This is a genomic window from Thiohalocapsa sp. ML1 (assembly GCF_001469165.1).
Taxonomy (GTDB): domain Bacteria; phylum Pseudomonadota; class Gammaproteobacteria; order Chromatiales; family Chromatiaceae; genus Thiohalocapsa.
The window spans coordinates 1-115,343 of record NZ_JABX01000003.1 but is presented as its reverse complement, the minus strand read 5'-3'; the positions used below and the strand labels follow the sequence as shown (position 1 = coordinate 115,343).

The 115,343-nt window shown below is 69.0% G+C and carries 99 protein-coding genes and 1 other RNA gene; 65 read left to right on the top strand and 35 right to left on the bottom strand.

The annotated features are described in order from the left end of the window. Positions 1–131 precede the first annotated feature (131 nt). From ML01_RS02850 to ML01_RS02835, 4 genes are read right to left on the bottom strand one after another with little or no spacing between them, the layout of a single operon-like run. The gene (locus ML01_RS02850; protein ID WP_058553888.1) at positions 132–2,237 is read right to left on the bottom strand and encodes a DEAD/DEAH box helicase; all 2,106 of its coding nucleotides are present in this window, start codon (positions 2,235–2,237) and stop codon (positions 132–134) included. Between the two features lie 58 nt (positions 2,238–2,295). Further along, positions 2,296–3,612 (bottom strand): BREX system ATP-binding protein BrxD, encoded by a 1,317-nt coding sequence (gene brxD, locus ML01_RS02845; protein ID WP_058553887.1) that lies wholly within the window; start codon positions 3,610–3,612, stop codon positions 2,296–2,298. 14 nt (positions 3,613–3,626) lie between these two features. Continuing rightward, complete coding sequence (gene pglZ / locus ML01_RS02840; protein WP_058553886.1) at positions 3,627–6,362, bottom strand: BREX-2 system phosphatase PglZ; 2,736 nt, start codon at positions 6,360–6,362, stop codon at positions 3,627–3,629. After that, positions 6,359–10,006 (bottom strand): hypothetical protein, encoded by a 3,648-nt coding sequence (locus ML01_RS02835; protein WP_058553885.1) that lies wholly within the window; start codon positions 10,004–10,006, stop codon positions 6,359–6,361. Before ML01_RS02835 ends, pglZ begins: the two co-directional genes overlap by 4 nt. 197 nt (positions 10,007–10,203) lie before the next feature. On the opposite strand from ML01_RS02835, the gene ML01_RS02830 reads away from it, so the two are divergent. Continuing rightward, positions 10,204–10,590 (top strand): type II toxin-antitoxin system RelE/ParE family toxin, encoded by a 387-nt coding sequence (locus ML01_RS02830; RefSeq protein WP_058553884.1) that lies wholly within the window; start codon positions 10,204–10,206, stop codon positions 10,588–10,590. Then, positions 10,583–12,229: an ImmA/IrrE family metallo-endopeptidase gene (locus ML01_RS02825; RefSeq protein ID WP_058553883.1), complete on the top strand. Its 1,647-nt coding sequence runs from the start codon at positions 10,583–10,585 to the stop codon at positions 12,227–12,229. The genes ML01_RS02830 and ML01_RS02825 overlap by 8 nt, the downstream gene beginning before the upstream one ends. A 55-nt stretch (positions 12,230–12,284) precedes the next feature. Here ML01_RS02825 and ML01_RS02820 read toward each other — a convergent pair whose 3' ends face one another. The 10 genes from ML01_RS02820 to pglW form a co-directional block, all read right to left on the bottom strand. After that, positions 12,285–13,817, bottom strand: a complete 1,533-nt coding sequence (locus ML01_RS02820) for a hypothetical protein (RefSeq protein WP_058553882.1) — start codon at positions 13,815–13,817, stop codon at positions 12,285–12,287. Then, the gene (locus tag ML01_RS02815) at positions 13,810–15,159 is read right to left on the bottom strand and encodes a KGGVGR-motif variant AAA ATPase (protein WP_058553881.1); all 1,350 of its coding nucleotides are present in this window, start codon (positions 15,157–15,159) and stop codon (positions 13,810–13,812) included. The genes ML01_RS02820 and ML01_RS02815 overlap by 8 nt, the downstream gene beginning before the upstream one ends. 2 nt (positions 15,160–15,161) lie before the next feature. Next, positions 15,162–15,545, bottom strand: a complete 384-nt coding sequence (locus ML01_RS02810; RefSeq protein WP_058553880.1) for a hypothetical protein — start codon at positions 15,543–15,545, stop codon at positions 15,162–15,164. 350 nt (positions 15,546–15,895) lie between these two features. Continuing rightward, the gene (locus ML01_RS02805) at positions 15,896–16,282 is read right to left on the bottom strand and encodes a type II toxin-antitoxin system VapC family toxin (RefSeq protein WP_058553879.1); all 387 of its coding nucleotides are present in this window, start codon (positions 16,280–16,282) and stop codon (positions 15,896–15,898) included. Continuing rightward, entirely contained in the window at positions 16,282–16,494 is a 213-nt protein-coding gene (locus tag ML01_RS28315) for a hypothetical protein (RefSeq protein ID WP_156427524.1), read from the bottom strand. The genes ML01_RS02805 and ML01_RS28315 overlap by 1 nt, the downstream gene beginning before the upstream one ends. Positions 16,495–16,633: 139 nt before the next feature. Then, positions 16,634–16,849, bottom strand: a complete 216-nt coding sequence (locus tag ML01_RS02795) for a DUF2283 domain-containing protein (RefSeq protein ID WP_058553877.1) — start codon at positions 16,847–16,849, stop codon at positions 16,634–16,636. Positions 16,850–16,987: 138 nt separating this feature from the next. Then, positions 16,988–20,746, bottom strand: a complete 3,759-nt coding sequence (pglX, locus tag ML01_RS02790) for a BREX-2 system adenine-specific DNA-methyltransferase PglX (protein ID WP_058553876.1) — start codon at positions 20,744–20,746, stop codon at positions 16,988–16,990. 93 nt (positions 20,747–20,839) lie between these two features. Further along, on the bottom strand, positions 20,840–21,148 hold the full coding sequence (locus ML01_RS02785) for a hypothetical protein (RefSeq protein ID WP_058553875.1): 309 nt from the start codon (positions 21,146–21,148) through the stop codon (positions 20,840–20,842). Positions 21,149–21,158: 10 nt separating this feature from the next. After that, positions 21,159–22,121: an Rpn family recombination-promoting nuclease/putative transposase gene (locus ML01_RS02780; RefSeq protein ID WP_058553874.1), complete on the bottom strand. Its 963-nt coding sequence runs from the start codon at positions 22,119–22,121 to the stop codon at positions 21,159–21,161. A 94-nt stretch (positions 22,122–22,215) separates the two neighbouring features. Continuing rightward, positions 22,216–26,550, bottom strand: a complete 4,335-nt coding sequence (gene pglW / locus ML01_RS02775) for a BREX system serine/threonine kinase PglW (RefSeq protein ID WP_058553873.1) — start codon at positions 26,548–26,550, stop codon at positions 22,216–22,218. Between the two features lie 106 nt (positions 26,551–26,656). Here pglW and ML01_RS02770 point away from each other — a divergent pair, with 106 nt between their 5' ends. From ML01_RS02770 to ML01_RS02750, 6 genes are all read left to right on the top strand, one after another. Beyond that, positions 26,657–27,088 carry a PD-(D/E)XK nuclease domain-containing protein gene (locus tag ML01_RS02770; protein ID WP_058553872.1) on the top strand — a complete coding sequence of 144 codons (432 nt, stop codon included), beginning with the start codon at positions 26,657–26,659 and terminating at the stop codon, positions 27,086–27,088. 14 nt (positions 27,089–27,102) lie between these two features. Continuing rightward, a complete protein-coding gene (locus tag ML01_RS02765) occupies positions 27,103–27,303 on the top strand; it encodes a hypothetical protein (RefSeq protein WP_058553871.1) in 201 nt (66 codons plus the stop codon). 116 nt (positions 27,304–27,419) lie between these two features. Further along, a complete protein-coding gene (locus tag ML01_RS02760) occupies positions 27,420–27,647 on the top strand; it encodes a hypothetical protein (protein WP_156427523.1) in 228 nt (75 codons plus the stop codon). Between the two features lie 51 nt (positions 27,648–27,698). Next, positions 27,699–28,364: a hypothetical protein gene (locus tag ML01_RS02755; protein WP_058553869.1), complete on the top strand. Its 666-nt coding sequence runs from the start codon at positions 27,699–27,701 to the stop codon at positions 28,362–28,364. Between the two features lie 406 nt (positions 28,365–28,770). Continuing rightward, a complete protein-coding gene (locus ML01_RS30970; RefSeq protein ID WP_256363610.1) occupies positions 28,771–28,896 on the top strand; it encodes a hypothetical protein in 126 nt (41 codons plus the stop codon). A gap of 29 nt (positions 28,897–28,925) precedes the next feature. Then, positions 28,926–29,534 carry a Uma2 family endonuclease gene (locus ML01_RS02750; RefSeq protein ID WP_254045117.1) on the top strand — a complete coding sequence of 203 codons (609 nt, stop codon included), beginning with the start codon at positions 28,926–28,928 and terminating at the stop codon, positions 29,532–29,534. 161 nt (positions 29,535–29,695) lie between these two features. On the opposite strand, the gene ML01_RS02745 is transcribed toward ML01_RS02750, so the two are convergent. Genes ML01_RS02745 through ML01_RS02735 form a run of 3 tightly spaced genes read right to left on the bottom strand, consistent with a single transcriptional unit; the run spans position 29,696 to position 32,266 of the window. Further along, complete coding sequence (locus ML01_RS02745) at positions 29,696–30,391, bottom strand: response regulator transcription factor (RefSeq protein WP_162267950.1); 696 nt, start codon at positions 30,389–30,391, stop codon at positions 29,696–29,698. Positions 30,392–30,395: 4 nt separating this feature from the next. After that, positions 30,396–31,808: a sensor histidine kinase gene (locus tag ML01_RS02740; protein ID WP_058553867.1), complete on the bottom strand. Its 1,413-nt coding sequence runs from the start codon at positions 31,806–31,808 to the stop codon at positions 30,396–30,398. Next, complete coding sequence (locus ML01_RS02735; RefSeq protein ID WP_058553866.1) at positions 31,805–32,266, bottom strand: response regulator; 462 nt, start codon at positions 32,264–32,266, stop codon at positions 31,805–31,807. Before ML01_RS02735 ends, ML01_RS02740 begins: the two co-directional genes overlap by 4 nt. 309 nt (positions 32,267–32,575) lie before the next feature. Between ML01_RS02735 and ML01_RS02730 the strand changes: the two genes are divergently transcribed. From ML01_RS02730 to ML01_RS26800, 3 genes are all read left to right on the top strand, one after another. Beyond that, the gene (locus ML01_RS02730) at positions 32,576–34,339 is read left to right on the top strand and encodes a hypothetical protein (RefSeq protein WP_058553865.1); all 1,764 of its coding nucleotides are present in this window, start codon (positions 32,576–32,578) and stop codon (positions 34,337–34,339) included. A 117-nt stretch (positions 34,340–34,456) separates the two neighbouring features. Further along, positions 34,457–36,214, top strand: coding sequence for a hypothetical protein (locus ML01_RS02725; RefSeq protein WP_058553864.1), 1,758 nt, complete (start codon positions 34,457–34,459; stop codon positions 36,212–36,214). Next, positions 36,178–36,660 (top strand): Uma2 family endonuclease, encoded by a 483-nt coding sequence (locus ML01_RS26800; protein ID WP_371258178.1) that lies wholly within the window; start codon positions 36,178–36,180, stop codon positions 36,658–36,660. Before ML01_RS02725 ends, ML01_RS26800 begins: the two co-directional genes overlap by 37 nt. Positions 36,661–36,934: 274 nt before the next feature. Here ML01_RS26800 and ML01_RS02715 read toward each other — a convergent pair whose 3' ends face one another. Both ML01_RS02715 and ML01_RS02710 read right to left on the bottom strand, forming a co-directional pair. After that, entirely contained in the window at positions 36,935–37,267 is a 333-nt protein-coding gene (locus ML01_RS02715) for a DNA-binding protein (RefSeq protein WP_058553862.1), read from the bottom strand. 2 nt (positions 37,268–37,269) lie between these two features. Beyond that, positions 37,270–37,572: a type II toxin-antitoxin system RelE/ParE family toxin gene (locus ML01_RS02710; RefSeq protein WP_058553861.1), complete on the bottom strand. Its 303-nt coding sequence runs from the start codon at positions 37,570–37,572 to the stop codon at positions 37,270–37,272. Positions 37,573–37,667: 95 nt separating this feature from the next. Between ML01_RS02710 and ML01_RS31240 the strand changes: the two genes are divergently transcribed. From ML01_RS31240 to ML01_RS02630, 17 genes are all read left to right on the top strand, one after another. After that, positions 37,668–37,877 carry a Uma2 family endonuclease gene (locus ML01_RS31240; RefSeq protein WP_371258177.1) on the top strand — a complete coding sequence of 70 codons (210 nt, stop codon included), beginning with the start codon at positions 37,668–37,670 and terminating at the stop codon, positions 37,875–37,877. Further along, the gene (locus ML01_RS31235) at positions 37,874–38,254 is read left to right on the top strand and encodes a Uma2 family endonuclease (RefSeq protein ID WP_371258176.1); all 381 of its coding nucleotides are present in this window, start codon (positions 37,874–37,876) and stop codon (positions 38,252–38,254) included. The genes ML01_RS31240 and ML01_RS31235 overlap by 4 nt, the downstream gene beginning before the upstream one ends. A gap of 318 nt (positions 38,255–38,572) precedes the next feature. Further along, the gene (locus tag ML01_RS02700; RefSeq protein WP_058553860.1) at positions 38,573–38,872 is read left to right on the top strand and encodes a hypothetical protein; all 300 of its coding nucleotides are present in this window, start codon (positions 38,573–38,575) and stop codon (positions 38,870–38,872) included. Continuing rightward, a complete protein-coding gene (locus ML01_RS02695; RefSeq protein WP_058553859.1) occupies positions 38,865–39,296 on the top strand; it encodes a type II toxin-antitoxin system VapC family toxin in 432 nt (143 codons plus the stop codon). The genes ML01_RS02700 and ML01_RS02695 overlap by 8 nt, the downstream gene beginning before the upstream one ends. A 70-nt stretch (positions 39,297–39,366) precedes the next feature. Further along, positions 39,367–44,151 (top strand): DEAD/DEAH box helicase, encoded by a 4,785-nt coding sequence (locus ML01_RS02690; protein ID WP_082673894.1) that lies wholly within the window; start codon positions 39,367–39,369, stop codon positions 44,149–44,151. 8 nt (positions 44,152–44,159) lie between these two features. Beyond that, on the top strand, positions 44,160–45,368 hold the full coding sequence (locus ML01_RS02685; protein ID WP_058553857.1) for a type II secretion system F family protein: 1,209 nt from the start codon (positions 44,160–44,162) through the stop codon (positions 45,366–45,368). A gap of 96 nt (positions 45,369–45,464) precedes the next feature. Next, entirely contained in the window at positions 45,465–45,893 is a 429-nt protein-coding gene (gspG, locus tag ML01_RS02680) for a type II secretion system major pseudopilin GspG (RefSeq protein WP_254045116.1), read from the top strand. A gap of 11 nt (positions 45,894–45,904) precedes the next feature. Beyond that, positions 45,905–46,366: a GspH/FimT family pseudopilin gene (locus ML01_RS02675; RefSeq protein ID WP_058553969.1), complete on the top strand. Its 462-nt coding sequence runs from the start codon at positions 45,905–45,907 to the stop codon at positions 46,364–46,366. After that, a complete protein-coding gene (locus ML01_RS02670; RefSeq protein WP_082673892.1) occupies positions 46,363–46,833 on the top strand; it encodes a prepilin-type N-terminal cleavage/methylation domain-containing protein in 471 nt (156 codons plus the stop codon). Before ML01_RS02675 ends, ML01_RS02670 begins: the two co-directional genes overlap by 4 nt. Positions 46,834–46,837: 4 nt before the next feature. Continuing rightward, a complete protein-coding gene (locus ML01_RS02665; RefSeq protein ID WP_082673891.1) occupies positions 46,838–47,668 on the top strand; it encodes a prepilin-type N-terminal cleavage/methylation domain-containing protein in 831 nt (276 codons plus the stop codon). Continuing rightward, positions 47,658–48,632, top strand: a complete 975-nt coding sequence (locus ML01_RS02660; RefSeq protein ID WP_058553855.1) for a general secretion pathway protein GspK — start codon at positions 47,658–47,660, stop codon at positions 48,630–48,632. The genes ML01_RS02665 and ML01_RS02660 overlap by 11 nt, the downstream gene beginning before the upstream one ends. Positions 48,633–48,767: 135 nt before the next feature. Continuing rightward, the gene (locus ML01_RS02655) at positions 48,768–49,874 is read left to right on the top strand and encodes a PilN domain-containing protein (protein ID WP_058553854.1); all 1,107 of its coding nucleotides are present in this window, start codon (positions 48,768–48,770) and stop codon (positions 49,872–49,874) included. Continuing rightward, complete coding sequence (gene gspM, locus ML01_RS02650) at positions 49,871–50,602, top strand: type II secretion system protein GspM (protein ID WP_082673890.1); 732 nt, start codon at positions 49,871–49,873, stop codon at positions 50,600–50,602. The genes ML01_RS02655 and gspM overlap by 4 nt, the downstream gene beginning before the upstream one ends. Then, positions 50,599–51,321 (top strand): hypothetical protein, encoded by a 723-nt coding sequence (locus ML01_RS02645; protein WP_058553853.1) that lies wholly within the window; start codon positions 50,599–50,601, stop codon positions 51,319–51,321. Before gspM ends, ML01_RS02645 begins: the two co-directional genes overlap by 4 nt. Before the next feature lie 31 nt (positions 51,322–51,352). After that, positions 51,353–53,587, top strand: coding sequence for a type II secretion system secretin GspD (gene gspD, locus ML01_RS02640; protein WP_082673889.1), 2,235 nt, complete (start codon positions 51,353–51,355; stop codon positions 53,585–53,587). A 5-nt stretch (positions 53,588–53,592) separates the two neighbouring features. After that, positions 53,593–54,567 carry an SIS domain-containing protein gene (locus ML01_RS02635; RefSeq protein WP_058553852.1) on the top strand — a complete coding sequence of 325 codons (975 nt, stop codon included), beginning with the start codon at positions 53,593–53,595 and terminating at the stop codon, positions 54,565–54,567. A gap of 526 nt (positions 54,568–55,093) precedes the next feature. Then, the gene (locus ML01_RS02630) at positions 55,094–56,212 is read left to right on the top strand and encodes a DegT/DnrJ/EryC1/StrS aminotransferase family protein (RefSeq protein WP_058553851.1); all 1,119 of its coding nucleotides are present in this window, start codon (positions 55,094–55,096) and stop codon (positions 56,210–56,212) included. Positions 56,213–56,231: 19 nt separating this feature from the next. Here the strand turns inward: ML01_RS02630 and ML01_RS02625 are convergent, their stop codons facing one another. Both ML01_RS02625 and ML01_RS02620 read right to left on the bottom strand, forming a co-directional pair. Beyond that, entirely contained in the window at positions 56,232–57,695 is a 1,464-nt protein-coding gene (locus ML01_RS02625; protein WP_058553850.1) for a type VI secretion system contractile sheath domain-containing protein, read from the bottom strand. Positions 57,696–57,798: 103 nt separating this feature from the next. Then, entirely contained in the window at positions 57,799–59,775 is a 1,977-nt protein-coding gene (locus ML01_RS02620; protein WP_058553849.1) for an SLC13 family permease, read from the bottom strand. A 508-nt stretch (positions 59,776–60,283) separates the two neighbouring features. On the opposite strand from ML01_RS02620, the gene ML01_RS02615 reads away from it, so the two are divergent. From ML01_RS02615 to ML01_RS02595, 6 genes are all read left to right on the top strand, one after another. Further along, positions 60,284–60,700, top strand: coding sequence for a globin domain-containing protein (locus ML01_RS02615; protein WP_058553848.1), 417 nt, complete (start codon positions 60,284–60,286; stop codon positions 60,698–60,700). Positions 60,701–60,777: 77 nt separating this feature from the next. After that, positions 60,778–61,701 (top strand): hypothetical protein, encoded by a 924-nt coding sequence (locus ML01_RS02610; protein ID WP_156427522.1) that lies wholly within the window; start codon positions 60,778–60,780, stop codon positions 61,699–61,701. Positions 61,702–61,869: 168 nt separating this feature from the next. Continuing rightward, entirely contained in the window at positions 61,870–62,181 is a 312-nt protein-coding gene (locus ML01_RS02605) for a FeoA family protein (RefSeq protein WP_058553846.1), read from the top strand. 47 nt (positions 62,182–62,228) lie between these two features. Continuing rightward, positions 62,229–64,616 carry a Fe(2+) transporter permease subunit FeoB gene (gene feoB, locus ML01_RS02600; protein WP_058553845.1) on the top strand — a complete coding sequence of 796 codons (2,388 nt, stop codon included), beginning with the start codon at positions 62,229–62,231 and terminating at the stop codon, positions 64,614–64,616. A 466-nt stretch (positions 64,617–65,082) separates the two neighbouring features. Then, positions 65,083–65,703 carry a DNA cytosine methyltransferase gene (locus tag ML01_RS30435; RefSeq protein ID WP_254045115.1) on the top strand — a complete coding sequence of 207 codons (621 nt, stop codon included), beginning with the start codon at positions 65,083–65,085 and terminating at the stop codon, positions 65,701–65,703. Then, positions 65,700–66,584 carry a Uma2 family endonuclease gene (locus ML01_RS02595; protein ID WP_058553844.1) on the top strand — a complete coding sequence of 295 codons (885 nt, stop codon included), beginning with the start codon at positions 65,700–65,702 and terminating at the stop codon, positions 66,582–66,584. Before ML01_RS30435 ends, ML01_RS02595 begins: the two co-directional genes overlap by 4 nt. Positions 66,585–66,715: 131 nt before the next feature. On the opposite strand, the gene ML01_RS02590 is transcribed toward ML01_RS02595, so the two are convergent. From ML01_RS02590 to ML01_RS02550, 9 genes are all read right to left on the bottom strand, one after another. Further along, the gene (locus ML01_RS02590) at positions 66,716–69,181 is read right to left on the bottom strand and encodes a S8 family peptidase (RefSeq protein ID WP_058553843.1); all 2,466 of its coding nucleotides are present in this window, start codon (positions 69,179–69,181) and stop codon (positions 66,716–66,718) included. 3 nt (positions 69,182–69,184) lie between these two features. Continuing rightward, complete coding sequence (locus tag ML01_RS02585; RefSeq protein WP_058553842.1) at positions 69,185–70,171, bottom strand: AAA family ATPase; 987 nt, start codon at positions 70,169–70,171, stop codon at positions 69,185–69,187. 150 nt (positions 70,172–70,321) lie between these two features. Next, positions 70,322–70,522, bottom strand: a complete 201-nt coding sequence (locus ML01_RS02580) for a hypothetical protein (RefSeq protein WP_058553841.1) — start codon at positions 70,520–70,522, stop codon at positions 70,322–70,324. Between the two features lie 88 nt (positions 70,523–70,610). Then, positions 70,611–71,444 carry a Fic family protein gene (locus ML01_RS02575; protein WP_058553840.1) on the bottom strand — a complete coding sequence of 278 codons (834 nt, stop codon included), beginning with the start codon at positions 71,442–71,444 and terminating at the stop codon, positions 70,611–70,613. 107 nt (positions 71,445–71,551) lie between these two features. After that, positions 71,552–71,989 (bottom strand): DUF29 domain-containing protein, encoded by a 438-nt coding sequence (locus ML01_RS02570; RefSeq protein ID WP_058553839.1) that lies wholly within the window; start codon positions 71,987–71,989, stop codon positions 71,552–71,554. A gap of 46 nt (positions 71,990–72,035) precedes the next feature. After that, entirely contained in the window at positions 72,036–73,448 is a 1,413-nt protein-coding gene (locus ML01_RS02565) for an FAD-binding oxidoreductase (protein WP_371258175.1), read from the bottom strand. Further along, on the bottom strand, positions 73,408–74,010 hold the full coding sequence (locus tag ML01_RS02560; RefSeq protein ID WP_058553964.1) for a BON domain-containing protein: 603 nt from the start codon (positions 74,008–74,010) through the stop codon (positions 73,408–73,410). Before ML01_RS02560 ends, ML01_RS02565 begins: the two co-directional genes overlap by 41 nt. A 32-nt stretch (positions 74,011–74,042) precedes the next feature. Next, a complete protein-coding gene (locus tag ML01_RS02555; protein WP_058553838.1) occupies positions 74,043–74,417 on the bottom strand; it encodes a YraN family protein in 375 nt (124 codons plus the stop codon). 103 nt (positions 74,418–74,520) lie between these two features. After that, positions 74,521–76,437 (bottom strand): penicillin-binding protein activator, encoded by a 1,917-nt coding sequence (locus tag ML01_RS02550; protein WP_058553837.1) that lies wholly within the window; start codon positions 76,435–76,437, stop codon positions 74,521–74,523. A 38-nt stretch (positions 76,438–76,475) separates the two neighbouring features. Here ML01_RS02550 and rsmI point away from each other — a divergent pair, with 38 nt between their 5' ends. From rsmI to lpxC, 18 genes are all read left to right on the top strand, one after another. Continuing rightward, complete coding sequence (rsmI, locus tag ML01_RS02545; RefSeq protein WP_058553836.1) at positions 76,476–77,321, top strand: 16S rRNA (cytidine(1402)-2'-O)-methyltransferase; 846 nt, start codon at positions 76,476–76,478, stop codon at positions 77,319–77,321. A gap of 248 nt (positions 77,322–77,569) precedes the next feature. Next, an RNA gene (gene rnpB, locus ML01_RS03280) (RNase P RNA component class A) lies at positions 77,570–77,965 on the top strand. Between the two features lie 606 nt (positions 77,966–78,571). Further along, positions 78,572–79,024 carry a division/cell wall cluster transcriptional repressor MraZ gene (gene mraZ / locus ML01_RS02540; protein WP_082673887.1) on the top strand — a complete coding sequence of 151 codons (453 nt, stop codon included), beginning with the start codon at positions 78,572–78,574 and terminating at the stop codon, positions 79,022–79,024. Positions 79,025–79,148: 124 nt separating this feature from the next. Continuing rightward, positions 79,149–80,081, top strand: a complete 933-nt coding sequence (gene rsmH, locus ML01_RS02535; protein ID WP_058553834.1) for a 16S rRNA (cytosine(1402)-N(4))-methyltransferase RsmH — start codon at positions 79,149–79,151, stop codon at positions 80,079–80,081. After that, positions 80,078–80,404, top strand: a complete 327-nt coding sequence (gene ftsL, locus ML01_RS02530) for a cell division protein FtsL (protein WP_058553833.1) — start codon at positions 80,078–80,080, stop codon at positions 80,402–80,404. Before rsmH ends, ftsL begins: the two co-directional genes overlap by 4 nt. After that, positions 80,394–82,184, top strand: coding sequence for a penicillin-binding protein 2 (locus ML01_RS02525; protein WP_082673886.1), 1,791 nt, complete (start codon positions 80,394–80,396; stop codon positions 82,182–82,184). Before ftsL ends, ML01_RS02525 begins: the two co-directional genes overlap by 11 nt. Beyond that, on the top strand, positions 82,181–83,761 hold the full coding sequence (locus ML01_RS02520; RefSeq protein ID WP_058553831.1) for a UDP-N-acetylmuramoyl-L-alanyl-D-glutamate--2,6-diaminopimelate ligase: 1,581 nt from the start codon (positions 82,181–82,183) through the stop codon (positions 83,759–83,761). Before ML01_RS02525 ends, ML01_RS02520 begins: the two co-directional genes overlap by 4 nt. 235 nt (positions 83,762–83,996) lie before the next feature. Next, positions 83,997–85,079, top strand: coding sequence for a phospho-N-acetylmuramoyl-pentapeptide-transferase (gene mraY, locus ML01_RS02515; protein ID WP_058553830.1), 1,083 nt, complete (start codon positions 83,997–83,999; stop codon positions 85,077–85,079). Further along, positions 85,076–86,446 (top strand): UDP-N-acetylmuramoyl-L-alanine--D-glutamate ligase, encoded by a 1,371-nt coding sequence (gene murD / locus ML01_RS02510; RefSeq protein WP_058553829.1) that lies wholly within the window; start codon positions 85,076–85,078, stop codon positions 86,444–86,446. Before mraY ends, murD begins: the two co-directional genes overlap by 4 nt. Positions 86,447–86,507: 61 nt before the next feature. Continuing rightward, positions 86,508–87,779, top strand: coding sequence for a putative lipid II flippase FtsW (gene ftsW / locus ML01_RS02505; protein WP_082673885.1), 1,272 nt, complete (start codon positions 86,508–86,510; stop codon positions 87,777–87,779). A gap of 92 nt (positions 87,780–87,871) precedes the next feature. Continuing rightward, a complete protein-coding gene (gene murG / locus ML01_RS02500; RefSeq protein ID WP_058553828.1) occupies positions 87,872–88,945 on the top strand; it encodes an undecaprenyldiphospho-muramoylpentapeptide beta-N-acetylglucosaminyltransferase in 1,074 nt (357 codons plus the stop codon). A 115-nt stretch (positions 88,946–89,060) separates the two neighbouring features. Then, a complete protein-coding gene (gene murC, locus ML01_RS02495; RefSeq protein WP_058553827.1) occupies positions 89,061–90,497 on the top strand; it encodes a UDP-N-acetylmuramate--L-alanine ligase in 1,437 nt (478 codons plus the stop codon). A gap of 63 nt (positions 90,498–90,560) precedes the next feature. Next, positions 90,561–91,457, top strand: coding sequence for a UDP-N-acetylmuramate dehydrogenase (gene murB / locus ML01_RS02490; RefSeq protein ID WP_058553826.1), 897 nt, complete (start codon positions 90,561–90,563; stop codon positions 91,455–91,457). Then, on the top strand, positions 91,454–92,389 hold the full coding sequence (locus ML01_RS02485) for a D-alanine--D-alanine ligase (protein WP_058553825.1): 936 nt from the start codon (positions 91,454–91,456) through the stop codon (positions 92,387–92,389). The genes murB and ML01_RS02485 overlap by 4 nt, the downstream gene beginning before the upstream one ends. Beyond that, positions 92,386–93,207, top strand: coding sequence for a cell division protein FtsQ/DivIB (locus ML01_RS02480; RefSeq protein ID WP_058553824.1), 822 nt, complete (start codon positions 92,386–92,388; stop codon positions 93,205–93,207). The genes ML01_RS02485 and ML01_RS02480 overlap by 4 nt, the downstream gene beginning before the upstream one ends. Positions 93,208–93,212: 5 nt before the next feature. Then, positions 93,213–94,433, top strand: coding sequence for a cell division protein FtsA (gene ftsA / locus ML01_RS02475; RefSeq protein ID WP_058553823.1), 1,221 nt, complete (start codon positions 93,213–93,215; stop codon positions 94,431–94,433). 127 nt (positions 94,434–94,560) lie between these two features. Then, on the top strand, positions 94,561–95,718 hold the full coding sequence (gene ftsZ / locus ML01_RS02470) for a cell division protein FtsZ (protein ID WP_058553822.1): 1,158 nt from the start codon (positions 94,561–94,563) through the stop codon (positions 95,716–95,718). A 242-nt stretch (positions 95,719–95,960) separates the two neighbouring features. Continuing rightward, positions 95,961–96,872, top strand: coding sequence for a UDP-3-O-acyl-N-acetylglucosamine deacetylase (gene lpxC / locus ML01_RS02465; protein WP_058553821.1), 912 nt, complete (start codon positions 95,961–95,963; stop codon positions 96,870–96,872). Between the two features lie 37 nt (positions 96,873–96,909). Here lpxC and ML01_RS29490 read toward each other — a convergent pair whose 3' ends face one another. After that, positions 96,910–97,359: a DciA family protein gene (locus tag ML01_RS29490; RefSeq protein ID WP_162267949.1), complete on the bottom strand. Its 450-nt coding sequence runs from the start codon at positions 97,357–97,359 to the stop codon at positions 96,910–96,912. A gap of 196 nt (positions 97,360–97,555) precedes the next feature. Here ML01_RS29490 and ML01_RS02455 point away from each other — a divergent pair, with 196 nt between their 5' ends. The 5 genes from ML01_RS02455 to ML01_RS02435 all read left to right on the top strand — a co-directional run bounded on the left by ML01_RS02455 (position 97,556) and on the right by ML01_RS02435 (position 104,470). Further along, entirely contained in the window at positions 97,556–98,398 is an 843-nt protein-coding gene (locus ML01_RS02455) for a M23 family metallopeptidase (RefSeq protein ID WP_254045113.1), read from the top strand. Between the two features lie 454 nt (positions 98,399–98,852). Then, positions 98,853–101,702 carry a preprotein translocase subunit SecA gene (secA, locus tag ML01_RS02450; RefSeq protein WP_058553818.1) on the top strand — a complete coding sequence of 950 codons (2,850 nt, stop codon included), beginning with the start codon at positions 98,853–98,855 and terminating at the stop codon, positions 101,700–101,702. A gap of 17 nt (positions 101,703–101,719) precedes the next feature. Beyond that, positions 101,720–102,916 carry a bifunctional glutamate N-acetyltransferase/amino-acid acetyltransferase ArgJ gene (gene argJ, locus ML01_RS02445; RefSeq protein WP_156427521.1) on the top strand — a complete coding sequence of 399 codons (1,197 nt, stop codon included), beginning with the start codon at positions 101,720–101,722 and terminating at the stop codon, positions 102,914–102,916. Beyond that, positions 102,885–103,898, top strand: a complete 1,014-nt coding sequence (locus ML01_RS02440) for a Nudix family hydrolase (protein WP_058553817.1) — start codon at positions 102,885–102,887, stop codon at positions 103,896–103,898. The genes argJ and ML01_RS02440 overlap by 32 nt, the downstream gene beginning before the upstream one ends. A gap of 317 nt (positions 103,899–104,215) precedes the next feature. Then, the gene (locus ML01_RS02435; protein WP_058553816.1) at positions 104,216–104,470 is read left to right on the top strand and encodes a type I restriction-modification system subunit M; all 255 of its coding nucleotides are present in this window, start codon (positions 104,216–104,218) and stop codon (positions 104,468–104,470) included. Positions 104,471–104,512: 42 nt separating this feature from the next. Here the strand turns inward: ML01_RS02435 and ML01_RS02430 are convergent, their stop codons facing one another. Together ML01_RS02430 and ML01_RS02425 are read right to left on the bottom strand one after the other, a co-directional pair. Beyond that, positions 104,513–104,755, bottom strand: coding sequence for a hypothetical protein (locus ML01_RS02430; protein ID WP_058553815.1), 243 nt, complete (start codon positions 104,753–104,755; stop codon positions 104,513–104,515). Beyond that, positions 104,755–105,192 (bottom strand): putative toxin-antitoxin system toxin component, PIN family, encoded by a 438-nt coding sequence (locus ML01_RS02425; RefSeq protein WP_058553814.1) that lies wholly within the window; start codon positions 105,190–105,192, stop codon positions 104,755–104,757. Before ML01_RS02425 ends, ML01_RS02430 begins: the two co-directional genes overlap by 1 nt. A gap of 90 nt (positions 105,193–105,282) precedes the next feature. Here ML01_RS02425 and ML01_RS02420 point away from each other — a divergent pair, with 90 nt between their 5' ends. Then, positions 105,283–105,471, top strand: coding sequence for a hypothetical protein (locus ML01_RS02420; protein WP_058553813.1), 189 nt, complete (start codon positions 105,283–105,285; stop codon positions 105,469–105,471). A 473-nt stretch (positions 105,472–105,944) separates the two neighbouring features. After that, a complete protein-coding gene (locus ML01_RS02415) occupies positions 105,945–106,187 on the top strand; it encodes a hypothetical protein (protein ID WP_156427520.1) in 243 nt (80 codons plus the stop codon). Positions 106,188–106,251: 64 nt separating this feature from the next. Here the strand turns inward: ML01_RS02415 and ML01_RS02410 are convergent, their stop codons facing one another. Then, on the bottom strand, positions 106,252–107,037 hold the full coding sequence (locus tag ML01_RS02410; RefSeq protein ID WP_058553811.1) for an alpha/beta fold hydrolase: 786 nt from the start codon (positions 107,035–107,037) through the stop codon (positions 106,252–106,254). A gap of 185 nt (positions 107,038–107,222) precedes the next feature. On the opposite strand from ML01_RS02410, the gene ML01_RS02405 reads away from it, so the two are divergent. Further along, on the top strand, positions 107,223–108,074 hold the full coding sequence (locus ML01_RS02405; protein ID WP_058553810.1) for a UDP-2,3-diacylglucosamine diphosphatase: 852 nt from the start codon (positions 107,223–107,225) through the stop codon (positions 108,072–108,074). Between the two features lie 205 nt (positions 108,075–108,279). Here ML01_RS02405 and ampD read toward each other — a convergent pair whose 3' ends face one another. Next, positions 108,280–108,882, bottom strand: a complete 603-nt coding sequence (ampD, locus tag ML01_RS02400) for a 1,6-anhydro-N-acetylmuramyl-L-alanine amidase AmpD (RefSeq protein ID WP_058553809.1) — start codon at positions 108,880–108,882, stop codon at positions 108,280–108,282. Positions 108,883–109,128: 246 nt separating this feature from the next. On the opposite strand from ampD, the gene ML01_RS02395 reads away from it, so the two are divergent. From ML01_RS02395 to ML01_RS02375, 5 genes are all read left to right on the top strand, one after another. Further along, positions 109,129–111,384 carry a DUF1631 family protein gene (locus ML01_RS02395; protein WP_162267948.1) on the top strand — a complete coding sequence of 752 codons (2,256 nt, stop codon included), beginning with the start codon at positions 109,129–109,131 and terminating at the stop codon, positions 111,382–111,384. Positions 111,385–111,476: 92 nt separating this feature from the next. Then, positions 111,477–112,364, top strand: a complete 888-nt coding sequence (gene nadC / locus ML01_RS02390; protein WP_082673882.1) for a carboxylating nicotinate-nucleotide diphosphorylase — start codon at positions 111,477–111,479, stop codon at positions 112,362–112,364. Positions 112,365–112,504: 140 nt separating this feature from the next. After that, positions 112,505–112,885 (top strand): sulfur globule family protein, encoded by a 381-nt coding sequence (locus ML01_RS02385; RefSeq protein WP_058553807.1) that lies wholly within the window; start codon positions 112,505–112,507, stop codon positions 112,883–112,885. Positions 112,886–113,122: 237 nt separating this feature from the next. Next, on the top strand, positions 113,123–113,380 hold the full coding sequence (locus tag ML01_RS02380; RefSeq protein WP_058553806.1) for a DUF2442 domain-containing protein: 258 nt from the start codon (positions 113,123–113,125) through the stop codon (positions 113,378–113,380). A gap of 413 nt (positions 113,381–113,793) precedes the next feature. Next, positions 113,794–115,341 (top strand): class I SAM-dependent DNA methyltransferase, encoded by a 1,548-nt coding sequence (locus tag ML01_RS02375; RefSeq protein ID WP_254045112.1) that lies wholly within the window; start codon positions 113,794–113,796, stop codon positions 115,339–115,341. The last annotated feature ends 2 nt before the right edge of the window (positions 115,342–115,343 follow it).

Here is a 115,343-nt window from a genome sequence, read left to right as displayed (position 1 = left end):
ACTGAGCCCGGCCGGCATCGACCCGGGTCCGGCGAAGTTTCGCCGGGGCTGCGAGCCGCCGCCGCCGGGCAACGCACCGTCGGCCGGATCTACCTCGCGGGATAGCTGTTCTCGGGCGCTCCGGCGAGCGGTCAAGCCGTCTCTTGGATCCGCGCGACGGGGTGGCGGGACAGCACGGCGAATGCCTCGTTCACGTCGTAGCGTGCCGCCATGGTCTGCTCGCGCAGACCTGGCGGCAGGCAGGTGCCGAACTTCAGCTCGGCCACGAAGTCGGCATCCAGCGGCACCAGCGCGGCAAGCGGCTCCGCGAGGGCGCGGCGGATGCGCTCCCCGAGGCTGTCGACATCGACACCGCCCGCGAAGGCGATGGCCAGATTGTCGGGCCGCACCGTCGCGGCCTCGCTGCGCAATGCCTGCGCGAGGGCGGCGTTGACGAGCTTGCCCGCAAAGGTCCAGAGCCGCACCGCGCCATCGCCGTGCTGCACCAGCGTGGATTGTTCCGGGGTCGCCCAGGCGTAGCGCTCGCGCAGCGTCTGCAGCAGCGCCAGCGCCCGGCGCGAGCACCGCACCGGCGCGTCCTCCCGGGCCAGCACGCGGGTCATGGCCTGGCAGAGCGCGAACCCGAGCGGCTGCCCGGTGCCGAGCCAGCGCGAGCGGCCGCGCTCATCGGTCGGCTCCACATAGGCCACGCGCCGCGGCCAGTCGATATGCTTCGCTCGCCAGGCGCGCCCGGCCAGGGTCAGCACGGCCGGCCCATCGTCCTTGATCATGAACGTGGACTGGTGCACCTCGCCCAGCTCCCGGCGGCCGTGCAGCACCCGCACCAGCGGCGCACTCGCGAACACCGACAACAGCTCCAGGAAGTGCTTGCGGCCAAACTGCCGCTCGCCCGCCGCGCCCAGGCCGATGACACCCTGATCGCCGTGCAGGATGCCGGTGCCGATCATGTGGGCGATGACGGCGTCGAGCGTGTCCCTGCCGACGCCGGACAGTCCGGGCAGCCGCCCGAGCCAGCCCGGCCAGTCGGCGCCCGTGATGCCGCCCTGCTGCAACGCCAGCGCCATGATCTGCTGCGCAAAGATGTGCAGCGGCAGCGGCGGCGGCGTCACGGGCTCCACGTAGCCCTCCCGCCAGAGCTGAAGCAGCGCGGCGGCGTGCAGAAAGGCGTCCTCGCGGGTCGCGAGGAACAGGCAGTTGCGCCGCGACCCCGGCCGCCGTCCGGTGCGGCCGATGCGCTGCAAGAAGGCCGCGACGCTGCCCGGGGCGTCGATCTGGATGACCCGGTCCAGATCGCCCACGTCGATGCCGAGCTCAAGGGTGCTGGTGGCCACGATGACGCAGTCGCTGCCCTGTGCGAAGGCATGCTCGGCCGCGCGCCGCTCATCCAGGCTCAGGCTGCTGTGGGAGACGAAGGTCTGCACCTGCCGCGCCCGCAGCGCCAGCGCCAGTTGCTCCACGCGCGCCCGGCTGTCGCAGAACACCAGGCGCTTCTCGCCGCGGTGCAGGCGCGAGATCACCAGCGCGGCGTTCTCCAGGCTGCCGACCCAGTCCAGCTCCACGTCGCTGTCGGCCGCCGGCGCCGGCGGCGTCGGGTCGAGCACGGACGCCGGCCGCGCGCAGCCGCCGGCGAGCCAGTCGCACAGCGCCCGCGGGTTGCCGACGGTGGCCGACAGGCCGAGCCGTTGCAGCTCGCGGCCGGCGAGGCGGGTCAGCCGCTCCAGCAGATACAACAGGTGCCAGCCGCGGTCGTCGCCGGCGAAGGCGTGCAGCTCGTCGATGATGACGGTGTGCAGATCGGCAAAGAGCCGCCGCTGATCGACGCGCGGCGACACCAGCATGCCCTCCAGCGACTCCGGCGTCGTCAGCAGCAGGTCCGGCGGCGCCGCGCGCAGCCGGCCCTTGGCGGCGGCGCCGACATCGCCGTGCCACAGCGCCGCGCGGCGCCCGAGCAGCGCCGCATAGTGGGTCAGGCGCGGCTCCAGGTTGTTGAGCAGGGCCTTGATGGGGCAGAGGTAGAGCACGCCGAGGCCGCGCCAGTCCTCGGCGAGCGCGCGCGAGAGCACCGGCAGCACGGCCGCCTCGGTCTTGCCGCCGGCGGTCGGCGCGAGCAGGATCGCGTGCTCCCCGGCCAGGATCGGCGCGATGGCCGCCTCCTGCAGCGGTCGCAGCGAGCGCCAGCCGAGGCTGTTGACGATGTGGTGCGCTACCGCCGGGTGCAGTTGGTCGAATGCGCTCATCGTCCGCTGCTGCCGAAGTCGCCCACGGACTAAGCTCACTGAGTGCGGCAGCGCCGCCTCACAGCTCCAGCTCGATGTCATCGACGCTGCCCGCGGCGCGCGCCGCGCGCTCCACCGGCGTTAGCTCCTGCTCGCCGAGCGTCGGCGCATAGTGCTTGCGCGGGTCGAAGTCCGCGTGCAAGTCCACCCGATCCAGCACGTCGGCCACGAGCTTCTTGAGGAAGATGCGCGGTGCCACGCCCACCTTGCCGCCGAGATCGCCGGTCACCGCCGCCGCCAGCGCGTCCACGTAGGCATCGTCGACGGCGCGCCCGAGCCGCGCCGCGTGCGGGCTCCCGTCCGCATAAATGTCCCGGATGCGGCGGCCCACCAACCCGAGCCGTTCGAGGTCGAAGGCCGGCAGCCGGATCTGCACCGCCCGCGGGTTGTCGAAGCGCGCCTCGGTCGCGAAGTCCACGGCGAGGCGTTGCGCGAGCGGCGGTAGCCGCTGCACGCCCTGCGGCCCGTCGAAGAAGGCGGGCGTGCCGGTCATGAGCAGATAGAGCCCCGGGTAGCGACCGGCATCCACCTCATCGATCAGTTGGCGTAGTGCATTCAGGCTCTTCTCGCGCACATCCCCGCGCACGCGCTGCAAGGTCTCTACCTCGTCCAGCACCAGGAGCAGGCCGGCAAAGCCCGCATCGCGCAGGATTACCAACAACGCCTGCAAGAAGCTCAGCGCGCCGAAGTGGTCAACCTGGCCCTTGAGCCCGGCATAGCGCTTCGGCGCCGCGCCCACGTTCGGCTCCCCGCCGAGCCAGGCGAGGATGCCGTCCGCGACCGCGTTCTCGCCGTCGGCGAGTGCGCGGCGATAGGCCCGCAGCGCCGTCGAGAAGGCCGGCGCGTGCCGGTTGACCGCCGCGAGGCGCTGCTCCATCAGCGCATCGGTGCGCGCAAGCAGGCCTTGCGCATCCTGCTCGTCCAGCGTGCCGTCGGCCAGAACGTCTTCCTCAAGCGCGTAGAACCAGGCATCCAACACGCCGCGCAGCGCGCCCTGCGGGTTGTCGCTGGTGGACAGGCGCTCCACCAGCCGGCGGTACACGGTCTCCAGCCGGTGCAGTGGCGTTTCCGCCTCGGAAATCTGCACCTCGCTGACCGCGAAGCTCGCGCTCTTCGCGCGCTCCTGCAGCCAGCGCGCGAAGAAGGTCTTGCCGGTGCCGTACTCGCCGCGCACGGCCTTGAACGCGGCACCGCCCGCCCCGGCCCGGGCCAGCTCCTCATCCAGCGCCGACGCGAACCGCTCCAGGCCCACCGCGAACGCATCGAGCCCGCGCTGCGGCACGCTGCCGCGGCGCAGCGCGTCGATGATCTCCAGGCGGCGTTGCGGGCTGATCACCGAGTGACACCTGCTCAAGGCTCCAGACCAAACTGCTGCAGGAGCTGCCGACGGTTCAGCTCCACGGTGTCCGAGGCCTCGTCCACGGACAGGATGGGATAGCCATCGACGTTCAGCACCCGCCTGGCCGCCGAGATCACGCCGCTGATGCGCAGCTCCGGGACGCCGATGCGCGTCGCCAACGCCCGCCGCGAGAGCTTGCCGCCGCGCTCCTCCAGCGCCGCGAGCACAGCGCGCAGGCGCTGATCGGTCAAGGCGACACGTGCCGCGGACTTGCGCTGGGCCGCAAGGGTGTCGGAGGCCAGCAAGCGGTCGATCCAATCGGATGCCGCGGCGGCGGCGGCCTCGGTCTCGGGCTGGACGCTGTCGTCGAGCGTGAACAGCTCGCCCTGTCCGCCCGGCTTGGTTGCGGGCTTTGGCTTCAATCGCAGCGGCGGGGCCGCGGTCCGTGCGGTTGCCGCCCGGCCCCGGCGCTTGCCGGCTGGCGGTGCAGCGCTCGCCTCCGCCGTCCACCAGTGCGGCAGCTCGGAGGCCACTTCGTCCCATCCCGGCACGCTGATGCTGGCATGCACAAAGACGCCGAGCGGAATCACGACCTCCTGCGGCGTCGCGCCGCCGTGATAGCCGTTCTTCTTGCTGCCGTAGCGCACCCGCTCGCTCCAGGGCGCGACAACGCCGTGCTGATCGCCGAGCAGCACCCGCTGGCCCGCGAGTCTGACCTCGTCATCCGCGGGGGCGTCGCTCGCATCGCGCCAGCGTTCGCCAGGTCCGCCGGCGCGGCCCGCGGTGCCATGCTCCGGCACGTGGCCGTGGTCGCTGGTGAGAACCACGGCGCGGCCGGCATCGCGCGCCGCGGCCAGCAGCTCCTCCAGCGGCCTGATCCGCCGGGTGGTCCAATCGACGCGAATCTGATCGCCCTTCGCCAGATGATCATCCACGGCGTTGATCACCACGCCGACGACCTTGCGCTTGTCGTCGCCGATCGCGTCCGACACCATTGATGCGATGCCGCCGCTGCCGGATATCAGATCACCCTTGTGGAACAGCACCGGCGGCCTCGCCGGCAGCCCCGCGCCCACCAGGCCCGCGTGAGCTGCGAACCCGGCCCGCTCGGTATCGGCGTTGCCGACGCACAGCTTGCCGCACAAGAGGCTGGTGCGCGAGACCTCCGTCAGCGTCGGCAGCGCGGCGATCACCGGCAGGCGGCGGCTCGCGTCCGGCGCATCGAGCTCGATCCAGCCCTGCCGCAGCAAGTCGGCCTCTAGCTCGCGAAACACCGCCATGCCCATGCCGTCGAGCACCACCAGCAGCACCGGGTGCGCGGCGGCAAGCGGCGCCACCAGCCGATCGAGGACGTGCTCGACGCGGATCACCGCCGGCAGGTGCGAGCCGGTCTTGACCCAACCGGAGAGCAGCTCGCCGAATTGCCGATTCTCCATCTCCCGCAGCGTCGTCACCGCCTGCCGGAGCTCGCCGTAGGCCTTGCCGAGCGCGGGCAGCGGATCGGCATCCCACAGCACCGAGCGTGCCCAGTCGAGAAAACCGCCTTCGCGCCGATACGCGCCCGCCGCTTCCGCCAGGGAGCCCGGCGGTTTGGGCTTGCTGCCCTGCCGGCTGGCGAGCCATCGGGCAAGACGGGCACTCATGTCGATGCCCTGCCTGCGCGCCGGCGCGTAACGCACCAGCACATGCGCCAGGACGTGGCTGACGGCGCCTTCCAGATCCGCCGCGGCGCTCGCCTTGCCGGCGACGACACCGTGCAAGGTCGCCGCGAGCGCCGCCAAGCGCTGGCGCAACCCCAGCGACAAGTACCGGCTGTGCTGCGCGAAGGACTCCGCGCCCAGCGAGGTCAGCAGCGCGTCGCCCCGCTCCAGCAGGCCGGAGGCCTCGGCCCATGGCCTCTGGCGCAGCAGCCGCTCGGCAACGGATTCCGCGGCGTCCGCCCAGAGCAGCGCGGTCTTGGTGTCGAGCTCCGCGCTGCCGAGCAGCGCCTCCAGCTTGCCGGTCGCCTTGGCCGCGGCCGACTCTCCACGCACGGCATCCGTGAACAGAACGCGGCTGGCGAGCCCGACGGCGAAGGTGTCCGCGCCATGCGGGCCGGTGGCGCACGCGAACACCGTGCGCGCGACGGACCCGGCTCCGGCTTCAAGCGCCGCGGCAAAGCTCGTGCGCTGTTCCGGTGTCAGCGCCGCGGCGCGGCAGGTGTTCTCCGGCGCCAGCGACCACTCGATCCAGGCTTCCGCGTCGTGCTCATCGGTGCAGAGCCCGAGCAGCGCGTCGAACAGGATGCGCCACACCAGCTCCTCCTGGAGGAATCCGCTCGGCGCCGGCGGAAAGCCCTCGGGCGGCTCCACTTCCAGCAAGGCGCGCGCCACCCAGGCATGGCGTTCGACGAGCTCCGGCGCGACCCAGCGGGCGCGGAAGCGCTCCTTGACCAACTGCCACGGGTCCACGGAGAACAGGCGTCGGCGCGCCAGGCGAGCCAGCAGATCGGCGCCCAGCTCGCTCTCGTCCAGGGTCGTGAGCAGGACCAGTGGCGGCGCGCCCTCCGGCAGCGCGTCGAGTTGCTCGCGGAGCGCGAGCACGGAATCGGTCCGGCTCACGCGCAGCTCGCGGCCATCGAGGCGCAGCGTGTCGCCGAGCGCCATGCCAAGCGGCGCCCTGACCCCGATGACGCGCGCATCCGTCGCCTTTTCGAGCACCGCGGCCACTTGGGCGCGGACCTGCGCGGGCGTCGGCGCAATGCTCATGCGCCGGGCCCGTCCTTGTAGAGCGTCCAGGCGAGGTCGAGCTTGAGGTCCGGCTCGCTGGAGAGGCGCTTTAGCAGCGCGTTGAGCACCTCGGTGGCGCCAGCCTCGGAGAGGCCATGATCAGTCCCTTTGTCGACGATCTCGGCGCCATCCTCGGGTTGGACCTTGCCCGCGCCGGGGCCGGTCTTCGGAACCTGCTTGCCCGGCGCCAGCAGCGCAATCGCCTTGCCTTCCAACACTGCCAGCCGGGGCTTCAAGGCCAGCGCAAACTCGTCGTGGCACAACGCCTCGGCCAGCCGCGCAACGAGGTCGTCCGCGGCGGACTTGCGCTCATCGCCGATGCCGGCGACCGCGGCAAACAACTCCCACTTCGTCGCCTCGATGCCGCTGCGCACATCCGGTGCCTTACAGCGGCTCATGCCGAGCGCATCAAGCGGCTCGGGCAGGCTCGCGGTGGCCAGGTACTCCACGCGCCGCTTCGGATCGGACTCCGCCACCAGGCCGCCCAACAGCGTGAGCACCGCGACGGCGGAGCGCAGCCGGGCGCTGTCATCCTGACTGATGCCCCAATCCGAGCACAGCGCCGCCAGCCGGTCCGTCAGCACCTGGCACGTCTCCAGCTCCGCGCGGGCCAGCGCGCCGAGCTTGTCCGCCAGCGTGCTGACGTTGCCGGCATTGCGCAACGGCGACACCGCGAGCCCGAACACCTTGCTCGCGCGGTGAATCGCCTGCTCCCAGTCTGCCGCGCTCGGCAGTGCCTGCTCGCGCAGCTCAAGGTCGTCCGGCATGTCCTCCAGCTTGGGCGGGTACGGGCCGCCGTGCAGGTGGAAAGACCGATTGGCCTGATCCGCATACAACAGGATCACCAGATTCTGCGCCTGGACCGGCAGCCCCATGGGCTTGGGTTGATCCATGGCCGCGCGCAGCTTGGCAACGGTGATCGGACCCTGCACCTGCCGCGAGCAATGGTCGTACCACTCCCGGGTCAGCGCGAAGTGGTCCTCGCCCATGTTGCCGAGCCGCAGCGGCACGGCAATCTGCTGCATCAGGGGCCTAAGCGCCTTGTCGATGAGCACGCGGCCGTCTTCGGTCTGCGCCGCCCGCTCGACTTCCGCCTGCACCTTGCGCAGCACGCCGAGCTTCACCTCGGTGCCGAAGCGCGGGTGCGCCGGGTACTGGCTTTCGAGCATCTGCGAGAGCAGGTGCAGGAGCGCCTGCCCCAGGTTCGCGCCGACCGGCGGCTGCGGCGTCAGGGACGGGTCCAGCACGTGGAAATGGCTGTCCGGGCGGGTCGCGTCATCCACGGACCCCGGCGCCGGGGTATCCACCCCGTAGGCGCCCTCGAGCCAGTTGATGATGCGCTGGCGCAGCGAGCTCTGCTGGTTGCGCAGCAGCTCCCGCGCCTGCGCCTGCTCGACCGCGGTCAGATGCGAGGCATAGCGGCGCAGGTTGTCCTCGCTGCGCAGGATGTCGTCCAGCCGCACCAGGATGCCCAGATCCCGCTGCGCCTGGACGCTCAGGAACGCCGGCAGCCAGACCAGCGTCCGGGCCGTCCGCCCGGCCGCGCGGAACGCATCGACACGCGCCAGGTCGTCCGCCGGGCTGTGCGCCGGGTCGTCGAACGGGAAGTCGATGACGAGCTTGCGGCTGCCGCCCTTGGTCTCCAGGGATTCGTCCGGCAGCTCGCGCACGTTGCCGAAGATCACCTGGAAAGCACGGCGCGTGCCGCGCCAGAGCAGCTCGTGCTCCAGGAACAGCTCATCGCGGTTCTCGATGCCGAGCTGCTCGAACAAGAGCTCCCGCACCTTGCGCCGACGATTGCCCAGATTGTCGACGCCCTGCGCATTGGCCAGGATGCCCTCGGTGTCGACGCCGGACAGATGCAGCGTCACGCTCGGGTCGGCCCCCTCGCCGACCTTGATCTCCCCCACCTGCGACGCCCAGTTGCGCACGCGCCGCAGCACCTCCTGCTTCTCGCGCCCGGGGATCGGCGAGCGGATGCTGCCGTGGTTGAGCGCCGCCAGCCGTGCGGCATTGAGCCCCTTCAGGCTGTCCACCTGGGGCACCAGCGCCGCCAGCAGCAGCGTCTTCATGAGCCTGTCGTCGGCGCGAAATGCACGCGCCCGCGGGTCGTCGAAGTCGAGCGCCGTGAGCGCCTGCGCGCTGGTGCCGTGCTCCTGCTCCAAGAGCGGCAGCAGCTTCTGGTAGTAGAGCCGCTTGGCGTTGTCGAAGTGAATGCGCATGCCCTCGGTGAAGGGCTCATCACCGTCGGCAATCACGTCGAACAGGTCACCCACCGGCACGATCTGGCCCAGCTCCAACGTGTCGCGTTGGCTCACCAGCAGCAGCAGCATCACCTTCAGCGCCGTGCGCTCGCGCTGCAGCACGGACGACACGGCGATCAGCGTCTCCACCAGCGCCGGGCTGAAGGGATAGACCTTGCGGAAGGCATCGCGGTCCGCGGTGGGCGTGAGCAGGATGCTCAGCACCTCTGCACGGATGCGCGCCGTGTCCTCCCAGGCCGCCGCAAGCTGTTGGCGCGCGGCTTCGCTCTTCGGCAGCAGCACGCGCTGCGCCGCGATCTCCGGCAGGTTGCGGTCCTCCAGCGTGATGGTGTCGAAGCGCGCCTCCCACCAGCGCAGCACATTCGCAAAGCTGAGCTGCTCCGCGCCCACGCCGTCCTCCCCCACCAGCTCGCGCAGGTCGCGCTGGCGCGCGACGAAGCTGACGATCGGGATCGGCCGGTCCGCGGTCTGCGCCTCCACGAGCTTCGAGACCTTCGACCCCTCGGTGCTCAAAAACTGCCGGTCCCCCGCATGGGTGGCCAGCCACAGGATCAGCTCGTCGAGAAAGAGCACCACCGCGTCGTAGCCCAGGTCGCGCGCATGGCGACTCATCACCGCGAGCCCGTCGTCCAACGACACGAAGGTCTCCTGCCCCCCGCGCGCCACCTCCGTGTAGGACTGGAAGAAGGCCTTGACCAACGCGCCGATGAGCCCGTCGCGCGCGTCCGCCCCCGGTGGTGCCGTCAGCGCCGCCGCAAAGCTCGACGCATCCCAGCCGGCCTCCAGCTCGCCCCAGCCGCCGCGGCCGCCACCGGCCCGATTCAGTTGCTCGAAAAAGGCCGCATCGCCCATGTTCCCGCGCAGGGTCTCGGCATCGCGCAACAGCCCGGCGGCACGGTACACGGCAGGGATGGGTGCCTCGGGATGCAGCGCCAGCACTCGGTCCACATAGCCACCCAGCACCGCCGCCTCCATGCTCGGCTGGCCGATCATGTGGTAGGGCACCAACAGGAACCGCTTGCCCGTGAGCCAGTCGTTGTGGCGGACCACGACCTCGGTCAGGCCGCGCTTGGACTTGGCCGCCGGATTCTGGTCCAGCACCAGATGCAGCACGGCCATGAAGTGACTCTTGCCGGAGCCGAAGCTGCCGTGCAGATAGGCCGCCTTGCTGCTCGCGGCGTGCACCGCGCCCTTGATGAAGCCGAGCGCGTCGTCGAAGTTCCGCGCCAGCTCCGGCGTCACGACATAGGCGTCGAGGGTCGCCTCCGGCCGGGCGACGCCTTCGGTGAGCTTGAGCACGAAATCCCCGCCGTGCACGCGCTCCGGCAGGTCGATGAGATCCTTGATGTACGTCGTCATGCCGAGCGCTCGTCGTGCGTTTCCTTAGCTTGGCGTGCAGCACGCCCCTTCGCCCTCGGGGTGGGCGGTCAGGCCGCCGAGGGTCGGACCGAGTGTGCCATACTGCTGCGGTTCGGTCAGCGTCCAGCTCGGAGCACGGTTGCAACGGGTATCCGAAGTCAGGCTGATCGCAGGCACGAGGGCGGAGTACCGAGCGTGTGAGGATCTTCAAGAACGCCTGGTTCGCGCGGTATGCACGCAAACACCATATTCCCGATGCGGCCCTGCGCGCTGCGGTGCATCGGGCAGAACAGGGGCTGATCGATGCCGACCTCGGCGGCGGGGTCGTCAAGCAGCGCGTTCCGCGCAGCGGACAAGGGCGATCGGGAGGCTATCGGACCCTGATTCTTTATCGCCAAGCCCACCGCGCGTTCTTCGTCTATGGATACGCAAAGAGCCGCCGGGACAATATCACAGGCGAGGAAGAGGCTCGTTTCAAGGATCTGGCACAGCATGTCCTGGCGCTGACGGATGACAAAGTCGAGGCGCTGATCCGAGATGGAGATTTCTCAGAGATAGCCGACGAGGTTGACGACCATGGCTGACAGATACCGCAGCGACGCGCTGGCATCCATCCACGAAACCATACAGGCTCTTCTGAAGGTCGGCGCGGTTGACGAGCAGACCATGCGCGAATTCGACGCCGCGTGCCTCGCGCCGGTCGAGCCCGTCTCCCCCGAGACGATTCGCGCGCGGTACGAGCAACAGCCCATTTCGCTTGGCAATCCGCTGGTCATCGGCAGCACCGCAGGGCTGCGGTTCGTGCTGAATTGGGGCGACGATGATTGGAATGACGAAGGCCCAATAGGAAGAACCTGGGGCGAGCTCCAGCTCTGGGTTGCCGACACCCTGGTGTGGGGCGATACAACCGGTGACGGGGGCAAACCGGCGGGCATCCGCTGGAGCTGGATTGATCTGCTCGAGTTCCTGGCCATCGCCTGGCCCTACTTGCAAGAAGAAGAAACCTATCCCATCGACTTCGACTTCGCCACGCGCTTCACCGCTCCGGAGCATCTCGGGCAGCTTCGCGGCAAGGCCAAGCTGCGCTGGCGCGATCCGAATCTGCTGCCGGAACATGTTGAGACCGAGCAGGAAGCTCTTGATGATTTCTTGCTCGTCCATGACTTCGGAGAAGCCCTGAAAGGGGCCTTCCCACCGAACCTTCTGCTGCTGAGGCAGGGCCAACAAATGCGCGCGGCGACCCATGCGCGGCCTTGGACCCTGTCCTACGTCGAGTGCATGAGCACGTTGCAAGCCCTGGCCCAGGCAATCGTTGACAGGCTTGCCGATTTGGATGATGCACGCTCCAAGCTCGCGCTGGAACGATGGCAGACTCGCGATCAGATGGACGCGGGGTCGCGTCTCGAAGCCGCCACCGGACTGGACCAAGAAACCCTTGACCGTATCTGGCCCGACCCAAGCGCAGACGTGTCTTATACGCTCAAGGCCGCCGCAAGAATGGTCGGCACGCGGTTGGACGCCGGCGCCCTGCGCACCTTGCTGGACGAATTGGCGCAGATTCCCCGAGGCGAAGCGCCCGCGCTGGCGCAACCTCGCCGACTCGCCGCCAAGCTGCTGGACGACCAAGAGACCGACGAACCCTGCCTGCAGGGCTACGATCTGGCCGGCGTCCTGCGACAGGCCCTCGGTCTTGCGGACGGCGCGGTCGATCCGGCGACGCTGCTGGCGTCATGGGGGGTTCGGGTCTCCGACATCGCGCTGCCGAGCCAGTCCTTGGATGCCATCGCCATCTGGGGCGACGGCCACCAGCCAACGGTGCTCATCAACACGCGGGGTCTGCGCTCCCAATACCCCACCGGGCGTCGCATCAGCCTCGCCCATGAGATCTGCCATCTGCTGGTCGACACAGAACACGCCCTGCCCGCCGTAGAGGTTCTGGGCGGGCGCGTGCCGGCGGATGTCGAGGCTCGCGCCAATGCCTTCGCGGCGGAGCTCCTGCTCCCGCGAGCCCGGGCCGGCCAGGTCGCGGCCGAGCGGCTGCGCTTCGTCAATACGCCCGATGCCAAGCGGACAGAGATTGAGGAACTGCTGAAGGTGCTGGCGGCCGACTACGGCGTCAGCTTCGAAACCGCGGCCTGGCAGATCCGAAACTCGGGCGTGCTGTTGCGGGACCAAGACGATCTGCTGAACCCGTACCTGAAGTCCGTCTGGCAGCCCTTCTGATAAGCCCCGATGCGAAGGCCCATCCGGCGGTTTTGAGTGTGCCCTCGCCCGGGCGTCAGCGGATCGGCCGCACCCCGCCGCGTCGCCCGATGGCCGCGGCCACCCGGAACAGATCCGGAATATCGACTCGCATGTTGTCGACCCGGCGGATGACGCCGATGCGCCGCAGCTCCTCTATCAGCGCTTGCTCGGGCCGCTCGGCGGTTGCACCGGCCAGGGCATGCGGCGCGAGGTAGACGCGCTCGTTATCCGGCGCTGCGTGCGCGGAATGCTCCGCAGAGACCGTCGCAGTGCGATCGCGTTCAATGGTGGCGAGCGTGTCCGCATCCCGCCAGCGGTGCTCGATATCCGTGTCCAGACAGGGTACGGTCTGGCCGTTCAGTGGCTCCAGCACCGTCTGAATCCAGGGATAGTCCTCCCGTAGCTCCCGCACCCGAATCAACGAGGCGCTCTGCACGCCGGCCTTGATGCCCTCCCAATGCAGCACCTCGGCATAGCCTTTACCGTGAGTTGCGCGCTGCGCGTCACGCACGGCGATCAGAAAACTGCGCGGGCTCACCTGTCCCTTGGCGTCCGCGAGGTGATTCGGCAGCCAGGTATAGGTGCGCCCGCGACGCGGATTGCGGCCCATATAGCGCGTGGCCATGTCGTGCAGCACCGCCTGCTGCAGCTCTTCGTCCTGGCGCAGATTGGGCGGAATCGGATAGACCTGATGGTCACCGGCCTCCGTGGGCTGGAATGACAAGCGATACGCGACATGGAGCCAGTGGCGATACGCTTCGGCCCCGTCGCCGTGATTGCACAGCCAATGCCAGAGCAGCCCGTAGAGGTCGGTGCGCCGCCATTCCAAGATCACCCGACCGTGATGCAGCTTGGACGAGTCCGGAAACTGCCAAATCGTCGGGTCCTCCCACAGGTCCGGGCGGAGAAAGACCTTCGCGTCGATGGCCGGCTGGCCTTTCAGGTCCAGGCAGACCTGGAGCAGGCCACGGACCAGCTCGCGGATGGCCTGCCAGTCGGAACCGGTCCGGTCGAGGGCGTCGAAGATCACCAGATGGCGCTTGCCGGCCTTGGCCAGCCCACCGGATATCCGGTTCAGCAGTCGCTCCTCCTGCTCCGGATGATCTGCGACCCAGCCCACGACCTCGGCCCAATCCTCCCCCGGCAGCGGCTGACCATAGCGTCGCGCAAGCTGCCGCAGCACCACGGCGCGCCAGATGTCCTCGGCGGGGTATTTCCGCTGCAAGCGCTGGAGCACCCGGCGGGATGGGTGATCCTCATTGCGTGAGGACACCGAAAACCCCCAGCTCGTCTCCACCCGATCGAGATGCAGCCGCGGCAACTGGGCATGGATCAGGCCCCGCGTCACCGGGCTGTTGAGCGCCGCGCTCCAGAAGCTCTTGCCGCTGCCCCGGTCGCCCACCACCAGCGCGCTATTGGGGTCCAGCGCGCGCTCGTGGCCGAGCACGACGTACAGCTCGTTCGGGTCCGGCGGGTTCGTGCTGGCGTCCATCGTGTCCGGCAACGCATCGAGGGCGCACCGGACTTGTTCCGTCGGAAACTTGTCCTGCACCACGCGCTTAACCATCGTCCGCGACCTCCTCCGCCGCGCCGAAGATGCGCTCATTCAACGCCGCCATGAACGGCCCGAAGCTCGACGCAATGGCGCCGGCGCCGACGGTGCTCAGATGCTCCAGCGGGTTGAACTGCTCGAAGCGCGGATCATTTAGGATCTGCAACGGAAAGTGCGGCGCCGCGTCGTCCGTCTCCGAGAAACTGAAGGCCTCCTCCGCCGCCCCCGCCGGCTGCTCGTCGTAGAGGCAGTCCAGCCAGAGCTGGTAGGCGCGCGAGCGAAAGCCGTCCACCGCGTCCTGCTGCTCCGAGGCGCGTGCGTAGACCATCTTGAGCCGCAGGCGCCAGTCGTCCTCGTCCCCGGCCGGGCGGAAATGGGCCATCTGCGCCAGTTGCGCCAAGAGGTAGCGGTAGCCCTCCCACACCGTGGGCTGATCGGTCGCAAACAACAGAACGTCCGCGTTCAGGTGCAGGATGCCGGCGGCCGCCGTCTCGTGCAGACCGGCGCGGCTCTCGATGAGCACCACGTCAGGTTCCAGCGCTCGCTCCAGCCCCTCCAGAAGTCTCCGTACCCGTGCCGCGAAGCCCTCGCCGTCGCCGCGGTCCGTGTCCAGATACGCGCGGGCCAGCTTGGCGATATAGCCGCCCGGATGCTCCGCCGTGCGCCGACCCGTCGCCGGCGCCACGTACAGGTAGCCGGAATCGGCCAGCGGTGACCTGGCGATCAGCGCCTGTTCCTCGCGGAGCATCGCCTCGGCGACAGGATTGCCGACCAAGTCCTCCGCCAGCCAGTCCACAACGCCGAATTCCGGCCGGCTCTCGTCCGGCAGCAATTGCGCCCCGAGCCCCGGCGCCTCCAGGTCCAGGTCCAGCAGCAGGACGCGCTTGCCCGCGGCCGCCAGCTCGCGCCCCCAGAGAAACAAAGCAGTGCTGCGCCCCACCCCGCCCTTGAGACTGAAAAACGCCACGCGCGGCGGATGCCCGGCCATGGTCGCGGAAGGCATCTCCGGCGCCAGCGCCCAGTCCTGCCCGACCACGCGCCGCTCGATCAGACGGATCAGCGTGCCGTCGATGTCCAGCACCAGGCAGGGCTCCTCCATCAGCGTCGCACCGGACAGCGTCTCGGAGACACGCATCAGGCCGGTGTCCGCACCGGGGCTGTAGGCGCCCAGCGCGTCCGCGAGATGAGGACGCACCGCCATCACCTCGGCCTGGTCGGCGGCGTCCGGCAGCACCACGTGCACACGGCCGTTCATATCCCGTATGAAGCGGACCTTGGCGATGTCGATGCCGGCAAAGGCGTCGCGGACGTGCGCCAGCGCGCGGGGCAGCGCGTCGTCGAAGGTGCATGGGCTCATGATCAGATCCCGAGGCCGGCCGCGGCGAGTGTGCGCAAGCAATGTTTTCGGTGCCGGGTACAACGCTCCCGTGAGAACGCCGCGTCCGGCCAGTAGCGATTGTCGATGCACCAGCCGTCCATGTAGGTGTTGCTGTTCAGCAAATGCTGAACGGCCGCGTCCTGGCGCCGCTTCAGGCTCTTCAGCGCATGGTCGCGCAGCTTCGGCAGATGCCACCGCTCTAGCTCAGCCCCGGGGTGGTCCCTGAGCAGCACCTTCAGCGCACACTCGGCACCAAGCCCGAAGAGATGGCTGGCGTTGGCCAGACGCCCGTGGTCCAGCAGCAGCGTGCCGTCGTGGAAGCAGCGACGCGCCGCGGCCGGAAAGTCCTCTGTTGGTTCTGTCATCCCGCTCGTGATCCTTGAGAGGCCGGTTGGATGTGCTCCGGCAGGTCGATGAGGTGCTCGATGCAGGCCGTCATGTGAGCATGTCCGATATCTCCTTGCCTTGGCGTGCAGCACGCCCCCTCGCCCCCGGGGTCGGCGGGCAGGCCGCGGATGGCCGCGGATGGCCGGACCGAGTGTGCCATACCACCGCCGTTCGGTCAGCGCCCGGATCGGGACGCCTGCCCCGATCGAGTCGACGAGGTTGACCAGCGCGGCAGATGCCGCAGCGCCTCCCATAGCGCATCCTCCGACGGCGTATCCGTAATGTTGCGGTTTGTCGCAAGCAAATCCCTGTGCGACCCAGAGTGGCGCTACGCCGTTTGGAACGGTGAGACGATCTGCAACCCTGCAATGCGCTTGAAGTCGTCCAGGTTGCGGGTCATGAGCGGGAGGCCACTGGTCAACGCGCTGGCGGCAACGATGGCATCCGGGAGCTTGATGCCGATGCTGGATCGGATATCGATCACCTGATCAACCACCGCCCTCGTCAACGCCACTTCTTGGAGTTGTTCCAAGAGGTCAGCGGCTCGGGTCCGACTGTCGTTTGTGTGTCCGCGCCAGCCGAGGATCTCCATCCGCGTGACGACCGAATAGGAAGCGTCGGCGCGAATAGCCGCTTCAATTCGAGCAGCCACCGGCGACGCGAGCGCGTCGCTCATCCAGTAGATGAGCACGTTGGTGTCCAGCAAGCAGGCCATCAGAGGCGCATTTCCCACTCGTCGCGCAGGTCACGGACCGCGGCGTCGATTTCCTCGACGGTCATCCGCGTCGGCCAGGAGCCGCGGGCGGCAGCCAGAGCGGCATCCAGGGTTCGCCGATCCCGCGAACGCCGCTCGTCGGCGAGGGTATCGATCAGATGCACCACCGCGGCGCGCTCGGCGTGGTTCAGTGAATCGAGCTTGTCGATCAAGTCCGCGTTCATCGTAGCCTCGTTGGGGCGACCGGGAGACCCGGACAGGGTAGTGCTTGGGCGTTGCCCGGCCAAGGGCCGGCCCGCGCGGTTGTCGTCGTTGTCGTTGTCGTTGCCGAAACCGTCGTTGAGCAATCTTTCACGCCGCGCTCAGCTCCCGCAGGGGCAGGTGCGACACGGACAGCCGCGCGAGGTCCGCACGCTCGCTCGCGCGCTGCACGTCGATGCCGACCAAGGTGCCCGCGGCGTCGTAGTCGAGCACCACGCCGTCGGCGACCTCGTCGGAGTCCGCGGCCGGGCGCTCCGACAGGTGTATGTACAGGGAGTCCGTAGCCGGGTCGTAGGCGAGTCTCATGGCTTGAATCTCCGATCTGAGCAGGCGTTGCGCAGGTCGTTGTCGTTGTCGTTGTCGTTCTCGTAATCGTCTGCCGCGGACCTCGTCGCGGAAATAGTCCGTCATCGGCGGCTGCGGCGCCATCGCTCCAGGTGACCGTCACTGTGCGCCGCGCCGCCGCCGGGCGCTCGTCGCCGGCGGCGTCCAGGCGCGGATCTGGTCGGGGGTGAGGCGGAGCTCGCGGGCTTCCTCGTCCACGAAGCTCGCGAAGTAATCGCCCATGCCGAGGTTGTAGGCGGGGTCGATGGCGTTGTGCCATTGCTTGAGCCACGGGATCAGCTCCAGAAAGCCCGCCAGCGCGGGCTTGAGCTGCTCCGGCGTGAAGCCCTCCTGGTCCTTGAGCTGCTGGTAGTGGGCGGCGAGCGCGAAGGCCTGTTCCAGGTGATCCCAGCCGGCCCAGCCGACCAGCAGGGACGGGTCCGCGCTGGGGCTCAGATGCGGATAGGCGATGAAGCGCTCCTTGGGCACGTCCAGCGCGCCGCGCAGGCGCCAGTAGTCGGATTTCTGAAAGTCCGCGGATTTGTACTTGGGCGGCGGCGGGATGTCGCCGATCTGCGCGGCCTTGCGACGCTGCTGCTCGGCCTGGAGGCGGGCGCCGTGGGCGGCGTCGGTCTCGCCGTCGGCCTTGGGCAGCTCGGCGGCGACGGCGGCATCGAGCGCGTCCTCCTGGCGCTGCAAGTCCCAGGTGCGCTCCCACAGCGCGCGCTTGCGAAGCCCGGTCGGCTTGTAGCGCAGCACGGGCAGGTGCGGCACGGCCTCGGCGCTGACCAGCTCGGCGACGAGGGCGGCGATGTCGAAGTCCGGATGCCCGCGGTAGAGCTCCCCGAGCAACAGGAAGCGCGCGTCGCGCCCGGCGCGGGCGGCCAGCGCGCGGGTGCTTTGCAGCGCCGGCTCCGGCCAGTAGGCGGGGTCTTCGAGGCGCGCCAGCAGGCGCTCGCGCAGCGCGCGCTGCTCGCGGGCGTCCCGGGGCTCGCGATTCCAGCGGCGCTTGTATTCCGGGCGCTCCAGCAGGCCCAAGTTGCGGTCCGCGGCGATGCGCTCGATGCGCTGCTCCACCAGCCGGCGATAGGGCGCGGGCCAGCGGGCGGGGATCTCCGTGACCGGCGTGGCGCCGTGGCGCTCGAACCAGCTCGTCGCGAGCTCGCCTGCCGCCATCTGCCGGGCCATGACGATCTCGAACGCCCGCTCGCCGAGGGCGACCTCGGGCAGGTCCGCCGGGTCCGCGTCCAGCGCGCCCTGGGTCAGCGCGGCGTCGGTGATGCCGTAGAGGCGGTAGCAGTGCCAGTCCAGCTCCTCTTGCAGCGCGATCATGCGCCGGTGCAGGCGCTCGGCGCGCTCCCGGGCGGCGTCGAGGGCGCGGCGCACCTGCACCGCGGCGGCGGCGTCGGTGTCGGCCTCCGGCGCGTCCGCGAGCAGCGCCGCGGGCTCGCAGGCGGCCAGCGCTTGCGCCAGGTCGTCCAGCGCCCGGGCGAGGTGCAGCGGGCGTTGGTCGGGGATGGGGAATTGCTTGAGCTTGGTGCCGTCGAAGGCGAATCGGTCCATCCACTTCTCGGGCTGAATGCCGCGGCCGATGCCGCTGCCGCCCTTGGGAAAGCAGACCTGTTTCAGCCAGAAACAGCCGGCGGAGCTGTTCAGCAGCCCGATCAGCGCCAAATGCTCGTCCTCGCTGGCGCCCGCCGGCAGCTTGATGACCGGCGCCGTCTGCTTGAAGACCTTGCCGCCGCGGTCCAGCACGAAGTGGTTGTGGGTGGCGACTTCGGCGAAGGGGATGGAGAGGGGCGTGCGGTAACGCTGCGCGAAGAACATCGAGTACTCAAACCAATTGAGCCCCCGCTGCAACTGTGTGGAGCCGTAGGCCACGCGCTTTGAAAGCTGTGCCCGGTATGGCCACAAGAACCGGGTAATCGCGGGATGTGCGTCAGCAAGTAGGTGGTCGGAGTCGTAGGGCCAGATCGCTTGCACTGGGTCAGCGATGCGGAAGTCGCGTATGACGTCTCCTTCGACCAGAGGCCGCAGGTGCGAACGGGGCACACGATGACGAATAGCAACCTCGGCCGTTACCAAATACGCATCGTCTTCCCGCGTGACCGCCCCGAAACCGATCTCGGTAATGAACTGGTTCAAACTGTTGCCGGCTGAATCGACGATTTCTTCCTTCAGCTCCGCCGCCCCACCCCCACCAATACTCCAAGGATGCCGCCCGAACCCGGCGCGCTCGGCATCGACGACGCTGACCCATTCGCTCTCGCTGCCGGGGCGGTCCACCTGCTCGACGATGGCGTTCCAGACCAGGCCCCGGGCGGGGTCGGCGGGCGTCGCGGGCTCGCCCTTGATGCCCATGACGGTGCGCACGCTGCCGGCCAGCGGCCGGCGCTCGCGCCCGAGCAGGATCACCGTCGGCGTGCCGTGGCCGGGGATGTAGGCGCCGGCGGTGTCGATGACGTGGGTGAGGTCCACGCCGGGGAAGAAGTCCTCGATGAGCTTCTTGCCGAATTCGCGCTTCATGAAGCTGTTGGCGGTGATGAGCCCCACAAAGCCGGCGCCCGCCGCGTCCGGGCCATCGACCGACGCGGAGCCGGCGTCCGCGCCTGAGCCCGAGCCGGAGCCAGGTAGCGCGAGCTGAAAGAAGCGCTCCGTGAAGGGCACGCCCAGCGAATACTGGCGGTGGCAGGTGGCGTAGCGGGCGCGGTAGAGCTCATTCAGCGCGCGGTCCTTGACGGTGATGTAGGGCGGGTTGCCGACCACGGCGTGGTAGCGCTGGCCGAGGATTGCGTTCAGCGCGTCCAGGTCTTCGCTGGCGAAGGCGTGGCCGATGCCGGCGCGCCCGGCGAGCTGCTCGGCGCCGCTGCCTAGGTCCAGCTCGCCGAAGCGCCGGCCGTGCAGCAGGCTGTCGCCGACGGCGACGTGCACCGCGAAGGCGGGCGCGTCCTCGCGGCGGATGCTTCTGATGCCGCTTGCCTTGAGCGCGGCGATGAGCAGCCGAAAGCGCGCGATGGCCACCGCGAAGGGGTTGATGTCCACGCCGTACACCTGCGCCAGCGCCCGCTCGGCGAGCTGGCGCGGGATGGTGCCGGGCTCGCGGTCTACCCAGGCGGCGTAGAGGCGCTCGAAGGCGCCGAGCAGAAAGTGCCCGGAGCCGCAGGTGGGGTCGATGAGGCGCACCTGCGCCAGGCCGAAGGTGGCGATGGCCGGGGTGAGGGTGCGCTCCAGAATGAACTGCTCGACGAACTCCGGCGTCTGCAACAGCGCAAAGCGCTTGCGCGCGGCCTCGGAGAGGTCCTGGTACAGGTCGCCCAGAAAGCGGGTGTGCCAGTGCGGGTCCGTGAAGTCGTGCACCAGCGCGCCGGTGTCCGGGTTCTGCCGCTGCCAGAAGCCGAGCAGCGCGGCGGCGCCGTCGGCGCTCGGCTGCAAGGTCCAGAGCGGGTTGTGGGCGGGGTCGAAGAGCCCGGCGGCGGCAGGATGGGCGCGCACGGTGTCGAACACATGGAGCAGGTAGTCGCGGTCCGATAGGGTGCGCCGGTGCGGGTCGCGGAAGTAGAGCTCGCGCTCGTCTTGCGCGCGGCTCCCGCGCTCGCCGGGGCCCGACAGGAGCGGGCTCGGGATGAGCGCGTTGTCTTCCAGAAAGCGCACGAAGACGCAGCCGAGCAGCCAGGCGACGGCGGCCTGGGTGATGACCTCCTCGCGCCAGGTCTCGAAGGGGCTCGCGACGCGGCCGGCGGCGCGGGCTTGGGCGTACTGTTGGCGCAGCGTCGCGTCGGTGTCGCGCTGGTCCGGCGCGGCGGCGCGCTCGCGCAGGTCGTCTTCCAGGCCGCGCAACAGGCGTTGCAGGTCCGCGAGCAGGGAGGGTGCGTCGATCATGGTGTTTTTCTGTCCTTGATTGCGGCCCCTTGACCGCGGCGGGTTGCCTTGCGGGCCGGGGCGCGGCGGCGCGGGCCGCGGTGTGCCGAGCGGCTATTGCAGCACGGCGTCCAGCGAGTCGGCGCTCAGGATGCGATCGGCCCAGGCGAGCAGGGTCGCGGCGTCCGCGGCCAGCACGCGCTCGCGCACTGCGGGGTCCGGCGGGCCGAACTTGCGCTCGATCTGTCGCAGCAGCATGGTGGCCGCGCCCTGCTGAAGGCCCTGCTCGCGTCCTTGCTCAAGTCCCTGCTCAAGTCCCTGCTCAAGTCCCTGCTCAAGTCCCTGCTCAAGTCCCTGCTCCAGTCCCTGCTCCAGTCCCTGCTCGCGTCCTTGCTCGATGTATCTGTCGATGAAGGTCTGCATGATCCGGGGCTCAGTGCAGCACCGCGTCCAGGGACTCCGCGCTCAGGATGCGATCGGCCCAGGCGAGCAGGGTCGCGGGGTCCGCGGCCAGCACCCGCTCGCGCACCGCAGGGTCCGGCGGGCCGAACTTGCGCTCGATCTGTCGCAGCAGCACGGTGGCCTCGCCCTGCTGAAGGCCCTGCTCGCGTCCTTGCTCCAGTCCTTGCTCGATGTATCGGTCGATGAAGGTCTGCATGATCGGTTCTCCGGTGGCGGTCTGCTGCAAGAGTTGGCGTACCTCGGCCTCGGCCACGCGAGCGGTGCCTTGGACGTAGTAGCGCAGCAGCGATTCAAGCACTTCCACGGCCGTTTCGCGATCCTCGATCTGCTCGATCAGCGCGATCAGCTCGCGCAGCCGCGCGACGGGCTCGGCGCTGATGATCCAGCGCAGCGCGAGCTGCACCAGCCGGGTCAGCACCGCGCCCTTGATCTCGGCGTTGGTGCGCGCGGACAGATCGACCAGGTGACAGCGGAAGCTCGGCACGCAGGGCGCGATGGACGCCGGCAGGGGCTCCACCAGGGCGTGGAAGCCGGTCGGCGCCCGCCACGGCCGGTCGCCGTGGTAGATGACGATGGGATAAACCGGCGGCAAGGCACGCGCCGCGGGCTGCTGCTTGCGGAACTGCTCGCCCTCGGCGGCGATGTAGCGCAGCAGTTGCAGCATGGTCCAGTGCTCGGGGGCGCGCTTGTGCTCGAACAGCAGATAGATGCTCAACGGGCCGCCGCCGATGTGGGGGACGCGATACACGAGGTCGGAGTAGGACGTGCGCAGATCGGCGGCGACGTAGGTGTCTTTGGCGATCTCCAGACCGGCGAGGTCGATCTCGGCGAGCAGCGCCGGCGGGAGCTGCACGCGCAGAAAGTCCTGCGCGATCTCCCGGCGGCCGAAGCTCTCGCGGAAGTAGGTGTCGTGGGGTGTGGCGATCTCGTCCATCGGGTCAGCGCTCCTGAATCATCCGCGGCTGGAAGCCGCTGGTGCGGCGGTGCATCCCGGCGCCGCATGCGGGTGTTGAACAGGCCGACACGCTCTACGCGGCAGCCGCCAGCCACAGGTCCGGCAGCCGCGCCCATTGCGCCGTGGTGAACACGGGTACGGGGCGGCCGTCCAGCATGGGTTTCGTGCTCTGCCCGTCGGTGGGGATGAGCACCCAGAGGCCGGGCGGGCCGCCGGGGCGACCGGTCTGCTCACAGAGCGCGCCGAGCAGCGCGAGCTGGTCATAGCGCGCGAGCAGGCCGGGATTGGTGAGCAGCACGTGCCGCGGGGCCGCCGCGAGCGCCGCGCTGACACCGGGCAGCGCGGCGCGCACCACGCGCTGGAGGTTGGCCCAGTCGCGGCTCTCCGCGCGCTCGGCGGCGGGCACGGCGTCGGCGGCGAGCACCATGCGCCAGTCCACCTGCTTGTCCGCGGCGAAGGCCTGCATGTGGCGGATCAGGAGGCGGTCCAGGCTCAGCACGTCCAGCGCAAAGCGCGCGGCGAGGGTGCGCTCCGCCGCCAGGCAGCGCGCCGGCGAGACCGTGAGCGCGAGGAACTGGCCGTGCTCGATGCTGTGGCGCAGGCGCCGGTCCAACTGGTCCAGCGTGACCTGGTCCGCCGGCACGGCGTCGAAGTGGCGGGCAACGGCGGTGGGGCTGGTGAACCGCGTCGACGACAGCACCGTGGTGAAGTCCCGCAGCGGCGCGACGTAGACGCCGGCTTCCGGCGCGGCGGCGGCGGGCGCGGCTTGGTGCCCGGCGGCGGCGGGCGGTGCCGGCTGCCAGCGCAGCTCGCTGCCGGCGGCGCGCAACAGCTCATCGAGCGCGGGCCGCGGCGGCAGCGGCTCGGCCTCCGGATAGCGCGCGGCGATGCGCTCGCGCACTTGCGCGGGGGTGAGCTGGCGCACGCCGGACAAGGCCCGCAGCGCGAGCTTGAGCGCGCGCGGCGCGGGCATGCCGCGGGGATAGAGCTCCAGGCGCGTGGACACGGCGGCGGTGCGCGAGGCGCCGGCGGCGAGCTGCAGCAGCCGGCTTGCCGGCAACGGCGCGACACCGGGGACGGGCACGACGGCTTGCAGGGCCTCCAGGGCGCGGCCGGGCGGGCGCAGCGGATCTTCCGCGGCGAGCGCGTCGGCACGCCGGCCCAGGGCCTCGGCGTAGTCGGCGAGGCGCTCGCCGTCGATGGCGCCGCCGGCGTCGTCGGCAGGGGCGTCGCGCGCCAGCAGCAGGCCTGTGGGCTGATCCGCGCGGCGCAGAATCCAACGCGGGCCGGCGCGGTCGCGCTCGGTTTCCACGGCCGCACGCAGCACGGCGCGCGCCTGGCGGCTGCGCAGGGGCTCGGCCTGCTCGGAGCCGCGGCTCGCGAGGAGCGCCTCGCAGAGCTCGGCGGCGGTCATGACGCCGCCCCGGGCGTCCAGCAGGGCGACGATCTCATCGCGCAGGCCGGTGATGGCGCCGGTCTTGAGCCAGCGCCGCCGCGCGCCGGCCAGCGCATTGCTCACCGTGGCGGGATTCACCGCCAGCTCGCGGGCGACGGTGCTTTGGCTCGGCCAGGCGTCGGCGGCGGCGGCCGCCAGGCGCAGCAGGTGGGCGACGGCGCGGGCGTTCTGCTCGGCGTCGGTGCCGCGGCCGGCGGGCACCAGCAGCGCCGCGAGGGCGTCGATGCGGGGCGTCTCGTCCGGCTGGGCGGGCGCCTCGGCCTCGTCCGGGGGTACTTGCTTGGGCTCCGCCGCGGCCTCCGGAAAGCGCTCGGCCAGCGCCTCCATGCACTCGGCGAGCTCGCGCCGCGTCTTGGTGCCGACACCGCGCAGGCGGCGGATGCGCGCCATGGGGTAGTGCAGCAGGTCGCGCACGCTGTGCAGCCCGGCGCGCTCGAGCGCGTTCAGCGCCCGGGGCGTCAGGCCGAGCTCGGTCAGCAGGGTGTCGAGCGTGGCCCGCTCGAGCGGCGTGACCGGCGCGGTACCCTCGCCATGCTCCGTGGCCACCTCGGCACGCTCGGCACCGCTGAAGACGGCACGCCAGGCGGCGAGCATGTCCGGCGCGTTGTCGAAGCGCGCGGCGTAGTCGCGCCGCAGGGCCTTGCGGAAAAAGGCCGCCATGGGCTCGCGCAGCGCGGCGTCGAAGGCGTCGGCGTCGAGCGTCGCTTCCGCATCCAGCACGGCGGGGTCGCTCTGACCATCGCCCCAGATGGGCTCGCTGCCCGTCGCCATCTGGTAGAGCGTGACGCTGGCGGCGAAGCGCTCCGCGTGGAAGTCCCAGCGCGGCGGCCGCCGCAGCGCCAGAAACGGGTCCAGGTAGGGCACGGTGCCGGCACGGATGTTCTCTGCCGGCGTCTCGGCGAGGGAGAAGTCGAACAGCACGAGGTGTAGCTGCTCGGTCTTGCCCATCAGCGCGACGCCCAGATTCGCGGGCTTGATGTCGCGGTGCGGGATGCCTTCCTGCTCCAGCCAGTCGACGATCTGCAGCAGGTCCTCGCCGAGGCGTTGCAGGAGCTCCAGTTGCAGCGGGCCGTCTTGGGCGAGGCGCTGCTGCAGGGTGCGGTCGCCGGCCTTCTCCATGAGCAGGCCGCTGCGGCCCTGGTAGTCGCGCTGCTCGTGGAGCTGCACGATGAACGGGTGCCGGCGCAATTGGCTCAGCGCCCGCGCCTCCGCCGCGAGGCGGGCGTTGTCGTCGGGCTCCAGCGCGACCTTCAGGACCTGCTCCTTGCCGCCGTTGTCCACCAGCAGCGCGACGGATGAGGCGCCCTTGCCAAGGCGGCGCTTGACCACGAGCCCGTCGCTCAGGATGTCTTTGGGTTTGGCCTGGCTGGGGTCGTGGACGCGGCCTTCCTTCGGATCGGGCGTGGTGATCTCGTCCTCGAAGCGGGTGAGCTCGTCCAGAAAATCCGCGACGGTATCGAGCCGCCCGGTGACCTCGGGATAGGTGCTGAACTGGATCAGGCTGTCGAGGCGCTCGGACGCGCCATCGAGCGCGGCGGCGATGCGCAGGCCTTTGCCCTCGCGCAGCTTTTCGCAGAGCTCGTAGAAGCTCGTCGCCGGCGGCACACCGGCGAACAGGTGATAGGCGATGGCGCCCAGCGAAAAGACATCGGCCTGCTCGCCGGCCTCGCCACGCTCGGCCAGCGCCTCCGGTGCCATGTAGACGGCACTCTCCTCGGCAACGAAGTTGGCGATGTGGCTGGTGGCCGAGATGCCGAAGCCGGTGCCCCGGGTTGCCGCGGGCTCGCGCGCCGCGGTCTGCCAGTTCAGCAGTTGCACGCGCGGCGCGGGCGAGTCGGCATCGAGCACCAGGATGTTCTGCGGGCTCAGGGCGCGATGATAGAGACGCTTGCCGTGGGCGTAGCGCACCGCCTCGGCGATCTCGCGCAAGAGCTCGATGCGCTGCCCGACGCTGAGGCGCTCGCCATGCTCGGCGAGGTAGTGATCGAGGCGCCGCGCGTTCTCGACATACTCGTAGATCAGCGCCGGTCCGCGCTCGTGCTCGGTGTAGGCCCGGGCACGGAGGATGCCGGGGTGCGCAATGCCGTGCAGGATCGCGTACTCGCGCTTGGCGGCGCGGACGATGGAGGCGCGCGCCTCGGCGCTGGCGCCCGGCTCCACGACGTAGATGCGCACCCGGGCCTTGTCCTTGTCCAGGGCGACGTGCGTTGCGCACCAATCCTGATACGCCGGCCCCTCGAACAGCAGCCGCTCCAGGCGATAGTCCCCGACTTGGCGCGCACGCTGCGACGGGCGCACGCCCACCTCCTCCATGGCGCGGGTCAAGGCGTTGGCGATACGGCGGTCGACGCGCCGGCGCGGCGGTTGGTCGTCCGGCCAGCGCGTCAGCGCATCGACGATGCCGCGGCCGCTGTTGCGCTCGCCGGCGCCGGCGCGATCCCGCGTGTGCACCAGGCGGGCCACATGCTCCGGCAGTCGCACGCGGTTGTCGTCCGCGGACAGGAACACGCGCGCCTCCAGGAACGGCGCAGGCTGCTGCTTGAGCGCGCGGGTGCCGCGCAGCAGGTCGGCGAGCTTCTTCGCCTTGCGGTTGGCGAGCAGGAGCGGGTTGTCGTCGGTGAAGCGGCGCCCGTCGGCGCTCCAGGTCCAGGTGCTGGCATCGCCGTTGACGTGGCCGGGGCGGCTCTTGATCTCAATCAGGAAGAAGCCCTTGGGGGTCAGGATGAGCGCGTCCACCTCGTTGATGGACCCGTCCCCGGCGATGAACTCGAAGTTGGTCCAGGCGCGATAGGGCTCCTGGTCAGGCAGGCGTTCACGCAGGAAGGCCAGCGCTTCGCGCTCCCACGGATGCTCGGAGGGGGTGATCTCGATCCAGCGGCCTTGGCTCACGATGCTGTCCTGCTGCTCGGTGTCCCGATGGCCCGAATGATAAACCCGACGAGTGCTTACCATGAAAGTCGCGCGCAGCGCGCGCCTTAAGCGATTGCCGGAAAAAACGTACCGCATGGCGCGGTACTAGCGTGAGCCCGCTCCCCGGGGCCAGCGGGCGCCGGCGGGGATGCAGGGGTTAGACTCGCTGCTGCTCGCGAACGACTTCGCCGGCCTGGAGCGCTTCTTCACCGCGCTCTACGACGGCATGCCGCCGGATTGGTACCGCAACAACAAGATCAGCCGCTACGAGGGCCACTCAGCCGGCGTCTTCTACGCCGTATTCGCGGCGCTGGGCCTGGATGTGACCCCGGAGGAAGCGAGCAACGCGGGCAGGCTGGACCTGGCGCTGCGCTTCAACGGCCAGGTGTCTCTATTCGAATTCAAGGTGGTGGAGCTGACCCCCGACGGGCGCGCGCTGCAACAACTCAAGGACAAGGACTATGCCGCGCGCTACCGCGGCGAGGACCGGCCGATCCACCTGATCGGCGTCGAATTCAGCCGCGAGCGGCGCACGGTGGTGGGGTTTGAGGTGGAGCAGGTCCCAGCACCGGGTCGCTGACGAGGTGCCGGACCTTGACCCGCTCGAAGCTGGCACCATCAGCGACGCCGAGATCCGCGGCGGCGACCATCGCGCTGCCGCAGGCGCCGGCCGGCACGCTGTTGTTCGACGACCTGATCGGGGCCTTCAGCGCGCCCGCGGATGCCGCGGATTATTCCGAGCCCTGGCTGGTGGACCCCGCCCTCACGCCAGTTGGCGGCAGCATCGCCTGGTAACATCCCCACGCCCGTTACCGGGCGGCGGCCCCGAGCCCTTGCCGCCCTGGCCTCCGCCTGCGCGCGGAACGATAGACATTTTTGCCCCCGAGCTGCCGCCACAGAGGTGACGCACCATGCCTGTTCCAGAGCCAATGCCGCGCGCGGATCGAGCGCGCTGTAATCTTGCCGCCCCGCTGTGGCCCGGCCTCGCCGCCGCGCTGCTGCTGCCCGGGGCCGTGTCCGCGGCCTTCGTCGGCGATACCGACAGCTTCGCCGTCAATGTCCAGAGCAACGGGACCTTTGGCCAGATCTACCTCGCCGGCCAGATCTTTTCGGGCGATCCAGACGAAAACAACTACTAAGGCGCCTAGTACCAAACCATCAACGGCAAGGAGCTCGAATATGGCGGCACCGTGACCGGGGATGATCCGACAAGCTCGGTCTCCTATACGGCCGAGATCCTGAACGACGCCGGGGACGCGCCGGACTTCACCGTCGCCGTGCTCACCTACATCCTCGGCCCGCTGCGCGACGCCAACGGCGGCTTTGGGACGCAAAGCATGTTTCGCCAGGAGTTTACGATCACCAACGTCTCCGGTACCGCGCAGACCCTGGAGAGCGTCTCCTATCTCTTGCCCGACTTCTACGAAACCGACCCCGGCAATGCCTACGACGAGACCGCCACGGCGGACGCCGCCACCGGGGTCGCCTACGCCACCGACGGCAATACGACACGATTCCTGGCCATGGCCGCCAACCAAGACGGCTACGACATGGCGTGGGACGTTGGGTTGTTGGGCGACCTGCCCGATCCGACCATCTTCGCCGCCTTAAACAACGCCACAGGCCCCGTCGTCGACGGCGTCGAGATGGCCACGGGGCTGAGGGTGCCCTGGACGCTGGGCCCGGCTGCGAGCGTGACGCTGCGCTTCTCCTACTTCGTGTCCATGAATCAGCGGGTGCCGCCGACGAGCTTTCCGGCCGGCGTGCCCGCGCCCGCAACCGCGGCGCTGCTGCTGCCGGGGCTCGCGCTGGTGGGCGCGCTGCGGCGTCGCGGCGGGCGGGCGGCGGGGAGATAAGATCCGGCACGGCCCCTGGCGGGGCCGGGGCAGGTCCGCCGATGCGCTTACTGCTGGGGCTGAGGCGGCGCGGCCTGGATGGGCTGGGGTCCGAAGCCCTGCTGCGGCGCGCCATAGGGTATGCCGCCGTAGGGTGCGCCGTAACTGTCGTCGCAATCCACTTGGCGGGGAGCACCGCGGCTTGGCCGCGGATACCGTCGTCAGGGGTCTTCCGCAGGACGCTTGGAGATGCCGAATGCACGGCCTTGCCGACGCGAGCCTGAGACAAATTGACCGACCGGCCGCCGCAGCAGGCGCTGCCGCGCTTGGGCGTGGGCGTGGGCGTGGGCGAGGCGGTCGACGGCGCGCAAGTCCTCGGTGCTTTGATGTCGAGATAGCCCGGGATCTGCCGCATGGCGTCGAGCACGTGCTCGTCGTCTTGCTGTCCGCGCTGGTGGGGGTCGGCTGCTGGCAGCTCCTCGGTCACTGGCCCGAAGTCGCGCATCTGCTCGCCCCCGCGCTCGCGGTGGCGAGCGCCATCGCGCTGACCTAAGCCGGCACGGCTATAACCGACCCAACACCATGCGCCACAAGCATCCGCTGGAGGCAATCGTGGCCGTTGCACCTAAACCGCGCCTCTCGTTCGAAGACTGGCTCGCCGTTGAGCGCACAGCGTTGGAGCACCGCAGCGAGTACGTCGCCGGCGAGGTCTTTGCCATGGCCAGCGGGACCGAGGAGCACAACCTGATCGTCGCCAACGTCGTCGGGGAGCTTCGCAGCCAACTGCAAGGCAAAGACTGCAGGGTCTACCCGAGCGGCATGAGAGTCCGCATCGCCGCAGAGGATGTCGGCGCCTACCCGGATGCGATGGTGATCTGCGGCGAGCGCCAGTTCTACGACGACCGGCGCGACGTCGTCGGCAACCCGATCCTGATCGTCGAGGTGCTGTCCGACTCCACCGAGGCCTACGACCGCGGCGACAAGTTCCTGCACTACCGCAGCCTGCCGAGCCTGCAAGCCTATCTGCTGTTCTCGCAATCCCGTATGCAGGCGGAGCTGTTCGTGCGCCAGCAGGACGGCACCTGGAGCCTGAGCAACTACCAGGCCCCATCGCAATCTATCCCGCTGCGCGTCATCGACGCCGAGTTGTCCCTCGCCGAGGTCTACGACAAGCTGGAGCTGTCGCGGTAGACGTGGCTGATGGCGTCGGGGCTGCGGGTGATTGTTTCGTGGTGCGTCCCCTATTTCCCCGCGTCCCCTATTTCCCCGCGCCTATTTCCCCGCGTCCCCTATTTCCCCGTCTGCGGGGCTGCGTCGCCGGGGCGCCGCGCCCGGCAGCTCGCGCCAATGATCTAAAGGGTCTGCGTCCCTGGTCCCTGCGCCGCGTCGAGCAAGTGAACCAGGTCCACCAGCGTTGCGGCCCCGAGCTTGTGCATCGCCTGCTGGCGGTGGCGCTTGACGGTGCGAAGCGCAATGCCGAGGGCCGCTGCGATGTCCTGGTTGCGCTCGCCGCGGGCGACGCGGCGGGCGACCTCCCGCTCGCGCTCGGTGAGCGTCGCGAGCCGGGCGGCAAGGTCGCGGCGCCGGGCCTGCTCGCGCTGCCGTGCGGCGCTCGCGGCAAGCGCTCTCCCGACCGCCGCAAACAGCGTCTCGTCATCGAGCGGCTTGATCAAAAAATCCAGCGCGCCGGCGCGAAAGGCGCTGACCGCCTCCGGCGCGCCGCTTGCGCCGCTCATCAGCAGCACCGGCGTGTCGTCCAGCGTGGCCAGCCGGCGCTGCAGCTCCAGGCCGTCGAGCTCCGGCAGCTTCACGTCGCAGAGCAGGCAGCGCGGCCCCGGGAAGCGGCCGCGGCCGTCCTGCAGCGCACGCAGATAGGCCAGTGCGGAGGCGTAGGTCTCGCAGGCGTAGCCTTCCAGCTCGATCAGGGCATGCAGCGCGGCGAGGATCTCGGCGTCGTCGTCGATGACGATGACGAGGCCGCGGGCGCAGCGCTCCGCCCGGCGCTGCTCGTCCGCGGTGATGGGCCGCCGCAGGGCGGGCGCGACCATGGCGTCAGCCCGCCGCCGCCGGCGGCTCGGCGCAGCTCGGCAGTTCGAGCTCGGCGCGGGCACCGCCCGCCGGGGCATTCGCGAGCCGGAGCGTGCCGCCGTGCTGCTCGGCAATGGCGCGCGAGATCGACAGGCCGAGTCCCAAGCCTCCGGCTTTGGTCGTGAAGAACGGCTGCCCGGCCTTCTGCAAGGCCGCGGGCGTGAGCCCCGGCCCGCCGTCCTCGACCGTGAGCAGCGCGCGCCCGTCGCCCTGCACCGCGCGCACGCTGACGAAGGCCGCGTGCCCGGCCGCCGCCTCGATGGCGTTGCGCAGCAGGTTGAGCACGACCTGCGAGAGCTGCAGCGCATCGCCGCGCACGGTAACCGGGTCCGCCGGCAGCTCCAGGCTCAGGCGCACGCCGTGGGCTCGCGCCTCGGCCGCCACCAGCTCGGATACCTCGCGCACGACCTGCCCGAGGTCGACGCGGCCGACCGCGGCGCTGCCGGGGCGCAAGTAGCCGCGAATCTGCTCGACGATGCCGCTGGCGCGCCGGGTGTTGTCGATGATCCGATCCACGAAGCCGAGCAGTTGGTCCGGTGTCAGGCGTGCGCCGGCGAGCCCGCGCCGCACCAGTTGCGCGTTGGTCAGCACCGCCGTGAGGGGTTGTTTCAGCTCGTGCCCCAGCGAGGCGGACAAAAGCCCCAGGCTGCGCTGACGCTCGAGATGGGCGATGCGCTCACCGAGCACCCGGGTTTCCTCACTGCGTGCCTGCGCCGCCGCCGCCGCGATCTGCGCCTGCACCAGGCGCTCCAGCGCGAGGCCGAGCCAGGCCATGTTCGCCATGATGACGGCGATCAGCAGGATCATGGCGAACATCAGCGCATCGTAGCCTTGGCTCATCAGCTCCGGCGGAAACCGGCCAAGGGCGACGTTGCCGGCGCGAATGGCCTGCACCAGTACCATCGCGCCATGCGCCACCGCGATCCAATAGGCGCTACGGCAGCCCGGCCTGCGTCCGAGTCGCCACGCCGACCAGGCGATGCGGGCACCGAGCAGCATGACCACCAGCATCATCACGAAGAAGCGCAGCCGCTCGTCGGCATCGACCCGCAGCCACTCGTAGAGCAGCAGGAAGGCGAGCACCAAGGCTATGCTCCGCGCCACCGGCTCCGGCTCGCCGAGCTCCAGGCGAATGGCGTGCAGCTTCAGCAGCGCCGCGACGATGACGAGCAGCGTCGCGAGCGTATAGCCGAGCACCGCGGGCAGCAACGGGCGCAGCGACAACAGCAGCAACGCGACGGCGAACACCGCACCGCCCCCGCACCAGAGGTCGAGCGCCAGCGTGCGGCGGCGCGCCAGCACCGCCCACAGGGCAACGGCAATGAGGAGATGCAGCGCGCTGACGAACAGAAAGCCGGTGCGCGCATCGAAGATCATGCCGCGGGTCCGCCCGCTGCCGCTGGGAACAGCCCCGCGCCGAGTGCCGCTTCCAGCGCCTCCAGCTCGAACGGCTTGCGCAGGCAAGGCACACCGGCGGGCGGGCACCCGAAGCGCCGCAGCTCCTCCGCCGACAGCGCGGTGATGAGCGCGAGCGGCAGCTCGGGCGCGAGCCGGCGCAGCGTCCGCGCGAGAGCGACGCCGGAGACGCCGGGCAGACTTACGTCGAGCACCGCGCCGAGGAGCCGGCCGGGGTCGCCCGCGCGGCCGTCGTCGCCGAGCCGGAGCTTGCCGCCGTCGGCATCCAGCGCCGCGAGCAGGCTCTCCGCCGACGCATGCCCGCTGCCCTCGAAGCCGGCGAGCGCGAGCCAGTCGCCGAGCGCGCGGCGAATCTCCGGGTCATCGTCCACCACCGCGACGACGCCACGGGGCTCGGAGCAGGCGATTGCAGCGGACATCGCACCCCATCCTGCGCGGCGCAGCGCCGCCCTGTGGCCAATCTCAGGCAAAGGCTAGCGCGCGCTGCCCGGAATGCAATCGCCTCCGGCATAATCTGTCCCCTTTGTTGGCCCTTTGGTGCAATAGACGGGCGGGTTTCGTCGTCTAGTATCCGCAGCAGTTAAGCCCGGTGGGGGCAAACGCCGCGCGGCAACCGGCGCCGCGCCCGTACCGCCGGGCGTCCTGCCAGCCGACCCGCGAGAGGCGACCCCATGGCCGATTCCGACGCTCGAGCCCCGACCAACCAAACGGGTGCCGATCCGAACGCAATGCCCGATGTGACTGCGGCGGATGCGCCTGCCGGGCTCACGCGCCGCGACGCCCTCAAGCTCTCCGGGCTCACGCTGGGCGGGCTGGCCGTCAGCGGCGCCGTCGGCGGCCTCGCCCCCGTCTTGGCGCAGGCCGACGACACCTGCGAGTCCTGCTGCAGCGACGCCCCGCAATGCGACGAGGAATGCTGCGACGAGTCGGAGCCGCCGCCGTGCTCCTGGACCAGCACCGCCAAGGCGAGCCGCTATTCGTACTTCAACCGGCTCGCGAAGTTCCAGCCCTTCGCCAAGACCCCGTCCACGGTGCAGCCGCTCGGTGCGAGCGAGATGCGCATCACGCTGATGGGCACGGCGGTGCCGCCGCGCGGCTTGGCCCAGCGCATGGTCAGCATCTTCGTGGAGGTGGGCTGGCAGGAGTTTGTGGACGACTATGGCAATGCGATGGGGCTGCCGCGCGATCAATTCGTCTTCGACTGCGGGACCGGCAGCACCGGCTCGTACTCCTCCATGAATGTCGGTTACGGCAGGATGAACAAGATCTTCCTGACCCATCTGCATGCCGACCACACCGGCGACCTCGCGCACATCTATTGCTTCGGGCCGTCCGCGGATCGCAAGTCGCCGTTGTGGGTGTGGGGCGGCGGTGCCTCGGGGGTGCGCAATCCGAACTACGTGGACGGCGGCAGCGCGCCCGAATACTACGACGACGGCACGGCCGCGTTCTGCACGCATCTGCGCGATTCGCAGCGCTGGCATTCCGAATCCTTCAGCTTCCAATACACGGCATACGCCGGTTATCCGGATAATGCGCCAGACTGCGACAAGCCGAGCAACTTCATTCCGAGCGACACGAGCCGGCTCAACTGGCCCACGACACCGGCCGGCCAATACGCCGACGACCCCCTGAATGATGCCTACGCCATCATGCCGGTGGAGATCCTGTTCGACTGGAGCGCGGATTGGTCAACCGAATCGCCCGAGGAGATCCTCGTCTACGACAACCGGGCGACCGGGGCCAAGATTTACGCCTTCCCGGTGATTCATACCCGCAAGGGCGCCGTCGGCTACCGGCTCGAATGGACAGCCCCCAACGGTGAGACGCTCGGCATGATCTTCACCGGCGACACCAAGCCGGAACGCCTGACCCTGGAGCAGGCGCACAACAGCGGCGCGGGCGTCGATGTGCTGATCCACGAGATGGGCGTCCCGCCCGAGGTCTGGGCCATGAAGAGTGGCGGCTACCAGAGCCTGGACGATGTGCCGACGCTGGGCGTTTGCCTCGCAAAACGCATCCAAAACAGCTCGCATACGCCGCAGGGGGCCTTCGGCTATTTGCTGAGCCAAATGTCTCCGTACCCCGGCCTCACCGTTGCGACCCACTTCCCGACCGCCGACGACACCGTGCAATGCGCCATGAACAGCCTCAAGGCGCACCTGCCGAGGGTCTATCAGGGCGAGCGGCCGAATCCGCCGAGCGATGCCCCGCGCGTGACCTTTGCAATGGACCTGATGGTGATCACGGTCTCCTTCGACGGCAACGGCAAGCGCCGCATCCGCGAGCAGCGCGGCGACATCAATCCGTTCGGCTATCAAGCGACGCCGCAGCGGCTGGTGCGCGTCGAGAACCAACTGGCGCCGAAGTATCGCTGCCAAGACCAGAGCGAGGCCAACGTCGGCGATCCGCTGGCGCAGATCAATTCCTCCACCACCATCTGGCCCTGCGACGAATCCGGCGCGTGCAACTATCGTGATGATGGATATTGACCGATGGCGCCGACGGCCGAGAGCCGAGGGCCGCGCGCATGCTGGCAATTCCGCGTCTGCCGGATCGCCGGCAGACGCATCGCATCCAACCGTGACGACAGGATCGGAGCCCGATTCATGCTTGCATCAGACTACGGCGGGCCGCAGCGCGCCATCACCGTTGCCGCTGTCCTCGCGCAACCTCGCGGCGCCTGTTTGGCGTTGGCCCTGCTAGCCGGGCTGCCGAATGCGGTCGGGGCCGGCGCCATCGAGGTCATCGGCGTGACCTCCGGCCCGTTGAGCAACACCGGCACGCTCGATTACATCTTGCTCGACACGGATGGAACGGCAACCGCGACGGTAACCGGCGATGTGGTCAACGAAGCCACGGGCACGATTGCCGGAACGGACGTCAATGCCGGCGTCGGCGTCTACAACGGCAGCACGGTCGAGGGTGCGTTGCGCAACCGCGGTCGCATCGGCGCCGACACGCTCGGCAATTACGCCATCGAGATCCAGGACTCCAGCATCGGCAGCGGTGTCCACAACGAGGTCGGCGCCGAGCTGGCGAGCGCCGACACGGCCATGCGCATCGACCTGTGGTCGGGCAGCTTCAGCGGCGGCATCGGCAATGCCGGCAACATCCTCGCCGGGAGCGAGGGCATCTATTTCTCTGGCGAGTCCTTCGCCGGCGGCATCGGCAACAGCGGCAGTATCGCGAGCGGCTTGACCGGCATCTATGCCTACATCAGCGCGGGCGCCGTTGGCGACGGCAGCCTCGGCGGCGGCATCGTCAATTCCGGGTCCATCACCTCGGCCGACAACGCGGCCATTCGCGTCTATGCGGATGCGCTGACCGGTGGCGTGAGCAATACCGGCGCCATCAGCGCGGCGAATGACGCCGGCATCGACTTGCAGATCGGCACCATTGCCGATGGGCTGAGCAACGCCGGCACCATCGCGAGCGGCGGGGACGGGTTTACCGTGCAGGCCGACGCCGTCACTGGCGGGTTCGCGAATACCGCGGCTGGCAGTATCGCGAGCAGCGAGGCAGATGCCGTGCGGCTGTCCGTCAGCGCCTTCGCCGGCGGCATCTACAACGCGGGATCATTGGCCGCTGCGGCCGGCAATGCACTGAGCGTCAACGACGGCAGCTACGACGGCGGCATCACCAACGCGGGCGCGGTCCAGGCCGAGGCCAGCGGCATCGCCATCGGCAGCGACGTCACCGTCGCCGGCGAGATCCGCAACGAGACGGGCGCGAGCATCATCGCCGGCGTCGGCATCGATCTCGCCGGGGGCAGCAGCGCGGATGCGATCACCAACGCCGGCGACATCGACGCCGAGGTGGCCATCGCCGTGGCCACGGACGCCGTCGGCGGCGACATCACGAACACCGGCGGCTTGCGCGGAGATCTGTGGGTCGCGGGCAGCAACGCAGCCGGCGACGGCATCGGCCTCACCAACCGCGGCAGCATCGACCTCGGCGTGCCGGCAGTGTACTCGTCGCTCATCAGCGGCGACTTCACGCAGACCGCCGCGGGCTCGCTCGCGATGACCATCCTGAGCTTCGGCGACTACGCCGGGCTGCCGCCGCTGACCATCCTCGGCAGCGTCGACATCGCCGGCGACCTGCTGCTCGACTTCGATCCGAGCTTCAGCTTCGCGCCATCCGAGCGGCTCAGGCTCATCGCGGTGGGCGGCACCCGCAGCGGGCTGTTCGGCAATTACGCCGACGGTGCGCTCATCCAGAGCTTCGGCGGCGGACAAGGGGTGTACATCCACTACGCGGAGGACGGCATCGAGCTCTACACCACGCCGCTGCCGCCGCCTTGGCTCCTGATCGGCCTCGGGCTGTTGTGGTGGCAGGCACGCGGCAGGCCGCGCGCCGGCTGAGCTTGCGACGCGCATCGTCGTCGGCGCCGGCGATCTGGTGCGCGGCTACTGCTGGGCGCTGCTCGTGCTCGTCGCCGTGTTCGCGTGGTGCTGGAGCGCTGGTCGGCACCGACCCGGACGCGATATTGATCTGCGGCGAGCGCCAGTTCTACGACGACCGGCGCGACATCGTCAGCAACCCGATCCTGATCGTCGAGGTGCTGTCCGACTCCACCGAGGCCTACGACCGCGGCGACAAGTTTCCTGCACTACCGCAGCCTGCCGAGCCTGCAAGCCTATCTGCTGTTTTCGCAATACCGTATGCAGGCGGAACTCTTCGTCCGCCAGCAGGACGGCACCTGGAGCCTGAGCAACTACCAAGCCCATCGCAAGCCATCCCGCTGCGCGTCATCGACGCGGAGTTGTCCCTCCCCGAGGTCTACGACAAGCTGGAACTGTCGCGGTAGACGTGGCTGATGGCGTCGGGGCTGCGGGCGATTGTTTCGTGGTACGTCCCTTGTATCCCGTTGTATCCCTCGCGTCCCCTATTTCCCCCGTTAACGGCACTGACAATGGCCGGGCATCGAGCGCCTCCCGCAGGGCAAGCGCCGGCGGCGCCTGCTCGACTTCTGGAACGCGACGCGAAACCGCTGCGCCGGCCGCATCTTCGCGTTCGACGTGGCGGCTGCCGAGCGCTACGGCGTGGTTGTGGCGGACGGGTCGCCGTTCCCGGGTCGGCGATCAGGGGCGCGGCAGGGCCGAGTCCCGCACTGGTTGCGCGACCAACCGCAGCCCAACGGCCTTGCATGCTTTGGACACGGCCTCGAAAGGCGGCCCGGCGCCGCAGTCCGTTGCTGCGAAGGGCGGGTCGGACGCGCGACTCCCGGCCCCTGGGTTGGCGCCGCCGGCGAGTCGCGCGCGGGCGCGGGCGATGTCGCCAAGGGCCGCAGCCAACAGGGCCGGGTCGTCTTCGGCCAGCACCAGCGTCAGGTAGTCCGCGATGGCGTCATCGTGGTCGAGCCAGGCGGCGGCGTCGAGCTCGGGCAATGCGCTGATCGGCATCTTCTCGGTCAAGGTCAGTCCTCCGGGTCCAGGGTTGCGGCGCGGCGTTTGGCTTCGGCGATGTCGGCGGCCTGCCTGGCCTTGTCGCCACCGCCCAGCATGATGATCAACTCCGCGCCCCGCTGCACATAATAGAGACGCCAGCCGGGGCCGAAATGCTCCCGCATCTCGAAGACCCCGTCACCGACCGGGCGCACGTCCCCGAGATTGCCGAGCTGGGCCTTACGCAGCCGCAGCACCAGGCGACGCCGGGTCTGGCCATCGCGTAGGCCGGCGAGCCAGGCGTCGAACGCGGGCGGCGCGGCAGGCGGGTGCATCGCCGGGAGCGATGGGTCAACGGTGCCGGCACCTAAGCCGGCACGGCTATAATCGACCCAACACCATCCGCCACAAGCATCCGCTGGAGGCAATCGTGGCCGTTGCACCACAACCGCGCCTCTCGTTCGAAGACTGGCTCGCCGTTGAGCGCACAGCGTTGGAGCACCGCAGCGAGTACATCGCCGGCGAGGTCTTCGCCATGGTCGGCGGGACCGAGGAGCACAACCTCATCGTCGCCAACGTCGTCGGGGAGCTCCGCAGCCAACTGAAAGGCAAAGACTGCAGGGTCTACCCGAGCGAATGAGAGTCCACATCGCCGCAGCGGATGTCGGCATCTACCCGGACGCGATGGTAATCTGCGGCGAGCGCCAGTTCTACGACGACCGGCGCGACATCGCCAGCAACCCGATCCTGATCGTCGAGGTGCTGTCCGACGCCACCGAGGCCTACGACTGCGGCGACAAGTTCCTGCACTACCGCAGCCTGCCGAGCCTGCCGAGCCTGCAAGCCTATCTGCTGTTCTCGCAATACCGTATGCAGGCGGAACTGTTCGTCCGCCAGCAGGACGGCACCTGGAGCCTGAGCAACTACCAAGCCCCATCGCAAGCCATCCCGCTGCGCGTCATCGACGCGGAGTTGTCCCTCGCCGAGGTCTACGACAAGCTGGAGCTGTCGCGGTAGACGTGGCTGATGGCGTCGGGGCTGCGGGTGATTGTTTCGTGGTGCGTCCCCTATTTCCCCCCGATGTATCAGGATGGGCTCCGCAAGGCTGCCTCCGGGCGCACGACCGTGGAGGAGGTGCTGTGGGTGGCGGCGGTGAGCGAAGATTAGCGTGTCGCGGCGGACATCTCGTATCCTGTCGTTGTCGTTGTCGTTGTCGTTGTCGTTGTCGTTGTCGTTGTCGTTGTCGACCGTCCGCCTATTCGGTTATGACGACGATGACGACAACGCCAATAAAGGAATCCGGCCCAGGGATCGGCGAACCAACAGGAGCATCGCATGGAAACCCTGACCTTCGAGTGTGATGTAACCGATGAGCGCAGCGTTGTCCTGCGCCTGCCGCCGAGCGTCCGCCCCGGCCGCCATCGCATCGCCGTCATCATCAACCCGGCGAAGGAGGACGCCGTTGCTTCACCCCCCCGTCCGGTCCCGGAGGACGCCGAGCCGCGGACGGCACTGTGGCAGCGCCTCTCGGCGCTGCGCCGGCAGGCGGAACAGAATGGCGAGCTGCCCGAGCCGATGAGCTGGGACGAAGTTCTGGCGGAAACGCATCGCCGCCGCGGCGACGCCGATGAGTGAGCGGCGCACCTACCTGGACGCCAACGTCCTAATTGCCGCGTGGAATGGTGACGCCGACGCCCGAGCATGGGCCGGCGCTGTGCTCAACGATCCCTCCCGTAAACTCGTTGTCAGCGACTACGTGCGTTTGGAGGTCATCCCGAAGCCCCGCTTTCGACGCGGCGAAGCCGAGGTCCTGTTCATGGAGGCCATCCTAGACTCCGCGGAGCCTGTCCAGGTCGGCCCGGCAACGGTCAGGCGTGCGCTTGCGCTCGCTGGGCGGCACGATCTGCAGCCAATGGACGCCCTTCATCTCGCCGCCGCCGACCAAGCCGGTGTTGACGAAATGGTCACGATGGAGCGCCCGGAAAAACCCCTCTGCCGCCAGACCGAAGTGCCCGTCGTCTCCTTGCGAGCGGTGCGTGATCGGCGCCCGGCTGGCTAGTGCGAGCTTTCGCCGGATCTGGGGGCCGAACTGATGCCGGTGTACGAAGCTTCCCGTGAGGGCTAATGCGATGGGTGAACACTTCGATGCTCAGGAATTCATCGAGAATTGGCGCCGCAAACGACTGGAAAACTATCGGAACTTGCCGCGAGACGTCCAGGCAGATAGCGATAGCGAAAGGAAGGTACTGAACGACGGTTATGATCATCGTCAAGTCCTCGAGTTGGTCCAAAATGGCGCGGATGCTGTGCTTGAAGAGGTTGAGTCCGCCGGCTCCGCTTCCTCCGCCAAGATTCAGGTGCTGTTCGACGGCGCCCGCCTCTATGTCGCCAACACCGGGGCGCCCCTGAGCAAGGACGGAATCGAAGCGCTATTGTCGTTTTACTCGTCGCCGAAGCGCGGCAACCAAATCGGCCGATTCGGCATCGGCTTCAAGTCTCTTCTGCGTCTCGGTGGGGTCGTCGAGATATTCAGCCGCGGCGCATCCATGCAGTTCGACCCTGCGCGTTGTCAGCGCGAAGTGCGTGAGCTATGCAATCTACCGGCAACTGCGGCTGCACCATCGTTCCGGCTTGCCTGGCCAATCGATCGCGACGCGGCGGCTGTCGAAGACCCACAGCTCGCAGCCTTGGACTGGGCAACGACCGTGGTTCGGGCCGAAGTCCGCAACCCGGTGATGATCGAGCGGATCGCGGAGCAGATACGCACCTTTCCTGCGCGCTTTGTACTATTCATTTCCAGCGCGGTCGAACTTTCGCTCGAAGGACCGGATGCTCCAGCCCGTCAAATACGCCGTTCGCCCGCAGACCGCGTGGTTATTCTCCATGACGGAGGGGAGTCTACTCGTTGGCGGTTGACCGAACGCTTGGTGCCAATCACGAATTCCGCTGCACGCGAGGACGCGGGAGACATCCATGGTCGGGATAAAGTCCCTCTTTACTGGGCGATCCCCCTCGACCCGGCACGCGCCGAGGTCGGGCGATTCTGGGCTTTCTTCCCAACCAACACGCCCACTCATGTGCCAGGCATCCTGAATGCCCCTTGGAAGCTTACCAGCGGGCGTGAGTCTATTACCGACGGAAGCTGGAACCGGATGTTGATGCGCGAGGCCGCCGCGATGATCGTCGGGGTGCTGCCGACCTTGGCCGATTCGGAGGATCCGGCTCGAGCGCTGGATTATCTGCCCCGGCAACATGAGCGCGACGAGCTAGCGGGGACGCTCACTGAAGCATGTTGGGCAGATGCAACCGTCAGTGCGATCGTGCCGAACGCAAACGGCACCCTACGGCTCGCTTCGGACTTGCACCGCCATGCGAGCGACGACAAGGCCTTGGTGGAGCGCTGGTGCGCATTAGCAGACGAGGGACGGCGAGACGAGTGGGTGCATCCGGAATGTCTGGGTGGCGACCGGTCGGCGCGGTTGCGGGAACTTGCGAAGCGGTTGGCAGATTCGCATGTCGCTGGTAGGCCAAGCCTTGTGCAAGCCAAGCCGGCAGACTGGTTTGCGCAGATCGCGAGTGCCGACGCGGATCAGGCGATGGCAGTCATTCGGCTCGCCGCGGACTATGCGGATAGCCTCAAGAAGAACGAATGGACCACCGACCGGAGCTCGTATCCCTATGGTCGAGATGACATCCGCCCGACGCTAAAAATCATTCCTGATCGTGATGGTCAACTTCGCTGCCCCGATGACATATGGCTGGCTCGCCCCGATCAGTCCCTACCGGGCCGGCACGTCGTCGCTGACGATCTGGCGAACGATGCAGAGATTCGGCGAATTCTGTTAACGACCTTTGAAGTTCGGAGTCTGCTGGACGACAACTGGCTGCCAATGCTCAAACAGATCGTCGGAGACCTCATCAAGGACGACCGTCGAGTTCGGCTTACGAAAAGAGACTGGAGTGCACTCTGGCAAAGCTTGCGCAGTGCCCGGCCGGAGGATCGGAGAGTTTTTGCGGAAGAGTACAAGGGCCGGGTGCGTGTTCTTCGTCAGGATGGCAGTTGGCAGTATCCCTATTCGGTCTTGCTCCCCGGTGAGATCATATCGGCGACGGACCCTGATGAACAAAATCGACGGATGCTCGTTGCAGCGGACTTTCATCGCAACGACGATGAGCTGCTGCGACTGCTAGGCGCGGTAGCAGTACCGGAGGGGAACTACTTGATCGTTCGAGAGGCAAGCGAGCGCGCGCCGCAGCATTCCCCTATTGAGGAAGACTTTCGCGAGTGGAAGAAGACCGCAGCCTCACTGGTTAAGCGTCTCAACTCGCGACTCCAGACGGACAGCTACATACCTGACAGCATGGGGTTGCCATATTGCTGTAGTCTTCTTCGCCACATCTCCGGGATATCAAATGCTCGCTTAACTCGAGCTCTAGTTTCCGCCGCCGAGCGCATCGAGCCAACCCTTGTCCTCAAACATCGCAGGGATCGGGATGCATACCCTCCCGTTGAAGTTGAGCACCCGTTGCGCTGGCTGCTTACTCGGTTTGGCGTACTCGCCATCGGCGACGCGACAGTTTCGCTGTCCACCATCATGGCCCGCTGCGACGTGCCTTCTCTGGAACGGCTGCCTGCTTTGGTGTCGCTGTTGCCGACCATCCGGTCGCTCGCCGGCTCGCCCCGTCCGCAGCCAGCGAACCCCGAGGCACTCGACGCCTTCTGGCAAGCCCTGACCGATCATCTGGCCACCCCCGAGGCCATCGCCGGAAACGCTCTTGCCGACCTTTGGCGTGGTGCCGCAGCCGACCAATGGGTGCCTGAGCACCTGCCCGGCGTGTCTGGCAAAGTCGCGCTCGACGATGTATACGTCACCGGCTCTGCGGACCTAGCCCGGCGCGCTCGCGCGCGCGGCTGGGCTGTCGTGGTGCTGGATGAGGATATGCGCGCACTGTGGCAGGAACGCGGCGCACTGGATCTTGATGGGCGCTTTACCCGCGGTTGGGAAATGGAGGTCGCCGGCTTCAACAGCCTGTCGGACGCATTGCCCGAATTGAAAGCCGTGCTATCCGATGAGGCCAAGAACGAGAGCCCTACCCAGATGGTGCGCGGACTGCACCTGAGTATCGACGCGGTCCGCGAGCCGGTATCCTGCCTGCACTGGGAAGGCGTCTTGTATTTGGATCGGGTCGCGCTTGAAGACCTGCCGCAGCGGGAGCGGCTGAGGCTGATCCTGACCGAGGCGGCCGCGGCGAGTTGGCTGACTCGTAGTCCGTCGGATGCTCTGGGTAGAATCGCCGATGCCACCTTGGACGAGCGACGCCGCGCTGTGGCGCAAGGTGCGGACCTACCGGACCGGCTCTTTTTGGCCGTGGCTGGTGATGTGGACACGCTGCGGTCCGCGCTTGGTGACGGCGCCTGTCGCGCGCTGCCCGATGACGCCGTGCCGAGAGACGTAGCGGCACTCGCGCTGGACCTACTGGGTCCGGCGGTGTTGCAGGACGCCAGTATTCAGGCTGCCATGCAGGCGGCCGATCTTCGACCGCCGCGAACCTGGGGCACGGACGATGCCCGCGCATTCGTTCTTGCGCTCGGATTCCCAGAGTCCTTCGCGCAGTCTCGCTCAGGCCGGCTGGATGCCGAACTGCTGGTGTCTGGGCCGCTGACGTTGCGTGGCTTGCATCCATACCAAACGGATGTTTTTCGTTCGCTGAAGGGTATGCTCGAGAGCGGCGACGGGCGTCGGCGCGCGGTCGTCAGCTTGCCGACGGGCGGCGGCAAGACCCGGGTGGCGGTCCAGGCGGCGGTGGAGTTGATTCTGAAGCCAGCCGGCGCGCGACGTGTCGTCCTCTGGATTGCGCAGACCAAGGAACTTTGCGAGCAGGCAGTCCAATCATTTCGGCAAGTGTGGCAGAACCTAGGTGCCGAAGGGCAGAGCTTGCGAGTAATCCGTTTCTGGGACGGGCACCGCAACCCATCGGCAGCGACGGATGATGAACCGACGGTGGTGGTGGCCTCAATCCAAACCCTGAATAGTCGTTTCGATGCTAGCCCGCTCGCGTGGCTTGCGAAACCAGGTCTGGTGGTGGTCGACGAATGCCATCACGCAATCACTACAAGTTACACATCGCTGCTGCGTTGGCTCGATGCCGAGGCGCCGCGCCCCGGTGCGAAGCCGAAGGAGGAGCCGCCGCTGATTGGTCTCAGCGCGACGCCATTCCGGATGGACGACGATGAGAGCCGGCGTCTCGCCAAGCGTTTCGATCAGCGCCAGTATCCCGAGGATCAAGAGGGGCTGACGGAGCGTCTGTTGGCAGGCGGCTATTTGGCCCACGCCGACTATCGCCCCTTGGAGACCAACGCAACGGTCTCCACGGAACTGATCGATGAGCTAGACCGCCTATGGGGCAGCCAGGACGAGCAGCGCTTCAAAGGGGTACTGGAGCGGGTCAATAAGGAACTCGCCGGCAACGACTCCCGCAACGCACGGCTCATCGAAACGCTGCAAGCGAGCGAAGCCGAGCAGATTCTGTTCTTCACCAATTCCGTGCAGCATGCGGGGCAGATGGCTGCGCGACTTTGCCGACTGGACATTCCCGCTGCCGCAGTCAGCAGCAAGACCCCGGCCATCGCCCGGAGGTGGTTCCTGGATCGCTTCAAGGCCGGTCAACTTCGGGTGCTCTGCAACTACAACGTACTTGCCACCGGCTTCGATGCGCCACGGACCGACCTAGTGCTGATCGCTCGCCAGGTGAAGAGCCCGGTCAGCTACATGCAGATGGTTGGGCGCGGGCTGAGGGGGCCGGAGAACGGCGGCACGGAGACCTGCACGATCCTGACGGTGCTGGACAACCTGGGGCGGTTTCGGGAGCGGCATCCGTTCCACTATTGCAGAGACTTGTATCGGCAACGCTAGCAGCGACCATGCCCCGCTACTTCTACAAAGCAGTCAAGCTCGACGGCGAGGAGGTCGAGGGCGAGCAAGAGGCGCCGGATGAGGCGGCGCTGGTGCGCCGGCTCCAGGCCGATGGGCTGATCCCGCTCAAGACGCGCTCGGCGGGCGGGCTCACGGCGACGCTGGCGCGGCGGCGGCGGCGGAGCCTGACGGCCAAGGACGTGGAGATGGTCACGCGCCAGCTCGCGACGCTGTTGCAGGCGGGGCTGCCGCTGGACCGCTCGCTGACGGTGCTGTCCGGGCTCAGCACCGACGAGCACGTGGTGCGCGTGCTCGCGGACCTGCAAGACCGCGTGCGCGGCGGCGCCACGCTGTCCGCGGCGCTGGAGGCGCAAGACGGCCAGTTCTCGAAGCTCTACGTCAACATGGTGCGCGCCGGCGAGGCGAGCGGCGCGCTGGATGAGGTGCTCGCGCGCCTCGCGGACTATCTGGAGCGTAGCGCGGAGCTGCGCGGCACCGTGACCTCGGCGCTGGTGTATCCGAGCATCCTGCTGGTCGTCGCCGGGCTGTCGGTGATCATGCTGTTGGTGTTCGTCGTGCCGCAGTTCACGGTGCTGTTCGACGACATGGGCGCGGCGCTGCCGTTGCCGACCCGCATCGTCGTCGGCGCCGGCGACCTGGTGCGGGGTTACTGGTGGGCGCTGCTGGTGCTCGTCGCCGTGTTTGCCGTGGTGCTGGAGCGCTGGCTCATGGACCCGGACAACCGCCGGCGCTTCGACTACGGCGTCATGGCGCTGCCGCTGTTTGGCGATCTGATCTGGAAGATGGAGACCGCCCGCTTCTGCCACACCCTTTCCACGCTGCTGAAGAATGGCCTGCCGCTGCTGACCGGCCTGAATCTCGCCAAGGAGGTCGTCGGCAACCGCAAGGTCGGCGAGGGGCTGAACGAGGTCGCCGATGGCTTGAAGCACGGCCGCGGCCTCGCCGAGCCGCTGACCACCCGCGCGGTGCTGCCGGAGCTGGCGCTGCAGATGATCCGCGTCGGCGAGGAGTCCGGCACGCTGGACGCGATGCTGGCCAAGGTGGCGGACATCTTCGACCGCGAGACCCGCGCGAGCGTGCAGCGGCTGCTGACGCTGTTGGAACCGGTGCTGATCATTGGTCTGGGCATCGTCATCGCCGGCATCATCGTGTCCATCCTGATGGCCATCCTCGGCGCCAACGAGCTGGTGTTCTGAGCCGATCCCCGGCCGGTTGCCCGGGAACCCGGGTGTATCATGGCGGGTCCACTGCGCACGCTTTCGCCTCATCGAATCTCTAAGGAGAACCCTGTGTTGACCCGCCAAACCCCGCGCCGGCGCAGCCGCGGCTTCACGCTGGTGGAGCTGCTGGTTGTGCTCGCGATCCTGGGCCTGCTGGCCGGCCTCGTCGGCCCGCAGGTGATGAAGTTCTTGGGCAGCTCCAAGACCAAGACCGCGGCGCTGCAGATCGAAGACCTCGCCGCGACGCTGGACCTGTATCGGCTCGAGATCGGCAACTATCCCGAGAACCTGGAGGCGCTGGTGTCCGACCCCGGCAACGCGCCCAACTGGAATGGCCCTTACCTGCGCAAGGGCCAGGTGCCGAAGGACCCCTGGGGCAACGACTACCAGTACCGCGCGCCGGGCCAGCACGGCCCCTTCGACATCTGGTCCCTCGGCGCCGACGGCCAGGAGGGCGGCGACGGCGAGGACGGCGACGTGACCAGTTGGGGCAAGGCCTGACGCCGGCGCCGATGGCGCGGCGGGCCCACGGCGCCGGCTTCACGCTGGTGGAGCTGCTGGTGGTGCTCGCCATCGGCGGCCTCCTGCTCGCCGTGACGCCGCCGCTGATCAACGCCGCGATGCCCGGCGTCGAGCTCAAGGCTGCGGCGCGCCGCACCGCCGGCAGCCTGCGCCTCGCCCGCGAGATCGCCGTTGCCGAGGGGCGCGACGCCGCCTGGGTGCTTGACGTGGAACAGCATCGCTACGGCATCGAGGGCGACCACCGCTCGGGCAGCCTGCCGGCGGGGCTCGACATTGAGCTTGTCGCGGCAGAAGAAGAGATGCAGTCCGAGGCCGTCGGCGCCATCCGCTTCTACCCGGACGGCAGCTCGTCGGGCGGGCGGGTGATCCTCAAGCTCGGCGACGGCGGCCTGCAGGTGGGCGTGAACTGGCTCACCGGCCGCATCCTCATCGCCGACTGGGCGCGCGAATGACGATCGGCGAATGTAACGCAACCGGTGCCAGGCGGCGGCGCCGTCCGCACTGGGCACAGCGCAGTGCGCACTCGAAAGGTTTCTCGCTGCTGGAGGTGCTGGTCGCCTTCGCGATTCTCGCCATCAGCCTCGGCGTGCTGCTCCAGATCTTCCAGCGCGCGCTCACCACCACCGCCATCAGCGGCGATTACAGCCGCATCGTCGCGCTGGCGGAGGCCAAGCTCGCGTCCGTCGGCGCGGACATCCCGCTGGAGGAAGGCGTGCACTCAGGCGAGCCGGAGGACGGCATGGACTGGATCATTAGCATCGAGGCCTATGTCCCCGAGGGCTGGCTCGGCGAGGACCCGGCGCAGCGTTTGCCGCCATACCTCGTCACCGCCGTGGCCTCGCTGCCGACCCACGCCGGCGCGCGGCAGGTGACGCTGCGCTCGCTGCGGCTCGGCGAGCCCTTCGTCCCCGGGCTCTGAGGCGATGGCCGGGCGCCGGGATTCGCGGCCGGTCGCCGGCTTCACGCTGGTGGAGCTGCTGATCGCGCTCGTGCTCATCGCCGTCATCACGCTGCTCATGTTCTCCGGGCTCAGGCTCGGCTCGCGCGCCTGGGAGAGCGTCGAGACCGTCTCCGACCGCGTCAACGATCTGCGCGTCACGCGCAACTTCCTGGAGCGCACGCTGCGCCAGGCGCGGCCCGTCAGCATCGTCTTCGACGGCCAGCCGTGGCCGGTGTTCGCCGGCGACGCGGAGCGGCTGGAATTCGTCGCGCCGCTGTCCGAGCACGTCGGCATACCGGGCCTGTACGTGCTGCGCCTGGTGCTGGAGCCCGCCGGCGACGGGCAGCGGCTGGTGCTGGTGCGCTGGCTGCTGCACCCGGAGGTGCTGGCCGGCGGCGACGAGTATCCGGAGTGGGAGCCGCTGCTGGAGGCATCCGGCATCGGCGCCGACACCGGCCCGCTCGACCGCGACCTCGCCGCCGGCGCCTATGGCCGCACCGTGCTGCTGCCGGACGTCGCCGAGTTTGCGCTCGCCTACTTCGGCGTCGGCGAAGGGGAGACCGAGCCCGCGTGGTTCGAGGAGTGGGCCGACGACCCGCGCCTGCCGCTGCGGATCCGGCTCGCCGTCAGCACCCCGCACCGGTCCTGGCCCGCCGCCGTCATCGAGCTCGCCGGCGGCGAGCCGACCGATATCGCCGTGTTCAGCGACTTGCCGGCCGACGCCGCCATGCCCGACCCCGGCACCGCCCCGCGCGGCCGCCTGCCGTCCGCCGCGCCGCCGCAGATGCGGCCGGAGCAGCAGGATGCGCGCTGAGCGGTGGCGGTGGCGGTGGCGGCGACGCGCGCGGCAGCGCGGCATCGTGCTGGTGCTGGTGCTCTGGGTCATCGCGCTGCTGACGGTCATGGCGCTGGGCCTGACAACCACGCAGCGCACCGAGAGCGCGCTGACGCGCAACCAGATCGACGCCGCCCGCTTTCGCGCGCACGCGGATGCCGCGCTGGTGCTGGTCGCGCTGAACCTGATGACGACGCCGCTCGAAACCGTTCTACCTGACGAGGTCTGGAGTCCGAACGGCATGCCACGCACGCTGGTCTTCGACGGCACCGAGCTCACCGTGACGCTCACCAACGAGGCCTCGCGCATCGATCTCAACCTGGCGACCCGGGACCAGCTCGCCACGCTCATCGAGCTGGCGCAGGGCGAAGACGGCTTCGACGAGGCCGAGCGCGATGCTTTGGCCGATGCCATCCTGGACTGGCGCGATGAGGACGATTTGACCCAGCTCAACGGCGCCGAGGACGGCGACTACGCGGACGCCGGCCTGCCCTACGGCGCCGCCGACGGCCCCTTCCACAGCGTCGAGGAGCTGCGGCAGGTGCTCGGCATGACCCGCGCGCTGTATCGGCGCCTCGCGCCCGATCTCACCGTGCACAACGAGACCGGCCGCGTGGAGCAGCGCTTCGCGTCCGCGCCCGTGCTTGCCGCGCTGCAAGGGCTGCCGCTCGAAGACGCCGAGCAGCTCGTCGCCGAGCGCGATCAACCCGTGCTGCCGGACGGGCGGCCCGCCTTCATCGGCAACCGCGGCGGGCCGCTGTACCGGGTGCGGGTGACGCAGGCGGACTCCGGCGGCGGCGGCGCGCGCCACATGGAGGCCCTCGTGCTGCTGGAGCCCGGCAGCGCGATGCCCGTCGAGGTGCTCTGGCGGCGTTACGGGCTGCTGGACGCAGACGCGGGGCCAACACCGGCGACGGCGCTGGACGCGGCGGACGCCGGGTGAGCCGTCGCGCTATCCTTGCGGCGCCGCTGCCGTGCGCAGCGCGATTCGGACCTTCGACGCGCGCCGCCGACTCGACCAGCCGGGGCGCATGGATCAGCAGGCACCGGCTGCGCATCACCGCTTGACCCAAACACCATGGCCAGCTTGAGCAAAACCGGGTCACTCGCCACGCTTCGCCTGTCGGCACCGGGCGCGGTGCCCGGCGGCGCGCTGTTGCAGCGCTGGCGCGCAGGCTTGCTCGCGTGCCTGCCGCGGGCGCTGCGCCGCTGGCTCGCCGCGCGCTCGCCACGCCTCGTCGTGCAGCCCGCCGGGGACGATGCGCTGCTGCTGCTGGAAATCGGCGACGAGCGCGAGCCCGTCGGCGGGCTCGATCTGCGCACCGGCGGCACGCTGCTGTCGGCGCTGACACGCCCGCCCAAGCATCCTTGGCGCGAGACCTGGCTGGAGCTGCCCGCCGCGCAGGTGCTGTTGCGGCACACGACGCTGCCGACCCAGGTCAAGGACAACCTGCTGCCGGTGCTCGGCTACGAGATCGACCGCCTGACGCCGTTCTCGGCACCGGAGGTCTACTACGACGCCCGCGTCGTCGGTAGTCTGGCCCGCGGCACCAAGCTCGACATCGAGCTCGCCGTGTGCCGGCGCGCGGCGGCAGCGGACTGGCTCGAGCGGCTGCGCGAGGGACGCGCGCCGGCGTCGCGGCTCGCCTGGGCCGGCGCCTGGCCCGGCGCCAATCTGCTGCCGCGGGAGCAGCGGGCGAAGCCGCCGCGCTTCGGCTCGCTCATGACCCGGCTGCTGGCGGGGCTGGTGCTCGTGCTGGTCGCTGCCGTGCTGATCTCGCCGCTGTGGCAGGCGGAGCGCGCCGCGGCGTCGCTGGAGACCGAGCTGAGACAGGTCCGCCGCATCGCGCTGGAGGTGGAGGAGGTGCGCGAGGCGCTGGAGCGCGCGCGCTTAGGCAGCGTGGAGGTGCTCAATCGCAAGCGCGAGCAGCCGCGCATGACCGACCTACTGCGCGAGCTGACCGACCTGCTGCCGGACGGCACCTGGGTGCAGACGCTGAACGTGCGCGACGCCGAGGTGGACATCCGCGGCGAGTCCAACCAGGCCACCGCGCTCATCGGCATGCTGGAGCGCGGCCCCGGCATCAGCGCCGTGCGCTTCCGCTCGCCGGTGATGCAGGTGGCGACCACGGGCCAGGAGCGCTTCCACATCTCCTTTGAATACAGCCGGGCGGTGCAGGAATGACGGCGACCATCAGCACCGCTGCCGAGGAGCGCGAGACGGCGCTGCCGACGGCGCCGGAGCCCGAGCCGGTGACACCCGCGATTCCGGCGCCCGAGCAAGACGCCGAGGGCGCGCCGCCGGCGCCGCGCCGCCGAGGGTCCTTGCCCTGGGGCTGCATCGGCGCTTGGGTCGTCGCGCTGTTGATCCCGCTGCTCCTGCTCGCTGCCGTCGTGCTGCCCTGGTGGCTGCGACTCCATGAGCTCGACGTGCAGCGCGAGCGCTCGCTCGACCAACTGCACCGCTACCAGCGGCTGGTGGCGACGCTGCCCGGGCTGCGCGCGGAGCTCGCCAGCGAGCAGGCCAACGACGACTTCAAGGCCTTCTACTTCGATGCCGAGACGCCGGCGCTGGCCGGCGCCCGCCTGCAGAGCGAGGTGCAGGAGGTGGTCCGCACCGCTGGCGCGCGGCCCATCAGCACCCAGATCCTGCCGGCGGACCAACAGGAGCAGCCGCCGCGGGTGCGCATCCGCACCCAGCTCCAGGGCAGCACGGACCAACTGCTCGATGTGCTCTACCGCATCGAGAGCGCGCGGCCGTTCCTGTTCGTGGACCAACTGTCCATCCGCTCCACGACGCCACGGGCGGCGCCGGTGCGCCGGGGCGTCGTGCGACGCACCATCGGACGCGAGGTCGGCGAGCTCACGGTGCGGCTCGACATCTTCGGCTTCATCCTGGGCGGCGGCGAATGAAGGCGGTGCTCGGGGGACTCGCGCTCTTGTTGGTCGGCGTACTTGCGCTGCAATGGCGCGGCTGGTCGCCGGACGCGGCGGTGCCGGCGCCGCCGACCGCGCCATCGTCGGTCGCGAGCAGCGGCGCCGCGCCCGCGTCCGCCGATGGGCTGCTGCTGGAGGCCCCGCCCCAGGAGGACTATGCGTCCGTCGTCGAGCGCCCGCTCTTTCTGCCGGAGCGCCGGCCACCGCCGGACGCGCCCGAGGACGAGGCCGTGCCGGAGCCGGAAGAGATGACGGAGCTCGATCGCTTCGACCTCACCGCCGTCGTCATCACGCCCACGATCGTGTCCGCCTGGGTGCGCGACCCGCAGGCGCCCGAGCTCGCGCGCCTGCGCTTGGGCGATGACTTTGTCGGCTGGACGGTCAAGACCATTGAGCCGGCCAAGCTGGTGCTGGAACGACAGGGTGAGACCCATGAGCTACACTTGCGCGATTACGCCAACGCGCCGCCCCCGATCCCGCCGACCCGGCTGCCCCCACGCACCGTGCAGCGGGGTGCCGGACCGAATGATCCGAGTCGCGCCGGTCAGCGCCGCGCCGATCGCGGCATGCCGCCGGGTGTCGAGCCCGACGCACCGGGCACGGAGCCACCGCAGCGTCAGCGGCGCGACGCCATGCCAGCCCCGCAGCCGCCCATGCGGCGGGTGATGCCGCCGGCGCGAAGCGAGCAACCCTAAGCCGGAGACGCGCGTTCGACGCGCGGAGCGCATGCGACAACCCCCGATCAATCCTCTTGCGGCCGTGGCCGGTCAAGCGTCAGCAGGCCCGCGCCCGGCCGCAGCGCGCCCGGGCAGCGGGCTTGCTGCGCTGGCCCTGACCATCGCGCTGACCATCCCGATAGCCGGCTGCGGCGGGCTCGTGTTCGATCCGACCAAGCGCGTCGGCAGCTCGGCCGGCCATATCACGGACCGCGACCGCGGCCCCATCACCACGGGCGCGGCGGCGCCCTCCGGCGACGGCATCGCCATCGGCGACGACCTGCCGGAGCGGCGCGATTCCGTGCGGCGCGGTACCGGCACCTTCGTGCGCGCCGTGCGCCCCGCCGGCGTCGACACGACGCCCGGCGACGTGACGCTGAACTTCGACGGCACCGACATCCGCGAGGTGGTCAAGGTCGTCCTGGGCGACCTGCTCGGCGTCAACTATGTGCTGGACCCGGGCGTCTCCGGTGCCGTGACCTTGCAGACCGGCCGTCCGCTGCGCCGGGATCTCCTGATCCCGACGCTCGAGATGCTGCTGCGCATGAACAACGCGGCGCTGGTGGACAACGCCGGGACTTACGAGGTGGTGCCGCTCGGCAATGCCGTGCAGGGGCGCGTGGTGCCGCAGCTCGGCCAGTCCGCGCGAGCGCTGCCGGAGGGCTACAGCATGCAGGTGGTGCCGCTGCAGTACATCGGTGCCGAGGAAATGGCCCGCATCCTGGACCCGCTGGCGCCGGAAGGCAGCCTCCTGCGCACCGACACGCTGCGCAACCTCATCGTCATCGCCGGCACCAGCCCGGAGATGACCAACCTGCTCGACACCATCCAGGTGTTCGACGTGGACTGGATGTCGGGGCTGTCCGTCGGGTTCTTCGTGCTGGAGTACGCGAAGGCAACGGATGTCGTGAACCAACTGCAGACCCTGCTCGCCGACGGCGAGGGTGCGAACCCCTTCACCGGGCTGTTCCGGTTCATTGCGGTGGAGACCGCCAATGCCGTGCTCGTGGTCTCACCGCAGCAGAGCTACCTCGCGCAGATGGAGGACTGGATCGACCGGCTCGATCGCGCCGAGGCGAGCGGCAGCGCCGCGCAGCGGCTGTTTGTCTACCGCGTGCGCCACGGCGACGCCGAGAACCTCGCGGACGTACTGAGCAAGCTCTTCGCCGGTGACGACGACGGCGGTGCGACCCGCAGCGTCGGCGGCGTCGCGCCGGGGCTGCGCGAGGCGAGCATCGGCGGCGACGACGGCGGCGGCAGCGCGGCGCCGCGACGCGCGACGGCGAGCACGCTGGAGCTCTCCTCGCAGGTCAGCATCGTCGCCGACCCAGTGAACAACTCGCTCCTCGTGCGCTCCAGCCCCAGGGACTACAAGAAGATCCTGGATGCGCTAAAGCAGCTCGACATCGTGCCGTTGCAGGTGTTGGTGGAGGCGACCATTGTCGAGATCACGCTCACCGGCAGCCTGCGCTATGGCGTGCAATGGCAGTTCTTCGGTCTCGCCGCCGGCGGCGACTACGATGGAAGCATCCCCGGCAACCCCAACGGCTACCGCAGCGACATCTCGTTGCGCGACACGGCCGATGGCCCGGCGCAGACCTTCGAGTCGGCGGGTAACCCGTCGTCGTTCAACTGGTCCGTGGTGCTGCGGCCCAGCACCATCCGCGCCACCTTGTCGGCGCTGGCGCAGGATGGCCTCGTGAATGTCCTGTCATCGCCGTCGGTGATGGTGCGCGACAACCAAACCGCCGAGATCCAGGTGGGCGAGGACGTGCCCATCGCGACGACCCAGCAGCAAGGCACTGCCACCACGGATCGGATCATCAACCAGATCGAGTACCGCAAGACGGGCGTCAAGCTCAACGTGAAGCCGCGCGTGACGCCGGGCGGGCTGGTGCAGATGGAGATCGAGCAGGAGGTCAGCACCGTCGCGCGGGAGAGCGGTGCCCTGAACTCCCCGACCTTTCGCACGCGCAACATCACGAGCAACGTTGCCGTGCGCTCCAGCCAGGCTGTCGTGCTTGGCGGGCTGATCCAGGACTCCAACGAAGACAACAAATCCGGTGTGCCTGGGCTCTATCGGGCGCCGCTGCTTGGGCCTTTGTTCGGACAGACGGCGCGCCGTTCCAATCGCACCGAGCTCGTCGTCGTGCTGACGCCCCGCGTCATCGCCAGCGACAGCGACATCGAGACCGTGACGCGGGACTTCCGCGACAAGGTCCGCAACCTCGACACCCGCTTCTGAGCCCAATGCCCGCAGCCGACGACGCGCCCGCGCCTGCCCGCCCCGGCATCGACTGCGCCGCCATCGCGCGCGAGGTGTTCGAGATCGAGGCGGCCGGCGTGCTCGGGCTCGCCGAGCACTTGGACGGCGCCTTCGACGCGGCGGTGGAGGCTATCCTTTGCTGCGCCGGGCGCGTCATCGTCTGCGGCATGGGCAAGTCCGGCATCATCGGCCGGAAGCTCGCCGCGACCTTGGCCAGCACCGGCACGCCGGCCTTTTTTATGCACCCGGGCGAGGCCTTTCACGGCGATCTCGGCATGGTCACGCCGACCGACGTGTTCATTGCGCTGTCCAACTCCGGCGAGACCGAGGAGCTGGTGAAGCTCTTGCCGTTCCTCAGCGACAACGGCAACACCATCATCGCCATGACCGGCAACGCGCGCTCCACGCTCGCCGTGCACGCGAGCCTGCACCTGTCCGTGCGGGTGGAGCGCGAGGCCTGTCCGCTGCAGCTCGCGCCGACCGCGTCCACGACGGCGGCGTTGGCCATGGGTGACGCGCTTGCCGTGGCGCTGATGCGTGCGCGGGACTTCAAGTCCAACGATTTCGCGCGCTTTCATCCGGGCGGCAGCCTGGGGCGGCGCCTGCTGCGGAGCGTGCGCGAGGAGATGCAGAGCGACAATCTGCCCTTCGTGCCGCTGGAGGCGAGCGCCGATGCCGTGCTGACGGCGGTGAGCGACGGCCGGCTCGGTATTGCGCTGGTCAGCGACGAGCGGAGCTCCGCGCTCGGCATCATCACCGACGGCGATCTCCGCCGCGCCGTGCAGGCCCATCGCGAGGCCTTCTTCGCCAAGCGCGCCCGCGATCTGATGACGCCGGACCCGCTCACCATCGGCGCGGACAGCAACATGCAGACCGCCATCGAGCTGATGGCGCAGCACAAGATCACGCTGCTCGTTGTCGTCGACGACACCGGCGTCGTCGGCGTCGTGCAGAAATAACAGTCGGTTACGACCAAACCCCAGGTTGGCCTATCGCGCTCGTAGCCGGGACTAAGCCTGAGGTGTCCCCACAAGATCGGCCTGGACAGCGAGCCGTCACGGACTGGGAGCGCCGGCTTTCAGCCGGCTTCGCGCGCCGGGGGCTCGATGCCCCCGGCGTGCGATCGACTGCGCTGGAGCAGGGCGACTGCCCCTATCGCGCCGCCGGGCGGGCGACTGCGCTTGTGCCCCTTGTGCCAGCCCGGGCGACGCCGACGCGGCATCGAGCCGCGACGGCGCCGAGCCGGCTGGAAAGCCGGCGGTCCCAGTCAGCCGCGACGGCGCCGAGCCGGCTGGAAAGCCGGTGCTCCCAGTCAGCCGCGCGTCGACGAAACGTCTGGGATTCCGGTCCCGAGTTCAGGTCGGAAGGATGCTCTAACCGTTGCCTTTTGGTTCTTAACCCGGGGATAGCCCAGGGACTAAGCTATCTCGCGCACTTTGCGTCTATCAATCTCAAGTAACATCGACCGGCAGCCTGGGGACCGCCATGCAATTCATCGATCTACAAACACAGCGCGCCCGCATTGAGGCGGACGTGGATGCCCGCATCCGCGCCGTGCTCGCGCACGGGCGCTACATCATGGGCCCCGAAGTGGCGGAGCTCGAAGAGCAGCTTGCGGCCTCTGTCGGTGTGGGGCACTGCGTCGCCGTGTCCAGCGGCACCGACGCGCTGCTGGTGGCGCTGATGGCGCTCGATATCGGCGCCGGGGACGAGGTCATCACGACGCCGTTTACCTTCGTCGCCACGGCCGAGGTCATCGCGCTGCTCGGCGCGGTGCCGAAGTTCGTGGACATCGACCCCGTCACCTACAACATCGATCCGAGCCTTATCGAGGCGGCCATCGGCCCGAGAACCCGCGCCATCATGCCGGTGGCGCTCTATGGCCAATGCGCGGACATGGACGCGATCAACGCCATCGCGGCGCGCCACGGCCTGCCGGTGATCGAGGACGCCGCGCAGAGCTTCGGTGCGACCTTCCGGGGCCGGCGCTCCGGCGGGCTCAGTACCATCGGCTGCACGTCGTTCTTCCCGTCCAAGCCCCTCGGCTGCTACGGCGACGGCGGCGCCTGCTTCACCGACGACGACCGGCTCGCGACCCTGATGCGCCAGGCCATGAACCATGGCCAGGACAAGCGCTACAGCCATCCGCGCCTCGGCATCAACGGCCGGCTGGACACGCTGCAAGCGGCGGTGCTGCTTGCCAAGCTCGCGATCTTCGACGACGAGGTGGAGCGCCGCGCCGGCGTCGGCGCCCGCTACACGGCGCTGCTGCAAGCCGCGGGCGCTCGGAGCCTAGCCGAGGCAAGAGACGGCCTGCTGACGCCGCACATCGCCGACGGCAATACGAGCGTCTTCGCGCAGTACACCGTGCAGTCGGACGATCGCGCCGCGGCCATTGCGCGGCTCGATGCGGCGGGCATCCCGAGCGCCGTGCACTATCCGATTCCGCTGAACCGCCAGGGCGCCTACGCGCACCATTGCTGCCCGGACTGCACGCCGCTCGCGGATCGGGCCGCGGCGCGGGTGCTCAGCCTGCCGATGCATCCATACCTGAGCGCCGACGATGCCGAGCGCGTCGTCGCCGCACTGACCGGCGCCGATTGACCGGCGAGGCTCTCCCGGCTCAGCGCGACCAGGCCCCGGCCAGCGCGCTCGCGGCCGCGGCCACCGACTGCCAGCGCAACAGCCGCGCCGCCGGGCGGTCGCGCCGGCTCAAGAGCGGCATGACGCCGTACCCGAGCATGGCCGTGGCCGTGCGCTCGCCCATCCAGGCGCCGGTGACCGGGTACAGGTGGCGCTCGCCGTCGTCGTCGTAGACCCAGGCCGGCAGATCGTCGATATCCAGAAACGCGTCGAGGTCGAGCTGCCAGCCGTCCTGCTGGAAGGCCTCCCCGGCCAGCAGCGCGCAGGCCACAGCCGCGGGTCCGCGGAGCAGGGCTTGCGCCGGGTCGGCGCCGGCGACCTCGTCGAAGTCGAAGGCGTCGATGGGGTCGGTGTCCGCGCCGTAGGGCAGTCGCAGCATCAGCCCGGGCGCGACCAGGCCGATCCAGCGCGCGAGCGGGCTCGCGCGCAACGCCTGCCAGTGTGCTGCGCTGGCGGCATCCAGCGGCGGCCAGTCGTCGGCGTCTACGCTGACCGGCCAGGCCGTGTAGCCGAACAGCCGCGGCGCCGCGCCGGCGATGATCGGCCCGCCGGCCGCCGCCGCTGTGGTCGCGAGCGTGGCGAGCAGTCTGACGTCGCCCGCGGAGGCATCGAACTGCTCCAGGCTCACCAACAGCCCCCAGCCCGCATCGCCGCGCTCGACCAGCGCCTTCCACAGCCCGCTCTCTGCGAGATCGGGCTCGGCCGCCGCGGCGGCGAGCTCGGCGCGGGTGACATCGAAGAGGTGCAGCTCGATCTCGCCGTCCAGCGCGAGCCGACTCACCAAGAGCTGCACCGAGCGCCAGGCGGCCTCCAGGCCCTGAAAGCCCGGGTCGTGCAACAGGGCGCGCAGGCGCTCGGCGAGCACCGCGTTCACGGCGCCCTCGAACCGGGCGGGCTCCGCGGGCGCGGTGGATGCCGCATCCGCCGAGACGATGCGCCGCACCAGCGCATCCACCGCCGTCGCGACGCTGCCCTGAGTCGGCATGGACGCTGCCGCGCGCGGCGCCGTCGGCGCATGGCCGAGCAGCCGCTCCAGCATCGCCGCGTCGGACTCGGCGGTCGTGGCGTCCTGCGCCGGCCGAGCCTGCGCCTCGGCGGCAGGCGCGGGGCTCGCCGCGGTATCGAGCCCGGCCTGCAGCTCGCCCAGGGCAAGCAGGCGGTCGGGATGAAAATCGTCGAGCGTTGCGAAGCCGAGCGTACAGATGCGCCCGTCCACCGTCAGCTCGACGGCCGGCGCGAGGCGCGCCATGACGGCATCGAGGTTGTCGACATCGACCCGCAGCAGCGGCCGTGTCGCGAGGCCGTCGGGCTCGTCGCGGCCGCGGCCGGCGCGGCCGGAGAAGTCGCCGCAGAGCAAGAGCCGCAGCGGCGCGCCGGCGCTCTGCCGGTGCGCGGCGTGGGGCCGCGAGCCCGTGGTCAGGTCCAGCTCAAGGCGCGTCGGCATGGCTTTTCTCCTCGGTGTGGCTGCAAGGGTTGACGCCTATGCGTCAAGCTCGCAACGATACCGCGTTGGGCAGGAAAGGGCCGAGGGCCGAGCCTGCGTGCGCTCAGAAGACCAGGTTCAGCATGGCGAGCGCAACGATCAGGAACAGCACGGTCATGATGCCGCCGGCGCGCATGTAGTCCGGTACCCGATAGCCGCCGGGGCCCATGATCAGCGCGTTGACCTGATGGGTCGGGATCAGGAAGGAGTTCGACGTGGCGATGGCGACCGTCAGCGCGAATACCGCCGGGTTGGCGCCGGCGCCGAGCGCCATGTTCACGGCGAGCGGCACCAGCAGCACCGTCGCGCCGACGTTGGACATGACGAGCGTGAAGAAGGTCGCGAGCAGCGCGAGTGCGGCCTGAACCACCCACACCGGCACATCGCCCAGGGCCGTCAGCGTCTGCTCGGCGATCCAGGCGGCGGTGCCGCTGGACTCCACCGCGAGCCCGAGCGGGATCAGCGATGCGAGCAGGAACACCGTCTTCCAGCTCACGGCCTCGTAGGCCTCGTCGATGGACAGCACGCCGGTCAGAATCATGCCGACGGCACCGGTCAGCAGCGCCACCGACAGCATCAGGTCGGTGAACAGCACCAGCGACAGCGTGATGGCAAAGAACAAGAGCGCCATCGGCACCTTGTGCGGGCGTAGCTCCTCGTGCGGGTATTCCGTGGTGACGACGACGAAGTCGCGGTCCTGCTCCAGCCGCGTCAGGTCCACCCAAGTGGTGTGCACCACCAGCGTGTCGCCGGGCTTGAAGGGCATGTCGCGCACGCCGCCCCGCTCGTAGGTCAGCGTCTCGTCGCCGCGGCGGATCGCGAGCACCGACAGGCCATAGACCTTGCGCATCCAGACGTCGCGCGCGGACTTGCCGACGAGGCCGGAGCCGGGCGGGATCACGATCTCGGCGATGCCGGCCTTCACCGGCGACAGTGCCTCGGCGAAGACCTCCGCCTCCGGCTTCACCTCGACGCCGGTGTCGGCGACGAAGGCGTCGAACTGCTCGCGCCCGCCGAGCAGGCCGAGGCAGGTGCCGGCCTCGATGCCGAGGCTCCGGTCCACGCCCGCGGCGCCGAGGCGCACGCCGTCGCCCTTTTCCACCGCCGCGACGCGCACGTGCCAGGTGCGCTCCATGTCGTCTACGCTGGTGCCGACGAGCGGGCTGCCCGCCGGCACGCGGACCTCGTGGATGCTGAAGTCGCCGACGCCGTAGGTCTCGCCGTAGTACTGCGCCGGATCCGTCGCCGCCACCATGTCGGTGCCGCGCGACGGCAGCACGAAGCGCCCGAACAGCACGAAGTACAGGATGCCGGTGGCCAGCAGCGCGAGGCCGATGGGCGTCACGTCGAAGAGCTGGAAGGTTGCCATCGGCGCCACGCCCTCCGGCAGCGCCTGGTTCGAGGTCAAGATCAGATCATTCAGCAGGATCAGCGGGCTTGAGCCCACCATCGTGATAGTGCCGCCGAGGATGGCGCAGAAGCCCATGGGCATCAGCAGCCGGCTCATCGGCAGATTGGTGCGCGCCGAGATGCGGCTCACCACGGGCAGGAACAGCGCCGCCGCGCCGACGTTCTGCATGAACGAGGAAATACCGCCGACGGTGCCGGAGATGAGCGGGATGATGCGCGCCTCCGTGCTGCCGCCGATGCGCATGATGAAGCCCGCCACTCGCGACATGATGCCGGTCTTATCCAGCCCGGCGCCGATGATCATCACGGCGATGATGGAGATCACGGCGTTGGACGAGAAGCCGTCGAACAGATTGCCGAGCGGCACCAGCCCGGTGTCGAGGCCCATCAGCGGCGCGAGCAGGCTGGTCAGCCCGAGCAGCACCATCACCGTCACCGCCGCGACATCGACGCCGACCACCTCGAACGCGAACAGGAAGATGGTCAGCACGAGGATGGCCATGACCCAGGCCATCGCCACCGACGGCACCTCGCCAGCCAGCCAGATGGCGGCGATGGCGAACAGCATGGCGGCGGTGTTGGTCGGCGTCAGAAGGTTGCGCGGGGTCAGGGACCGGAAGAACGCTGACATGGGGGCCTCGTTTTATCTCGATGCGCAGCGCGCGTCCCGGCGAGCGGGTGCGGCTTGGTTGCTGGCGCTGGGCACGCGCCGCCGGGCAGCCCGCGGCGCACCATCATAACTTAACGGCGGGCGCATCCACGGCGGCCCTAGAGGAAGGGCCGAGGGCGGAGGGTCGAGGTAGCGCGCGCCCTGCCCTGGTCGGTCTGCGGCCCCGCCTCACTCGGGTTCTGCGAGGGGGGCGTGCGGGCGGGCTGCCGGGCGGGGACAGGCAGCGGCGTTGAATGCCTGCGGCCGGTCGCCTAGTATCCGGTCAGGGTGCGGCGCATCAGGGCTGTCGCGGCCGGCACCCGGAGTCGCCTGCTTCGCAGGCTGAACGAAGCCGCTGGGCGATCGCGTTGACTATGATGACGATGACGACAACGAGCACGACAACGAAGGCGCGGGGACTGTGCGTGTGCGATGCCTTCGGGGCCGGCGATACGGCGCCGTCGGACGTTACCAGAGCCCGGCGACCGTCATGAACTCGCAAACCGCCGCGCTGGTGCGCGATTCTTGGGCGGCTCTTGTCCCCATGCGCAAGCAGGTCTGCGCCGACTTCTACCAGCGGCTCTTCACGCGCCACCCGGAGCTGCGACCCTTGTTCAAAGGGGATCTCGACCGCCAGACGGCGCTCTTTGCCACGATGCTCAATACCGTCGTCAGCTCCCTTGAGAATCGGGAGCCGGTGGTGGTGCTGATCAAGGCCGTCGGCGCCCGCCACGTGGGCTACGGCGTGGCCGATGCGGACTACGACAAGTTCGCCGATGCGCTGCTGGAGAGCTTTGCGCTGGCCTTGGGCGAGCGCTTCACGCCCCGCACCCGGACCGCCTGGGAGCAGGTCTTCGCGGAGCTCGCGGCGACCATGCGCCAGGGCGCCGAGGAGGCGTTGAGCTGAAAGGCGCTGCCGCCATCGAGCTGGCGCCGGGCACCCCGGACGCGGCTGCCGTCGGCGTCGAAGCGGCGCCGGCTCGCTTGCCGCCCAGCGCTGGGCTTCGGGCGAGCCTATCGCTGCTGTTGCTGCTGGTCGTCGCGGGCCTTGTGGGCTCGATGCTGCTCGGCGTGCTGGCGCTCGCCGCCGCCGGGGCGCTGGCGCTGATCCATGTGCTGCTCACCATGGCCATGTTCCGTGCGCGGCCGGATGCCGCCGATGCGGTGCCGGCGCTCGGGCTCGCGCAGGGCGGCATGTCGCTGCTGCTCGCGCTGTGGCTCGTGCTTGCGGCGGGGGCCTGGCTGCCTTCGCCGGCGTCCGCCGCCCTGATGCCGTCGGCGGACGGGCTCAGGATCGCGGCGCTGGTCGCCCTGGGCGGTGCGCTGATCAGCACGCTGGCGGGCAGCCGGTTCGCAGCGGCCGCGGAACTCGACCACCGGGGGCGCGCCATCGCGGCACATGCATCGGCGGGCTACTGGCGTGTGCAGGCGCTGGTGTGGCTCAGTATCGCCCTCTGCACCGCGGCCGGCTGGTATGCGGGCGACCTGCCGGCCCTGCGCCGGCTCGCCCTCGTGGCGAGTCTACTGCTGCCGGCCCTGGTGCTGCTGCCCGTCGCACTGTCTGCGCTTGGCCGTTGGCCGGCTGCTCGCGTGCGGACCACGCCGCCACGGCGGTTCGCTCGGGCCGCGGAGCAGGTCGTCGCGGAGGTGCTGCGGGAGCTGCCGGTGTCGCAACGTCAGCTCCGCGTCGGGCGCCTCGCCGGGCGGGCGCATCTGCATCTGGTGGCGGTGCTGGACGACGCGACGGACCTGGATGCCGAGAGCCAAGACGTGCTGCGTGCGCGTCTCTACGAGCGCCTGCGCGGTGCCTACCCGGATCTGGTGCTCGATGTGCTCTTCACGCGCGATGCCGTCTGGGCGGCACGGAGCTCAGGCGGCCGGGAGTCCCTTTCGGTCTCGGTGGCTTGAGTGCGTCCGTCCGCGCCGGGATATATTCAGCGGGCGGCGGCTGCCGTGCCTTTTGTGTCCGTCCTTCGCTGCCGGCCGGACGGACTGCCGACCGGGAAGGGCCGAGGGAGCGCGCCTCGGCCCTTGGCCCTACCGAGGCTCCGCCCTACCAATCATCGAGCAACTCAGATGCAACGATCCGTCGCCCCACCCCTTATCCCGCAAGCGCCCGCCGGCGCCGAGCCCGTTGCCCTCGGCAGCCTGCCGGCCGGCACCCGCGCACGCCTGAGCGCCATCCACGGCGGACGCCAGCTTGAGCGCAAGCTCGGGGCGTTGGGGCTGCGGGTCGGGGGTGTGTTTCGCGTCGAGCATCGCCGGGGCCGCGGTCTGGTGGTCGCCTCCGGCGCCAGCCGTATCGCCCTGGGCGGGGCCATCGTCGACAAGCTGCTGGTGGTGGCGCTCGCCGACGAGGACATGAACGGCACGGCGCCCGCCGACTGACCGCTGTGGCGGCATCCATCAACCGGCCCGCTCCGGGGCTCCAGACCATGCCCGACGCCAGCACGTACGCAACCGCCGGCCGCACTGACAGCAGCCGACCGCTGACCTTTGCCCTCGCCGGCAACCCGAACTGCGGCAAGTCCGCGCTGTTCAACGCACTCACCGGGATTCGCCAGACCACCGGCAACTGGCCCGGCGTCACGGTGGAGCGTCGCGTCGGCCGCTGCGAGCTCGACGGGCGCGCGGTCCAAATCGTTGACCTGCCGGGCATTTACTCCCTGGACGCGAGCTCGCTCGATGAGCGCGTGACGCGGGACTACCTGCTGAGCCGCGATGCGGACATCATCGTCAACGTGCTCGACGCGGCGAATCTGGAGCGCAACCTGTATCTCACGGTGCAGCTCCTGGAGATGGGCGTGCCCATCGTCGTCGCGCTCAACATGATGGACGTGGCCGAGAAGCGCGGCATCGACATCGACACGGCGCAGCTCGCCGAGCGCCTGGGCTGCCCGGTGGTGCCCGTGGTTGCGGTGTCGAAGCAGGGCATCACGGCGCTGAGCGCGCAGGCGCTCGCGGTGGCCGACGGCGCGGCCCGCGGCGGTTTTCCGCTCGCCCACGAGGCCTGCGTGGATTCGGCCATGGCCGAGCTGGCGGCGGGCTTCGCGGCCGACGGCGGCGAGGCCAACGCGCGCTGGCTCGCGCTCAAGCTGCTGGAGGACGACGACGCCGCCCGCGCGCTGGCCGACGCCGCCGTCCTGGCGCGTGCCGAGGCGCTGAAGACGGCCATCACCGAGCGCACCGGCGAGGCCGCCGAACTGTACATCGCCGGCACCCGCTTCGCGCACGCCCATGCGCTGGCGCAGGGGGCGATGCGCCGGCCCGGCCGCGCAGGCCGCACCATGTCCGACGCCATCGACGGCGTCGTGCTGAGCCGCTTCTGGGGCATCCCGCTGTTCCTCGCGGTGATGTACCTGATGTTCGTCTTCACCATCAACGTCGGCGGGGCCTTCATCGACTTCTTCGACGGCGCCGCGCAGGCGCTGTTCGTCGATGGCGTCGGGGCGCTGCTCACGGCCGCCGGCGCGCCGGACGTGCTCGGGCTGGTCATCGCAGACGGTATCGGCGGCGGGCTCACCGTGGTGGCCACCTTCATCCCCATCATCGCGAGCCTCTATATCTTTCTGTCCGCGTTGGAGGACTCGGGCTACATGGCGCGCGCCGCCTTCGTCATGGACCGCGCCATGCGCTCCATCGGCCTGCCCGGCAAGGCCTTCGTGCCGCTCATCGTCGGCTTCGGCTGCAACGTGCCCGCGGTCATGGCGACGCGCACGCTGGAGAGCGAGCGCGAGCGCAAGCTCACCATCCTGATGAACCCCTTCATGTCCTGCGGCGCGCGGCTGCCGGTGTACGTGCTGTTCGCGGCGGCCTTCTTCCCGCATTCAGGGCAGAATGTGGTGTTCGCGCTCTATCTCACCGGCATCGCCCTGGCCCTGCTGACGGGCCTGGTCATGAAGCGCACGCTGCTCTCCGGCGACAGCACGGGCTTTTTGATGGAGCTGCCGCCGTATCACATGCCGACGCTGCGCGGCGTGCTGCTGCGCACCTGGGACCGGGTCAAGCTGTTCCTGCGCGACGCCGGCAAGATCATCGTCGTGATGGTGCTGGCGCTGAACCTGCTCGGCTCCATCGGCACCGACGGCAGCATCGGCGAGACCGACAGCGACGCCTCCGTGCTCGCCGCCGCGAGCCGAGCCGCGACGCCGCTGTTCGCGCCCATGGGCATCGAGCCGGACAACTGGCCCGCCGTGCTCTGCATCTTCTCCGGCGTGCTCGCCAAGGAGGTCATCGTCGGCACGCTGGACGCGCTCTACGGGCGCATCGCGGCCGACGAGGCCGGCGCCGCCGACGGCCCCGGCGCGGCGTCCGGCTTCGACCTCGCGGGCGCGCTGACCGCCGCCGCCGCCACCATCCCGGCCAACCTCGCCGAGGTCGGTCGCAGCCTCGCCGACCCGCTCGGGCTCGGCGTCGGCGACCTCAGCGACCGCGCCGGCGTCGGCGCCGAGCAGGGCGTGCAGACCGGCACCTTCGGCGCCATGGAGGCGCGCTTCGACGGGCGCGCCGGCGCCTTCGCATACCTGTTGTTCGTGCTGTTGTACTTCCCGTGCGTCGCCACCGTCGCCGCCATCGTGCGCGAGACCGGCGCCGCCTGGGCCACCTTCGTCGCCGCCTGGACCACCGGCATCGCCTTCGTCACCGCCACGCTCTTCTACCAGGCCGCCACCTTCGCCCGCGACCCGCTCGCCGCCTCGCTCTGGATCGGCGGTCTCCTGCTGCTGCTGGCCATCGTCGTTGTGGCGCTGCGCGCCTGGGCGCGGCGCGGCGACGGGCAGCGCGGCGGGAAGGCCGAGGCGGCGGCGGGGGCTGCGGTGGGGTGAGCTTGCGGGCGTGCGATATCGGTCGCACCGAACACGGGGCGAGCTTTAGGATGGTTGGCGCTTCTGGTTTGGAGTGCACGGTGAAGCGGCACCTTTATCGGATCGCGGGAAGTCATTCACGCGTCCGCTAAGCAGTCAAGAGCCTGCTGCGCGGTGGACTCGGGTACACTGCGCGCGGCCCGCCCGATCCAGGTCGCCAAAGCCCGTTGCAGGTGATCGGACCGACCGGGACTCGTAGATCAGGGTTCTATGGACTACGCCCAAAAAGATGATCCTTACGCGGCGGCGCCGATGGATTTTGACTCAGTTACCTAAGGGACGGCCCCCAAGCGTCACGCTCGGACGCTATTTCTTTCGGCGGCGATACGGCCGGCCGCGTTCAGACGCGAACACGCTACGCGGTCGACCTGTTTGCAGGGGCGGGCGGCCTGTCGCTGGCCGCCCGGCATACGAGAACGATCGGCACATGAACCATTCGTCGAAGCTGACGGCTCGGTTCCAGGCGACGCCGAAGAACGGCGGTAGTCGGCGCGACGGTCCCTGTGTGCTGCCCGGCCACGACGGCCACAGCGACGTCTACGGGCGCATCGATCCAAGCCTGCCCGCACCGACCATGACCACCGCGTGCATTAATCCCTCGAAGGGCCGCTTCGTCCATCCCACCGAGCCGCACGGCATCACGATTCGTCAGGCTGCACGCCTTCAGACCTTCCCGGACCACTTCGTGTTCAAGGGCGGCTTGATGGCCGCCGGCGTGCAGATCGGCAACGCCGTGCCGGTGGCGCTCGGGCAGCGGGCCGTACTCCGTGGCCTTTGTCTGGTGCACCGCTCCCGCGGTTTGTCTGGTGACACCGCTCCAGCGGTGTTACCCGTCTCCGGGCGCTCTGCGCCCCGGCCCCGGCCGCGCACACCCGCGATCTCGACCCGCTCGAAGCCGCCGACCCCAAGCGACATGGCGACCGGAGCCATGGCCACCGAGCGCGCTCCATCGCCCGAGCGACGCGCCCTTCGCGCCCCATTGCAGTGTCGTCACGCCTCCTCTAGGCTCGCGCATCAAGGTTCAGCGACCACGAGGTCGATCCGATGAACAATCTTCCCGCATCAGCCACATTAACCGCTGCCCCCGAGGCGGGGTCCGCCGATGGCCGCCTGGTCAGCGAGGCGGAGTACTGGGAGGACTGGTACGACGCCGGCGATGTCAGCTACGAGTGGAACAACGGCCGCTTGGAGGAGAAGCCGGTGTCGGATTTCGAGACCTTCCAGGTCTATCTCTGGTACCTGGAGCTGCTGCGGCACTATCTGCGCCAGCAGCCGATCGGCGAGGTGGTGGCGCTGGAGATGGGCTTTCGGCTGGCGCTCCCGACCCGCACCGTGATCCGCAAGCCGGACCTGGCCGTGGTCCTCGCGGACAACCCGGTACCGCTGGACCTCAAGGACAGCTCCTACCACGGGGTGTTCGACCTCTGTGTCGAGGCCCTATCGACGGAAAAGCCCGCCCATGTCCACCGCGATCTGGTGGTGAAGAAGGCCGAGTATGCCGCCGGCGGCGTGCCCGAATACCACGTGCTGCACCGCGAGCATGGCAATCTGGCCTTCTACGGTTTGACCCCCGGCCGCGTCTACGCACCGCTGCCCGTGCACGGCAGCGGCGACGACCGCGTGGTGCGCTCGCGGGTGCTGCCGGGCTTTCAATTGCGCATCAGCGATCTCATCCGCCGGCCGGACCCCGACGCCATGCGCCGCGACCCGGTCTACAGCGGCTTCGTGCTGCCGGAATGGACCCGTGCCGAACAGGCGCGCGAGCAGGCCGAGCGCGCGCGCGACACGGTCGCCCGCGAGCGCGATACGGTCGCCCGGGAACGCGATGAAGCCTTTGCCGCGGCGCGTCGCGAGGCGGCCGCCCGGGCGGAGGCCGAGTCGGAGCTTGCGCGACTGCGCGCCGCTGCCGAAAAGCGCGAAGGCGGCTGAAGCTCGGCGGCCTGGAAGCGCCCCTGCTGCGCGCCGACGCAGCCAACGCGACCCATCCGCCGACCCAGACGCGCCCGCCTTGTCCCTGATCTCCTCTCGGCCGACGCTCCAGTCGGCTGAAACTGCGCCAACTACGCTTCAATCAGCGTTTCGATCTGAGTGTGTACCGGCGTGTATACATCGGCAACGACGCCGGGCGTTCTGATGCTGACCACCAGTGCGTAGCGCGCCTTCTTGTTCCAACGCTCGAGCGCCGGGCGCTCCCGCCACCACCCGAGCACCGGGTAAACCGCGATCTGCCCCCGCCTCGCTAACTCAACAGCGGCACCCCGCCACGTATCGGACTGGATTGATCCTCGATTGCGCGCTGGGCCGAGTAGCCAATTACCGGAGTCCGGAATCGCGCCGCCGTACTCCGCGTCACGTGCCTCACGGTTAGTACGCTGCTTGAAGTCTGCTTCACTCTCCAGTGGTCGCTTGACATCGAACCTTAGGCCATGAGACTGATAACTGAACTTGCGGCTCCAACCGCGTTGGCCCGGATTCGGCTCGACAAAATAAGACAGAGTGACTTTAAGCTCGACCTCGACCTCTCCGAGTTCCTGGAGTGCCTCCACCGGCCAAGGCAGTTCATGAAGATGAATGTCTAAAGGCTTGACCGTGCTCCGCTCCTTGAAAAAGGGTTGAAGTTCCGCCTGCGCTATCAGTGTGAGCGAGTCACGAGCGCTCCAAAACATCGCTTCCTCATCCGGTACTCCGAAACCGAAGCATTGGAGCAGGCAACGCCGGCCGGCCGCGGTCCGGCTGTCGAAGCGAGCGAGCATGGCATCGGTCCAACGCGCGCTATGAACCAGCAGCGCCCGCACCGTCTCGGGCCAGAAAGCGACGTACTGGGCCTGAACCATAGCCGCTAAACGGGCAGCCAATGCCGCCGCCGCACTGGTATCGCCAAAGGAAACTAGCGACTTGTCGATCTGGAACTGGTGTCCGGTGGACAGCAATTGCATACCGTCGTCGATATAGTCCGCCGATCCATCTACTGGACTTCGGGCCATGTTGCCGCCCTCCAGCACGACGTCGGGCTTCCACGGCCAAGAACTCTTCCCCCATACCAACGCCGTACAACTAGCCGGTGCGAGGTCGCCGGGTATCGCTAGCGGATTCCAGCCCGGAAATTGCTCAATATCCAGCATGGACTTGTCAGTGTAAGCTCCGACCGTCACGGCATTCCAAGCCTGACCCGGATCGTGTATTGGGTCAGTAAAGTTGCTGTCCGGGTAGTCGTGGCGCTTGGTCAGATCCGTATTGCCTGCGGAGATGACCACCAACCGCCGCACCTCGTCCTCCATTCCCGACGATAGCGCATCCAGCGTGGCTGACCACGACGACGGCCTGCCGTTATCCCTCCCATCGGTGCTGGTGAGCGCTAGGCAAAAAACCCTCTGGCGAAGGGGCTGGGGAAGTTCCGCCCGCGCAATGCACTCGCGTGTTATGGCCCCGAACAACTCGTACTCATCGTGGAATCCGGGCCACGGCATGACCTTAACGGACTCTAACCGATGAGTCAGCGTGATCAGGCTGTCGTGCGCCAATGGACCGGTCAAGTCTCCGTAAATGGCAAGGCCTGCCATTGGCGTGCCGTGCCCATAACGGTCGTCCGTGCCCCATGCCGGCTCGTAGGCGTGCATGTCGCCCCTAGCGGCAACGGGTGCCAGAAGCGGATGGCCGTTATTGACGCCCGTATCGAGGACGCAAACGGCTGGTGCTTCCCCTGCCGGCAATTGCAGCCTCGCAGACGCCGAGGCCATCCAGTTTCGTTGATCCCGCCGATCCATACCCGTGAAAAAGGCGGCACTATCCTTGGCAAGCCGTAACTCGGCGAAAGCCGTCAACAAGTGGACTGAGCTCCCGATCTGTTCTCGCGTTCCGCGCACTAGCATCACAACGCGGTCTATGAAGCGGATCGCCTCCGTCTTGACCTGCAAACCGAATTGTTCGGCGTGCTCACGCACGAATGCGTCGTAATCAAAGCTTGCCGAGCGGCGCAGCCAAGCCTCCCACCAGATGGACATGGCGGACTCAGGGAATAACTCCATTGGATCGGTCCACAAAGCTTGCAAGGCCGCAACCTTGATGTGCTCGATGCCTTCGACGAGATCTCTATTCCGCGGACTGCCCTTGTCGGTCTCGGCGTCCCGGTATTGTTCGATCTTGTTCAGGAAGTAACCGAGCTTTCCCTCGGGGACGAATACCGTCGCGATGGTTTGCCCCTCTTCTTCCTTCACCGAACAAAGCTCAATACCGCTCGGCTGAAAGTCGAGACTCTCGAACTTCAATTCGTATCCGACCTGGCTTTCGAAGGCGAGATAGATGCCATTAACACCATCAAGGCCGAACGCGCGTTGTTCCGAAACAACCCTGGGTAGCGCCTGCTCAACCTGGCGCAGTTCGCCGAGCAGACTCTGAGCATGGTCGTGACGGTCGCGCGCTGGGTTCTTAATGGTGTGGCGGACGGTTCCCGGGCTTATGTAGCGAAAGGTCCGGGCCGTCGAGGGGAGAAGAATGTGTTCTAGACGTTCCTTGACTGACGGAGGCATCGGCTAAACCTTTCGGCGTTGGTAGAAATCTCGGCGTTCTACGAGCGATTGCCGAAGCACGGCATGCGTAATGCGCTCACCGCCATGGATTATCATCTCTTTAATAGCTTCCTCGCAGGCGCGGGTCAGGTCGCCGTGGCTCAACCCTGCGGCCTGCTTCCCCAGTTCGGCCCAATAGATGCGCCCAAGATTCACCGTGGCCAGTTTGGCCTTGAGCAAGGCAACGGCCTCGCGGGCCTCGGGCAGGTGATATTCGATCACGTCGTCGAAGCGGCGGAACAGAGCGTGATCGAGCAGATCCGCGTGATTGGTGGCAGCGACCAAGAGGCTGTCCGAACCATCCTGCTCGATGAGTTGCAGAAAGCTGTTCAGGACGCGCCGGATCTCGCCCACGTCGTTGCTCAGGCTGCGGCTAGAGCCGATGCTGTCGAACTCGTCAAAGAGGTACACCCCGCGCACGTCGCGAATCGCGTCGAAGATCAGGCGCAACTTGGCCGCGGTCTCGCCCATGAACTTCGTCATCAGGGCATCGAGGCGGACCACGAACAGGGGCAGTCCAAGCTCGCCTGCCAAGACCGACGCCGTGAGGGTCTTGCCCGAACCCGGCGGTCCTACCAACAAAAGCTTTTTGCGCGGGGCCAGTCCGTGGGCGCGCAGTTTTTGCACCTGAGTGTGCTCTGTAACGAGTCGGTTCAAGCGCCGCGCTGTCTCCCGTGCCAACACCATGTCTGCAAGGCGCTGCTTGGGGTAGCCGGCGGAGAACAATTCCGCCATCTCTCCTTTCGGGCGCACAAGCGGGACTGGCTGGACTGTCCCGGCGCGTGGGCGCGCCTTCGCGCGGTCGATCAGATCGCGCAACTCGCTCGCCAATTTGCCATGGCCGTGACGGGCCTCATGCGCCGCTACCTGCATCGCGACCGACAGAAATTGCGCCTCGTCACCTTCGAGGTGACAGCGGAGCAAGGCCTTCAGTTGCTCGGCGCTGGGCATGTCAGAGGATTCCGGAAACTAAGACCATTACAGCATACTCCTGCGGTTTGACCGACAGCCGCGTGGACGCTCGATTGGGTGGACAAAAAGTGGAAAGGAGAAACAGTGGAGGCTTGCCATGCCGCATTGGCCCGTTTCTACTCTGCATCGTCAAGCTGGCTCCGAACTATCAAGGGCGCGCAGGCGCAGGTGCAGGTTCCGTTCCAAGGCGACGTAGTGCGTCTCGCCGCCGAGCTTGAGCACAAATTCTGCCGCTTCGTCGTCGCCATGATCGGTCGTGTCGTGCTCGTCCCAGAGCTCGCCGATCTCGTGGTAGCCGATCGCGTTGGACACCGAGGAGCTGTTAGCCATAGCGCTTGATCTCTTTCGCCGTCATGTCTCTTGCCGACGGGATAATCGCCCGTCGGATGCGGCGTGGCCGATGACGTCCGCTGGATCCTCAAGCCTTCGTCCGCCGCGCCGCCTGCTGCGCCCGCGCCGCAGCAACCAGCGCACGGGTGGCGGCGTAGGCGTCCCGGCAGAGCGCGATGAAGGGCGCCTCCAGGTCGGGCCGCGGCCAGACGCCGGTGGTCGGTGTCACCGGGCCGACGGCAAGCTGGTAGGTAGCCAGGGTCTCGATGTAGCGCTTGCGCTCGCGGGCGTCGATCACGACGGGCAGGTGCCCGGCACGCAGCACCGGCAGGTTGGCCAGCAGCCGGGCCATGCGGCCGTTGCCGTCCCAGAACGGATGGATGTGCACGAAGCCGAGGTGAAGGCGGGCGTAGGCGTCGATGGCGCTGTGCTCGTCCAGCGGCTCGGCAGCGAGACGGTTCAGCTCCGCGAGCCAAGCATTCATCAGTTGCGGCACGTCGGCGGGCGCGGTGTAGTCGATGAAGACTTGCCGGCCGTGCGGGGCGATCGCGTAGGTTCCGTTCGGTTCCAGCTTCCAGCCGCCGATGGGCTTGTAGATGTCCAGGACCATGCCGGTCTGCACGGCCCGGTGCAGCTCGAACAGATGCTCCTTGGCGACGGGCCGAGCAGGCAAGGCGTCGAGCAGGGCGTAGATCAGCTCAATGGCGCGGGCGTGGCCGACGACCTCCTGGTGATCCTTGAGCGGTTTGCCGGAGACCGTGAGCCCTTCCTCGATGACGAACTTGGTCTCGCCGAGCGTGAGGGTGTTGCCTTCCAGCGCTGTCGAGCCGTGGGTCCAGAGGTCGCGCACCCCGGCCATCAGGCTGCGCTGGAGGTCCGGGTCGAGGCCGGCCAGGGGCTGGAGTGAGGGCGTGCGGGTCATCGCGGCGTGGGTCCGAGACTTGTGTTGCGAAATCCGCTTGGACGCTGTCGGGAGCGTCGCCGGCTGGGCTCATTCGCATCCGCGGCTTCCGCTTCGCGCCACCCGAGCTACGGCCGCTGCGGCAGGAAGTCGCGGTCCATGACTTCGGCCATGGCCCAGGGGCAGTCCTCCGGGAAGCCTTCGAGCCCGGTTTCGTCGGCGGCCTTAGCGACGGCGTCGGCCCAGACGCCCTCCAGCCAGTCGGGGTCGGTCAGCGAGGTCTTGAGGCTCGGCGTCTCGCGCAGTCGCGCCTCGATGGCGCGGCGCTGCTCGCGGATGGTGCGTTGCCGGCTCGCCCCGCGGCGGCCCGGCTGATACTGCCACTTGATCAGGTGCGCCAGCAGCACCGACATGCGGCTCGCCAGCTCGCGGCGCTCGCTCTTGCCCACGTCCTCGACCTCCTCGGCAATGTGCGCGATGTCCAGCTCGGTGAGGCGCCCGGCGCGCAGCAGCGCGGCCTGCTCCTCGGCCCAGGCGATGATGTCGGTGTCGTAGTCGGTGCTCACGGCATGTGTCTCGTCGTGCGGGATGCGCCGGATTTGAACGCTTCGGTCACTCCAGCGGCAACCCCTTGCCCGGATTCAGGATACCGTTGGGGTCGAACTGCCGCTTGATGTCGCGCATGAGCCGGAGTGCGACCGGGTCCAGCTCGCGGTCGATGTAGTCGCGTTTCTCCAGCCCGACGCCGTGCTCGCCGGACAGGGTGCCGCCCAGGGCGACGACGAGGTCGAACATGGCGCTCAGGCAGATCGCGGCGCGGGCCATCTCGTCGCGGTCGTCCGGGCTCACCAGCAGGTTGACGTGGATGTTGCCGTTGCCGGCGTGGCCGAAGTTGACGATAGTGATGCCGTGCTCGCGGGACAGCCGCTCCAGGCCGTCGATGAAGGTCGCGATGCGCGCAACCGGCACCACGACGTCCTCGTTGATCTTCTTGGGTGCGACATGGCGCAGCGCCGGCGACAGCGCCTTGCGGGTGCGCCACAGCGCGGCGATCTCGGCCTTGTCGGCGGCGACGCTGAGCCCGAGCAGGCCGTCGTTGCGGGCGGCGTCGCCGACGTCCTCGGCGGCGGCGTCGACGCAGTCAGCCGGGCCGTCCACCTCGATCATCAGCAGCGCGCCGGTGGCCTCCGGCACGGCCAAGTCCGAGAAGCGGCGCACCATGTCGATGGCGGCGGCGTCCATGAACTCCAGCGCGCAGGGCGTGATGGGCTGCGCCATGATGGCCGCGACCGCCGCGGCGGCGCTGTGGATGTCGCGATAGGTGGCGCGCAGCGTGCGCTTGGCCTCCGGCAGCGGCGTGAGCTTGAGCGTGGCCTGGGTGATGAGCGCGAGCGTGCCCTCGGAGCCGATGATGAGCCGGGTGAGGTCGTAGCCGACGACGCCCTTCGTGGTCATGACGCCGGTGCGGATCGGCTCGCCGGTGCCGATGACGGCGGACAGCCCGAGCGTGTTCTCGCGCGGCGTGCCGTACTTGACGGCCTTGGGGCCGGCGGCGTTGTAGGCGAGGTTGCCGCCGACGGTGCACACCGCCGCGCTGGTGGGGTCCGGCGGCCAGAAGAAGCCATGCTCGGCGGCGGCGCGCTGTAGATCCTCGTTGACGACGCCGGGCTCGACGATGGCGAGCCGGTTGGCCGGATCGATGGCAAGGATGCGGTTCATGCGCTCGAACGACAGCACCACGCCCCCCGGCTCCGGCACCGTGGCGCCGGTGGTGCCGGTGCCGAGCCCGCGGGCCGTGAGCGGGATGCGGTGCTCGTTGCAGGTGCGCACCACCGCGGCGACCTGCTCCGCGTCGGTGACGAAGGCGACCGCCTGCGGCAGGCATTGCCGGCGGCTGTTGTCGTAGCCGTAGGGCCAGCAGTCGGCGGGGTCGGTCAGCAGCGCGTCCGCGCCGACGGCGCGGCGCAGCGCGGCGCGCGCGGCGTCAGGCAGGGTCGGTGGGGCGTTGCGGCTCGATGTACTCAAAGATTTTTACCACGCGCTTTACGCCCGGGACGCGGCGCACCTTTTCGGCGGCGGCGTCGCCTTCTTCCGGCGTCACCAAGCCCATCAGATAGACCACGCCGTTCTCGGTGATCACCTTGACGCGCAGCGTATCGAAGCCGGGGATGTTCACGGACTGGATCGCGAGCTTGGCCCGCGATGTGATGAGCGCGTCCTGGCTGATCTGGCTCAAGCTGAGTTTAGGGCCTACCTCGGCCTCGTTGTAGACCTGCTTCACCTTTGGTAGTTGCGCGACGACGCGGGCGAAGCGGTCGGCGATCTGCGGGGATTCCGCCTGACCCGTGATCAGCACCGTGTGGGCGTAGCTGGTGGCCCTAAGCTGGCTGTGCTTGTGCAGGTCCGGGTTGCCGAGGTACGCGTTGCGGGCCTGCACCTCAATGACCTCGTCGTCGAGCACGACGTCGGCACTGCGGCGGTCGTAAACGACGGCGGCGCTGTAGGTGGCGCCGGCCACGACTACCGCCGCACAGCCGGACAGCAGCGTCGGCAGTGCCGCCGCTGCGATCGTGAGAAGAAGAAGCATCAGCGGTGCGCGGGGCGCTTTGCGCTGTCCTGTCATGTCGGGGCTCCATCGAAGGCGTGCTTGATCCAACGCATCCGGTCGCCGGCGCCGATGGCGACGACATCGAAGCGGCAGGGCAGGTTGGTTGGATGTCGCGCCAGATAATACCCTGCCGCGGCCAGGAGCCGCGCCTGCTTGCGGGCGTCTACGCTGGCGGCGGCACCGCCGAAGCGCTCGCTGGCGCGGTAGCGGACCTCGACGAACACGAGCGTGCCGCCGTCCTGCATGACCAGGTCGAGCTCCCCCTGGCGGCAGGCGACGTTGGCCGCGACGAAGCGCAGCCCTTGGGACTCCAGGTAGCGGCGGGCGAGCGCCTCATGCGCGGCGCCGCTTGCGCGCCGGTTGCCGCCGCGCCCGAAGGGGCTCATCGGCGTGCCCGGCCCGCTGCCGGGAACCGGCGGCGGGCGCGGGGGCGATCGACACCGGCCCAGAGGCAGGGTCGGTGCGCCGGCGGGGTCTGCGGATGCCTGCTCAGGAGGCGTTCGCGTCGGCCGTCGCGGCCTTGCTCGACGCGTCCTCGGCGTCCTCCTTCGGTTCCTTGTCCGCCCGGGCCGCCGGTGCCGCCGGTGCCGCCTCGATGCGGGACTGCACCTTGGGACCGGCACCGGTGAACTGCGCGAGCATCAATTGGCGGCGGATCTGGCCGAGCGAGTCCAGCGTGAGCCCGCCTGTCTCGCCGGGGAAGAAGGTGCCGGGGTTTGAACCCATCGCCTGAATGCGCGGCGCGAGCCGATAGCCGTCGATGCCCATGGCGTAGAGCCTGGCCATGGGACCGACCACGTTCGGCAGCCGATCGCGCAGGGCCTCGCGCGACAGCGCGTCGTTGCGCTCGGTGTCCAGGATCCAGGGGATATCGACGAAATAGAGCCCGGACAGCGCGGCATCGCGCGCCGGATCGAGCTTGCCGTCGTAGACGTGGGAGGTCGACACGACCGGAAGGCGGTTGCCGGCATCGCGCAGTGCGCCGTAGACGCCCGGGGCGTCCTCAACGGTGGCGACCATGAAGACGAAGTCCGCGCGCCCGGCGCCGAGCAGCGCCGCCGCGTCCGACGCATAGCTGCCGCTGCGTGAGCGGTAATCGTGCTCGGCGGCGATGCTGCCGCCGAGGCTGCGCCAGCGGCTGCGGAAGGCCGTCGCGAGCCGCTCGCCGAAGCCGTCGTCCGGGTACAAGAGTACGGCACGCTTGAAGCCGGCGTTGTTCGCGAAGTTGGCGACGTTCTCGGCCTCGTCTTCCGGGGCGAGCGCGAACTGATAGAGGTTCGGCGTCGCGCCACCGCCGGCGCGGTTCAGCGCCAGCGTCGGCACGGGCAGCGACGAGCGGCTGGCCAAGCCCTCGACCGCCGGCTTCTCAAGCGGGCCGATAACGAGGTCGGCGCCGCCGTCGACGCCGGCGTTGAAGCTGCCGCCGAACTTGAGATTCGGGCGGTTGCCGCTGCCGTCGGCGTCGTAGGCCGCCCGGATGCCGTCCCGAACCGCGTCGCCGGCGACGCCGAAGCGCCCGCCCCGCGGCAGCAGCACCAGGGTGTCGGTGTCCGGCGCATAGCCGCCGGCGAGGGTCGCGAAATAGCCCTGCGGCAGGTTGGCCAGGGCCGGATGGCCGCCGTTGCTGCCACGCCAACTGCGGAAGGCGGCGTCGAGCGTCGGGCTCGGGGCGCCATAGCCGCTGAACAGCTCGGCGATCTGCGCCCAGCCCCGCATGCGTCCGCGACTCTGGCGGATCGCGTCGTCGAGCCCGGCACTGCCGAGGGTGGCGAGTGTGAACAGCAGCGAGACCTGATTGTCGAGCCGCGCCTTGGGATCGGCCTTGAGCACGCCGTCGAGCTCATTCAGGCTCTCGGCCGCACGCAGCGGCTGCCCGGCCAGGCGATAGGCCGCGGCCTCCGTGCCGAGATAGCCGATCTTGAGGTTCTCCGGCAGCCGGCCCTTGTTGACCTGCCGCAGCTTGGCCAGTGCCTCCGACGCCTTACCGCGCTGCATGGCCAGCTCCGCCTCCAGCAGCAGCACCTGCTCGCGCTGCGCGGCGGTGAGCTTGCCCTTGTCGATGGCGGTCAGCACACTGGTTGCTTCGGTGGTGTTGCCGGCGGCGAGCAGCGCCCCCGCGGCGTCGAGCTCAAGCTGCTGCCGGCCCGGGGGTGCGGCCTTTTCGGCGAGCTCAAGGAAGGCCGCCGCCGCCTCCGCGGGCTTGCCCGCCTGCTCCAGCGCGCGCGCTTTGGCGAGCTCCGCCGACGGGACATCGGACAGCACCCGCTCGGCATCGCGGATTGGGTCGATGGCACAGCCACCGAGCAGCGCGCCGCAGGCGACGGCGGCGATGAACCAGCGCGTCGCGCACTGCGGGCGCTGCGGCGTGGTGGCGGAAGCCAGCGGTGCGAAGGTCGTCCGGGCCATGACCGTCTCCATTGCAATCAATCGGTTAGGAGGGAAGGGTGGGCGAGAAGGCGGGCGTACTATACGTGGTGGCTACACCCATCGGCAATCTTGGGGACATGACGCCCCGCGCATGTAAGGTCTTGACGGACGTGGACCTTATCGCCTGCGAGGATACGCGGCATAGCCGCCCCCTGTTGGCCCATTTCGGCATCGACCGCCCGCTTGCGGCCTACCACGAGCACAACGAGCAGGCGCAGACGCCAAGGCTCCTGGAGAAGCTCGCCGGCGGGGCGTCCATCGCGCTGATCAGCGATGCCGGCACACCGCTGGTGAGCGACCCGGGCTACGTGCTGGTGCAGCAGGCGCGCTCGGCGGGCATCGTGGTGGTGCCGGTGCCGGGATCGAGCGCGCCCATCTGCGCACTCTCCGCCGCCGGCCTGCCGAGCGATCGGTTCCTGTTCTTGGGGTTTCCGCCGCGGGGCGAGTCGGCGCGGCGCGACTGGATCGGTGCCGCCGCTGCCGAGCCCGGCACGCTGATCCTGTTCGAGGCCGGCCGGCGCGCCGCGGTCACCCTAGCGGACTTGGCCGACGTGTTGGGGCCGCGCCAGGCGGTGCTCGCCCGCGAGCTCACGAAGCGCTTCGAGACCTTCCTGGCCGGGGAGCTCGCAACGCTTGCCGAGCAGGTGCGCGCCGACCCGCAACAGCAGCTCGGCGAGTGCGTGATCCTCGTCGCCGGTGCCCGCGGCGGGCCGGACGCCGGCGCCGAGGCCGAGCAGCAGCGGGTGCTGGATCTCCTCGCCGCCGAGCTGCCGCTGAAGCAGGCGGTCGCGCTCACGGCGCGCATCACCGGCGGCAACCGCAACGCGCTCTATCGCCGGGCGCTCGCCGCGCGGGAGGCTTGAGGCGGTGCTGCGATGGGCTGTGGTTTGGCTGGCGCTCGTTGTCTGCATTGCGGTGGGATTGTCTTGTGTGAGGGGACGGCGGCGGCGGCGTTGAGCCCGAGCCCGACTTCCGATACCGACCCCGATACCGACCCCGATCCCGATTTCGATCCCGATTTCGATTTCGATTTCGATTTCGATTTCGGTAGCGAGCGGTTTCGGTGGTTTGTTTCGGGGTTCGCGGGGGAAGAGGCTACACTGACGGTTAAGGAGTCGGCCAGGCAGCCGCTCCGGGGTCGGGTGCGAATCCGGCGTCGGGGAGGAAAGTCCGGGCTCCACAGGGCAGGGTGCCAGGTAACGCCTGGGGGGCGCGAGCCCACGGAAAGTGCCACAGAAAACAGACCGCCTACCCCGCTTGCGGCTCCGGCCTGCGGCGGGCGGCAAGGGTGAAAAGGTGCGGTAAGAGCGCACCGCGCCGGTGGCAACACGCGGCGGCACGGTAAACCCCACCCGGAGCAAGACCAAATAGAGGAGCACGCGGCGCTCGCGCCGCAACCCGCGGCCCGCGGGGGCTCCCGGGTAGGTCGCAAGAGGCGTAACGGCGACGTGCGTCCCAGATGAATGGCTGTCCACGACAGAACCCGGCTTATCGGCCGACTCCCCCTCATTCTTCTCCTGCCGCGGGCGGCCGCCACGGCTGCCCCACGGCCCCCCACTGATCCGGCCGCGGTCCGGCGCGCGTCTGCGGTCTGTGCCGGCACGGCGGCAGCGCCACCCAAGGGATGAGCGTCCTGCGGGCGCGGCGCACGATGGGCGCTTGGCCCTAGAGCCGATCGTCGAGCAGAAAATGGCCTAAGAAAGCGCCCCACCGCGGCGGGAAACCGGCAAAAGGGCCTGCTTTTGCCGCCTTGAACCGCCCGAAACGGCTGCTGGAACCGCCGCGCGCACGCCTTCCCCACTTTTCCCCCCAAGCCTCCCCCGCCCGTCGGCCGAGCGCGTCGGAGCCCTGGTCCGATTGCCCGTATTCGGCGCAGCGTAACATCAAACACCGCTTTAACTAGCGCCACTATGCCACTGAAATTCAGCCTCTTTAGACATCCTCGTTCCGACATCAGCTTGTCCGGTTAAGTTTCTGACGGATCAACAAAAAAGGCGGATCAACCCCTTGACCCTCCAAGGGGGCTCTCCTACACTTCGCAGCAAGTGGGGAGATGTGGGGAAGTCTGGGGCATCGTAGGGTGTGAGTCGCAAACGCGTCACGGTCGGGGTCCATGCGGTTCTACGGAACATTCTTTATGAGCCTCGACGACAAGGGGCGCATCGCGATTCCGGCCACGGAGCGCGCGAAGCTGGCGGAGTTCTGCGGCTCGCGCATCGTGGTGACCGCCGACCTCGATAACCGGCTGCTCGTCTACCCGGAGCCCTATTTCGACGATCTCGCGGAGCGTTTGAGCCAACTGCCGAGCAAGCCCGCCACCGAGGCCTTGCAGCGCAGGCTGCTCGGCTCAGCGAGTCACGCGAAGCTAGACGCCCAGGGGCGCGTGCTGCTGACGCCGGCACAGCGGGTGCTCGGCAAGCTGGAGAAGGACGCGGTGCTGATCGGCATCGGCAATCGCTATCAGCTCTGGCGCCGGGACCTCTGGGAGGCGCAGCAGGAGCGGGATCGGGAGCTTGCGGCCACCGCGCTCGCCGAAGACCCGGGGCTCGCCGACTTCCGCCTCTGAGCGGGTTGACGGATTGTAGGCCTGCGCGGATGGCGCAGGCCGGCGGGTACCAGGCGGCAGCAGGCGCCACGCTCCGGCTCTGCGCTGATACGAGCCCAAAACAACGAACAACATACAAGCACGCATGGACTCGCGAGAACACATTCCGGTCCTGTTGGGGGAAAGCATGCAGGCCTTGGGGGTACAAGCGGACGGCGTCTATGTGGACGCCACGTTCGGGCGCGGCGGTCATGCGCGCGCCATCCTGGAGCGGCTCGGCCCTGCCGGGCGGCTCTGGGTGGCCGATCGTGATCCGACGGCAGTCGCCGCCGGCGTTGCGCTGGCCGCGGCCGAGCCGCGCCTGAACGTCCTTAAAGCTGCCTTCGCGGAGCTGCCCGAGCACCTGCGAGCGGCCGGGCTAGTGGGCCGCGTCAACGGCCTGCTTGCAGACCTCGGCGTCTCGTCGCCGCAGCTCGATCGGCCCGAGCGCGGCTTCAGCTTCTCCGCCGACGGCCCGCTGGACATGCGGATGGACCCCGAGAGCGGGCAAAGTGCCGCGGGCTGGCTGGCCGGCGCCGCCGAGCGCGACATCGCCCGCGTCCTAAAGGACTACGGCGAGGAGCGCTTCGCCAGGCGCATCGCCCGCGCCGTCTGTGCCGCCCGTGCCACCGCGCCCCTCGCCACCACCGGTGAGCTGGCAGCGCTCTGTGAGCGTGCGGTGCCGACGCGCGAGCCCGGCAAGCACCCGGCGACCCGCACCTTCCAGGCCTTACGCATCCAGGTCAACGCCGAGCTCGACCAGTTGCGCTCGCTGCTCGCGGGCGCGACCGATCTGCTCGCCGTCGGCGGCCGACTCGTGGTGATCAGTTTCCATTCGCTGGAGGACCGGATCGTCAAGCGCTTCATTCGCGACGAGTCGAGCGGCGCCGCGCTGCCGAAGGGCGTGCCGGTCACCGACGACCAGTTGCCGCGGCGCCTCAAGCCCATCGGCGGCCCCGTGCGCGCCGGCGACGACGAGGTCCGCGCGAACCCGAGGGCGCGCAGCGCCGTGCTGCGCGTCGCGGAGCGGCTGCCATGAGCGCGCGCGAGGAGCCCGGCATCAACCGGGGTGCGCTCACGGTGGCGCTCGCGCTCGCCCTGGCGGTGCTCGTGTCCGGCGTCGCCGTGATCTACGTGAAGTATCTGACGCGGCAGGAATTCAGCGCCCTGCAGCAGGTGCGCGCCGCGCGCGACTCCCTCGACGTGGAATGGGGCCGCCTGCAGATCCAAGAGGCGGCGCTGACCTCGCATACCCGCGTTGAGGACAGCGCCCGGACCCGGCTCGACATGATCATGCCGGCCGGCGGCGAGGTGCGGGTGGTGGAAGTGCCAGCCAGTCGGAGTGATAGCGATGGTCTTTGAGCGACGCAAAAGCCGAGAGCGCATGAAGGCGCGCCTGCGCCGCGCCGAGCTCGCGCGCCGGTGCCCGCCGAACTTCGCAGCCCGCCGTGCCGCGCTCGGGCTCATGCTGGCCGCCGCCGGCCTGTCGGTGGTCGCCGCGGCCTTCCACCGCCAGGTGCTGGAGCACGAGTTTCTGCGCGACGAGGGCGAGAAGCGCTTCCTGCGCGAGCGCGAGATCCCGGCCCGCCGCGGCATGATCACCGACCGCAACGGCCAGCCGCTCGCGCTCAGCACCTCCATGTCCACGGTCTGGGCCGACCCGCTTCTGCTCGGCGAACGCAGCGAGGCGCTGCCGGCGCTCGCCACGGCGCTGGAGCTGCCGCCTGCCGAGCTCACGGCGCGTACCACCAACTCCGCGCAGCAGGGTCGCCGCTTCATCTACCTGCGTCGGCGGGTCGAGCCGCACGTCGCGGACGCCGTCAGCGAGGTCATCGATGCCGAGCGACTCGCCGGTATCGGCATGGATTACGAGTACCGCCGCTTCTACCCGGCCGGCGAGACCTTCGGCCAAGTGGTCGGCTTCACGAATGTCGACGATATTGGCCAGGAGGGCGTCGAGCTGACGTTCGAGAGCCGGCTGCGTGCGGCGCCCGGCGCCCGGCGCGTGATCCAGGACGGGCGCGGGCTTGTCGTCGAGGAAGTCGAGCAGATCCGGCCACCGAGCCACGGCGAGGATGTGACCTTGAGCCTCGACCGAAGGCTCCAGTTCCTCGCCTACCGCGAGCTCAAGCGCGCGGTCACCGAGCACAAGGCCACGTCCGGCACCGCCGTGCTGCTCGACATCACCAATGGCGAGGTGCTCGCCATGGTGAACCAGCCCGCCTACAACCCCAATGCCGCCCGCAGCGAGCCGGTGGAGAACCGTCGTAATCGGGCGTTGACCGATGTCTTCGAGCCCGGCTCCACGGTGAAGCCGATCGTCGTGGCGGCCGCGCTGGATGCGGGCATCATCAACCCGACCACGCCGGTCAATACGTCGCCGGGCGTGCTCCAGGTCGGCAACAACCGGGTCAAGGACATCCGCAACTACGGCGTGCTGAGCGCCACCGGGATCATCACCAAGTCCAGCAACATCGGGGTGGTCAAGATCGCGCACCGCATGGACCGTGCGGTGCTGTGGCAGACCTACAGTCGGCTCGGCTTCGGCAAGGTGACCGGCGTCGAGTTTCCCGGCGAGCGCACCGGCTTTCTGCCCCAGTACGAGCGCTGGTCGCGTTTCGAGCACGCCACGCTCGCGTTCGGCTACGGGCTCAACATGACCTCGCTGCAGCTTGCGCACGCCTACGCCGTGATCGCGAACGACGGCGTAAGCCTGCCGGTGTCGCTGCAGCGCCAGCACAGCATTCCCGAGGGCGAGCGCGTCTTCTCCGCCGAGACCGCGCGTGCCGCGCGCACGATGATGGAAACCGTCGTTTCCGACCAGGGCACTGCCCGGCGCGCCAAGATCGCGGGCTATCGCGTCGGCGGCAAGACCGGCACCGCCAAGAAGGCTACCGGGCGCGGCTATGCGCCCGGCAAGTACCAATCCGTGTTCGCCGGTATGGCGCCGATCTCGAACCCACGCTTCGCCATGGTCGTGATGATCGACGAGCCGCGCGGCGAGTCCTACTACGGCGGCATCGTCGCCGCGCCGACCTTTGCCAAGGTCATGCAGGCGGCGCTGCGGCTCTACAACGTGGCACCGGATGATCCGCAGGCCGAGCTCCTGCTGGCCGGGCTCAAGCGGGAGGCGCAGCGGTGAGCGCCGTCGGGCTCACATCGCGCGGCCCCGTGCGGCCCAACTGGCCCCTCGGCGAGCTCTTGGCGGGCTTTGCCGTGCAGCCGTTCGAGTCCGGTGCGCGCGTCATGGCGCTGACCCTGGACAGCCGCGAGGCCACGCCGGGCAGCCTGTTCTTGGCCTGTCGTGGCCGCGGCAGGCATGGGCTCGCCTACGCCGAGGCGGCGGTCGAGCGCGGCGCCGTCGCCATTGTCGCGGAGCCGGACGCGGCCTGGGGCGAGGCGGAGCTGGGGCGCCTCGCGGGAGAGCTGGCCTTGCCGGTGATCCCGGTACCCCACCTCGCCCAACGCGCCGCAGAGATTGCGGCGCGTTTCTTTGGGGAGCCGAGCGGCTTGCTCGAGGCGTTCGGCGTCACCGGCACCGCCGGCAAGACCAGCGTCACGCATTACCTCGCCCGCGCGCTGGCCGCCGATACCGGATGGCCCGGGCTCAGGTGCGCGGTCATGGGGTCGCTAGGGCACGGCTTTCCGGATGCCCTTGGGCGCGCCGACGCGGCGCCCGCGCTCTGCACACCCGACGCCGTGGCGATGCAGCGCACGCTGGCGCAGCTCGCGGCCGACGGTGCCGAGGCCGTCGCCATCGAGGTGTCCTCGCACGCGCTGGACCAGTGCCGCGTCGGCGCGGTTCGGTTCAGTCACGCCGTATTCACGAACCTGAGCCGCGATCACCTGGACTACCACGGCGACATGGCCGCCTACGCGGCGGCCAAGCGCCGGCTCTTTCGCATGCCGGGCCTGCGTTGGGCCGTGCTGAACGCCGACGACCCGGCCAGCGAGCACATGGCCGCAGGGCTGGCGCCGGACGTGCGCGTCGCCCGCTACGGGCAGGGCGCGGCGGCACCGCCCGCGGCCGACCTGTCGGTTTGGGCGCGGCAGGTCAACGCGGACGCCGAGGGCTTCCTCGTGGACGTCGATACCAGCGTCGGCAGCGGGCAGTTCCGCGCCGGCCTCATCGGCCGTTTCGAGGTGGCCAACCTGCTCGCGGTGCTCGCCGTGCTGCTGAGCCGCGAGGAGCCGCTCGACAGCGCGCTCGCGCGTCTCGGCACGGTGCAGGGGTTGCCCGGCCGCATGGAGCGGTTCGGCGGTGGCGACCGTCCGCTCGCGGTGGTGGACGGCGCCCATGCGCCCGCGGCGCTTGAGCAGGCGCTGACGGAGGTCCGCGGCCATTGCCGCGGGCGGCTCATCACGGTCTTCGGCTGCGGCGGCGGGCGCGATGCCGGCAAGCGCGCGGCAATGGGCGCGGTGGCCGAGCGGCTCGCCGACCGCGTCATCCTGACGGACGACAACCCGCGTTTCGAGGACGGCGCGCGGATCATTGAGGACATCCTCGCCGGCATGCAGCGCCCCGACGCCGTCGTCGTCGAGCGGCAGCGCGCGTTCGCCATCCGCTCTGCGCTCGCCCGCGCCGGCCGCGACGATGCCGTGCTGGTGGCGGGCAAGGGCAACGAGACCGTCCAGGACATGGGCGAGCTCAAAGTCAAGTTCAGCGACCGTGCGCAGGTGGTGCAGGCGCAGACAGAATGGGAGGGTCGGCACCCATGACGCGTAGCTGCACGCCGGGCGCACGGCACATCGGGTTCGGGGGCAGGCTGTCGGCGGCGGGCACCGGCGCTGCCGGGCGCATCGCCGACAGCCGTGGCGACGGTCGTGGCCGGTGGTTCGCATCGCTTCGGGGGGAGCGGCGCAAGGGTCACGACACGGTTGCCAGGGAATTGATTGCAGTCGTCCGCTCGGGCCGCGGCCCGCGGCCCGCCGCCCTGCCGCGGGGGACCTGCTGATGCTGCTCTGGCTCACAGACTGGCTCGGCCAGCTCGACAGCGGCTTCTACGTGTTCCGCTATCTGACGCTGCGCACCATCCTCGGGGTGCTGACGGCGCTCGGCATCTCGCTCCTGGTGGGGCGGCCCCTGATCCGTTGGCTCAGCAGCTACAAGGTCGGGCAGGTGGTGCGCCGCGACGGCCCCGAGAGCCACTTCTCCAAGGCCGGCACGCCCACCATGGGGGGCACGCTGATGCTGGTGGCCATCGGTGTCAGCACGCTGCTGTGGGCGGACCTGAACAACCGCTTCGTGTGGGTGGTGCTGCTGACGACGCTCGGCTTCGGCGCCATCGGCTTCGTCGACGACTACAAGAAGCTGGTGCTGAAAGACCCGAAGGGACTCGCCGGTCGCTGGAAATACTTCTGGCAGACGGTGCTCGGGCTTGCCGCCGCGCTGTACCTTTACCTGAGCGCGACGACGCCGGGCGAGACGGCGCTGCTGGTGCCCTACCTGAAGGACGTGAGCATCCAGCTCGGGCCACTGTTCGTGCTGTTCGCCTACTTCGTCATCGTCGGCTCCAGCAACGCCGTGAACCTGACCGACGGCCTGGACGGCCTCGCCGTGGTGCCGACGGCCATGGTCGCGGGCGGCCTCGGCATCATGGTCTACGCGGCCGGCAACAGCGCCATCGCCGAGTACCTGCGCATCCCCTACGTGGCAGATGTCGGCGAGGTGGTCGTGTTCTGCGGCGCCATCGCCGGGGCGGGCTTGGGCTTCCTGTGGTTCAACACCTATCCGGCACAGGTGTTCATGGGCGATGTCGGCGCGCTTGCACTCGGCGCCGCCCTGGGCGCCGTCGCCGTCGTTGCCAAGCAGGAGATCGTGCTGTTCATCATGGGCGGCATCTTCGTGCTGGAGACGGTCTCCGTGATGCTGCAGGTGGCGTCCTTCAAGCTCACCGGCAAGCGCATCTTCCGCATGGCGCCGCTGCACCACCACTACGAGCTCAAGGGCTGGCCGGAGCCGCGCGTCATCGTGCGCTTCTGGATCGTCACCGTGGTGCTGGTGCTGATTGGCCTCGCGAGCCTCAAGATCCGATGAACGTCGCGGACCTGACACCATCCGCGCTCGCCGGCATGAAGGTGCTGGTGGTGGGCTTGGGCCCCACCGGCCTCTCCTGTGCGCGCTGGCTGCATCGCTGCGGCGCAACCGTCGCGGTCACTGACAGCCGTGCGGCGCCGCCGGCGCTTGCGACGCTGCGCGCGGAGCTGCCCGACGTGGCGCTGATGCTGGGCGGCTTCGATGATGCGGCCTTCGCCGCCGCGGACTTGGCCATCGTCGGGCCGGGGCTGCCGCTGACGACACCGGCCGTCGCCCGGGCCATGGCGGCCGGCACGCCCGTGGTCGGCGACGTGGAGCTGTTTGCGCAGGCCGCGAAGGCGCCCGTTGTCGGCATCACCGGCACCAACGGCAAGAGCACGGTGACGACGCTGCTCGGGCAGATGGCCTTGGCAGCGGGGCTGCGCGCCGGCATCGGCGGCAACCTCGGTGAGCCAGCGTTGAACCTGCTCGGCGACGACGTGGAGCTGTACGTGTTGGAGCTGTCCAGCTTCCAGCTCGAGACGACGCACTCACTGGCGTTGGTCACCGCCACCATCCTGAATCTGTCGCCGGACCACATGGACCGTTATCCCGACCTCGCGGCCTATGGTGCGGCCAAGCAGCGAATCTTCGCGCACGCGGCAAGTGCCGTAGTGAACCGCGACGACGAGGCCTCCGTGCGGCTATCCGCCAGCGTCGCCGAGCAGATTGGCTTCACGCTGGGCGCGCCGCTCCCGGGCGACTGGGGCATCTGCTCCCACCGCGGCGCCGACTGGATCTGCGCCGGCGACGAGTCGGTGCTGCCGGTGGACGATCTGGTGCTGCCGGGCACCCACAACCTGGCCAACGCGCTCGCGGCGCTGGCCCTCGGCGAGCGCTGCGGGCTGCCGCGGGAGCCGATGCTGGACGTGCTGCGCCGCTTCCGCGGGCTGTCGCATCGCAGCGAGCTGGTCGCCGACCACAACGACATCCTTTGGATCAACGATTCCAAGGGCACCAACCCGGGCGCCACCGTGGCGGCCCTGGCCGGGCTGGTGCCGGACCCGAGCCGCCGCAAGGCCGTGCTCATCGCCGGCGGCGACTGCAAGGACGCGGACTTCTCGCCGCTCCCGCCCGCAGTTCGCCGCGCGGCTCGCGCCGTCGTCCTGATCGGCCGCGATGCGGACGACCTCGCCGCGGCGCTGGCCGAAACCGTGCCGCTGCACCGCGCCGCGGACATGGACGATGCGGTGCGCCAGGCCGCGGCGCTCGCCAAGCCCGGCGACTGCGTGCTGCTGTCGCCGGCCTGCGCGAGCTTCGACATGTTCGACGACTACCGCCACCGCGGGCGCGCGTTCGCGGAGGCGGTGGGGAGGTGGGTGCCATGAAGGAAGGGCCAAGGGCCGAGGGCCGAGGGCGCATCGCAGCTTGCACGCGTAGGGGTACACGATGAGCCAAACCCTGGTGGTCGAGTCTACGCATGGCATTCGTCGTCGGCGCCGCCTGGAACGCCGTGAGCAGATGCTGGACGGGGGTCTTTTGGTGGCCGTGCTGTTCCTGCTCGGCTTTGGCTTCGTCATGGTCACGTCGGCGTCGATGCCGATGGCGGACCGCAACTACGACGACCCCTTCTTCTTCGTGCTGCGACACGGGGTCGCGCTGGGCCTGGCGCTCGCGTGCGGTGCGCTTTGCTTCGCGGTGCCGCCGAGGGCCTGGGAGGGTGCGGGGCCGCTCTTGATGCTGGTCGCCATCGCGCTGCTCGCGCTGCTGCTGGTGCCGGGCGTCGGCCGGACCGTGAATGGCGCGACGCGCTGGATCCCGCTCGGGGTGCTGAACCTGCAGCCGTCGGAGCTGGTCAAGTTCACGTCGGTGATCTATCTCGGCGGCTACCTGATCCGCCGGGAGCTGGAGGTGCAGACGAGCATCACCGGGTTCCTGCGGCCGATGGTGCTGATCGGCATCGCCAGCTTGCTGATCATGGCGCAGCCGGACTTCGGCACCACGGCGGTGATCCTCGCCACCAGCATGGGGCTCCTGTTCCTCGGCGGCGTCAGCATCATGAGTTTCGTCGTGCTCGGCGCGCTGATCCTCGCGGGGCTGGTGGCGCTGATCATCATCGAGCCCTACCGGCTGCAACGGGTCACCTCCTTCGTCAACCCGTTCGACGACCCCTTCAACACCGGCTACCAGCTAAGCCAGGCGCTGATCGCCTTTGGCCGTGGCGAATGGTTCGGCGTCGGCCTCGGCAACGGCATCCAGAAACAGTTCTACCTGCCGGAGGCGCACACGGACTTTCTGCTCGCCGTCGTCGGCGAGGAGCTAGGCCTGGTCGGCGTGCTCGTCATCGTCGCGCTGTTCGCGTTCATCACCTGGCGGGCCTTCGAGATCGGGGCACGGGCGCGCCGCCAGGGGGATACCTTCTCCTGCTACGTCGCGCACGGCTTTGGGCTGCTTATCGGGATGCAGGCCTTCATCAATGTCGGCGTCAACACCGGGCTTCTGCCCACCAAAGGGCTGCCGCTGCCTTTCCTAAGCTACGGCAGCAACGCGCTCATCGTCGCGGTGATGGTCACCGCCGTGCTGCTGCGCATCGACTTCGAGCTGCGCCGCAAGACCCTGGAGCCGATCCCCGAGGGCGGCCTGCACCGCGAGCGCCCGGTGCCGCCGGTGCGCTCGCCGCGGGAGCGCAACAGGCGTGAGCGGGGGGCGACATGGCGGTGAAGAAGGGGCTAGGGCCGAGGGCCGAGGAGCAAGCGCCCGACGCGCCGGCTGCGGCCTTGGCCCTAGGCCCTCGGCCCTTCCGCTTTGCTGTCATGGCCGGCGGCACGGGTGGGCACGTGTTTCCGGCGTTGGCCGTGGCCGAGGTGCTGCGCGCGCGCGGGGCGGAGGTGTTCTGGATCGGCACGCACGCCGGCATGGAGGCACGGCTTGTGCCTGAGCACGGCTTCGAGATGGAGTGGGTCGGCATCCAGGGCGTGCGCGGCAAGGGGCTCGGTGCGCTCGCGTCGGCGCCGTTCAAGCTCGCCGGCGCCGTGCGCGAGGCCGCCGGCATCCTGAGCCGTCGCGGCGCGAACGCCGTGCTCGGCATGGGCGGTTTCGTTGCCGGCCCGGGCGGGCTCGCGGCGCGCCTGCAGGGCCGGCCGCTGGTGATCCAGGAGCAGAACAGTGTTCCGGGCTTAACCAACCAATGGCTTGCGCGCTTGGCGGACCGCGTGTTCGAGGCCTTCCCGGGCAGCTTCCCCGCCGCGCGAAACGCCGTCGCCAGCGGCAACCCGGTGCGGGCCGACATCGCCGCGCTGCCGCCGCCGGCCGAGCGTCTGCAAGGCCGCTCGGGCTCGCCGCGGCTGCTGGTGGTGGGCGGCTCCCTGGGCGCCAAGGCGCTGAATGAGACGGTGCCGGCGGCGTTGGCACTGCTCGATGAGGCCGCGCGACCGCAGGTCCGGCATCAGGCGGGTGAGAAGACCCTTGATGTCGCCCAGGCCGCCTACGCGGCAGCAGGCGTCACGGCCGAGGTCACGCCCTTCATCGCGGACATGGCCGCCGCCTACGCATGGGCGGACCTGGTGGTCTGCCGCGCTGGCGCGCTCACGGTGTCCGAGATCGCCGCCGCGGGTGTGCCGGCCATCTTCGTGCCCTTTCCGCATGCCGTAGACGACCACCAGGTGGGCAACGCCCGCTGGCTCACGGACGTTGGCGCGGCCCGGCTCATCATCCAGAAGGACCTGACGCCGGCGCTCCTCGCGGAGCATCTGCGCGAGCTGCTCGCAGACCCCGACCAGCGCCTGGCAATGGCCGAGGCCGGACGCGCGCAGGCGCGGGTGGACGCGGCGGAACGCATCGCCGAGGCCTGCGTGGCGTTGGCTGCAGGCTCGGAGCGGCGCTCATGACCCGCCACTGGACGTCATGCGTCGGTGCAAACGGTGCGCGGGGCGAAGGCGCAAGGGCTAAGGAACGCGATGCCTTGTCCCCTCGGCCCTCGGCCCATCCCCTGCAGGCAGCAGCATGAACGCCCACAACACCCATTCCGCGAGCTACATGGGCCGCATGCGGCGGCTCCACTTCATTGGCATCGGCGGGGCCGGCATGAGCGGCATCGCCGAGCTGATGGCGAACCTGGGCTACGAGGTGCAGGGCTCGGACCGGCGCGCGAGCAAGGTCACCGAGCGGCTCGAAGGGCTCGGCATCCGGGTCTGCATCGGGCATAGCGGCGAGCATGTCGAAGACGTGGACGCGGTCGTAGTCTCCACGGCCATCGACCCGACCAATCCGGAGATCGTCGCCGCCCGCGCCGGGCGCATCCCGGTGGTGCGCCGCGCCGAGATGCTGGCCGAGCTGATGCGCTTCCACTACGGCGTCGCCGTGGCCGGCACCCACGGCAAGACCACGACGACGAGCCTGATCGCGAGCGTGTTGGCCGAGGGCGACCTGGACCCGACCTTTGTCATCGGCGGGCTGCTCAACAGCGCCGGCGCCAACGCGCGCTTAGGCAGCAGCAAGTACCTGGTCGCGGAGGCCGACGAGAGCGACGCGTCCTTCCTGTTTCTGCAGCCGATGCTGGCGGTGGTCACGAATATCGACGCCGACCACATGCACACCTACGGCAACGACTTCAACCGGCTGCGCAACACCTTCCTGGAGTTTCTGCATCACCTGCCCTTCTACGGCCTCGCGGTGCTGTGTGTGGATGACGACGAGGTCGCCTCCCTGGTGCCGCTGATGGGCCGCCCCGTGGTGACCTACGGCACCCGCGCCGACGCCGACGTGCGCGCCGACAACGTGCGCCAGCAGGGCACGCGCATGCTGTTCGATGCGCACCTGCCGGGCGGGGCGGTGCTGCCCATCGAGCTCAACCTCGCCGGGCGCCACAACATGCTAAACGCCCTTGCGGCCGTCGCCGTCGGGCTGGAGCTCGGCGTCGATGAGGACGCGATCCGCCGGGCGCTGGCGGGCTTCCAGGGCGTCGGTCGGCGCTTCGTCGTCAGCCACTGCCGCATGCGCGGCGACCGGGATATCACGCTCATCGACGACTACGGTCATCACCCCACCGAGCTTGCCGCCACCATGGCCGCGGCCCGGGGTAGCTGGCCGAAGCGCCGGCTCGTGCTGGTATTCCAGCCGCACCGCTATACGCGCACGCAGGAGCAGTTCGACGACTTCGTGCATGTCCTCTCCGAGCCGGACCAGTTGGTGCTGTGCGAGGTCTACGCCGCCGGTGAGCAGCCGATCGCGGGCGCCGACGGCCGCAGCCTGGCCCGCGCCATCCGCGCTCGCGGTGGCCTGGAGCCCTTGTTCGCGCTCAACCTCAGTGAGGTCGTGGACCTGCTCGACAACACGCTGGTGGACGGGGACGTGGTGTTGGTCTCCGGCGCCGGGGACATTGGCGGTCTCGCGGCGCGCCTGCCGCATCTGCTGTCGGACGGTGACGACGATGCGTTCTGACAGCGCCGCCCAACGCCGGCCCGAACCCGCGCGCCGAGCCGCCCGCCGGGGGCGCGTGGTCCGATGAACGGCCAAACCAAACCCGCGCCGCGCGGCGAGCTCCGCCGCGACGAGCCGCTCGCCCGGCACACCACCTGGCGCGTCGGCGGCCCGGCCGCGCGGCTGTATCGGCCCGCGGACCGGGCAGACCTGATCGCATTCCTGCGCACGCTGCCCGCGGACGAGCCCCTGCTCTGGATCGGGCTCGGCAGCAATCTGCTCATCGACGATGCCGGCTGGCCCGGCACCGTTGTCGAGACCCAGGGCTGCCTCGCGGGCATGGATCTGATGGCCCCCGGCCGCCTGCGCCTGGAGGCCGGCGTGGCCTGCGCCAAGGCCGCGCGCTTCGCCGCCCGGCAGGGCCTGGTGGGGCTCGAGTTCTTCGCCGGCATCCCCGGCACCGTCGGCGGCGCACTGGCCATGAACGCCGGCGCCTGGGGTGGGGAGACCTGGCCGCTGGTGGCGCTGGTGCGCACGCTGGATCGGGCCGGCGAGCTGCGCGAGCGCCCGCCCGCCGACTTCGAGGTCGGCTACCGGCACGTCGCGATCCCGCCCGGCGAGTGGTTCCTGGAGGCGGAGCTGGCGCTCCCGAGCGGCGACACGCAGGCGGCGCAGGCGCGCATTAGGCAACTGTTGGACCGGCGCGCCGCCACCCAGCCCACGGGCCTGCCGAGCTGCGGCTCGGTGTTCCGCAACCCGCCCGGCGACCACGCCGCGCGACTCATCGAGGCCTGCGGGCTCAAGGGCTTGCGCTGCGGCGGCGCCGAGGTGTCGCCGAAGCATGCGAATTTCATCATCAACTTGGGTGACGCCACGGCGCGGGACATCGCCCGCCTGATCGATCACGTACAGGCGGAGGTGGAGCGTCGCCACGGCGTCCGACTGATACCCGAGGTCCGTCGGGTGGGGGCTTTCCAATGACGACTCTCGATCCGGGGCAGTTCGGCAAGGTAGCGCTGTTGCTTGGCGGGGATGCCGCCGAGCGCGAGATCTCGCTGAAAAGCGGCGCGGCCGTCGGCGCGGCGCTGCGGCGCGCGGGCGTGGATGTCCACGACATCGACCCCGGCCCGGACGTCCTGGAGGTGCTGCGCGCCGGCGCATTCGATCGGGCCTTCATCATCCTGCACGGCCGCGGCGGCGAGGACGGGCAGATCCAGGGCGCGCTCGCGCGCATCGGCCTGCCCTACACCGGCTCCGGCGTGCTCGGCTCCGCCATCGGCATGGACAAGTACCGCACCAAGCTGCTGTGGGCCGGTGCCGGCATCCCGACGGCGGAGTTCGCGCTGCTGCACGCCGAGGCGGACCTGCCGGCGGCGGCGCAGCTCGGCTTCCCGCTCATGATCAAGCCCTCCCAGGAGGGCTCCAGCATCGGCATGGCGAAGGTCGAGGACGCGGCGGCGCTGGCCACCGCCTGGCGCGCCGCCGCCGAGTACGACCGCACCGTGCTCGCGGAGCGCTGGCTGCCGGGGGCGGAATTCACCTGCGCCATTCTCCAGGGCGAGGCGCTGCCGCTGATTCGCCTGGAGACGCCGAACAGCTTCTACGACTACGAGGCCAAGTACTTCGCCAACACGACCCGCTACCACTGCCCCTGCGGGCTGCCGGCGGCGCAGGAGGCGGAGCTTGCGGCGCTGTGCGTGCGCGCCTTCGACGCCGTCGGCGCCTCCGGCTGGGGCCGCGTGGACTTCATGCTCGACGCCGACGGCGCGCCGAAGCTGCTGGAGGTCAACACCGTGCCTGGCATGACCGACCACAGCCTGGTGCCGATGGCGGCAAAGGCCGCCGGCATCGACTTTGATGAGCTGTGCCTGCGCGTGCTCGCTACGAGCCTGGCCGGGGAGGCCCGCGCATGAGCTGGCAGCCGAGCACCGCCCAGGGTCCGGCGCCTACGCCGGCGCCGAAGCAGGCGCCGATACCGGCGCGCCCGAGCAGCCTCGCGCTCGTCGGCCGGCTGCTGACGGCGGTGGCCATTATCAGTGGGCTGATCGGCGGCGGCTTCATCGCGCTGGAGTGGGAGCCGCGGCTCCTGCCCGTGCGCGTCGTCACCGTGGACGGCGAGATGCATGGGCTGTCGCGGGAGTCACTGCAGCAGACCATCGCCGACGCCATCGACGGCGGCATCCTGACCCAGGACCTCGCGGCGCTGAAGCGGCAGGTGGAGGACCTGCCCTGGATCCACCGCGCGAGCGTGCGGCGGGTCTGGCCGGATCGGCTCGTGTTCACCGTCACCGAGCACGAGGCCATGGCGCAGTGGGGCGATAACGGACTCGTCACCGCCGAGGGCATCGTGTTCCGGCCGCGCGACGGCGTGCTGCCGGCCGGGCTCGTGCGCCTGGCCGGCGCCGACGACTTTGCGCCCGACGTGGTGGAGCGCTATCAGCGCTGGCACCCGAAGCTCTCCGAGCTGGGGCTCATCATCGACGCGGTGGTGCGCAATGCTCGCGGCGACTGGACCTTGACCCTGCTCGGCGGCACCGAGCTCTACCTCGGCACCGAAGACATCGAGACGCGCTTCGAGCGGCTGCTCGCGGCCTATCCGCAGGTGGAGGCCATCGGCATCCCCACCCGCATCGACCTGCGCTACAGCAACGGCTTCGCGGTGCGCTGGATCCCGAGGACAGACGCACGGCCCGAGCGCGTGGCCGCAACCCAATCACGGCAACGGAGCTGACTGGCATGGCCAGACGTAGTGAAAAGAACCTGTTGGTGGGGCTCGACATCGGCACCTCGAAGGTGGCCGCGCTGGTGGGCGAGCTGAAGGCCGACGACACCATCGAGATCATCGGCATCGGCACCCATCCGTCCCATGGGCTCAAGAAGGGCGTGGTGGTGGACATCGAGTCTACTGTCCAGTCCATCCAGCGCGCGGTGGAGGAGGCCGAGCTGATGGCCGGCTGCGAGATCCACTCCGTGCACGCCGTCATCGCCGGCAACCACGTGCGCAGCCTGAACAGCCACGGCATCACCGCCATCAAGGACCACGAGGTGGTGCAGGCGGACGTCGATCGGGTCATCGACGCGGCGCGCGCGGTGGCGATCCCGGCGGACCAGAAGATCCTGCACATCCTGCCCCAGGAATTCATCATCGACGACCAGGAGGGCATCCGCGAGCCCATCGGCATGTCCGGCGTGCGCCTGGAGGCGCGCGTGCACATGGTCACCGGCGCCGTCAGCGCCGCGCAGAACATCGTCAAGTGCATCCGCCGCTGCGGGCTCGAAGTGGATGATCTGGTGCTCGGCCAGCTCAGCTCCAGCTACGCCGTGCTCGGCGACGACGAAAAGGAGCTCGGCGTCTGCCTGGTGGACATCGGCGGCGGCACCACGGACATGGCCGTGTTCACCGACGGCGCCATCCGCCACACCGCCTGCATCCCCATCGCCGGCGACCAGGTCACCAACGACATCGCGGTGGCGCTGCGCACGCCGACCCAGCACGCGGAGCAGATCAAGATCCGCCATGCCTGCGCACTGAGCTCGAAGGGCGTGAACGAGGATATCGAGGTGCCGAGCATCGGCGAGCGCCCGGCCCGCCAGCTTTCGCGCCAGACCCTGGCCGAGGTGGTCGAGCCCCGCTACGAGGAGCTGCTGACCCTGCTCCAGAACGAGCTGCGCCGCAGCGGCTTCGAGGACCTCGTCGCCGGCGGCGTCGTGCTCACCGGCGGCAGCGCGAAGATGGACGGCTTGGTCGAGCTGGCCGAAGAGGTCTTCCACATGCCCGTGCGTATCGGCGTGCCGCAGTACGTCACCGGGCTCGACGACACCATGGCCGACCCGGTCTATGCCACCGGCGTGGGCCTGCTCATCTACGCGCAGCAACATCGCTTCGCCGCGGGCTCCGAGTACGCGGAGCGCCAGGGGCTTTGGGCGCGCATGCGCAGGTGGTTCGGCGGCGGCTGACGCCGCGCTCACGAATCGATCGCCGGGCGGGACCACCGCACGGCGAGGCAGAAATCGGGCATAGGCTCCCCGCGGCCCGAGGGGATGGCAGTCAGGCAGGCAACAGCGACACAAGAGGCAATGCATCATGTTTGAGCTTATGGATACCCAGACCCAAACCGCGGTCATCAAGGTCATCGGCGTCGGCGGCGGCGGCGGCAACGCGGTCAACCACATGGCGGCGGCCAACATCGAGGGCGTGGACTTCATCTGCGCCAACACCGACGCACAGGCGCTCGACAACGCCACCGTCAAGACCATCCTGCAGCTCGGTGCAGGCATCACCAAGGGTCTCGGCGCCGGCGCCGACCCGGACATCGGCCGCAAGGCCGCGGAAGAAGATCGCGACCGCATCAAGGACGCCCTGGAAGGCGCCGACATGGTGTTCATCACCGCCGGTATGGGCGGCGGCACCGGCACGGGCGCCGCGCCCGTCGTCGCCGAGGTGGCCCGCGAGCTGGGCATCCTGACCGTCGCTGTCGTCACCAAGCCCTTCCCCTTCGAGGGCGGCAAGCGCGGCAAGGTGGCCTGCGCCGGTATCGCCGAGCTTGCCAAGCACGTGGACTCGCTGATCACGATCCCGAACGAGAAGCTGCTGCAGGTGCTTGGCAAGGACATGACGCTGCTCAGCGCCTTCAGCGCTGCCAACGACGTGCTGCTGAACGCGACCCAGGGCATCGCCGAGCTGATCACCCGCCCGGGTCTGATCAACGTGGACTTCGCCGACGTCAAGACGGTGATGGCCGAGATGGGTGTTTCCATGATGGGCACCGGCGCCGCGCGCGGTGAGAATCGTGCCCGCGAGGCGGCCGAGGCGGCCATCAACAGCCCGCTGCTGGAGGACATCGACCTCGCTGGCGCCCGCGGCATCCTGGTCAACATCACGGCGGGGCTCAGCCTGTCCATCGGCGAGTTCGACGAGGTCGGCAACACCGTGCGCGATTTCGCGGACGACGACGCGACGGTCGTTGTGGGCACCGTCATCGATCCGGAGCTCGAAGACGAGCTGCGCGTCACCGTCGTCGCCACCGGGCTAGGCTCGCGCCACTCGGGCATGGCCAGCGAAGAGCCGAAGATGCGCCTGATCAACAACCGCGACAAGGACGGCATGACGCCGGACTACCGCGACATGGACCAGCCCGCGTACATTCGCAACAAGCGGGTCGCGGCGGGCGGCGGTGACCAGGGCGGGTCCGATCTGGACTACCTTGACATCCCGGCCTTCCTGCGCCGACAGGCGGATTGATGTGCGGAAAACTTGCGCTAGGGCAATCCCTAGCGCAATAACTCAAGCGCAAACAGACGCTTCGCTTGCAATCGCATTTGATGCTTGATAATAATTCGGGAAAACCCTAACCTATGCGTCAAGCACAGGTTGGGCGACGCTGCCGTTTGGCAGCGTCGGTACCCGGCGTCAAAACATCGCAATTTGCGTTCCGGTCCGGCCCGTAGCTGGCCAACACAACGCAGCGGCAAGGGGAAGCGACAGTGATCCGTCAGCGCACGCTCAAAAACGTGATCCGCGCCACCGGCGTTGGATTGCATACCGGTACCAAGGTCTACCTCACCTTGCGTCCGGCCGCACCCGACACGGGCATTGTTTTTCGGCGTGTCGATCTCGACCCGCCGGTGGACATTCCGGCCTGCCCGGCGCGGGTGGGCGATACGCGACTGTCCACCACGCTGGAGGCGAACGGCGCCCGCGTATCGACCGTGGAGCATCTGCTCTCGGCCTTCGCCGGCTTGGGCATCGACAACGCCTACGTCGACGTGAGCGCCGCCGAGGTGCCCATCATGGACGGCAGCGCCGGACCCTTCGTGTTCCTGCTGCAGTCGGCCGGCATTGAGGAGCAGTCGCGCCCGAAGCGCTTCATCCGCATCAAGCGGACCGTGACCGTCGAAGACGGTGACAAGTTCGCGCGTTTTGAGCCCTATGAGGGCTTCCGGGTTGGCTTCTCCATCGACTTCGAGCATCCAGCCTTCACCTCCCGCGCACAGTCCGCGGTGGTGGATTTCTCCCGCGCCTCCTTCGTCAAAGAGGTAAGCCGGGCGCGGACATTCGGCTTCCTGCGCGACATCGAAGCCCTGCGTGCGCAGAACCTCGCGCTTGGCGGCAGCCTCGACAACGCCGTCGTGGTGGACGACTTCCGCGTGCTGAACGACGACGGGCTCCGCTACGAGGATGAGTTCGTCAAGCACAAGATCCTTGATGCCATCGGCGATCTGTATCTCCTCGGCCGGCCACTGATCGGCGCCTTCGTCGGGCACAAGTCCGGCCACGCGCTGAACAACCGGTTGCTGCGGGCGCTCCTCGCCCAACAGGATGCGTGGGAGGAGGTCACCTTCGACGACCCGGCCAAGGCGCCCATCGGCTTTGGTCAACCGGTGCTCGCGGGCTGACCCGCGCTGCCACGGCCGCACCGGCACGGGCCATGAATCAGCTTCCACGCAAGGTATCGGCAAGCCGCCGCAGACTCTCTGCGAGCGGTGACGCGCCGAGGGCGTCGGCCGCCCTGGCCACGGCCGCCGCTGCCTCTGGACGCGCCGCGCCGGGCTGCGACGTGCTCGCCGCCTGGTCACTGCTTTGCGTCGGGTCCGGCAGTGCCCGCACCCGGCATTCCCGAACGGCTGCACCCTCCGCGGCGAGGGCAGCTAGGAGCTCTGGCGCCAGGAACCGCAGACGATCGACCCAAGCGGGCGAATCACAACACAACGTCAACCGGCCATCCTCGATGGTGGCCTGAGTGCAATGCCGGCCCACGGCGGCTGGCAGCAAGGAGCGCAGCCGCGCGAGCAGCGCCTCGCGCCGCGAGAGCTCCTCAAGCAACGCCGAAACGGCGTCGCTGCTGCAGAGGAATCGACGGACGTGTCGGGCATTGGGCTGCACGGAATGAGGCTCCTGATTGCGTGAGTACCGCGGTACGGTTCGCGCGCATGTCACGACGCTGAAACTTTGGGGGGCGGGGCCGATACGGAGGCCTCGCGATAACGAAGACAGACAAGAGCGTATCAACATGCGACATTCGATGACCTTACGCCCGCGAGCGCAAGCCGGGCATACATCGGTTCTCCTGCTCGCGGTCATGACCGCATCCCTTGCCGCGGGTGGCGTCGGCTTCTGGCTCGGCAAGCACCGCATCGGCGATGTCGAGGTCGCGGCAGTCAAGCCGCTGGCCCCCAGCCCGGGCGATGCCGTCGCTGGCGCCGATCCCACCATCGGCGAGCTCGATGCCCTGGGGGCCCGGGTCGGCATGCTGCAGGCCGAGATCATGCGCATCAACGCGCTGGGCCAGCGCCTAGTAGAAATGGCGGGGCTTGACCAGGACGAGTTCGATTTCGACAACCCGGCGCCCTCCGGCGGTCCGGACGGCGCGACGCTGCGACGCAGCAGCGTGGATAACGTTGGCCAAGATCTGGCTAAGGTGTTGTCGGAGCTTGACGATCGCAAGCGCAAGCTCGGCCTCCTCGAAACCCTGATCATGGAGCGCGACCTGAAGCGCCACACCACGCCGGAAGGCTGGCCGCTGCGCGTGGGCGGTGTCGTCACGTCGAAGTTCGGCTATCGCCGGCACCCGATCACCGGGCGCTACAGCATGCACAAAGGTATCGACATTGCAGCCCCGACGGGCACCGACATCGTGGCCATGGCCGACGGCGTCGTGATCTTCTCGGGGCGGAAGGGTGGCTACGGCAACATCGTCGAGCTGCGCCATCCGAACGGTCTGGAGACCCGCTACGCGCACAACTCGCGCAACCTCGTGCGGGAGGGCGACGTGGTGCGCAAGAGCCAGGTCATCGCCAAGCTCGGCTCCACCGGCCGTTCCACCGGGCCGCACATCCACTTCGAGGTCCGGCGCAATGGCGAGGCCGTGAACCCGATGCAGTACCTGGACCTGAGCCACAAGTCCCGCGTCGCGCGGCTCTAAGCAAAACGCCGAACGCGACAACGCCGCGCTCGCCTGCCAGGCGGGCGCGGCGTTGTCGCGTTCGGCGCCAAGGCGAAAGGACCGAGGGCCAAGTGCCCAAGGCCGACCTCCTCGGCCCTCGGCCTCGGCCCTTTGGTTCCGTTGCGGCAACGAGCGGGCGGCGCAAGACGAAGCTCCGTGCCCCGGTGGGTCTGAGGCTCTGCCTCGCTGGATTGCTTGGGGCGCCGAATGTTTGCAGATGAGTCAGGTTTCGAACGGGCGTCGGACTGGCCGGGTGCGTCGGGATCGGGATCGTTGCCGCTCGGCTCGATTTCGATAGCGATCTCGATAGCGATAAGCACGACGCGTCGGTCTGAGGGGAAGCCTCGCTAGGGGGCGGCGTCAGCGCGCCAGCCGTCGATCCGGTATCCTGTGCCGATTTCTGCTGCTTGCGGGGTCCCTGCGGGGGCGAATCATGGGTTTGAACGTTTTCAAGAAGGTCTTCGGCAGCCGCAATGAGCGGTTGGTGAAGCGGCTGCTCAAGACAGCCGAGTCCATCAACGCGCTCGAGGCCGAGATCGGCGCCTTGAGCGACACGGAGCTGCGCGGGCGCATGGAGCGCTTCCGCGAGCGGGCCGCCGAGGGTACGCCCCTCGACGATTTGCTCGCGGAGGTGTTCGCCGTCGTGCGTGAGGCCGGCAAGCGCGTGCTCGGCATGCGCCACTTCGATGTGCAGCTCGTCGGCGGCATGGTGCTGCACGACGGCAAGATCGCCGAGATGCGCACCGGCGAGGGCAAGACCCTGGTCGCGACGCTGGCCGCCTGCCTCAACGCGCTGCCCGGCAAGGGCGTGCACGTCGTGACCGTCAACGACTACCTGGCCCGCCGCGACGCGGCCTGGATGGGCCGGATTTACGACTTCCTGGGCCTGCGCGTCGGCGTCATCAACAGTTCCGGCGGCATGGGGCCGGACACGGCGTCGTTTATCTACGATGCGGCCTTTGACCCCGCCGCCGGGGAGCACGGCCACCGGCACCTGCGCCCGTGCACGCGGCGCGAGTCCTACGGCGCCGACATCACCTACGGCACGAACAACGAGTTCGGCTTCGATTACCTGCGCGACAACATGGCGTTCACGCCCGAGCAGCGGGTGCAGCGCGACCCCTTCTACGCCATCGTCGACGAGGTGGACTCGATCCTCATCGACGAGGCGCGCACGCCGCTGATCATCTCCGGCCCGTCCGAGGGCAGCACGGATCTGTACCTGCGCATCGACGCCATCATCCCGTCGCTGACCCGCCAGGAGCCCGTCACCAACGACGAGGGTCAGCCGGACTTTGGCCCCGGCGACTTCTCCGTGGATGAGAAGGCGCGCCAGGTCTATCTGAGCGAGGAGGGCCACGAGAAGGTCGAGGCCATGCTCACGGACATGGGCCTATTGAACGAGGGCGAGAGCCTCTACGACGCCGCGAACATCGTGCTGATGCACCACGTCTACGCGGCGCTGCGTGCCCATGCGCTGTTCCAGAAGAACGTGGACTACATCCTCCGCGACGGGCAGATCATCATCGTGGACGAGTTCACCGGCCGCACCATGCCCGGCCGGCGCTGGTCGGAGGGGCTGCACCAGGCCGTCGAGGCCAAGGAGGGTGCGCCGATCCAGCCCGAAAACCAGACCATGGCGTCGATCACCTTCCAGAACCTGTTCCGGCTCTACCCGAAGCTCGCGGGCATGACCGGCACGGCGGACACGGAGGCTTACGAGTTCCAGCAGATCTACGGCCTGGAGGTGGTGGTCATCCCAACCAACGTGCCGATGGTCCGCGACGACCGCGGCGACCTCGTGTATCTCACGCAGGAAGAGAAGTACCGCGCCATCATCGACGACATCAAGGACTGCGTCGAGCGCGGGCAGCCAGCGCTGGTCGGTACCGCCTCCATCGAGACCTCGGAGCTGGTGTCGCGGCTGCTCAAGGCCGAGACAATCGAGCACGAGGTCCTGAACGCGAAGCAGCACGAGCGCGAGGCCGGCATCGTCGCCCGTGCCGGCGAGCCCGGCGCCGTCACCATCGCCACCAACATGGCCGGTCGCGGCACCGACATCGTGCTCGGCGGCAACCTCGATGCAGAGCTAGAGCGCGCGGCCGACGACGCCGAGCGCGACCGCATCAAGGCGGACTGGAAGGCCCGCCACCAGCGCGTCATCGAGGCCGGCGGCCTGCACGTCATCGGCACCGAGCGGCACGAGTCGCGGCGCATCGACAACCAGTTGCGCGGTCGCTCCGGCCGCCAGGGCGACCCGGGCAGCTCGCGCTTCTACCTGTCGCTCAAAGACAACTTGATGCGCATCTTCGCCTCCGACCGGGTCGCGGGGATGATGCAGCGCCTGGGCATGCAGGAGGGCGAGGCCATCGAGCACCCCTGGGTGACCAAGGCCATTGAGAACGCCCAGCGCAAGGTCGAGGGACGCAACTTCGACATCCGCAAGCAGTTGCTGGAGTACGACGACGTCGCCAACGACCAGCGCAAGGTCATCTACGAGCAGCGCCGGGAGCTGATGGACGGCGAGGACATCGCCGAAACCGTCATCGCCATGCGCGCGGACGTACTCGACCGCATCATCGACGCTCACATCCCGCCGCATAGCCTGGAGGAGCAGTGGGAGATCCCCGGCCTCTCCCAGGCGCTCGCGGACTTCTTCGGCGGCGACTGGCCGATCCAGCGCTGGCTCGACGAGGACCACGATCTGCACGAGGAGACGCTACGCCGGCGCATCGCCGACACGCTGGCCGGGCACTACGTCGAGAAGGAGAAGCTCGTCGGCACGGACACCATGCGTCAGATCGAGAAGGCCGTCATGCTGCAGACGCTCGACAGCCAGTGGAAGGACCACCTCGCGCAGATGGACTACCTGCGCCAGGGCATTCACCTGCGCGGCTACGCGCAGAAGAACCCGAAGCAGGAGTACAAGCGCGAGGCCTTCGAGATGTTCACGGCCATGCTCGGCAACATCAAGGAGGAGGTCGTCAAGACTCTGTCGCGCATGCAGGTGCGCTCGCCCGAGGAGCTTGCCCCGGCGCCGCGCGCGGAGCGCGAGTTCCAGTTTAAGCACGAGACCTTCAGCGGCCTTGGCAGCGCGCCGGAGCCCGCCGAGATCGGCGCCGACGCCGGCGCACCGCTGCCGGCCCGCGGCGCGGACGGCCGCCAGCCGGCGGCGGCCCCGGAGCAGCCCTATGTGCGCGGCGACCGGAAGGTCGGGCGCAACGAGCCCTGCCCCTGCGGGTCCGGCAAGAAGTACAAGCAGTGCCACGGCAAGATGGCCTGACGCCAAAGGAGAAACTTGTGGACGGACTTCGCATCGCCGGCGTGCGCGTCGCCGCCGGCGCCGCCGGCATCCGCTATCAGGGCCGGGACGACTTGGTGCTGCTTGCGCTGCCGCCGACCGCCGAGACCGCGGCGGTGTTCACGACCAACGCCTTCTGCGCCGCGCCGGTGCAGCTCGCGCGCCGGCACCTGGCAGCGGGCCGGCCGCGCTATCTGCTGATCAATTCCGGCAACGCCAACGCCGGCACCGGCGCCCGCGGGCTCGCGGATGCCGAGGCCTGCTGCGTGGCGTTGGGGGCCGCCGGCGACTGCGCGCCGGAGGCCGTGCTGCCCTTCTCCACCGGCGTCATCGGCGAGTATCTGCCCGTGGAGCGCATCGCCGCCGCACTGCCGCGGTTGACCGCCGATCTGCGCGAGGACGGCTGGGAGGCTGCGGCCCGCGCCATCATGACCACCGACACCAAGCCCAAGACCGCGCTCGTGCGCTGCACGCTCAGCGGCGGGCGCACGGCGAGCGTCTTGGGCATGGCCAAGGGCGCGGGCATGATCCGCCCGGACATGGCGACCATGCTCGCCTTCCTCGCCACCGACGCCGCCGTGCCGCGCGACCTGCTCCTGCAACTGCTGCAGGAGGCCGTCGCCGACACCTTCAACGCCATCAGCATCGATGGCGACACGTCCACCAACGACGCCTGCGTGCTGTGCGCCGCCGGCACGCTGACCGGTGCGTCGGTCGGCGCGGGCTCCGACGACGCCGCGGCGCTCGCCGCCGCCCTGCATCAGGTCTGCGACGCGCTGGCCACGGCCATCGTCCAAGACGGCGAGGGCGCGACCAAGCTCGTCGGCATCGAGGTCGTCGAGTCCGCGGACGCCGCCGAGGCGCGCCGCGTCGCCGATACCATTGCGCATTCGCCGCTGGTGAAGACCGCGCTGTTCGCCTCCGACCCCAACTGGGGCCGCATCCTCGCCGCGGTCGGCCGGGCCGGCATCGCCGGGCTCGACATCGAGGGCGTGCGCATCTGGCTCGACGACTGCCTCATCGTCAGCGGCGGCGGCCGCGACCCGGCCTACACCGAGGCCGCCGGGCGGGCCGTGATGGCGCAGGAGGCCTTCCGCATCCGCGTCGCGCTCGGGCGCGGCGAGGCCGCGGCGCGCGTGCTCACCTGCGACTTGAGCTACGACTATGTCCGGATCAACGCCGAGTATCGGACCTGAGGTCGCTGCCGCAACCGGTCGTCGCCAGGTCCACGTCGCCGCCGGCGCGCTCACGGACGCCCAAGGCCGGGTGCTGGTCACGCGGCGACCGGACGGCGTCCACCAGGGCGGGCTTTGGGAGTTTCCGGGCGGCAAGCTGGAGCCGGGCGAGGATGTCGCCAGCGCGCTCGCGCGGGAGCTGCGCGAGGAGCTCGGCATCAAGGTCCGCGCCGCGCGACCGCTGATCCGCATCCACCACGACTACGGCGACCGCCACGTGCTGCTCGACGTGCACCTCGTCACCGCGTTCGACGGCACCCCCCGGGGCCTGGAAGGACAACCGCTCGACTGGCTGGCGCCGGAGGCCATGGACCCCGCGCGCTTCCCGGCCGCGGATCAGCCCATCATCGATGCCCTGCGGTTGCCGGAGCGCTATCTCATCACCGGCGCCGACCCGCGCGACGAGCAGGCCTTTCTGCACCGGCTGACCGCGGCGCTCGCCCGCGGCGCACGGCTGGTGCAACTGCGCGCGCACGACCTCGACGACGGCGCCTACACCCGGCTTGCCGACGCGGCCCAGGCGCTTTGCCGGCAGGCCGGCGCCAGGCTGGTGCTGAACCGCGATGCCGCCCTGGCCGAACGCCTCGGTGCCGACGGCCTGCATCTGCGCGCCGCCGCGCTCGCCCGGCTCCGTTCCCGCCCGCCGCTGCCGCTGGTGGGCGCCTCCTGCCATGACGCCGCCGATCTCGCCCATGCCGCCGCGCTTGGGCTCGACTACGCCGTGCTCGGGCCGGTGCTGCCCACCGCGACGCACCCCGACGCGCAAACCCTCGGCTGGGAGGGCTTCGCCGCGCTCGCGGATACCGCCGCGCTGCCCGTCTACGCCTTGGGCGGCATGCGGCCCGAGCACTTGGCCATAAGCTTCGCCCGCGGCGCCCAGGGCATCGCCGCCATCCGCGGACTCGGCTGGGGTGGACAGGCCCCGGCAGAACGCGGCGCCTAGTGCTTTGCTGCGGAGAACGCATGGACCGCGCCCAACACAAGTGACGGTTTAGACATCACCGGTACGCAATCGAAATCAAAACCGAAATCGCCATCGGGATCGACGCGACATGACACCGGGCTACGAGAAGCGCGACGCCTGCCGTCTTTTTCGATCAGGTGATCAGAGCATCTATCGCGATTAGAGGCGCGAGCTCGATTTCGATTTCGATGACGACGGCAAGAAGCCCTACCCTAGGCGAGACCGCAGACTGTACCACTTGTTTTTGAAGCGTTCCCAACCGACTCGTCAGCTTCATCTGGGGCTTCGCCGATCCGATGCGCAGCGCCGCGGGCCAGGCCTTTTACAACGCGTCGCCCTTCCGGCTGCGCGATCTTCAGCGCCGGGCAGCCCGCAGCGGCTACGACAGGACTTCGAGGCCTATCTCGCCGGCTGTTGACGGGCGGGTGCGCCTTTCCGCCCTCGACAGCCACGGCATGAGCACGGTGTTCAAGGAGCTTCTGCGCCGCTTCAACAAGGAGAACAACGAGGAGGCCGTGGAGCACTTCACTGATGGAGCGCCACCTGCATGATGCGGCGTCGCTTGTATGCCGTGCCCGCACGGTCGCCGAACATTACTCGGGCAGATCGTCGCCGGTGTCGGGAGGGCGATCCGGGCTCGCCTGGAGCCAGGCGTCGAAATCCGCGAGATCCCCGCGCGCCTGGCGCTCGCGGAAATAGGCCTCGGTCTTGAGCGCCGCGACCTTCTCCGCGATGGCGGTGACGAAGAACTGATTCATCGACACGTTCTCCTCTTCCGCCACCTTGCGCGCATAGGCAAACAGGGATTCGGGTACCCGCAATGCATAATTGGCCATCAGGATGCCTCGCTTTCGAGTCGGCGCAGCAGCGCGCCCGGTGTCGCCACGTCCAGCCGGAATTGCGCCGCGGCGGCAAAGTCGCCGATATTCAAGGTGACCAAGTGGTCCGCTCGGCCGTTCAAGGCCGTTTCCAATACCATGTCGTCTGCCGGATCGCGGGCGCGCGGTCGCCAGAGGTAGAACAGGTGCACCGGCTCACACCGCAGGCACAGGGCGTCGAAAAAGGCGTCCGTCATGGCCTCGGTGCGACCGCCGGCGGCCAAGTGCTCCGGCCGCTTCAGCACCGCCTCGTACTCCAGCAATAGCGGCACCGATGCCAGCGCCGTGAAGCGCCCGGCGCGCAACAGCCGCAGCAGCGCGAAAGACGCACCGCGACGGCTCCGGGAGGCAGCCACCAGGACGTTCGTATCCAACACCACCCGCAAGAGTCTCATATCGCATAGCATATGATCCTTCAAGCTGCTGTCAAGCCTCGGCGCGCACCCCTTGCCCTGCGATGCCCGCAACCCACCTGCCGACCTGTAATGGCAGGGGTCGGCGCCGTTGCCGCGACCTGCCAGGGCACAGCCCGGCGTGACGTCGCTCGCGACGGCCTCGTCGCCCGCAGCCTGATCGAGCGTTCCGGGACCACGCGCGGCGGCCACCAGGTCGCGGCCGGAAAAAGGCTGAACAATTGCCCAGCCGGCTCGGGCGACGACAACGCCGAGGCGTGATGAAGGGCTCGGGAATGGCTCAAGCGGATCATGTTCTTCAAACGAAACCGGCCGGGAGTCATCGCCTTCAATGAACTTGCGGCTCTTTCGCTATCCGAGCGCCAAGCCATCTGGGGGGGATTGGCTCGGCAACATCCCCGAGCATTGGTAGCTGGCGCCAGGATTCTAAGCTGGCGCGAGCGGCGCGGGGGATAGGGTGGGATAGGGGTAAGAAGCGGCTTGGGCAAGAACATCGCCTGGACCGCGCACCGATTTTTGGAGCTGAACATGGACAGCTATCCCGCCGAGATGCGGTCATCGCTGGAAATCACGCTGCAGGACGCCGACGGAGAGCTTGAGCCCTACAACGAGTCGGGCGGCGGGGGGGCGGCCGGAGGCGGAGCTGGCGCCGTTGAGCGAGATCCTGCGGACCTGCAACGAACGCTTGGGGCAATATCGAATGGAAGGATTCGGACCGCATTGAGCGCTTGCTGGTGGAGGAGCTGCCGGACAAGCTCTCGGCCAATGCCGCCTATCAGAATGCGATGCGGGGTGGTAACGCCGACAAGGCGCGCATCGAGCTGGATGCTGCCCTGAAGCAGGCGATTGTCGACATGCTGTCCGACCATGCCGACCTGTTCAAGGCGTATACGGATGATCAGGCTTTCAGGAGCTGGCTTTCGGAGGCGATGTTCAACGCGACCTATCGTCCCGGCGACCAACGGCGGTCGAGCTGAAACGACAGAGACAACGAGCGGGCGCCGCGCCCACAGGGCGTGGTCCGGCGCTGCCGCTTTCGGCTCAGCCGACCCGCAGCAGCGGGGTCAAGGCGCGGATAAAGGCCTCCGGCTGATCCGTCTGCACCCAATGCCCCGCGTTCGGCACCGCGCGGAGGCGGGCCAGCGGGAACAGGCTGCGGATCGCCGGCAGCTCCGCCTGGCCGACATAGGCCGACGCCGTGCCGTAGAGGAACCAGGCCGGGCCCGGAAAGGCGCGTCCGCCGGCGTCCGGAAAGTCCCGCAGCACCGGCAACGCGGCGGCGATGGCGTCGAGGTTGCAGCGCCAGCGCCAGCCATTCGCCGTGCGGCGCAGGTTCTGCAGCAGGAAGCCTCGCACCCGGGCGTCGGGGATCGCATCGCGCAGTTGCCGATCGGCGTCTTCGCGCCGCTCGATAGCGGCGAGCGGCAGCGCCGCCAGTGCCGTCACCAGGGCCTCGAAGCCCGGCGGGTAGCGCACCGGTGCGATGTCCACGACGCCGAGGGCTGCGACCCGTGCCGGTTCCCCGAGGGCGAGCGTCATCGCGACCTTCCCGCCCAGGCTGTGGCCGACCACCAGCGCGCGGCCGATGCCCCGGGCGCTGAGCAGCGCGCCGACATCGGCGGCCAGGCTCGCATAATCCATGCCCGGCGCGTGGGGCGATGCGCCGTGATTGCGCAGATCCGGCACCAGCACCGTCCGCTCCGCTGCCAGTGTGCGTGCGATGGCCTGCCAGTTGCCGCTGGCGCCGAACAGGCCGTGCAGCAGCACCAGCGGCAGCCGATCCGAGTCGCCGCCGAAGCGTTGTGTGTGCAGGGGCAATGACGTCATCGTCTCGGCTCGAAATGGACACTATCCGGACGCGAATTCGTCAGCAAGCCGTCATCAATCCGTCAGCATTCCGCAATAACCCGGCCTTGATCGGGTTTGTTCACCGGATCTTCATAACACTTCAACGCCACTGCAACAATCGCGCGCCACCATAGGCCGAATTTTTATCCGGCGGTGACAGAAACATGGGCGCAGCATTCGGTCATGGCGTAAGGTTCGGCAGCGGCAATGTCGAGCGTCTTCATCCACTCAAGTATCGCAGCATCTGGATCTCGGATGTCCATCTCGGCTTCCGCGGTTGCCAGGCGGACTTCCTGCTCGACTTTCTGCAAGCCACCGAATGCAAGCAGCTCTATCTGGTCGGCGACATCATCGATGTCTGGGCCATGAAGAACGGCGTGTTCTGGCCGCAGTCGCACAACAACGTGGTCCGCGCCATCCTGGACAAAGCGCGCGGTGGCACGGAGGTCATCTACGTGCCCGGCAACCATGACGAGATCCTGCGCGCTCACATCGGCAGCGATTTCGGCAACGTGGCGGTGCGCGACGAGATCGTCCACACCACTGCCGATGGCCGCCGCTTCCTGATCCTGCACGGCGACAAGTTCGACCACGTCGTGCAGCACAGGCGCTGGCTGGCCGTGCTCGGCGCACATCTCTATGACATGCTGCTGTCGTTCAATCATCGGCTCAACTGGGTGCGCAAGCGCCTTGGTCTCGGCTATTGGTCCCTGGCTGCTTACCTGAAGCATCGGGTCAAGGATGCCGTGAACTATATTGGCGATTTCGAGCAGACGGTCGCCGACGAGGCGAAGGCGCGCGGCGTGGATGGCATGATCTGCGGCCATATCCACCATGCCGAGATCCGCGACATCGATGGCGTCACCTACTGCAACTGCGGTGACTGGGTGGAGAGCTGCACCGCCCTGGTGGAGCACCACGACGGCACCATGGAGCTGATGCGCTGGACCGAGGAGCAAGAGGTGCTCACCGTCGAGTGGCCGCTGCCGGCGGCGGCGATGGCCAGCGCGAGCTGACGCCCGCGCGCCGCGGCGCCGCTCAGTCGCCGGCGCCGGAGCATCTAGGTTGCTTGGGCGACGGGGCGTCGGAACGGCCAACTGCGTCGAAATCGAAATCGGTATCGAAATCGGTATCGGTCGCCACTCGGCTCGATCTCGATGTCGATAGCGATGCGCGCTGAGAGTTTATGAATCTCAGCTCATTCAAGGTCTCCCCGGCCGTTCAGGCGCGCGGCTCGCCCGCAGGCTCAAGCCCGGCCAACAACCCCCGATAGCGTTCCCAATCGAACGCCGGGCCTGGGTCCGTCTTCCGCCCCGGCGCCACATCGCTGTGGCCGACGACGCGCTCCGCGGTAATCGCCGGATATCGGGCCATGATTGCCCGGGTCAGCTCCGCGAGCTTCGCGTACTGGGCGGCGGTGAAGGGCGTGTCGTCGGCGCCCTCTAGCTCGATGCCGATGGAATAGTCGTTGCACTCCTCGCGCCCCTGCCAGCAGGAGCGCCCCGCGTGCCAGGCGCGCTTGCCGAGCGCGACGAACTGCACCGCCTCGCCATCGCGCCGAATGAATAGGTGCGCGGATACCGGGTTGCCCGCCACCGTGGCGAAATACGCATGCGCGCCGGGGTCCAAGCGGTTCATGAACAGATCCTCGACCCAGGGCCCGCCGAACTCCCCCGGCGGCAGCGAGATGTTGTGGATCACCAGAAGATCGATCACGGCATCGTCGGGGCGCTCGCCGAAGTTCGGTGACGCCACCGCGTGCACGCCCTCAAGCCAGCCGTCTCCGGCTGTCGGCGCCCCGGTGTTGCCGATTGTCGCGCTCATCGCCGCCCTTCGTCTCCGCTCGAGTTCACCGGGTCGCTGCGACCGCTCCGCCCGCCGATTCGCTGCAGTGCGCCGCCGCCATCGCTTGGGCCACGTCGCCAAGACCCGCACATCCCTTAGCGCGACCCTCGGCCCGGAAGACGGATCGTGACTGTTTAGGACAATTTCCTGGTCCTGAAAGGTACTAGACTACAGGGTAAGCGCCAGGATGGGGTCGGACCACCCATCATGCACAGTCTAGGAAACATGCGACTTGATCCCCCCTCATCCTCCGACAAGGCACGCACCGCGCCGGCCGTGTCGGCCTTGCAGCGGATGCTCGGCCAATGCACCGAGTTGCTCCAACGCGAGCTGCCGCCGTTGGTGGACGCGGCGCTGCAACGGGTCGATGACGCGCTGTATGACTTCGCCGACAAGTCTGAGAGTGATCGCAGCTACGCGATCTATTTCGAGGCGCAGCGGCGGCTGCGCCACGAGCGGGCCAACCTCAAGCGACGCTTCCTGCGCAATCTGACCGAAACCGTTGCGCTGTTCCAGGACGGCGCGCATGCGCTTGATCTGGCGCCGGAGCACAGCTTCGACTCGGAGGATCTTGAGCTCTTGGGCGACAGGGACCTCGAGGAATCCTTGGTCCTCACCAACATGATCTCCAAGGCGGAGACGCGCTACCTGCGCTCGCTGCGCGACCTCGCGCGCCACTTCGCCAGCCTGATCGGGCGGCCGTCCTTGCGCCAGCGCGACCTGCCGGTGGGACCTACGGCCATCGCCAACGCCTTTGCCGCGGCCTTGCGGGCGGTTGACGATCTCGATCTGTCGACCATCCTCGTCGTATTCAAGATCTTCGATCAGCAAGTCATGGATCGGCTCGACGGCTTCTACAACACATGCATCGGCTTCGCCGTTGCGCAGGGGCTGATGCCGCCGACCCGCAAGCACGAGATCATCAAGACCGACGAGTGGCCGCGGGCAACCGCGTCAGCGGTTGCCGGCAATGCCGCCGGGGCTGCCGCGCATCAGCCGGCCGCTGGGGCGGGACGCAGCGGACAGGCAGCGTCGGCAGGACAGTTCGGTGTTGGCGCCGCACGTGACAGCGGCGGTGAGCGCGGCGTCGGCGCCGTTGCCCACGACCCCTTGCATTCCCATACCGAGAGCCAGGCAAGCGTGTTCGACGCGCTGCGTGAAATGCTCGCCGGTGCGCGGCAGACCGGGCCCGACGGCGGCGCCCTCGCGACGCTGTCCACGGTTGACCTGATCGACGTCCTGTCCCGCGTGCAGCCCGAGGCCGCTAGCCGCGCCGACGACGCCGCGCTGACCCCGAGTGCGCTGCGGGCCGCCGTCGGCGCGCGGCTGCGCGCCAGCATGGACCCGAACGCGCCGCAGCGGCTCGCGCCGACGGACGAGGACACCATGGACCTGGTGTTTCTGCTGTTCGAGCAGATCCTTGCCGGGGGCGACATGCCGGACCCCATCAAGGTGCTGGTCAGTCGGCTGCAAATCCCTTACGTGAAGGTCGCGCTGATGGACAGCGGCTTTTTCGATGCTGCCGAGCATCCGGCCCGGCGCCTGCTCAACCGCATCGGCACGGCGAGTATCGGCTGGAACGAAAGCGATCGGGACCAAGACGGTGGGCTCTACGCATTGATCGAGCACCTGGTGGAACGGGTGGTTACCGAGCTGCATAGCGACCCGGCGCTGTTCGACAGGCTCGACCGCGAGCTCGCGGCCCACGCCACCGGCGCGGAGCAGCAGCTCGCGGCGGCGGAGCAGCGGATCGTCCGACAGGCGGCCGCGCGCAACCTTCGGCAGTCGGCGCGCCGGCGGGCCCGGGCGTTGCTGCGCGCCCGGGAGGATGAGATCGCCGCGCTGCCGCCCGTGGTGGGCACCATTCTCGAACAGGGCTGGCTTGAGGCCATGCTGCAGGCGCATGCCGCGGGCGGGGAGCAGGACCGCCAGTGGCGCCTCGGTGAGCGCGTCTTGGCGGACCTGCTCTGGAGCGTGTCACCGAAGACCGATGCGGCCGAGCGCCGCGAGCTGCTGCGCCGCATCCCGGAGCTCCTGCGGGACCTACGCAACTGTCTTGGTACCGCGATTGCCGATCAGCAGTTGCTGGCGCGCTGGTTCAAGGAGCTGCAAACGGTGCACATCGCTGCCCTTCGCGGTCAGGCAGACGCCGGGCCGAGCCCTGGCGCGCGCTCGGCCATAACCGGCGCGACGCCAACCACGCTTGCGGATGGCGGCGACGCGGACGCCCTGCCGGTCGGCTGCTGGCTTGGCCTGATGCGTGACGACGGCAGCCTGCATCGCTTCAAGCTCGCCTGGCGCGGTGACGCCGGGGACCCACTATTGTTCGTGGATCGGCTCGGGCAGAAGGGCTTCGAGCTGCCCAAGCCGGAGCTGGAGGCCCTGCTGGCGCAGGACCTCGCCGTCGTGATCGGCACCGGTGACCAGCCGGTCGTGGATCGCGCCATTGCGGCCGTGCGGCAGTCCTTGCGAGTCCACTGATCGCGCTCGTCGGCGCCCGGGCCGGCGCCGCTTGCGCCGCGCACGGCCGCGCCTAATCTCTCGCCAAACCCGACTTCCCTGGAGGGGGCACCATGTCCACAACGCCCATCGCGGCGAGCCACGCTGCGTCGCTCAGCGAGAGCCTGCCTGCGGGCGAGCACATCCGCGCCCACGTGCAGCAGAGCCTGGACGAGGACGTCGGCGCCGGCGACCTCACCGCGTCGCTGTTGCCAGACACGCAGTGGGCCGAGGCAGAGGTCATCACCCGCGAGGCCGCCGTCCTCTGCGGCCAGGCCTGGTTCGAGCTGGCCTTTGCGCTCGTCGATGCGCGCGCGGCGGTCACCTGGCTCGCCGGCGATGGCGATCACCTCAGCCCCGGCGCCAACATCTGCACCATTCGCGGCCCGCTGCGCGCCTTGCTGACCGCCGAGCGGACGGCGCTGAACTATCTGCAGACCCTGTCCGGCACCGCCACGCGGGCGCGCGACTACGCCGAGGCCGTCGCCGGCTTGCCGGTGCGCATCCTGGATACGCGCAAGACCATCCCGGGCCTGCGGCGCGAGCAGAAATACGCCGTGCGCTGCGGCGGCTGCCACAACCATCGCATGGGGCTCCATGACGCCGTGCTGATCAAGGAGAACCACATCACGGCGGCGGGCTCCATCGCCGCGGCCGTGGCAGCCGCGCGCCGGCAGGTGCCGCCGGGCATTCCCGTGGAGGTCGAGGTGGAGAGCCTGGGCGAGCTCGAACAAGCCCTGCAAGCCGGCGTCGAGCGGGTGCTGCTCGACAACTTCGACTTGTCCCACTTGCGCCAGGCGGTGGAGCACACCGGCGGACGCGCGCGGCTGGAGGCGTCCGGCGGCGTCACGCTGGATCGGCTCCGGCTGATCGCGGAGACGGGCGTAGACGACATCTCCGTTGGGGATCTGACCAAGAGCGTGCGCAGCATCGACTTGTCGATGCGCCTGCGGCTGTCATAGCCAGCGCCGATCGAAAAAGGCATAGCGATCGGTAATCAGACTTTCATAAATTAGTAAGTGCTAATATTATGCACCTCGCTGACGCGCCACACGAAACGGTGCGCAGCGCTTGCTAACCCAGAGATCCTTGGAGAATACAGATGAAAAAGCTTGCTACCGCCGCCGCAATCGCCGCCCTGCTTGGTGTTTCCGCTTCTGCCAGCGCTTGGTGGGGCCCGGGCTACGGTGGTCCCGGCTATGGCAACGGCTGGGGCAACGGCGTCGGCGACATGATGAGCGACATGATGGGCGACGGCTACGGCGACTTCAACATGAGCATGTCGGGTGGCGGTCGCGGCTACGGCCGTGGGTATGGCCGCGGCGACGGTCGTGGCTACGGCTACGGCAACCCGTACTACGGTGGCTACGGCGCCCCGTACTACGGTGGCGGCTACCCGGGCTACGCCCCGTACGCAGCCCCTTATGGCGCTCCGGCCATGCCCGCCGCGCCGGCTGCCCCGGCCCAGCCCGAAGCGAAGTAATCCGCTCTGCGCGGGTCCCGGCCGCCATGCGGCCGGGTAGAACGCCGACCCCGGCATGCCGGGGTCGGCGTTTTTTATGCGCCATCGGCTGCTCGGCACCCTGCCCCGTGCCCCTGAACGCGTGGGTCTTGGAATGGCTCGCCATCCACCGCACCGAGCTGGTGGACAACCGGATCCCCGCCCAACAGCGCAAGCCGCTGCAACCCATCGAGCCCATCGATTGACCCGGAGCCCACCATGATCCTGCACACCATTGATGTTGCCCCGCTCCCCGGTCATCGCCTCGGCCTGCGCTTCAACAACTGCGAGTCCGGCATCGTGGACCTATCCGACGAGCTGGACGGCGAGATGTTCGAGCCGCTGAAAGACCCGGACCTGTTCGCCACCGCGCACCACCACCCCGTCATGCGCACCGTCGCCTGGAGCACCGGCGCCGACCTCGCGCCCGAGTTCTTGCTCGGCTTGCTGCATCGGCAGCGCGAGCGGGCGGCTTGAGCGCGAGGTTCGGGGAGCGATTTGCTCGACTACATCAGAATCCTGCTGCATAAAGTAAACTGCGCCGTATTTCATCGACTTGGCGCCGAAACTCCTGCGGGACCTGCTGCATCGGCAGCGCGACCGGGCAGCTTCAGTTTGAAGTTCGAGGACGATTCACTCGTCTGCGTCAGAATGCTGGTGGATTAAGTAAAGTGTCCCCGGAATTCTCCCGGAATTCTCCCGGAATTCTCCCGGAATTCTCCCGGAGCGGCGCCAGCGCGCGGCAGCCGCGTCGCTGCGCGAACCGACGCGCTAGTTGGAGCCAGCGCATACTTGCAGTAACTTCGCCGGTTGACTCCGGGCGGCATCTCAGCCGCGGTCGCCGCGGTCGCCGCAGCCGGCATTCCCCAAGAACGACCAAAAGGACGCCCGTGGCCAAGCTCACCCTGTCCCGCCTAGAAGGCCTGCTCTTCTCCGCCTGCGATGATCTGCGCGGCAGCATGGATGCCAGCGAGTACAAGGAGTACATCTTCGGCATGCTGTTCCTCAAGCGCGCCAGCGATCTCTTCGACCAGCGCCAAGCGGAGCTGCGTCGCACCCTCACCGCCCAGGGCATGACCGAGGCGGACATCGAGGTCGAGCTGAACGACCCGGACAACTACTCCGGCAAGTACTTCTTCGTGCCGGAGCGCGCCCGCTGGAACCGGGGCTGGACGGAGACCATCGTTGCCAATGGCCAACCGCTGAAGTTCAACCGCCCGGCCCTCAAGCACGTCAAGGAGAACGTCGGTACGGCGCTGAACAAGGCCCTGGAGGCCATCGAGGACAAGAACCCCGATGCGCTGGAGGACGTGCTCAAGCACATCAACTTCAACCGCAAGATCGGCCAGCGCACCCTCGACGACGACACCCTGGCCGACTTCATCCAGAACTTCGACAAGATCCCGCTCAAGGACGGGGACTTCGAGTTTCCGGACCTCCTCGGCGCCGCCTACGAGGCGCTCATCAAGTGGTTCGCGGACTCCGCCGGCAAGAAGGCCGGCGAGTTCTACACCCCCGCCGAGGTGGTGCGCATCTGCGTCGAAATCTGCGATCCCGGCGAGGGCATGGCCGTCTACGACCCCACCGTCGGCTCCGGCGGCATGTTGATCCAGACCCGCGACTACCTGCGCGAGAAGGGCGGCAGCGCCGACGAGCTGGCCCTGTACGGCCAGGAGTCCAAGGGCAACGTCTGGTCCATCTGCAAGATGAACATGCTGCTGCACGGCATCCCCCACGCAGACATCCGCCAGGAAGACACCATTCGCGAGCCGCAGCACCTCGACGAGACGGGCGAGCTCAAGCGCTTCGACCGCGTGCTGGCCAATCCGCCCTTCAGCCAGAACTACATCAAGCGCGACCTCAAATTTCCCGGCCGCTTCCCGGTGATGATGCCGGAGAAGGGCAAGAAGGCGGATTTGATGTTCGTCCAGCACATGCTGGCCGTCACCAAGCATGACGGGCGCCTCGCCAGCATCATGCCCCACGGCGTGCTGTTCCGCGGCGGCGAGGAGCGCGAGGCGCGCAAGTACTTCATCGAGCAGGGCGTGCTGGAGGCCGTCATCGGCCTGCCGAGCAACCTCTTCTACGGCACCGGCATCCCCGCCTGCATCCTGGTGCTGAACAAGGCCGGCGCCGCCGGGCGCGAGCACGTGCTGTTCATCAACGCCGACCGCGAATACCGCGAGGGCAAGAACCAGAACCACCTGCGCCCGGAGGACATCGACAAGATCGTCCACGCCTACCGCCACGGGCAGGACATCCCGGCCTATGCCCGCCGCGTGCCGCGCCAGGAGATCATCGACGAGGGCTACAACTGCAACATCCGCCGCTACGTGGACAACGCCCCGCCGCCGGAGCCCCAGGACGTGCGCGCCCACCTGCACGGCGGTGTGCCCATGGTCGAGGTGGACAGCCTCACGCACTACTGGAGCAACTAGTG

Excerpts from the sequence above, each read along its gene's own strand:
- ML01_RS02850 (WP_058553888.1), bottom strand. The coding sequence starts at position 2,237 with ATGAGCGCATTCGACCAACTGCACCCGGCGGTAGCGCACCACATCGTC.
- pglZ (WP_058553886.1), bottom strand. The coding sequence starts at position 6,362 with ATGAGCATTGCGCCGACGCCCGCGCAGGTCCGCGCCCAAGTGGCCGCG.
- ML01_RS02835 (WP_058553885.1), bottom strand. The coding sequence starts at position 10,006 with ATGACGACGTACATCAAGGATCTCATCGACCTGCCGGAGCGCGTGCAC.
- ML01_RS02825 (WP_058553883.1), top strand. The coding sequence starts at position 10,583 with ATGGCTGACAGATACCGCAGCGACGCGCTGGCATCCATCCACGAAACC.
- ML01_RS02820 (WP_058553882.1), bottom strand. The coding sequence starts at position 13,817 with ATGGTTAAGCGCGTGGTGCAGGACAAGTTTCCGACGGAACAAGTCCGG.
- ML01_RS02815 (WP_058553881.1), bottom strand. The coding sequence starts at position 15,159 with ATGAGCCCATGCACCTTCGACGACGCGCTGCCCCGCGCGCTGGCGCAC.
- ML01_RS02810 (WP_058553880.1), bottom strand. The coding sequence starts at position 15,545 with ATGACAGAACCAACAGAGGACTTTCCGGCCGCGGCGCGTCGCTGCTTC.
- ML01_RS02805 (WP_058553879.1), bottom strand. The coding sequence starts at position 16,282 with ATGGCCTGCTTGCTGGACACCAACGTGCTCATCTACTGGATGAGCGAC.
- ML01_RS02795 (WP_058553877.1), bottom strand. The coding sequence starts at position 16,849 with ATGAGACTCGCCTACGACCCGGCTACGGACTCCCTGTACATACACCTG.
- pglX (WP_058553876.1), bottom strand. The coding sequence starts at position 20,746 with ATGATCGACGCACCCTCCCTGCTCGCGGACCTGCAACGCCTGTTGCGC.
- ML01_RS02785 (WP_058553875.1), bottom strand. The coding sequence starts at position 21,148 with ATGCAGACCTTCATCGACAGATACATCGAGCAAGGACGCGAGCAGGGA.
- ML01_RS02780 (WP_058553874.1), bottom strand. The coding sequence starts at position 22,121 with ATGGACGAGATCGCCACACCCCACGACACCTACTTCCGCGAGAGCTTC.
- pglW (WP_058553873.1), bottom strand. The coding sequence starts at position 26,550 with ATGGTAAGCACTCGTCGGGTTTATCATTCGGGCCATCGGGACACCGAG.
- ML01_RS02770 (WP_058553872.1), top strand. The coding sequence starts at position 26,657 with ATGCAGGGGTTAGACTCGCTGCTGCTCGCGAACGACTTCGCCGGCCTG.
- ML01_RS02760 (WP_156427523.1), top strand. The coding sequence starts at position 27,420 with ATGCCTGTTCCAGAGCCAATGCCGCGCGCGGATCGAGCGCGCTGTAAT.
- ML01_RS02750 (WP_254045117.1), top strand. The coding sequence starts at position 28,926 with ATGCGCCACAAGCATCCGCTGGAGGCAATCGTGGCCGTTGCACCTAAA.
- ML01_RS02745 (WP_162267950.1), bottom strand. The coding sequence starts at position 30,391 with ATGGTCGCGCCCGCCCTGCGGCGGCCCATCACCGCGGACGAGCAGCGC.
- ML01_RS02740 (WP_058553867.1), bottom strand. The coding sequence starts at position 31,808 with ATGATCTTCGATGCGCGCACCGGCTTTCTGTTCGTCAGCGCGCTGCAT.
- ML01_RS02735 (WP_058553866.1), bottom strand. The coding sequence starts at position 32,266 with ATGTCCGCTGCAATCGCCTGCTCCGAGCCCCGTGGCGTCGTCGCGGTG.
- ML01_RS02730 (WP_058553865.1), top strand. The coding sequence starts at position 32,576 with ATGCCCGATGTGACTGCGGCGGATGCGCCTGCCGGGCTCACGCGCCGC.
- ML01_RS02725 (WP_058553864.1), top strand. The coding sequence starts at position 34,457 with ATGCTTGCATCAGACTACGGCGGGCCGCAGCGCGCCATCACCGTTGCC.
- ML01_RS02710 (WP_058553861.1), bottom strand. The coding sequence starts at position 37,572 with ATGCACCCGCCTGCCGCGCCGCCCGCGTTCGACGCCTGGCTCGCCGGC.
- ML01_RS31235 (WP_371258176.1), top strand. The coding sequence starts at position 37,874 with ATGAGAGTCCACATCGCCGCAGCGGATGTCGGCATCTACCCGGACGCG.
- ML01_RS02700 (WP_058553860.1), top strand. The coding sequence starts at position 38,573 with ATGGAAACCCTGACCTTCGAGTGTGATGTAACCGATGAGCGCAGCGTT.
- ML01_RS02695 (WP_058553859.1), top strand. The coding sequence starts at position 38,865 with ATGAGTGAGCGGCGCACCTACCTGGACGCCAACGTCCTAATTGCCGCG.
- ML01_RS02690 (WP_082673894.1), top strand. The coding sequence starts at position 39,367 with ATGGGTGAACACTTCGATGCTCAGGAATTCATCGAGAATTGGCGCCGC.
- ML01_RS02685 (WP_058553857.1), top strand. The coding sequence starts at position 44,160 with ATGCCCCGCTACTTCTACAAAGCAGTCAAGCTCGACGGCGAGGAGGTC.
- ML01_RS02675 (WP_058553969.1), top strand. The coding sequence starts at position 45,905 with ATGGCGCGGCGGGCCCACGGCGCCGGCTTCACGCTGGTGGAGCTGCTG.
- ML01_RS02670 (WP_082673892.1), top strand. The coding sequence starts at position 46,363 with ATGACGATCGGCGAATGTAACGCAACCGGTGCCAGGCGGCGGCGCCGT.
- ML01_RS02665 (WP_082673891.1), top strand. The coding sequence starts at position 46,838 with ATGGCCGGGCGCCGGGATTCGCGGCCGGTCGCCGGCTTCACGCTGGTG.
- ML01_RS02660 (WP_058553855.1), top strand. The coding sequence starts at position 47,658 with ATGCGCGCTGAGCGGTGGCGGTGGCGGTGGCGGCGACGCGCGCGGCAG.
- ML01_RS02655 (WP_058553854.1), top strand. The coding sequence starts at position 48,768 with ATGGCCAGCTTGAGCAAAACCGGGTCACTCGCCACGCTTCGCCTGTCG.
- gspM (WP_082673890.1), top strand. The coding sequence starts at position 49,871 with ATGACGGCGACCATCAGCACCGCTGCCGAGGAGCGCGAGACGGCGCTG.
- ML01_RS02645 (WP_058553853.1), top strand. The coding sequence starts at position 50,599 with ATGAAGGCGGTGCTCGGGGGACTCGCGCTCTTGTTGGTCGGCGTACTT.
- gspD (WP_082673889.1), top strand. The coding sequence starts at position 51,353 with ATGCGACAACCCCCGATCAATCCTCTTGCGGCCGTGGCCGGTCAAGCG.
- ML01_RS02635 (WP_058553852.1), top strand. The coding sequence starts at position 53,593 with ATGCCCGCAGCCGACGACGCGCCCGCGCCTGCCCGCCCCGGCATCGAC.
- ML01_RS02630 (WP_058553851.1), top strand. The coding sequence starts at position 55,094 with ATGCAATTCATCGATCTACAAACACAGCGCGCCCGCATTGAGGCGGAC.
- ML01_RS02625 (WP_058553850.1), bottom strand. The coding sequence starts at position 57,695 with ATGCCGACGCGCCTTGAGCTGGACCTGACCACGGGCTCGCGGCCCCAC.
- ML01_RS02620 (WP_058553849.1), bottom strand. The coding sequence starts at position 59,775 with ATGTCAGCGTTCTTCCGGTCCCTGACCCCGCGCAACCTTCTGACGCCG.
- ML01_RS02615 (WP_058553848.1), top strand. The coding sequence starts at position 60,284 with ATGAACTCGCAAACCGCCGCGCTGGTGCGCGATTCTTGGGCGGCTCTT.
- ML01_RS02605 (WP_058553846.1), top strand. The coding sequence starts at position 61,870 with ATGCAACGATCCGTCGCCCCACCCCTTATCCCGCAAGCGCCCGCCGGC.
- feoB (WP_058553845.1), top strand. The coding sequence starts at position 62,229 with ATGCCCGACGCCAGCACGTACGCAACCGCCGGCCGCACTGACAGCAGC.
- ML01_RS30435 (WP_254045115.1), top strand. The coding sequence starts at position 65,083 with ATGAACCATTCGTCGAAGCTGACGGCTCGGTTCCAGGCGACGCCGAAG.
- ML01_RS02595 (WP_058553844.1), top strand. The coding sequence starts at position 65,700 with ATGAACAATCTTCCCGCATCAGCCACATTAACCGCTGCCCCCGAGGCG.
- ML01_RS02590 (WP_058553843.1), bottom strand. The coding sequence starts at position 69,181 with ATGCCTCCGTCAGTCAAGGAACGTCTAGAACACATTCTTCTCCCCTCG.
- ML01_RS02585 (WP_058553842.1), bottom strand. The coding sequence starts at position 70,171 with ATGCCCAGCGCCGAGCAACTGAAGGCCTTGCTCCGCTGTCACCTCGAA.
- ML01_RS02580 (WP_058553841.1), bottom strand. The coding sequence starts at position 70,522 with ATGGCTAACAGCTCCTCGGTGTCCAACGCGATCGGCTACCACGAGATC.
- ML01_RS02575 (WP_058553840.1), bottom strand. The coding sequence starts at position 71,444 with ATGACCCGCACGCCCTCACTCCAGCCCCTGGCCGGCCTCGACCCGGAC.
- ML01_RS02560 (WP_058553964.1), bottom strand. The coding sequence starts at position 74,010 with ATGCTTCTTCTTCTCACGATCGCAGCGGCGGCACTGCCGACGCTGCTG.
- ML01_RS02555 (WP_058553838.1), bottom strand. The coding sequence starts at position 74,417 with ATGAGCCCCTTCGGGCGCGGCGGCAACCGGCGCGCAAGCGGCGCCGCG.
- ML01_RS02550 (WP_058553837.1), bottom strand. The coding sequence starts at position 76,437 with ATGGCCCGGACGACCTTCGCACCGCTGGCTTCCGCCACCACGCCGCAG.
- mraZ (WP_082673887.1), top strand. The coding sequence starts at position 78,572 with ATGCGGTTCTACGGAACATTCTTTATGAGCCTCGACGACAAGGGGCGC.
- rsmH (WP_058553834.1), top strand. The coding sequence starts at position 79,149 with ATGGACTCGCGAGAACACATTCCGGTCCTGTTGGGGGAAAGCATGCAG.
- ftsL (WP_058553833.1), top strand. The coding sequence starts at position 80,078 with ATGAGCGCGCGCGAGGAGCCCGGCATCAACCGGGGTGCGCTCACGGTG.
- ML01_RS02525 (WP_082673886.1), top strand. The coding sequence starts at position 80,394 with ATGGTCTTTGAGCGACGCAAAAGCCGAGAGCGCATGAAGGCGCGCCTG.
- mraY (WP_058553830.1), top strand. The coding sequence starts at position 83,997 with ATGCTGCTCTGGCTCACAGACTGGCTCGGCCAGCTCGACAGCGGCTTC.
- murD (WP_058553829.1), top strand. The coding sequence starts at position 85,076 with ATGAACGTCGCGGACCTGACACCATCCGCGCTCGCCGGCATGAAGGTG.
- ftsW (WP_082673885.1), top strand. The coding sequence starts at position 86,508 with ATGAGCCAAACCCTGGTGGTCGAGTCTACGCATGGCATTCGTCGTCGG.
- murG (WP_058553828.1), top strand. The coding sequence starts at position 87,872 with ATGGCCGGCGGCACGGGTGGGCACGTGTTTCCGGCGTTGGCCGTGGCC.
- murC (WP_058553827.1), top strand. The coding sequence starts at position 89,061 with ATGAACGCCCACAACACCCATTCCGCGAGCTACATGGGCCGCATGCGG.
- murB (WP_058553826.1), top strand. The coding sequence starts at position 90,561 with ATGAACGGCCAAACCAAACCCGCGCCGCGCGGCGAGCTCCGCCGCGAC.
- ML01_RS02485 (WP_058553825.1), top strand. The coding sequence starts at position 91,454 with ATGACGACTCTCGATCCGGGGCAGTTCGGCAAGGTAGCGCTGTTGCTT.
- ML01_RS02480 (WP_058553824.1), top strand. The coding sequence starts at position 92,386 with ATGAGCTGGCAGCCGAGCACCGCCCAGGGTCCGGCGCCTACGCCGGCG.
- ftsA (WP_058553823.1), top strand. The coding sequence starts at position 93,213 with ATGGCCAGACGTAGTGAAAAGAACCTGTTGGTGGGGCTCGACATCGGC.
- ftsZ (WP_058553822.1), top strand. The coding sequence starts at position 94,561 with ATGTTTGAGCTTATGGATACCCAGACCCAAACCGCGGTCATCAAGGTC.
- ML01_RS02455 (WP_254045113.1), top strand. The coding sequence starts at position 97,556 with ATGACCGCATCCCTTGCCGCGGGTGGCGTCGGCTTCTGGCTCGGCAAG.
- secA (WP_058553818.1), top strand. The coding sequence starts at position 98,853 with ATGGGTTTGAACGTTTTCAAGAAGGTCTTCGGCAGCCGCAATGAGCGG.
- ML01_RS02440 (WP_058553817.1), top strand. The coding sequence starts at position 102,885 with ATGTCCGGATCAACGCCGAGTATCGGACCTGAGGTCGCTGCCGCAACC.
- ML01_RS02435 (WP_058553816.1), top strand. The coding sequence starts at position 104,216 with ATGCGCAGCGCCGCGGGCCAGGCCTTTTACAACGCGTCGCCCTTCCGG.
- ML01_RS02430 (WP_058553815.1), bottom strand. The coding sequence starts at position 104,755 with ATGGCCAATTATGCATTGCGGGTACCCGAATCCCTGTTTGCCTATGCG.
- ML01_RS02425 (WP_058553814.1), bottom strand. The coding sequence starts at position 105,192 with ATGAGACTCTTGCGGGTGGTGTTGGATACGAACGTCCTGGTGGCTGCC.
- ML01_RS02420 (WP_058553813.1), top strand. The coding sequence starts at position 105,283 with ATGGCAGGGGTCGGCGCCGTTGCCGCGACCTGCCAGGGCACAGCCCGG.
- ML01_RS02410 (WP_058553811.1), bottom strand. The coding sequence starts at position 107,037 with ATGACGTCATTGCCCCTGCACACACAACGCTTCGGCGGCGACTCGGAT.
- ML01_RS02405 (WP_058553810.1), top strand. The coding sequence starts at position 107,223 with ATGGGCGCAGCATTCGGTCATGGCGTAAGGTTCGGCAGCGGCAATGTC.
- ampD (WP_058553809.1), bottom strand. The coding sequence starts at position 108,882 with ATGAGCGCGACAATCGGCAACACCGGGGCGCCGACAGCCGGAGACGGC.
- ML01_RS02395 (WP_162267948.1), top strand. The coding sequence starts at position 109,129 with ATGCGACTTGATCCCCCCTCATCCTCCGACAAGGCACGCACCGCGCCG.
- nadC (WP_082673882.1), top strand. The coding sequence starts at position 111,477 with ATGTCCACAACGCCCATCGCGGCGAGCCACGCTGCGTCGCTCAGCGAG.
- ML01_RS02385 (WP_058553807.1), top strand. The coding sequence starts at position 112,505 with ATGAAAAAGCTTGCTACCGCCGCCGCAATCGCCGCCCTGCTTGGTGTT.
- ML01_RS02380 (WP_058553806.1), top strand. The coding sequence starts at position 113,123 with ATGATCCTGCACACCATTGATGTTGCCCCGCTCCCCGGTCATCGCCTC.